This is a genomic window from Kitasatospora sp. NPDC088346 (assembly GCF_044740765.1).
Taxonomy (GTDB): Bacteria; Actinomycetota; Actinomycetes; order Streptomycetales; family Streptomycetaceae; genus Kitasatospora.
Window position 1 is genome coordinate 288,987 of the sequence record NZ_JBIURH010000003.1, and the last position, 111,715, is coordinate 400,701.

General features: G+C 72.4%; 110 protein-coding genes and 3 tRNA genes (1 of these 113 running past the window's edge). 46 read left to right on the forward strand and 67 right to left on the reverse strand.

The features are described from left to right. From ACIOFR_RS07210 to ACIOFR_RS07245, 8 genes are all read right to left on the reverse strand, one after another. A partial coding sequence (locus ACIOFR_RS07210; protein WP_400993101.1) for a beta-ketoacyl synthase N-terminal-like domain-containing protein occupies positions 1–3,545 on the reverse strand: 3,545 nt, incomplete at its 3' end. 91 nt (positions 3,546–3,636) lie between these two features. Beyond that, complete coding sequence (locus tag ACIOFR_RS07215; protein ID WP_400993103.1) at positions 3,637–4,491, reverse strand: alpha/beta fold hydrolase; 855 nt, start codon at positions 4,489–4,491, stop codon at positions 3,637–3,639. Positions 4,492–4,516: 25 nt separating this feature from the next. Next, positions 4,517–4,798, reverse strand: coding sequence for an acyl carrier protein (locus ACIOFR_RS07220; protein ID WP_400993104.1), 282 nt, complete (start codon positions 4,796–4,798; stop codon positions 4,517–4,519). An 816-nt stretch (positions 4,799–5,614) separates the two neighbouring features. After that, on the reverse strand, positions 5,615–6,037 hold the full coding sequence (locus tag ACIOFR_RS07225; protein WP_400993105.1) for a MaoC family dehydratase: 423 nt from the start codon (positions 6,035–6,037) through the stop codon (positions 5,615–5,617). A gap of 4 nt (positions 6,038–6,041) precedes the next feature. Beyond that, positions 6,042–6,500, reverse strand: a complete 459-nt coding sequence (locus ACIOFR_RS07230; protein WP_400993107.1) for a MaoC family dehydratase N-terminal domain-containing protein — start codon at positions 6,498–6,500, stop codon at positions 6,042–6,044. Between the two features lie 84 nt (positions 6,501–6,584). Then, positions 6,585–6,749 (reverse strand): 50S ribosomal protein L33, encoded by a 165-nt coding sequence (gene rpmG, locus ACIOFR_RS07235; RefSeq protein WP_006604855.1) that lies wholly within the window; start codon positions 6,747–6,749, stop codon positions 6,585–6,587. Positions 6,750–6,831: 82 nt separating this feature from the next. Next, positions 6,832–6,904, reverse strand: a tRNA-Met gene (locus ACIOFR_RS07240). Between the two features lie 44 nt (positions 6,905–6,948). Continuing rightward, positions 6,949–7,021 (reverse strand) — tRNA-Thr (locus tag ACIOFR_RS07245). A 297-nt stretch (positions 7,022–7,318) separates the two neighbouring features. Here ACIOFR_RS07245 and ACIOFR_RS07250 point away from each other — a divergent pair. Next, positions 7,319–8,581: a hydrolase gene (locus ACIOFR_RS07250; protein ID WP_400993109.1), complete on the forward strand. Its 1,263-nt coding sequence runs from the start codon at positions 7,319–7,321 to the stop codon at positions 8,579–8,581. A gap of 206 nt (positions 8,582–8,787) precedes the next feature. On the opposite strand, the gene ACIOFR_RS07255 is transcribed toward ACIOFR_RS07250, so the two are convergent. Further along, positions 8,788–8,868: transfer RNA gene (locus tag ACIOFR_RS07255), tRNA-Tyr, on the reverse strand. Between the two features lie 215 nt (positions 8,869–9,083). Here ACIOFR_RS07255 and ACIOFR_RS07260 point away from each other — a divergent pair. Further along, positions 9,084–9,572, forward strand: coding sequence for a YajQ family cyclic di-GMP-binding protein (locus ACIOFR_RS07260; protein ID WP_400993110.1), 489 nt, complete (start codon positions 9,084–9,086; stop codon positions 9,570–9,572). Between the two features lie 145 nt (positions 9,573–9,717). On the opposite strand, the gene ACIOFR_RS07265 is transcribed toward ACIOFR_RS07260, so the two are convergent. Continuing rightward, positions 9,718–10,098 (reverse strand): DUF1801 domain-containing protein, encoded by a 381-nt coding sequence (locus ACIOFR_RS07265; RefSeq protein ID WP_400993112.1) that lies wholly within the window; start codon positions 10,096–10,098, stop codon positions 9,718–9,720. An 80-nt stretch (positions 10,099–10,178) separates the two neighbouring features. After that, positions 10,179–10,868, reverse strand: coding sequence for a DUF998 domain-containing protein (locus tag ACIOFR_RS07270; protein ID WP_400993113.1), 690 nt, complete (start codon positions 10,866–10,868; stop codon positions 10,179–10,181). Positions 10,869–11,034: 166 nt separating this feature from the next. Here ACIOFR_RS07270 and ACIOFR_RS07275 point away from each other — a divergent pair, with 166 nt between their 5' ends. Next, positions 11,035–11,358, forward strand: coding sequence for a YciI family protein (locus ACIOFR_RS07275; RefSeq protein WP_400993114.1), 324 nt, complete (start codon positions 11,035–11,037; stop codon positions 11,356–11,358). Between the two features lie 62 nt (positions 11,359–11,420). Then, the gene (locus ACIOFR_RS07280) at positions 11,421–13,475 is read left to right on the forward strand and encodes a sigma-70 family RNA polymerase sigma factor (protein WP_400993115.1); all 2,055 of its coding nucleotides are present in this window, start codon (positions 11,421–11,423) and stop codon (positions 13,473–13,475) included. Positions 13,476–14,275: 800 nt separating this feature from the next. Here the strand turns inward: ACIOFR_RS07280 and ACIOFR_RS07285 are convergent. Then, positions 14,276–14,749: a hypothetical protein gene (locus tag ACIOFR_RS07285; RefSeq protein ID WP_400993116.1), complete on the reverse strand. Its 474-nt coding sequence runs from the start codon at positions 14,747–14,749 to the stop codon at positions 14,276–14,278. 327 nt (positions 14,750–15,076) lie between these two features. Between ACIOFR_RS07285 and mug the strand changes: the two genes are divergently transcribed. Next, entirely contained in the window at positions 15,077–15,646 is a 570-nt protein-coding gene (mug, locus tag ACIOFR_RS07290; protein ID WP_400993117.1) for a G/U mismatch-specific DNA glycosylase, read from the forward strand. Positions 15,647–15,706: 60 nt separating this feature from the next. Here mug and ACIOFR_RS07295 read toward each other — a convergent pair whose 3' ends face one another. Beyond that, complete coding sequence (locus ACIOFR_RS07295; RefSeq protein ID WP_400993119.1) at positions 15,707–16,459, reverse strand: SDR family oxidoreductase; 753 nt, start codon at positions 16,457–16,459, stop codon at positions 15,707–15,709. 107 nt (positions 16,460–16,566) lie between these two features. Between ACIOFR_RS07295 and ACIOFR_RS07300 the strand changes: the two genes are divergently transcribed. After that, positions 16,567–17,463, forward strand: a complete 897-nt coding sequence (locus tag ACIOFR_RS07300; protein ID WP_400993121.1) for a LysR substrate-binding domain-containing protein — start codon at positions 16,567–16,569, stop codon at positions 17,461–17,463. A gap of 42 nt (positions 17,464–17,505) precedes the next feature. Here ACIOFR_RS07300 and ACIOFR_RS07305 read toward each other — a convergent pair whose 3' ends face one another. Beyond that, positions 17,506–18,411, reverse strand: a complete 906-nt coding sequence (locus ACIOFR_RS07305) for a phytoene/squalene synthase family protein (RefSeq protein ID WP_400993122.1) — start codon at positions 18,409–18,411, stop codon at positions 17,506–17,508. A gap of 162 nt (positions 18,412–18,573) precedes the next feature. Between ACIOFR_RS07305 and ACIOFR_RS07310 the strand changes: the two genes are divergently transcribed. Continuing rightward, positions 18,574–19,917, forward strand: a complete 1,344-nt coding sequence (locus ACIOFR_RS07310; RefSeq protein ID WP_400993124.1) for a HEAT repeat domain-containing protein — start codon at positions 18,574–18,576, stop codon at positions 19,915–19,917. A 49-nt stretch (positions 19,918–19,966) separates the two neighbouring features. On the opposite strand, the gene ACIOFR_RS07315 is transcribed toward ACIOFR_RS07310, so the two are convergent. Both ACIOFR_RS07315 and ACIOFR_RS07320 read right to left on the reverse strand, forming a co-directional pair. Further along, on the reverse strand, positions 19,967–20,368 hold the full coding sequence (locus ACIOFR_RS07315) for a YccF domain-containing protein (protein ID WP_400993126.1): 402 nt from the start codon (positions 20,366–20,368) through the stop codon (positions 19,967–19,969). A gap of 310 nt (positions 20,369–20,678) precedes the next feature. Continuing rightward, positions 20,679–21,140, reverse strand: coding sequence for an ArsI/CadI family heavy metal resistance metalloenzyme (locus ACIOFR_RS07320; protein WP_400993127.1), 462 nt, complete (start codon positions 21,138–21,140; stop codon positions 20,679–20,681). A gap of 82 nt (positions 21,141–21,222) precedes the next feature. Here ACIOFR_RS07320 and ACIOFR_RS07325 point away from each other — a divergent pair, with 82 nt between their 5' ends. From ACIOFR_RS07325 to ACIOFR_RS07335, 3 genes are read left to right on the forward strand one after another with little or no spacing between them, the layout of a single operon-like run. After that, positions 21,223–21,612, forward strand: coding sequence for an ArsR/SmtB family transcription factor (locus ACIOFR_RS07325; protein WP_400993128.1), 390 nt, complete (start codon positions 21,223–21,225; stop codon positions 21,610–21,612). Further along, complete coding sequence (locus tag ACIOFR_RS07330) at positions 21,609–22,367, forward strand: aquaporin (RefSeq protein ID WP_400993130.1); 759 nt, start codon at positions 21,609–21,611, stop codon at positions 22,365–22,367. Before ACIOFR_RS07325 ends, ACIOFR_RS07330 begins: the two co-directional genes overlap by 4 nt. Positions 22,368–22,394: 27 nt before the next feature. Continuing rightward, entirely contained in the window at positions 22,395–22,820 is a 426-nt protein-coding gene (locus ACIOFR_RS07335) for an arsenate reductase ArsC (protein ID WP_400993132.1), read from the forward strand. 109 nt (positions 22,821–22,929) lie between these two features. Here the strand turns inward: ACIOFR_RS07335 and ACIOFR_RS07340 are convergent, their stop codons facing one another. The 15 genes from ACIOFR_RS07340 to ACIOFR_RS07410 all read right to left on the reverse strand — a co-directional run bounded on the left by ACIOFR_RS07340 (position 22,930) and on the right by ACIOFR_RS07410 (position 38,588). Beyond that, positions 22,930–23,793: a hypothetical protein gene (locus ACIOFR_RS07340; protein ID WP_400993133.1), complete on the reverse strand. Its 864-nt coding sequence runs from the start codon at positions 23,791–23,793 to the stop codon at positions 22,930–22,932. A gap of 80 nt (positions 23,794–23,873) precedes the next feature. Continuing rightward, positions 23,874–25,157, reverse strand: coding sequence for an RNA polymerase sigma factor (locus ACIOFR_RS07345; RefSeq protein WP_400993265.1), 1,284 nt, complete (start codon positions 25,155–25,157; stop codon positions 23,874–23,876). A 170-nt stretch (positions 25,158–25,327) separates the two neighbouring features. Then, on the reverse strand, positions 25,328–25,759 hold the full coding sequence (locus ACIOFR_RS07350; protein WP_400993134.1) for a YciI family protein: 432 nt from the start codon (positions 25,757–25,759) through the stop codon (positions 25,328–25,330). A gap of 121 nt (positions 25,760–25,880) precedes the next feature. After that, entirely contained in the window at positions 25,881–27,596 is a 1,716-nt protein-coding gene (gene ctaD, locus ACIOFR_RS07355; RefSeq protein WP_400993268.1) for a cytochrome c oxidase subunit I, read from the reverse strand. Positions 27,597–27,805: 209 nt separating this feature from the next. Continuing rightward, entirely contained in the window at positions 27,806–28,663 is an 858-nt protein-coding gene (htpX, locus tag ACIOFR_RS07360) for a zinc metalloprotease HtpX (RefSeq protein WP_400993136.1), read from the reverse strand. A gap of 129 nt (positions 28,664–28,792) precedes the next feature. Further along, positions 28,793–30,301, reverse strand: coding sequence for an NADH-quinone oxidoreductase subunit N (locus ACIOFR_RS07365; RefSeq protein WP_400993137.1), 1,509 nt, complete (start codon positions 30,299–30,301; stop codon positions 28,793–28,795). Between the two features lie 48 nt (positions 30,302–30,349). Continuing rightward, complete coding sequence (locus tag ACIOFR_RS07370) at positions 30,350–31,903, reverse strand: NuoM family protein (RefSeq protein WP_400993138.1); 1,554 nt, start codon at positions 31,901–31,903, stop codon at positions 30,350–30,352. A 49-nt stretch (positions 31,904–31,952) separates the two neighbouring features. Continuing rightward, positions 31,953–33,980, reverse strand: coding sequence for an NADH-quinone oxidoreductase subunit L (locus tag ACIOFR_RS07375; protein ID WP_400993140.1), 2,028 nt, complete (start codon positions 33,978–33,980; stop codon positions 31,953–31,955). Then, positions 33,977–34,339, reverse strand: a complete 363-nt coding sequence (gene nuoK / locus ACIOFR_RS07380; RefSeq protein WP_371497681.1) for an NADH-quinone oxidoreductase subunit NuoK — start codon at positions 34,337–34,339, stop codon at positions 33,977–33,979. Before nuoK ends, ACIOFR_RS07375 begins: the two co-directional genes overlap by 4 nt. A gap of 6 nt (positions 34,340–34,345) precedes the next feature. Then, the gene (locus tag ACIOFR_RS07385; RefSeq protein WP_400993142.1) at positions 34,346–34,996 is read right to left on the reverse strand and encodes an NADH-quinone oxidoreductase subunit J; all 651 of its coding nucleotides are present in this window, start codon (positions 34,994–34,996) and stop codon (positions 34,346–34,348) included. Next, on the reverse strand, positions 34,993–35,565 hold the full coding sequence (locus tag ACIOFR_RS07390; RefSeq protein ID WP_400993143.1) for a NuoI/complex I 23 kDa subunit family protein: 573 nt from the start codon (positions 35,563–35,565) through the stop codon (positions 34,993–34,995). The genes ACIOFR_RS07385 and ACIOFR_RS07390 overlap by 4 nt, the downstream gene beginning before the upstream one ends. Continuing rightward, on the reverse strand, positions 35,565–36,518 hold the full coding sequence (gene nuoH, locus ACIOFR_RS07395; RefSeq protein ID WP_400993270.1) for an NADH-quinone oxidoreductase subunit NuoH: 954 nt from the start codon (positions 36,516–36,518) through the stop codon (positions 35,565–35,567). The genes ACIOFR_RS07390 and nuoH overlap by 1 nt, the downstream gene beginning before the upstream one ends. 2 nt (positions 36,519–36,520) lie before the next feature. After that, positions 36,521–37,570, reverse strand: a complete 1,050-nt coding sequence (locus ACIOFR_RS07400; RefSeq protein ID WP_400993144.1) for an NADH-quinone oxidoreductase subunit C — start codon at positions 37,568–37,570, stop codon at positions 36,521–36,523. Then, positions 37,567–38,190 carry an NADH-quinone oxidoreductase subunit B gene (locus tag ACIOFR_RS07405; protein ID WP_400993146.1) on the reverse strand — a complete coding sequence of 208 codons (624 nt, stop codon included), beginning with the start codon at positions 38,188–38,190 and terminating at the stop codon, positions 37,567–37,569. The genes ACIOFR_RS07400 and ACIOFR_RS07405 overlap by 4 nt, the downstream gene beginning before the upstream one ends. Then, complete coding sequence (locus tag ACIOFR_RS07410) at positions 38,181–38,588, reverse strand: NADH-quinone oxidoreductase subunit A (protein WP_400993148.1); 408 nt, start codon at positions 38,586–38,588, stop codon at positions 38,181–38,183. The genes ACIOFR_RS07405 and ACIOFR_RS07410 overlap by 10 nt, the downstream gene beginning before the upstream one ends. Before the next feature lie 288 nt (positions 38,589–38,876). Between ACIOFR_RS07410 and ACIOFR_RS07415 the strand changes: the two genes are divergently transcribed. Then, entirely contained in the window at positions 38,877–40,064 is a 1,188-nt protein-coding gene (locus ACIOFR_RS07415; RefSeq protein WP_400993150.1) for a sensor histidine kinase, read from the forward strand. An 88-nt stretch (positions 40,065–40,152) separates the two neighbouring features. Here ACIOFR_RS07415 and ACIOFR_RS07420 read toward each other — a convergent pair whose 3' ends face one another. Continuing rightward, positions 40,153–41,217, reverse strand: coding sequence for a S1C family serine protease (locus ACIOFR_RS07420; RefSeq protein ID WP_400993273.1), 1,065 nt, complete (start codon positions 41,215–41,217; stop codon positions 40,153–40,155). A gap of 270 nt (positions 41,218–41,487) precedes the next feature. Here ACIOFR_RS07420 and galE point away from each other — a divergent pair, with 270 nt between their 5' ends. After that, a complete protein-coding gene (galE, locus tag ACIOFR_RS07425; RefSeq protein WP_400993151.1) occupies positions 41,488–42,471 on the forward strand; it encodes a UDP-glucose 4-epimerase GalE in 984 nt (327 codons plus the stop codon). Between the two features lie 94 nt (positions 42,472–42,565). Here the strand turns inward: galE and ACIOFR_RS07430 are convergent, their stop codons facing one another. Then, positions 42,566–44,902, reverse strand: coding sequence for a PQQ-binding-like beta-propeller repeat protein (locus ACIOFR_RS07430; protein WP_400993152.1), 2,337 nt, complete (start codon positions 44,900–44,902; stop codon positions 42,566–42,568). 368 nt (positions 44,903–45,270) lie between these two features. On the opposite strand from ACIOFR_RS07430, the gene ACIOFR_RS07435 reads away from it, so the two are divergent. Further along, positions 45,271–45,912 carry a TetR family transcriptional regulator gene (locus ACIOFR_RS07435; RefSeq protein WP_400993153.1) on the forward strand — a complete coding sequence of 214 codons (642 nt, stop codon included), beginning with the start codon at positions 45,271–45,273 and terminating at the stop codon, positions 45,910–45,912. Between the two features lie 307 nt (positions 45,913–46,219). Here ACIOFR_RS07435 and ACIOFR_RS07440 read toward each other — a convergent pair whose 3' ends face one another. The 6 genes from ACIOFR_RS07440 to ACIOFR_RS07465 all read right to left on the reverse strand — a co-directional run bounded on the left by ACIOFR_RS07440 (position 46,220) and on the right by ACIOFR_RS07465 (position 51,857). Beyond that, positions 46,220–47,161: a beta-ketoacyl-ACP synthase III gene (locus ACIOFR_RS07440; RefSeq protein ID WP_400993155.1), complete on the reverse strand. Its 942-nt coding sequence runs from the start codon at positions 47,159–47,161 to the stop codon at positions 46,220–46,222. 118 nt (positions 47,162–47,279) lie between these two features. Continuing rightward, positions 47,280–48,239: a hypothetical protein gene (locus tag ACIOFR_RS07445; RefSeq protein WP_400993156.1), complete on the reverse strand. Its 960-nt coding sequence runs from the start codon at positions 48,237–48,239 to the stop codon at positions 47,280–47,282. 163 nt (positions 48,240–48,402) lie between these two features. Further along, positions 48,403–49,566, reverse strand: coding sequence for an aminofutalosine synthase MqnE (mqnE, locus tag ACIOFR_RS07450; RefSeq protein ID WP_400993157.1), 1,164 nt, complete (start codon positions 49,564–49,566; stop codon positions 48,403–48,405). An 83-nt stretch (positions 49,567–49,649) separates the two neighbouring features. Beyond that, a complete protein-coding gene (locus tag ACIOFR_RS07455) occupies positions 49,650–50,612 on the reverse strand; it encodes a threonine/serine dehydratase (RefSeq protein ID WP_400993158.1) in 963 nt (320 codons plus the stop codon). Positions 50,613–50,618: 6 nt separating this feature from the next. Next, positions 50,619–51,083, reverse strand: a complete 465-nt coding sequence (locus tag ACIOFR_RS07460; protein WP_371497699.1) for an Lrp/AsnC family transcriptional regulator — start codon at positions 51,081–51,083, stop codon at positions 50,619–50,621. A gap of 120 nt (positions 51,084–51,203) precedes the next feature. Beyond that, positions 51,204–51,857, reverse strand: a complete 654-nt coding sequence (locus ACIOFR_RS07465; RefSeq protein WP_400993160.1) for a UbiX family flavin prenyltransferase — start codon at positions 51,855–51,857, stop codon at positions 51,204–51,206. Positions 51,858–51,944: 87 nt separating this feature from the next. On the opposite strand from ACIOFR_RS07465, the gene ACIOFR_RS07470 reads away from it, so the two are divergent. Together ACIOFR_RS07470 and ACIOFR_RS07475 are read left to right on the forward strand one after the other, a co-directional pair. Beyond that, on the forward strand, positions 51,945–52,703 hold the full coding sequence (locus ACIOFR_RS07470; RefSeq protein ID WP_400993161.1) for a cyclase family protein: 759 nt from the start codon (positions 51,945–51,947) through the stop codon (positions 52,701–52,703). A gap of 39 nt (positions 52,704–52,742) precedes the next feature. After that, on the forward strand, positions 52,743–53,453 hold the full coding sequence (locus ACIOFR_RS07475; RefSeq protein WP_400993162.1) for an MOSC domain-containing protein: 711 nt from the start codon (positions 52,743–52,745) through the stop codon (positions 53,451–53,453). 33 nt (positions 53,454–53,486) lie between these two features. On the opposite strand, the gene ACIOFR_RS07480 is transcribed toward ACIOFR_RS07475, so the two are convergent. The 3 genes from ACIOFR_RS07480 to ACIOFR_RS07490 form a co-directional block, all read right to left on the reverse strand. Continuing rightward, on the reverse strand, positions 53,487–53,861 hold the full coding sequence (locus tag ACIOFR_RS07480; protein WP_400993163.1) for a VOC family protein: 375 nt from the start codon (positions 53,859–53,861) through the stop codon (positions 53,487–53,489). Positions 53,862–54,085: 224 nt separating this feature from the next. Beyond that, entirely contained in the window at positions 54,086–54,925 is an 840-nt protein-coding gene (gene mqnP, locus ACIOFR_RS07485; RefSeq protein WP_400993275.1) for a menaquinone biosynthesis prenyltransferase MqnP, read from the reverse strand. 56 nt (positions 54,926–54,981) lie between these two features. Then, complete coding sequence (locus tag ACIOFR_RS07490) at positions 54,982–56,439, reverse strand: menaquinone biosynthesis decarboxylase (RefSeq protein WP_400993164.1); 1,458 nt, start codon at positions 56,437–56,439, stop codon at positions 54,982–54,984. Positions 56,440–56,538: 99 nt separating this feature from the next. On the opposite strand from ACIOFR_RS07490, the gene ACIOFR_RS07495 reads away from it, so the two are divergent. The 3 genes from ACIOFR_RS07495 to ACIOFR_RS07505 all read left to right on the forward strand — a co-directional run bounded on the left by ACIOFR_RS07495 (position 56,539) and on the right by ACIOFR_RS07505 (position 59,208). Next, entirely contained in the window at positions 56,539–56,952 is a 414-nt protein-coding gene (locus ACIOFR_RS07495; protein ID WP_400993166.1) for a PLD nuclease N-terminal domain-containing protein, read from the forward strand. Positions 56,953–57,341: 389 nt separating this feature from the next. Beyond that, a complete protein-coding gene (locus ACIOFR_RS07500; protein ID WP_400993167.1) occupies positions 57,342–58,943 on the forward strand; it encodes an acyl-CoA carboxylase subunit beta in 1,602 nt (533 codons plus the stop codon). 55 nt (positions 58,944–58,998) lie between these two features. Beyond that, complete coding sequence (locus ACIOFR_RS07505; RefSeq protein WP_400993168.1) at positions 58,999–59,208, forward strand: acyl-CoA carboxylase subunit epsilon; 210 nt, start codon at positions 58,999–59,001, stop codon at positions 59,206–59,208. Between the two features lie 39 nt (positions 59,209–59,247). On the opposite strand, the gene ACIOFR_RS07510 is transcribed toward ACIOFR_RS07505, so the two are convergent. From ACIOFR_RS07510 to hemL, 8 genes are all read right to left on the reverse strand, one after another. Then, the gene (locus tag ACIOFR_RS07510) at positions 59,248–59,682 is read right to left on the reverse strand and encodes a hypothetical protein (RefSeq protein ID WP_400993169.1); all 435 of its coding nucleotides are present in this window, start codon (positions 59,680–59,682) and stop codon (positions 59,248–59,250) included. Between the two features lie 124 nt (positions 59,683–59,806). After that, the gene (locus ACIOFR_RS07515; RefSeq protein WP_400993170.1) at positions 59,807–60,394 is read right to left on the reverse strand and encodes a hypothetical protein; all 588 of its coding nucleotides are present in this window, start codon (positions 60,392–60,394) and stop codon (positions 59,807–59,809) included. A 20-nt stretch (positions 60,395–60,414) separates the two neighbouring features. After that, entirely contained in the window at positions 60,415–61,485 is a 1,071-nt protein-coding gene (gene ccsB / locus ACIOFR_RS07520) for a c-type cytochrome biogenesis protein CcsB (RefSeq protein WP_400993278.1), read from the reverse strand. 66 nt (positions 61,486–61,551) lie between these two features. After that, a complete protein-coding gene (locus ACIOFR_RS07525) occupies positions 61,552–63,321 on the reverse strand; it encodes a cytochrome c biogenesis protein ResB (protein ID WP_400993172.1) in 1,770 nt (589 codons plus the stop codon). A 2-nt stretch (positions 63,322–63,323) separates the two neighbouring features. Further along, a complete protein-coding gene (locus ACIOFR_RS07530) occupies positions 63,324–64,100 on the reverse strand; it encodes a cytochrome c biogenesis CcdA family protein (protein WP_400993173.1) in 777 nt (258 codons plus the stop codon). After that, positions 64,097–64,693 carry a TlpA family protein disulfide reductase gene (locus ACIOFR_RS07535; protein WP_400993174.1) on the reverse strand — a complete coding sequence of 199 codons (597 nt, stop codon included), beginning with the start codon at positions 64,691–64,693 and terminating at the stop codon, positions 64,097–64,099. Before ACIOFR_RS07535 ends, ACIOFR_RS07530 begins: the two co-directional genes overlap by 4 nt. Positions 64,694–64,834: 141 nt before the next feature. Continuing rightward, positions 64,835–65,479: a histidine phosphatase family protein gene (locus tag ACIOFR_RS07540; protein ID WP_400993281.1), complete on the reverse strand. Its 645-nt coding sequence runs from the start codon at positions 65,477–65,479 to the stop codon at positions 64,835–64,837. A gap of 100 nt (positions 65,480–65,579) precedes the next feature. After that, positions 65,580–66,914: a glutamate-1-semialdehyde 2,1-aminomutase gene (gene hemL, locus ACIOFR_RS07545; protein WP_400993175.1), complete on the reverse strand. Its 1,335-nt coding sequence runs from the start codon at positions 66,912–66,914 to the stop codon at positions 65,580–65,582. Between the two features lie 467 nt (positions 66,915–67,381). On the opposite strand from hemL, the gene ACIOFR_RS07550 reads away from it, so the two are divergent. After that, a complete protein-coding gene (locus ACIOFR_RS07550; protein WP_400993176.1) occupies positions 67,382–67,870 on the forward strand; it encodes a hypothetical protein in 489 nt (162 codons plus the stop codon). 66 nt (positions 67,871–67,936) lie between these two features. On the opposite strand, the gene ACIOFR_RS07555 is transcribed toward ACIOFR_RS07550, so the two are convergent. Then, the gene (locus ACIOFR_RS07555) at positions 67,937–69,238 is read right to left on the reverse strand and encodes a tyrosine-type recombinase/integrase (RefSeq protein WP_400993177.1); all 1,302 of its coding nucleotides are present in this window, start codon (positions 69,236–69,238) and stop codon (positions 67,937–67,939) included. A gap of 599 nt (positions 69,239–69,837) precedes the next feature. Between ACIOFR_RS07555 and ACIOFR_RS07560 the strand changes: the two genes are divergently transcribed. The 7 genes from ACIOFR_RS07560 (at position 69,838) to ACIOFR_RS07590 (ending at position 76,846) form a co-directional block, all read left to right on the forward strand. Continuing rightward, the gene (locus ACIOFR_RS07560) at positions 69,838–70,053 is read left to right on the forward strand and encodes a helix-turn-helix transcriptional regulator (RefSeq protein ID WP_400993179.1); all 216 of its coding nucleotides are present in this window, start codon (positions 69,838–69,840) and stop codon (positions 70,051–70,053) included. A gap of 97 nt (positions 70,054–70,150) precedes the next feature. Then, positions 70,151–71,356, forward strand: a complete 1,206-nt coding sequence (locus ACIOFR_RS07565) for a DUF3631 domain-containing protein (protein ID WP_400993181.1) — start codon at positions 70,151–70,153, stop codon at positions 71,354–71,356. Positions 71,357–72,321: 965 nt separating this feature from the next. After that, positions 72,322–72,876, forward strand: coding sequence for a plasmid mobilization relaxosome protein MobC (gene mobC, locus ACIOFR_RS07570; RefSeq protein ID WP_400993182.1), 555 nt, complete (start codon positions 72,322–72,324; stop codon positions 72,874–72,876). Beyond that, the gene (locus ACIOFR_RS07575) at positions 72,873–74,597 is read left to right on the forward strand and encodes a relaxase/mobilization nuclease domain-containing protein (RefSeq protein ID WP_400993183.1); all 1,725 of its coding nucleotides are present in this window, start codon (positions 72,873–72,875) and stop codon (positions 74,595–74,597) included. The genes mobC and ACIOFR_RS07575 overlap by 4 nt, the downstream gene beginning before the upstream one ends. 206 nt (positions 74,598–74,803) lie before the next feature. After that, a complete protein-coding gene (locus ACIOFR_RS07580) occupies positions 74,804–75,187 on the forward strand; it encodes a hypothetical protein (protein ID WP_391551083.1) in 384 nt (127 codons plus the stop codon). Between the two features lie 137 nt (positions 75,188–75,324). After that, positions 75,325–75,495: a hypothetical protein gene (locus tag ACIOFR_RS07585; RefSeq protein WP_400993185.1), complete on the forward strand. Its 171-nt coding sequence runs from the start codon at positions 75,325–75,327 to the stop codon at positions 75,493–75,495. A 388-nt stretch (positions 75,496–75,883) separates the two neighbouring features. Next, on the forward strand, positions 75,884–76,846 hold the full coding sequence (locus ACIOFR_RS07590) for a hypothetical protein (RefSeq protein WP_400993186.1): 963 nt from the start codon (positions 75,884–75,886) through the stop codon (positions 76,844–76,846). Between the two features lie 30 nt (positions 76,847–76,876). Here ACIOFR_RS07590 and ACIOFR_RS07595 read toward each other — a convergent pair whose 3' ends face one another. The 3 genes from ACIOFR_RS07595 to ACIOFR_RS07605 form a co-directional block, all read right to left on the reverse strand. Beyond that, entirely contained in the window at positions 76,877–77,236 is a 360-nt protein-coding gene (locus tag ACIOFR_RS07595) for a hypothetical protein (RefSeq protein WP_400993187.1), read from the reverse strand. Between the two features lie 710 nt (positions 77,237–77,946). After that, on the reverse strand, positions 77,947–78,276 hold the full coding sequence (locus ACIOFR_RS07600; RefSeq protein WP_400993189.1) for a hypothetical protein: 330 nt from the start codon (positions 78,274–78,276) through the stop codon (positions 77,947–77,949). A 91-nt stretch (positions 78,277–78,367) separates the two neighbouring features. Further along, entirely contained in the window at positions 78,368–79,123 is a 756-nt protein-coding gene (locus ACIOFR_RS07605) for a HEPN domain-containing protein (RefSeq protein ID WP_400993190.1), read from the reverse strand. A gap of 353 nt (positions 79,124–79,476) precedes the next feature. On the opposite strand from ACIOFR_RS07605, the gene ACIOFR_RS07610 reads away from it, so the two are divergent. Next, positions 79,477–81,339 carry an ATP-dependent nuclease gene (locus ACIOFR_RS07610; RefSeq protein WP_400993191.1) on the forward strand — a complete coding sequence of 621 codons (1,863 nt, stop codon included), beginning with the start codon at positions 79,477–79,479 and terminating at the stop codon, positions 81,337–81,339. Positions 81,340–82,290: 951 nt separating this feature from the next. Here the strand turns inward: ACIOFR_RS07610 and ACIOFR_RS07615 are convergent. Next, entirely contained in the window at positions 82,291–83,637 is a 1,347-nt protein-coding gene (locus ACIOFR_RS07615) for a transcriptional regulator (protein WP_400993192.1), read from the reverse strand. A 159-nt stretch (positions 83,638–83,796) separates the two neighbouring features. On the opposite strand from ACIOFR_RS07615, the gene ACIOFR_RS07620 reads away from it, so the two are divergent. From ACIOFR_RS07620 to ACIOFR_RS07655, 8 genes are read left to right on the forward strand one after another with little or no spacing between them, the layout of a single operon-like run. Continuing rightward, complete coding sequence (locus ACIOFR_RS07620; RefSeq protein WP_400993194.1) at positions 83,797–84,003, forward strand: hypothetical protein; 207 nt, start codon at positions 83,797–83,799, stop codon at positions 84,001–84,003. 57 nt (positions 84,004–84,060) lie between these two features. Next, positions 84,061–85,083 (forward strand): UDP-glucuronic acid decarboxylase family protein, encoded by a 1,023-nt coding sequence (locus tag ACIOFR_RS07625; protein ID WP_400993196.1) that lies wholly within the window; start codon positions 84,061–84,063, stop codon positions 85,081–85,083. Continuing rightward, positions 85,080–85,958: a glycosyltransferase family 8 protein gene (locus tag ACIOFR_RS07630; RefSeq protein WP_400993198.1), complete on the forward strand. Its 879-nt coding sequence runs from the start codon at positions 85,080–85,082 to the stop codon at positions 85,956–85,958. The genes ACIOFR_RS07625 and ACIOFR_RS07630 overlap by 4 nt, the downstream gene beginning before the upstream one ends. Continuing rightward, entirely contained in the window at positions 85,955–87,463 is a 1,509-nt protein-coding gene (locus tag ACIOFR_RS07635; RefSeq protein WP_400993199.1) for a glycosyltransferase family 2 protein, read from the forward strand. The genes ACIOFR_RS07630 and ACIOFR_RS07635 overlap by 4 nt, the downstream gene beginning before the upstream one ends. Next, a complete protein-coding gene (locus ACIOFR_RS07640; RefSeq protein ID WP_400993200.1) occupies positions 87,460–88,074 on the forward strand; it encodes a hypothetical protein in 615 nt (204 codons plus the stop codon). The genes ACIOFR_RS07635 and ACIOFR_RS07640 overlap by 4 nt, the downstream gene beginning before the upstream one ends. Further along, positions 88,074–89,042, forward strand: coding sequence for a Gfo/Idh/MocA family protein (locus tag ACIOFR_RS07645; protein ID WP_400993202.1), 969 nt, complete (start codon positions 88,074–88,076; stop codon positions 89,040–89,042). The genes ACIOFR_RS07640 and ACIOFR_RS07645 overlap by 1 nt, the downstream gene beginning before the upstream one ends. After that, positions 89,029–89,997, forward strand: coding sequence for a phosphotransferase family protein (locus ACIOFR_RS07650; protein ID WP_400993203.1), 969 nt, complete (start codon positions 89,029–89,031; stop codon positions 89,995–89,997). Before ACIOFR_RS07645 ends, ACIOFR_RS07650 begins: the two co-directional genes overlap by 14 nt. 29 nt (positions 89,998–90,026) lie before the next feature. Beyond that, entirely contained in the window at positions 90,027–91,235 is a 1,209-nt protein-coding gene (locus ACIOFR_RS07655) for a DegT/DnrJ/EryC1/StrS family aminotransferase (RefSeq protein WP_400993204.1), read from the forward strand. On the opposite strand, the gene ACIOFR_RS07660 is transcribed toward ACIOFR_RS07655, so the two are convergent. After that, a complete protein-coding gene (locus tag ACIOFR_RS07660; RefSeq protein ID WP_400993206.1) occupies positions 91,225–92,286 on the reverse strand; it encodes a phosphotransferase in 1,062 nt (353 codons plus the stop codon). The two genes, ACIOFR_RS07655 and ACIOFR_RS07660, sit on opposite strands and share 11 nt — an antisense overlap. Before the next feature lie 263 nt (positions 92,287–92,549). On the opposite strand from ACIOFR_RS07660, the gene ACIOFR_RS07665 reads away from it, so the two are divergent. The 3 genes from ACIOFR_RS07665 (at position 92,550) to ACIOFR_RS07675 (ending at position 96,103) form a co-directional block, all read left to right on the forward strand. Further along, positions 92,550–93,158, forward strand: coding sequence for a hypothetical protein (locus ACIOFR_RS07665; protein WP_400993208.1), 609 nt, complete (start codon positions 92,550–92,552; stop codon positions 93,156–93,158). Further along, on the forward strand, positions 93,155–94,579 hold the full coding sequence (locus ACIOFR_RS07670) for a hypothetical protein (RefSeq protein WP_400993209.1): 1,425 nt from the start codon (positions 93,155–93,157) through the stop codon (positions 94,577–94,579). Before ACIOFR_RS07665 ends, ACIOFR_RS07670 begins: the two co-directional genes overlap by 4 nt. 204 nt (positions 94,580–94,783) lie before the next feature. Beyond that, entirely contained in the window at positions 94,784–96,103 is a 1,320-nt protein-coding gene (locus ACIOFR_RS07675; RefSeq protein ID WP_400993211.1) for a hypothetical protein, read from the forward strand. A 448-nt stretch (positions 96,104–96,551) separates the two neighbouring features. Here ACIOFR_RS07675 and ACIOFR_RS07680 read toward each other — a convergent pair whose 3' ends face one another. From ACIOFR_RS07680 to ACIOFR_RS07695, 4 genes are all read right to left on the reverse strand, one after another. Further along, on the reverse strand, positions 96,552–96,959 hold the full coding sequence (locus tag ACIOFR_RS07680) for a hypothetical protein (RefSeq protein ID WP_400993212.1): 408 nt from the start codon (positions 96,957–96,959) through the stop codon (positions 96,552–96,554). Positions 96,960–97,267: 308 nt separating this feature from the next. Continuing rightward, positions 97,268–98,329: an N-acetylglucosamine kinase gene (locus ACIOFR_RS07685; RefSeq protein WP_400993213.1), complete on the reverse strand. Its 1,062-nt coding sequence runs from the start codon at positions 98,327–98,329 to the stop codon at positions 97,268–97,270. Beyond that, positions 98,326–99,081 carry a sugar isomerase domain-containing protein gene (locus tag ACIOFR_RS07690; protein WP_400993215.1) on the reverse strand — a complete coding sequence of 252 codons (756 nt, stop codon included), beginning with the start codon at positions 99,079–99,081 and terminating at the stop codon, positions 98,326–98,328. Before ACIOFR_RS07690 ends, ACIOFR_RS07685 begins: the two co-directional genes overlap by 4 nt. A 152-nt stretch (positions 99,082–99,233) precedes the next feature. Continuing rightward, positions 99,234–99,758, reverse strand: a complete 525-nt coding sequence (locus ACIOFR_RS07695) for an Lrp/AsnC family transcriptional regulator (protein ID WP_400993217.1) — start codon at positions 99,756–99,758, stop codon at positions 99,234–99,236. 92 nt (positions 99,759–99,850) lie between these two features. Between ACIOFR_RS07695 and ACIOFR_RS07700 the strand changes: the two genes are divergently transcribed. Further along, a complete protein-coding gene (locus ACIOFR_RS07700; protein WP_400993218.1) occupies positions 99,851–100,795 on the forward strand; it encodes an NAD-dependent epimerase/dehydratase family protein in 945 nt (314 codons plus the stop codon). Between the two features lie 81 nt (positions 100,796–100,876). On the opposite strand, the gene ACIOFR_RS07705 is transcribed toward ACIOFR_RS07700, so the two are convergent. The 3 genes from ACIOFR_RS07705 to ACIOFR_RS07715 form a co-directional block, all read right to left on the reverse strand. Further along, positions 100,877–101,581 (reverse strand): hypothetical protein, encoded by a 705-nt coding sequence (locus ACIOFR_RS07705; protein ID WP_400993219.1) that lies wholly within the window; start codon positions 101,579–101,581, stop codon positions 100,877–100,879. Positions 101,582–101,659: 78 nt separating this feature from the next. Continuing rightward, complete coding sequence (locus ACIOFR_RS07710) at positions 101,660–103,282, reverse strand: RICIN domain-containing protein (RefSeq protein WP_400993220.1); 1,623 nt, start codon at positions 103,280–103,282, stop codon at positions 101,660–101,662. A gap of 246 nt (positions 103,283–103,528) precedes the next feature. Beyond that, complete coding sequence (locus tag ACIOFR_RS07715) at positions 103,529–103,768, reverse strand: chaplin (protein WP_371497730.1); 240 nt, start codon at positions 103,766–103,768, stop codon at positions 103,529–103,531. Positions 103,769–104,028: 260 nt separating this feature from the next. Here ACIOFR_RS07715 and ACIOFR_RS07720 point away from each other — a divergent pair, with 260 nt between their 5' ends. The 4 genes from ACIOFR_RS07720 to ACIOFR_RS07735 all read left to right on the forward strand — a co-directional run bounded on the left by ACIOFR_RS07720 (position 104,029) and on the right by ACIOFR_RS07735 (position 105,826). Further along, positions 104,029–104,271 carry a chaplin gene (locus tag ACIOFR_RS07720; protein ID WP_400993222.1) on the forward strand — a complete coding sequence of 81 codons (243 nt, stop codon included), beginning with the start codon at positions 104,029–104,031 and terminating at the stop codon, positions 104,269–104,271. Positions 104,272–104,662: 391 nt separating this feature from the next. Beyond that, positions 104,663–104,905 carry a chaplin gene (locus ACIOFR_RS07725; protein WP_400993223.1) on the forward strand — a complete coding sequence of 81 codons (243 nt, stop codon included), beginning with the start codon at positions 104,663–104,665 and terminating at the stop codon, positions 104,903–104,905. Positions 104,906–105,009: 104 nt separating this feature from the next. After that, positions 105,010–105,297 (forward strand): chaplin, encoded by a 288-nt coding sequence (locus ACIOFR_RS07730; protein ID WP_400993225.1) that lies wholly within the window; start codon positions 105,010–105,012, stop codon positions 105,295–105,297. Positions 105,298–105,427: 130 nt separating this feature from the next. Continuing rightward, the gene (locus ACIOFR_RS07735; RefSeq protein WP_400993227.1) at positions 105,428–105,826 is read left to right on the forward strand and encodes a hypothetical protein; all 399 of its coding nucleotides are present in this window, start codon (positions 105,428–105,430) and stop codon (positions 105,824–105,826) included. A 120-nt stretch (positions 105,827–105,946) separates the two neighbouring features. On the opposite strand, the gene ACIOFR_RS07740 is transcribed toward ACIOFR_RS07735, so the two are convergent. Beyond that, positions 105,947–106,633: a hypothetical protein gene (locus ACIOFR_RS07740; protein ID WP_400993228.1), complete on the reverse strand. Its 687-nt coding sequence runs from the start codon at positions 106,631–106,633 to the stop codon at positions 105,947–105,949. Positions 106,634–107,026: 393 nt separating this feature from the next. Here ACIOFR_RS07740 and ACIOFR_RS07745 point away from each other — a divergent pair, with 393 nt between their 5' ends. The 3 genes from ACIOFR_RS07745 (at position 107,027) to ACIOFR_RS07755 (ending at position 108,415) form a co-directional block, all read left to right on the forward strand. After that, the gene (locus ACIOFR_RS07745; protein ID WP_400993229.1) at positions 107,027–107,371 is read left to right on the forward strand and encodes a rodlet layer protein; all 345 of its coding nucleotides are present in this window, start codon (positions 107,027–107,029) and stop codon (positions 107,369–107,371) included. Between the two features lie 200 nt (positions 107,372–107,571). Continuing rightward, the gene (locus tag ACIOFR_RS07750; protein ID WP_400993231.1) at positions 107,572–107,916 is read left to right on the forward strand and encodes a rodlet layer protein; all 345 of its coding nucleotides are present in this window, start codon (positions 107,572–107,574) and stop codon (positions 107,914–107,916) included. 241 nt (positions 107,917–108,157) lie between these two features. Continuing rightward, positions 108,158–108,415: a hypothetical protein gene (locus tag ACIOFR_RS07755; protein WP_400993232.1), complete on the forward strand. Its 258-nt coding sequence runs from the start codon at positions 108,158–108,160 to the stop codon at positions 108,413–108,415. Between the two features lie 79 nt (positions 108,416–108,494). On the opposite strand, the gene hemB is transcribed toward ACIOFR_RS07755, so the two are convergent. The 3 genes in view from hemB to hemC are tightly spaced (at most 59 nt apart) and all read right to left on the reverse strand, a layout consistent with a single transcriptional unit that may run on beyond the window. Further along, positions 108,495–109,475 carry a porphobilinogen synthase gene (gene hemB, locus ACIOFR_RS07760; protein WP_400993233.1) on the reverse strand — a complete coding sequence of 327 codons (981 nt, stop codon included), beginning with the start codon at positions 109,473–109,475 and terminating at the stop codon, positions 108,495–108,497. A gap of 59 nt (positions 109,476–109,534) precedes the next feature. Continuing rightward, the gene (locus ACIOFR_RS07765; RefSeq protein ID WP_400993234.1) at positions 109,535–111,178 is read right to left on the reverse strand and encodes a uroporphyrinogen-III synthase; all 1,644 of its coding nucleotides are present in this window, start codon (positions 111,176–111,178) and stop codon (positions 109,535–109,537) included. After that, positions 111,175–111,715, reverse strand: partial view of a hydroxymethylbilane synthase gene (gene hemC / locus ACIOFR_RS07770; protein ID WP_400993284.1) — the 3' portion only. 449 nt of this gene lie beyond the right edge of the window; 541 of the gene's 990 nt are visible here — the last part of the coding sequence; its start codon lies off the right edge, out of view; the stop codon is at positions 111,175–111,177. Before hemC ends, ACIOFR_RS07765 begins: the two co-directional genes overlap by 4 nt.

A 111,715-nucleotide genomic window follows, 5' to 3' on the forward strand; every position in this document is an offset into this window, starting at 1 on the left:
ATCTCCACCGGATAACCGGTCTTCTGCGCCACCACCTCCAACAACGCGGCCGACACCGCCCCCGCATCCACCACCCGAACAGCGGGCACGACCGACGCGGCGGTAAGGGCCGCCACCGGCGCGGGAGCCACCTGAACGGGAGCGGCCCGGACGGCGGGAGCCACCGGTACGGGAGCGGCCCGGACGGCGGGAGCCGTCGGTGCGGGAGCGGCCTGGACCGCGGGAGCCGTCGGCGCGGCCGTACCGGCTCCGAGTTCCAGGGCGGCCAGGTCGCGCAGGATCTCGTTGGCCCGCAGGTGTGTGCGGCCGATCGCCAGGCCGTGCTCCTTGACCGCCGTGACACCGGCCAGTACGTCGTCGACCCGGCCCTGACCTGCGGCGTCCTCCAGCAGACCGGCCAGCCGCTCCGCGCTCTGGAGCTGGCCGTTGAGGTAGTCGTCGTGCAGGGCGAGGTGATCGGCGATCAGCTCGGGCAGCCGGTCGGTGGTCGGTGCGGGAAGGTGTTCGTGGTCCACGGTCTCGCTCTCCAGGACGACGGGCAGGGCGGGTACGTCGACGGGGGCCGGCGCGACGGGGGCCGGGACGGGCGCCTCGGCGACGGGCACCTCCGCGAGGGGCACCGGGACGGCGGGCGTCTCCTCCGCGACCGGTGCGGCCGCCGCCGGCAGCCTCGGCTCGGCGATCCGGTAGCCGTTCTCCAGGGCGTGGCGGTAGGCGGCCTTCCGGGCGTCGGAGACGTAGTTGATGCCGTTGAGCAGCACCGTCATCCCCTTGCTGGGCGCGGCCTCGGCCACCGGCGCCGCGTACCGGTCGGCCACCGACAGCGGCAGCCCCAGGACGGCCAGCTGGGCCACCGCCCGCTTCAGGGCCAGGTCGGCGTCGGTGCCCGGGCCGCCGTCCAGCCGGACGGCGTGGTGCGGGCGGTCGCCGAGGATGCGGGCGACGAGCTGGGTGAGCACGCCCTTGGGGCCGAACTCCACGAAGGTGCGGAAGCCCGCCGCGTACATCTCCTCGACCCGGTCGGCGAAGTGCACCGGGTTGACCAGCTGCTCGGCCAGCAGCACGGCGTTGGCGGCCGGATCGGCGCCGTACGCGCCGCCGGGGGTGTTGGCGTAGACCGGGCGCCGCGGCTCGCGGACCTCGACCCGGGCGACCGCCGCCCGGAAGGCCTCGACCGCGTGCGCCACGAACGGGGTGTGGAAGGCCGCCGAGACCGGCAGCCGGCTGATCCGCAGGCCGTGCGAGCCCGCCGAGGCGACCAGCCGCTCCACCGCCGCGGTCGCGCCACCGAGCACGACCTGGTCGGCCGCGTTGCGGTTGCAGACCACCAACTCGGGGTGCGCCGCGAGCAGTTCGGCCAGCTGCCGGTCGTCCGCCCCGACCGCCGCCATCGCCCCGGCGTCGAAGGACGGGTCGGCCGGCGGGGCCATCGCGGCGCCGCGCGCCCGGGCCAGCGCGAAGTAGTCCTGGTCGGCCAGCGCGCCGGAGGCCCACAGTGCGGTCAACTCGCCGAAGCTGTGCCCGAGATGGCCGTCGGCGGTGAAGCCGAGTCCGGCCAGGTAGCGGTACTGGCCGACCGACAGGGCGCCGATCGCGGGCTGCGCGTACTCGGTGCGGCGCAGCGACTCCTCCTGCGCCCGGCGGACGGCGTCGCCGAAGGCCGGCGCGGGGAAGGCGATCCGGGAGAGCGGCTCGGCGCCCTCGAACTCCCGGTTGGCCTGGTCGAAGGCGGCCCGCAGCGGCGGCAGCGCGAGCACGGCGCGGTGGCCGGGGTTGACGTACTGGCTGCCCTGCCCGGCGAACAGCGCGCCCACCCGCCCGGTCCCGGCCTCCGCGCGGCGGAACCACACCCCCTTGGGGTGCGACCACTCCTGGGCCGCCGGCTCGGCCCGCAGTTCCCCGAGGGCCAGCGCCCGCAGCTCGGCCGGGTCGACGCCGGCGGCGGCGACCAGCGCGAGCCGGGCGTGGCCGGCCGGCACCGGGCCGTCGACCGGCTCGGCGCCGGCGGCGAGCAGCGCCGTCAGCGCGGCGGTGTCGGGGGCGTGCCACAGGTGCACCCGGGCGACCGGGAACATCACTCTCAGGTCGTCGCCCTCGCCGTGCTCCTGGAGCACGAAGTGGAAGTTGGTGCCGCCGAAGCCGAAGGAGGAGATCGCTGCACGGCGCTCGGTCCGCCGCGGGTCCTTGATCCACGGGCGGCTCTCGGTGTTCACGTAGAACGGGCCGGCCGCGAAGTCGATCGCCGGGTTGGGCTCGTCGACGTTGATGGTGGGCGGCAGCACCTTGTGGTGCAGGGCCAGCGCGAGCTTGATCATGCCGGCCGCGCCGGCGGCCGCCTTGGTGTGCCCGATCTGCGACTTCACGCTGCCGACGGCGGCGTACTGCCGCTGCTCGGTGGTCTCGGAGACCACCGCCGCCAGCGCGGACAGCTCGGTGGCGTCACCGACCGCCGTCCCGGTGCCGTGCGCCTCGAACAGCTCGACGGTGTCCGGGGTGCAGCGCGCGTCCTCGTACGCCCGCCGCAGCGCGACCATCTGGCCCTCCTTGCGCGGGGCGTAGATGGACTTGAACCGCCCGTCGCTGGAGGAGCCGATGCCCCGGATGACGGCGTAGATCTCGTTGCCGTCCCGCTCGGCGTCGGCCAGCCGGCGCAGCGCCAGCATGCCGATGCCCTCGCCGATCAGCGTGCCGTCCGCGTCCTTGTCGAACGGGCGGATCCGGCCCGCCCGGGAGAAGGCGGGCGTCTTGCTGAAGCAGAGGTACATGAAGATGGTGTTCTCGGCGTCGCAGCCGCCGGCGAGCATGGTGTCGGCCCGGCCCTCCAGCAGCTCGCTGACGGCCGCCTTGGTCGCGGCGAGCGAGCTGGCGCAGGCCGCGTCGACGGTCATGTTGGTCCCGCCGAGGTCGAGCCGGTTGGCGATCCGGCCGGCCACCACGTTGCCGAGCATGCCGGGGAAGGAGTTCTCCTCCCAGGGCGCGAAGGCGAGCTTGAACTTCTCCGCGATCTCCTCGGCGTCGCGCTCGGTCAGCCCGCAGCTGCGCACCACCTCCTTGAGCACCGGTGTCTGCAGGCGCGCGGAGAGCGGCTGGGTGAGCTGGTTGGCGCCGGTGATTCCGAGGATCACGCCGGTGCGCTCGGGCCGGTACCAAGGCTGCTCGGCTCCGGCGTCCCTGAGCACGTCGCGCGCGACCACCAGGCTGAGCAGTTGGAGGACGTCGGTGACCTCCAGGGTGGTGGGCGGCAGGCCGAACTCCATCGGGTTGAAGGCGACGGACGGAATGAACCCGCCCCGCCGGGAGTAGGTCTTGTCCGGCGCGGACGGGTCCGGGTCGTAGTGCTCGGCGACGTCCCAGTGGGTGCTCGGCACGTCCTGGATGCAGTCGGCGGCCTCCACCACGTTCCCCCAGAACTCTCTGAGGTCACGGGACTTGGGGTAGAGCGCGGAGAGACCGACGATGGCCACCGGCTCGTCGGCGAGCCGACGGCCGAACTCGGCGTCGGAGTCGGTCGGTTCGGGCTGGGACTGGGGCTGCGAGGTGTTCACGGCAGGGCTCTCTTGGTCTCGGAGGGCCGGCCCCCTGGGCCGCCGCCGTGCGGCCGGCGACCCGGGGTCCGTGCGGAGGACGGGGCCTGCGTCAGACCTTCTCTGCGACGGTCCCCGCGGGGACCGGAACGGGACGGACCAGGCGCGCGATCAGCGCGGCGGCGTCCGGCCGGGTGAGCATCGTGTAGTGGTCGCCCGGGCTCCGGTGGACCTCCAGGCCGCGGGGTGCGAGCGGCGTCCAGCCGAGCGTCGCATCGCCCGGGACCAGGCTCCGCTCGGCCGTCACCAGCACCAGGGGCACCTCGGCCGGAACCGGCCGGTAGGGCGCGGTCAGCCGGTTGTTGCGCAGCAGGCCGTCGACGTAGGTGTCGTACAGCTTCCGCAGCCCGGGCAGCGGGGTGTCGGCGGCCAGCGCGCCGCCGGCGGCGGCCGCGTCGAGCACCAGCAGCAGGCCGTCCTCGACCCCGCAGGAGGCGAGCCGGTCCGGGTCCGGCAGTACCGGGCGGCCCCGCTTGGCGCCCAGGTACATCGCGAACCACCCGAGCAGCAGGTCCGGTTCGAGTGCCTCGTCGGGCTGCTGGTACTCCCCGGTGGGGGCGATGCTGTCGAGCAGCACGAGCCGGTCGGGGCGCCGCCCGGGCGCCTGCCGCTGCACCATGGCCTGCGCGACGACGCCACCGAAGGACCAGCCCGCCAGCGCGTACGGCCCGCCGTCGTACACGCCGTCGAACTCGTCCAGCAGCCGGTCGGCCAGCGCCTCGACCGTGGTCTCGGCGCGGCCGCCGGTGAGGGCCGCCTCCCAGTACTCCGGCAGGGCGGACAGGTCGAGCACGGTCAGTCCGGCGCCGTCCGGCAGCGCCTCGGCCAGGGTGGCGTGCACCCCGGCCGCGAGCGCCCCCGGATGGACCAGGTAGACCGTGCCGCACCCGGCCGCCGGCTGTCTCAACCGGTTGACGGGGAGCGTGACTTGGCTACGCCGAGGCCGCATGCCGCGCCTCGGTTCGGATGGCGGACTCCTCCGCGATGTGGGCGGCCAGGTCCTTGATGCTGGGGTGGTACCAGAGCGCGGTGGTGCCGAGCTCGAAGCCGAGCCAGCTCTCCATCTCGCCGGCCAGGATCAGCGCCTCGGTCGAGTCGAGGTCGAGTTCGTCGAAGTACTGTTCCGGCGACACCTCGGACTGTTCCACCCCGAGCCGGTGCGCGATCTTCTCGATCAGCCAGTTCTGAGCGTCAACTGCTTTGATCAGAGCCACAGTTGGTCCTCCAGGAATGAGTCGGCCCGGGCCGGGCCGATCGGGATGCCTGCGAGAATCCCTGTCAGCAGCGACCGCGCGCTGCTAAGGTCCCCGGGGAGCCGTCACGGCGCCGCGACCCGGATGCGGGCGCACCGGGGCACGGCTCGGCCAGGGCCTCAGGATTCATCGGTCAACGGTCAACATCTGCTCTCGGTGCGGCGGTTGCGGCACCGCACGCCCTTCGCCCCGCGGCACTGCCGACGGAACGACGGACCGCCTCGACCTGCCCGGCCGGCGGAGTGTGTGAGTGATGACTTTCGGCACGGGGCACCGGATGCACCTCGTTACGGGGCAGGACCGTACGCGAGTTCCCGTTGAGCCTGCAACCAACCGAGCGTGAATCACCGGGGGCGTGGCACGCACGCACGGTAGCCGTATCTTTGGCCCGTTGCCCCGGAATCGGTCACGGAAAGCAACGTCGACCTGCGGCGATCAACCCGTACCGGTGCGGCCGACCCCAAACGGAGGATGACCTTCGAACGTCTGGTGCACTCTCGGCGCACTTTGTGCGGCAGAGTGCGCCGGGGCGTACGCGGGGCCGTCTACGCGCGTGAACATGCCGATGTGAACTCGTAGTTAAAGCTCGGGCGGCTGCTTGCCGCCTCGCTCGGGCGGTGGATATGGTCACCCCAGCTATCCGTTGACCTGCCCGGCAACACCCTCCCTGCACCGCCGGCCCATGAACACGGAACGAGGACTGCCATGTCCGCGGCCCACCGGCGCCCCCCGGGTGGTCGGGCGGACCCGTACCCCGGGTCCGCCCGACCGACCGGCTCAGCCCAGCTGGACCACAGCGCGCGACATACCGAGCACCTTCTGGCCCGCGAACGTGGCCAGCAGATCCACCCGCACCCGGCGGTCGTCCAGCAGCGCGGCGACCTTGCCCGAGACCTCGATCACCGAGCCCACCTCGTCGTTCGGCACCGGAACCGGCCTGGTGAACCGCACGCCGTAGTCGACCACCGCACCCGGGTCACCGACCCAGTCGGTCACCACCCGGACGGCCTCCGCCATGGTGAACATGCCGTGCGCGATGACGTCGGGGAGCCCGACCTCCTTCGCGAACTTCTCGTTCCAGTGGATCGGGTTGAAGTCGCCCGACGCCCCGGCGTACCGCACCAGCGTGGCGCGCGTCACCGTGAAGGACTGCGCCGGCAGCTCGGTGCCGACCTCGACCTGGTCGAAGTTGATCCCCATCGCGCTACTTCCCCTCCTCGTCGGCGGCCCGCGACACCAGCGACATGACCGACGTCACCACGTGCTCGCCGGACTCGTCGTGCACCTCACCACGGACCGTCAGCACGTCGTTGCCCGCCAGCGACTTGATCGCCTCGATGGACACCGTCACCGCCAGCCGGTCGCCGGCCCGCACCGGGCGGGTGTAGCTGAACTTCTGGTCGCCGTGCACCACCCGGCTGTAGTCCAGGCCCAGTTCCGGGTCGTTCACCACCTGCGCCGCCGCACCGTAGGTGAGGACGAACGGGAAGGTCGGCGGCGCGATCACATCCGGGTGACCGAACGCCTTGGCCGCCTCCGGGTCGGTGTACGCGGGGTTGGCGTCCCCGATCGCCTCGGCGAACTCACGGATCTTCTCCCGGCCGACCTCGTAGGGATCGGTGGGCGGATACGTCCGCCCGATGAAGGAGGGATCGAGCGGCATGAGCTACTCCTCTGAATGTGTCGTTACACAGAAACGACTCCAGGCCGCGCCCCGTACGGGGTGCGGCCTGGAGTCAGTGCAAAGTCAGCGGGTCTCGCGGTGCGCGGTGTGCGAGTTGCAACGCGGGCAGTGCTTCTTCATCTCAAGACGGTCCGGGTCGTTACGCCGGTTCTTCTTGGTGATGTAGTTCCGCTCCTTGCACTCCACGCAGGCCAGCGTGATCTTCGGGCGGACGTCAGTGGCAGCCACGGGAGTGCCTTCCTGGGACAACGAATAAGAACACGACAAGAGTAGCCGATCGGGAGCAGTACCCCCGATCGACTACGCGGAGTAGCGGTGACCGGACTTGAACCGGTGACACAGCGATTATGAGCCGCTTGCTCTACCAACTGAGCTACACCGCTTTGATGATCGGACTCCCCACCGGGGTGACGAGCCTTTTCACCAGAGCCCCCATGCGGAATCGAACCGCAGACCTTCTCCTTACCATGGAGACGCTCTACCGACTGAGCTATAGGGGCGAACGAGGAAGAGATTACACGGTTCCCGGCCAGAGGTGAAATCCGTATCCGGAGCGGAAGACCGCAGGTCGGCGCGGGCGTACTGACAGTCCCTCGGGACACGCACGTTCGAGGAGGTCACGCCACCGGGCGGCTTGACCCGATACGACTTATGCCCGCCTCCGAGCCTCCCGCCCCCCGGCGGCCTAGGCTCGACCGGCAGTGATCATGCGGTTCCCGGGGCGCCCAGAACGCCCGAGAGCACCCCGGGTCGAGCGCCTGGGGCCCCGCGGGCCCCGGAGAGTGAGGAGCCGGCCGATGAGCGCGGACAGCGCACCAGCCGAGGGGCCGCACCCCGGCCCGGCCGCCAACCCGCTCGGCCACGGCCCCGTCCTGCTGCTCACCAACGCCCGGCTCGCCGACCGGCGGGTGGTGGACGTCCGGATCAGCGGCGACCGGATCCAGGCCGTCGGCACCGCCGGCAGCCTCGGCCCGCTGCCCGCGGCCCCCGGCCGGCCCACCGTGACCACCGGCGCCCGGATCGACCTCAGCGGCTACCTGCTGCTGCCCGCCCCGGCCGAACCGCACGGCCACTACGACGCCGCCTTCACCGCGGCCCTGCCCACCGCACCTCCGGAGGAGCCCGCCGACCTGGTCCGCCGGGTCACCGAGGCCGCGCTGACCTCGCTCGGCTACGGCGCCACCGCCCAGCGCACCCACGTCCGGATCGGCGACCTGCACGGCCTCGGCCGACTGGAGGCGGTGCTCACCGCCCGGCAGGCACTGCGCGGCCTGGCCGACCTCCAGGCCGTCGCCATGCCCGGACTGCTGACCGGCCGGGCCGGCGCCGACGGCCGCGCGCAGCTCCGCGAGGCGCTGAAGCTCGGCGCCACCGCCGCCGGCGGCTGCCCCGAGCTCGACCCCGACCCGGTCGGGTACGCGCAGACCCTGCTGGAGACCGCCGGCGAGGCGGACTGCCCGGTCGACCTGCACACCACCGGCCGCGACCTCACCCAACTCGCCCGCATCGTCGGCGTACTGGCCCCGCTGCGCCCCCGGCTCACGGTCGGCCCGTGCAGCGCCCTGCCGCCCGGCGGCGTCGCCGTCCTGGCCGGCGCCGGCATCCGCGCGGTGTGCCTGCCGCAGAGCGGCGGCTGCCTCGGCGTCGAGGGCCTGCCGCCCGGCCTGCGCCCCACCCTGGCACGGGAGTTGGTCGACGCCCGGGTGCCACTGGCGGTCGGCAGCGGCGGCCTGCGCGACCTCGCCAACCCGGTCGGCCGGGCCGACCCGCTGGAGGCCGCCTACCTGCTGGCGGCCACCGGACTGCTCAGCCCCGAGGCCGCGTACGACACGGTCAGCGGCCAGGCCCGGGTCACCCTCGGACTGCCGGCCGTCCGGGTGGACGCGGGCTTCCCCGCCGAACTGCTCGCGATCCGCGGCGACAGCCTCCCCGGGGCGCTGGCCGGCGGCCACAGCCGCCTCGTCGTGCACAGCGGCCGGGTGGTCAGCCGCACCAGCGCCGTACGGGAGTTCGCGGACACCGTCGCCCTCGCGCTGCCCCGGCAGAACAACCCCGGCTGAACCGCGGCCCGGGCCACGGCCGGGGACCCGCCCGGTCCCGCCCCCGGGCCCACCGACCCGGCGTGTCTCCCACTGCCCCGAACGGCCCCACCCGCGCGCCCGGCCCACCAGCGGAACCCGCCCCCGGTCACCGGCCGCCCTCACACACGCAAACAGAAACGGCCCCGAACCGCGTTTCCGCAGTTCAGGGCCGTTCCGTTATCCGGTGGCTGGTGCAGGGTTCGAACCTGCGTAGCTTGCGCGACAGATTTACAGTCTGCTCCCTTTGGCCGCTCGGGCAACCAGCCAGGGATGGTGTCTCGCGGGGCACGCCCCGTTCGACGTCGTAAACGATACCCGATGGACAGGGGTGGTCCGCCACTCGATCGGTCACGTGATGATCAAGGGCGGGTCGCGGCTGTCGGCCGCAGGGCGGGGGCGGGGCTGGATAGGCTGGGGCGGCGGGCCGCCCGGGTGGGCGGCCCAGGACCGAGAAGCCAGTACCGCAAGGAGACCAACACCCATGGCCGACTCCAGTTTCGACATCGTCTCGAAGGTCGAGTGGCAGGAGGTCGACAACGCGATCAACCAGACCTCCCGCGAGATCTCCACCCGCTTCGACTTCAAGAACGTCGGCGCCGAGATCAAGCGGTCGGGCGAGAAGATCGAGATGAAGGCCAACGGCGAGGAGCGCGTGAAGGCGATCCTGGACGTGCTGAAGGACAAGTTCATCAAGCGCGGCCTGTCGCTGAAGGCGATGGACGCGGGCGACCCGCAGCTGTCCGGCAAGGAGTACAAGATCTCCGTGGACATCAAGGAAGGCATCACGCAGGACGATGCCAAGAAGGTCGCGAAGATCATCCGCGATGAGGGCCCCAAGGGCGTCAAGGCCCAGGTCCAGGGCGACGAGCTGCGCGTCAGCTCCAAGTCCCGGGACGACCTGCAGGCCATCCAGGCCCTCCTCAAGGGCAAGGACCTGGAGTTCGCGATCCAGTTCGTGAACTACCGCTGACACGCGGATCCGACCTACCGGGGCGTCAGCCTCCGGCTCGGTGGGGCGCACCGTGGGACACCGGCCCGAAGTCCGCTTCGGTCGCCGCCCGCGGTGCGCCCCGCTCCGTTCCGGGCCCGCCGCCCGCCGCCCGGGGGCATCAGGGTCACCGGGCCGCGTCGAGCGTGACCTGCTCCAGCGCCCGGGCCTGGCGGAGCCAGTCCGCGAAGAGCCCGGCGTCGAGGTCGGACGGGTCGCGGAGCTTCACCGCGGCCATCCGGCGGGCGCCCGGCGCCAGCCGGCCGGACGGGTCGGAGAGTTCCTGGCCCCGCCAGAAGCCGAAGGTGACGTGGTCGGGGTAGGCCTTGAGGTGGCAGACGGGGTTCCTGCCGGGTGCCGCACCCAGGCTCCACACCGGGTGGCCGTGCCAGAGCGCACCGGCGCCCGGGAGAGCGGCGTCGATGAGCGGCCGGAGGCTGTCGGTGATCCGGCGCTGGGCGGCGGGCAGGGTGGCGAGGTACTCGTCGGGGGTGGTCGGCTTGGTCATGGTGAAGGGGTCCTTGTCCTGAGCGGTGCGGTGCGGTGCGGTTGAGGGTGGAGGAGGGGTGGGCGTCGACGCCCCGCGCGCTACCGGCCGCTGCTGCGGCGGTAGCGGTCGGCGACCGCGGCGACCCAGAGCATCGCGGTGATCGCTCCCACGGCGAGCGCCAGGGAGCCGCCCCGGCCACCGCTCATCGCCCAGCCGTTGCCGAGCAGCAGGGCGCTCCCGGCCACCCGGGAGGCGGTCGCGCGTCCCCGTTCCCCGGCCCGGGCGAAGTGCCGGCCGAGGACGTGGCAGGCGGCGATCAGGGAGGTGAACGTGATCGATCCGGCCGCGAAGTGCGCGTAGCTGTGCCAGCTGAGGGCGGCGGGCATGCCGTCCGGCGTACCGAGCGGAAAGCCGTCGGCCGGGTCCATCACGAACGCACCCGCGGCGATCATGCCGAGGCCGCTGATCCGGACCAGCCGTGGCGCCCAGGTGCCGCCCGGGGTGCCGCGCATCACCCGGTGCAGGCCGCTCGCGCCCACGGTCGTGAGCAGGCCGGCGATCAGGAAGTTGCCGATCTGGATCCAGCCGAGCGGGCCGTCGGACAGGGCGCTCAGCGGATGGCGGGTCAGGTCGAAGCCCTCCCGGGTGGCGGCCTGGGCGAGGGCGACGGTCGCCCACAGGGGTGCGGCGACGGTGGCGGCGGTGAGCAGCGAGCGCGTCGCGGGGATGGCGACGGTGCCGGTGGTGGCGGCGGTAGCGGCTGCGGCGGGGATGCGGGCGGTGGTCATGGCGGGTGTCTCCGTCGGGCTCGGTGGTTTCGGTTCTCGCTGACACGTCGAGCGGGTGATGTGACAGGGAATGCCGCTGTTCCCTGCCGCACGGTTCGTTCGACGTACTGGCAGAACCGCGGCACACACCGCCGCGCGACGAACCACAACGGGAGAAGAGACAGACATGCGCTACCTGATGACGACCAAGCCCTCCGACGTCGCCCCGGACGAGAACCTCTACGCCGAGATGGCGAGCTTCGTCGAGGAACTCACCGCGTCCGGCGTCCTGTTGGCGACCGGCGGCCTGGAGCCGGGGGGCATCCGGGTCACCTCCGCGGGTGACCGGATCACGGTGACGGACGGGCCGTTCGCCGAGGCCAAGGAGGCGGTGGCCGGCTTCGCGCTGATCGAGGTCCGGTCCCAGGCGGAGGCCGTCGAGCTGGCCCGCCGCTTCCGCCGGATCGTCGGCGACGGCGAGAGCGTGATCCAGCAGGTCTTCGGCCCCTGATCCGTACGGCGGCCCACCCGCCCCACGGGGCTTGCGGGCCGGCCGGCGCGGGTGCTGTGATCATGACCGTGCTGGATGCCCACCGCACGATCGACGCGGTCTGGAAAATGGAGTCGGCCAGGATCGTCGCAGCCCTGGTGCGGATGGTCCACGACGTCGGCCTCGCCGAGGAACTGGCCCAGGACGCCCTGGTCGCCGCCCTCGAACAGTGGCCCGTCACGGGGGTCCCCGACAACCCCGGCGCCTGGCTGACCGCGATCGCCAAGCGCCGCGCCGTCGACCACGTCCGCCGCTCGCAGCGCCTCCAGCGCAAGCAGGAGGAGATCGCCCACGGGCTGGACCGGCGGCAGGCCGAGCAGGAGCAGGAGCCGCACCACGACGACGTGCTGCGGCTCATGCTGCTGTCCTGCCATCCCGTGCTGCCGACCGAGGCGCGGGTCGCGCTGACGCTCCGGCTGCTCGGCGGTCTGACGGCCGAGGAGATCGGCCGGGCGTTCCTGGTCGCCGCCACGACCGTCACCCAGCGGATCGCCGCCGCCAAGCGGACCCTGGCCGAGCGCCGGGTGCCGTTCGAGCTGCCGGACGGTCCGGAGCTGGCCGAGCGGCTCTCGTCGGTGCTGGAGGTCGTCTACCTGATCTTCAACGAGGGGTACTCGGCGACCTCCGGCGACGACCTGATGCGACCCGGTCTCTGCCACGAGGCCCTGCGCCTGGGCCGGCTGCTCGCCGAACTGGCCCCGCAGGAGGCCGAGGTGCACGGGCTGGTCGCGCTGATGGAGATCCAGGCCTCCCGGTCGGCCGCACGGACGGGTCCGGGCGGCGAGCCCGTCCAGTTGCACGAGCAGAACCGCGGCCGCTGGGACCAGTTGCTCATCCGCCGCGGCTTCACCGCCATGCTGCGCGCCCGCCGGGTCGGCGGGCCGCCCGGCCCGTACGTGCTGCAGGCGGCGATCGCCGTCTGCCACGCCCAGGCGCGCACCGCCGAGGACACCGACTGGGCGCGGATCGCCGCCCTCTACCGGGCGCTCGCGCACCAGCTGCCCACCCCGGTCGTCCGGTTGAACCGGGCGGTCGCGGTCGCGATGGCGGACGGTCCACAGGCAGGCCTCGCCCTGATCGACGGACTGCTGGACGACCCGGCGCTGCGCGACTACCACCTGCTGCCGAGCGTCCGGGGAGACCTGCTGGCCCGGTCGGGCCGGGCCCAGGAGGCCCGGGTGGATTTCCTGCGGGCCGCCGCGCTCACCCGCAACGCCGCCGAACGCGCCTTCCTGGAACGGCGCGCGGAGGAGCTCTCCGTCCCGGGCCCGCCGAGGGTCACGCTCGGCGCGGCCACGCGGGACTTCCTCGCCCGCGACGACCTGGACGCCGCCACGCTCCGCTCGTACGGGCAGACCCTGCGGCGCCTGGGCCTGGCCGTCGGCGACCAGGTGCCGCTGGCCTCCGTGACCCCGGAGCAGGTCGCGCGGGTGTTCGCGACGGTGTGGGGCGGGGCGGCGGCCAGGACCTGGAACCGGCACCGGGCCGCCGTCCGGTCGTTCGCCGCCTGGGCCGCCCTGAACAGCCTGGAAGCCGGGGCTACCGGGGACGCCGGGTATGCCGGGGATGCCAGGCATGATGCGAATGATCCCAACGACATGAACGACCTCGCGGCGGCCGTCGAACGGCGCACCGAGACCCGGGCGGGGATGCCCGCCCTCCCCTCCTCCCAGCTCGAAGCGGTCCTCGGGCACGGCGACGTGGCGCTGCGCGAGCAGGTGCTGTGGCGGCTGCTGCACGAGTCGGCGGCTCCCGTGACGACCGTCCTGGCCCTGAACGTCGAGGATCTGGACCTGGACGACCGCCGGGCCCGGTCCGGCGGCGTCTGGGTGAACTGGCGCTCCGGCACCGCCCGGCTGCTGCCCGGGCTGCTGGCCGGCCGTACCCGCGGGCCGGTCTTCCTCGCCGACCGGCGGCCCGGTCCGGCCAGGCGCCCGACGGAGGCCGACCTGTGCCCGGACACCGGTCGCAGCCGGCTGTCCTACGGCCGGGCCGAGTACCTCTTCAAACAGGCCACCAGGCCGCTGGACCCTTCGGGCCACGGCTACACCCTGCACCGGCTCAAGCCGCGCGACTGACCGCCGGGCGCGACCGCGCCACCGCCGGCACCGCCGGCACCGCCGGCACCGCCGGCACCGCACCGCACCGCACCGCACGCCGGCGGGACCCCGGACCGGGCGCGGTCCGGGGTCCCGCGGGTGGGCGGCGTGGTCAGGAGGGCGCGTGGAGCGACCTCGCCGCGGTGACCGCCTTCATCAACGCGGTCACGTCCTCCTGCGCCCTCGTTCCACGCGTCCGCGGACCCTGCCGGGACCGGCGCCGGAGCCGTCACCTTCGGGTGCCCGGGCGTCTGGCGGGCCGGGACCCCCACCGGGAGGTCCGGCAGCCCAGGCACTTCGGGGAGCCCGGGGAGCCCGGGGAGCTTGCCGAGCAGGCCGGTGACGGCGGCGGTGAGGTCGTCCACCTGCTTCTGCAGGGCCGCGGGGTCCGGTACGTCCGCCGAAGAAGTGGCCATCGCCGGCACCTGGTTGACCGGACCGAGGACGCCGCCGAGCGCCCCCGGCACGTCCAGGCCACGGGTCGTGCCGCCGGCGCCACTCGCATCGGTCACTGCCGGAGCGGCGGCGGAGCCGGGTGCGGCCGGGAGCCCGGGCAGGCCCGTCGCCGGCCGTGCGACGGCGGCGGGACGAACGGTGGTCGTGGGGGCGGCCTCGGCCGTACGGAGGGCACGCAGGGGAAAGCTGTGTCCTTTCAGCGGAGTTCAGGCATGCGCCTGAACCACACGTTGGGACACCCCTCGGGCCCCGGCCACCGCGTGTGCGCCGAACGGCTCGTCACGCTTCGCGGGCGCGCCGCGGGCCACCGGGCGGGCACTCGTTCAGCCGGCGATCCAGTCCTCCAGGTGGCGGTGCCGCCCCAGGCCGACGGCCTCGAACTCGTCCGCCCCGGGGCCGCCGCGGGCGCCGAGCCGGCGCAGGGCCTGCGAGATCGGCGTGCCCTCGGCCGGGTTGGGGTCCTCCTCGCCGAGGTGCAGCGGCCCGAGGGTGAGCCGGCCGTCCACCCAGACCGCCGCGCTCTGGCTGCCCTCGCCACCGAAGTAGGCCGCCTCCAGGTACGCGATCGGGGCGGACTGGGACCACGCCTCCAGCCGCCGGGCGAGGCCGCCGGGGAAGTAGGCGAAGCCTGCCTGCTGGGCGCCGGCCGGCTGGTGCAGGGCCGCGTGCAGCCGGTCCGTCATCGGGATCAGAGCCAGCCCCTGGTCGAGTCGCACGACCCGCGCGACCGGTACCTCCGCAGCCACCACGTTGAGCAGTTCGGCGGTTGCGGCCAGCGCGTTCAGTTCGTATGACATCCCATCATTCTGCGCATCGAGGGCGCCCGGGTCAGGAGATTAATCGAACTGGCTATCCACCGATGTGCGCCGGCGGCGCCCGGCCGGCCCCACAGCGACCTCACAGCCGGCCCACAGCTGCCCCACAGCTGCCGGGCCGTGGCCCCGGCTCCGGGACGGTGTGGCGAAGCACACGCGGCGCACACGCGGCGCACAACCGGGCCGGGCGCCGGCCCGGCACCCGCCCACCACCCGCCGGCCCGGCTCCGCCGACCGCCCACCGGACGGCCCGCGACCACCCGCGACCGCCCGCGACAGCCCGGCCGCCGATGCGGCAGAGTGGGGAGGATGACGAGGACCGCGCACCGCCCCACCGCCGAGGAACTGGCCGCCGCGCAGGACACCACCATCGCGGACGTGGCCGCGCCGGGGCTGCGGGTGCTGTTCTGCGGGATCAACCCGGGGCTGTGGTCGGGTGCGACCGGCCGTCACTTCGCCCGCCCGGGCAACCGGTTCTGGCCGGCGCTGTACCGGTCGGGCTTCACGCCCCGTCAGCTCGGTCCGGACGAGCAGCAGGAGCTGCTGACCCTCGGCCTCGGCATCACCAACGTGGTGGCCCGCACCACCGCCAAGGCCGCCGAACTGACGCCGGAGGAGTACCGGATCGGCGGAGCAGCGCTGGTCGAACGGGTCGAGCGGCTGGGGCCGCGGGTACTGGCGGTGCTCGGCATCGGGGCGTACCGGGCCGCGTTCGGCCGTCCGAAGGCGGCCGTGGGGCCCCAGCAGCACTCCATCGGCGACACCCGGGTCTGGGTGCTGCCCAACCCGAGCGGGCTCAACGCGCACTACACCCTGGACGGGATCGCCGACGAGTTCCGGGCCCTGCGCGCGGCGGTCTCCGGCCCGGGCGAGCCGTAGGCCCCGCGCCGGGCTGCCGCCACCAGGCCGCGCCCGGACCCCCGCGACGCCCGGCCCGCGTCAGACCAGGCGGCCGCCGCCGTCCACGTGCAGCACCGTCCCGGTGACGTACGGGCTGGCCATCGCGAACAGCACCGCCTGGACCAGGTCGTCCACCGTGCCGACCCGGCGGGCCGGGTTGCGCTCGGCGACGCCCCGCAGGAACGCGTCTTTGCCCGCGCCCAGGCCGTCCCAGCTGCCGGTGTCGACGATGCCCGGGGAGACCGCGTTCACCCGGACCGGCGCGATCTCCACCGCCAGCGCCTGCACCAGGAAGGCCAGCGCGCCGTTGGTGGTCGCCATCACCGTCCGGCCGGGCGCCGGGCGCCAGGCGGCGACCCCGGAGAAGAAGGTGAACGAGCCGCCGTCGGCCGCCCGCCCGGCGAGGTGCTTGGCCAGCAGCATCGGGCCGATCACCTTGGCGGCGAAGGCCCGCCGGACGGCCTCCGGGTCGAGTTCGGCCAGCGGTCCGTTGGCCGGCATCGCGGCCGTCGAGACCAGGTGGTCGAAGCCGCCGACCGCCGAGGCCAGCGCGGCGATCGAGTCCTCGTCCGCGAGGTCCACCGGGACCACCCGGGCGCCGCCGGCGAGCTCCCCCGCCGTCCACTCCAGCTTCCGCGGGTCGGGGCCGGCCAGCACCAGGTCGGCGCCGGCGGCGGAGGCCGTGATGGCCAGCCGGCGGCCGGTGTGCGAACCGGCGCCGACCACGACGACCCGGCGGCCCTCCAGGGACAGCGGGGCCGACGGGCGGGCGGGGGAAGGGGAGGTGCTCACGGGAATCGACTCCTCGACGATGAACCGGATCGGTCACCCCCGACCCTCCGCCCACCAGCACCCATGCGTCCAAGGCTTGTTTTCTCCCGCTGCCATAACATCTCTGCATGGCCACCCTGCGACAGCTCGAATACCTGGTGACGGTGGTGGACACCGGCTCCTTCACCCGGGCGGCCGAGCAACTGCACGTCACGCAGCCCGCCCTCTCGCACCAGATCCGCGCCCTCGAACGCAGCGTCGGCGGCCCCCTGCTGGAGCGCCTGCCGCGCTCGGTCCGACTGACCCCGACCGGGCGGGCGGTCCTCCCGTACGCCCGGGCCGCCCTCTCCGACGCCGAACGGCTGCACTCCGCCGCCGCGCGCGCCGCCGGCCTGGACGAGGGTGAGCTGGAAGTCGCCACCGTCTACTCGATCAGCCTCGGTCCGCTGCCCGCCGTGCTGCGCAGCTGGCGCGAGCGGCATCCCGGGGTGCGGATCCGGCTGCGCGAGTACCCGCACGCCGCCCAGTTGCAGGCGGCGATGGCGGCGGGCCGGGCCGACCTGGCCGTCGGCCCGGCCCCGGCCGGCTGGGAGGGGCCGGTCCGGGACCTGGGCGTCGAGGAGTTCGTGCTGGTGTTGCCGCCGGGCGAGCGGGCGCAGGCCGGCCGCGTGCCGCTGGCGGCGCTCGCCGACCGGGACTGGGTGCACTACGCGCCGGGCAACGGGCTGGCCGAGGTCCTGGACCAGGCCTGCGCCCGGGCGGGGTTCCAGCCCCGGGTCGCGGTGCGGACCGAGCAGACCGCCGCCGCCCCGCTGCTGGCCGCGGCCGGCCTGGGGCCCGCACTGGTCCCCGCCACCGTGCTGCCGCCGGGCTTCGACGGCCCGGTCGTGCACCCCGACCCGCCCGTCCGGCGCACCCTCACCGCGTACACCCGCACCCGGCCGGACCGGCTGACCACGGCCTTCGCCGAGCTGCTCGCCCAGGAGATCTGCGTCCTGCCGGCCCGCCTCCGGCTCCCGGACTGACCGGCCGCCCGTCCCCGCGGACGGCACCGCACCGGACGCCGTTCAGTGCACCGGCGTCCGACGGGCCCGGGCCAGGATCCGCAGCGGCGCCAGCACCCCGTAGCCGACGTCCCGGCGCAGCGCCCGGACGCCGGCCCGCTCCACCGCCGCCAGCTGGTGCGCCATCAGGTCGGTCATCGTCCGGCCCACCCGCCGCAGGCCCGGGTCGGCCAGCTCGACCACGTCGGCGGCGGCGTCGAGCGCGGTCCGGGCCCGGGCGCACTGGTCGAGGAGCAGGGCCCGCACGGCGGCCCCGTCGCGGCCCTGCTCCAGCTCGGCGCGGGTCACGCCGTGCTCCGCCAGCCGCTCGCGCGGGATGCACAGGCGCCCGGCGGCCAGGTCCCCGGCCAGGTCGGCGAGGAAGTCGACCCGCTGCGCGGCGTCCACGAACCGGCGCCAGCCGGCGGCCTGCGCCGGGTCCGGTCCGCCCCGGTACTGGAGGCCGGTGAAGACCGTCAGCCCCGGCCAGGCGTAGGTGTCCAGGTAGTCCTGGTAGTCCCGTTCGGTGTCGAACCCGGTGAACTGCGCCTCGGCCGTGGCCGCACCGGCCAGGAAGTCGGACACCCAGTGCACCGGCAGCCCGCGGGCCCGTACGGCGTGCGCGTACGCCCGCAGCACCGGGTCGCCACTGTCGCCGGACTCCAGCGCCTGCTCGACCCGGACGGTCAACTCCCGCAGACCGGAGGCGCGTTGCTCCGGCGAGCCGGACTCGGCGACGTCGTCCACCAGGTTCATGAAGGCCAGACCGCTGGCCAGGTACGGCACCAGCGGCGGGGCCGCCAGCAGCCTGAGCGCCAGGTACGGGGCCTGCTCGCGGCGCAGCACCCGGCGGGCGGCGACCGTGTAGTCGGCGCGCCGTGCGGTCCCGGCGATCCCGGCGGCGGTCAGGGTGCTCTGCCAGCTGGGCACGGTGGTCGGATCTCCTTCGACGGAACCTCTGATGCCCGCTCACCGTACCGACCCGGCCGCCGCGGACCCGCCCGGCCCCGGCGAACGACCCGGCGAACGACCCGGGGACGCCCCGGCGCTGCGGACCCGCCCGGCGACCACCCGGTGCGGGATGCTGGACCCATGAGCGAGGACGACGCCGACGCCCTGCTGACGGCCGTGCGGCACGGCGACCTGCCGAAGGTCCGCGACCTGCTGGCGGCCGGTGTCCCCGCCGAGCCGGCCGACGGCGCCGCGACCGGCCCGCTGGTCGTGGCAGCCGCCGCGGGCGACGGGGCGATGGCCGCGCTGCTGGTGGAGTACGGCGCCGACCCCGACCGGACGCCGGCCCTCGCACGGGCGGCGGAGCGCGGCGCGTACGGGGCGGTGCGGGCGCTGCTCGACGCGGGCGCCGACCCGGCGGGGCCCGACGCCGACGGCAGGACGCCGCTGGAGTGCGCCCGCGGCTGGCTGGGCCGCGACCCGGTGGAGGAACTGCGCCGCCGGCTCACGGCGGCGGCGCCGGGCCCGGTGGCGGTGCGGGAACCGGCGGCGCGGGAACCGGTGGCGGTGCGCCGCGAGGAACAGCCGGACGGGACAGCCCTGTTGACGGTGGAGCTCACCGGGGTCGGCGGACTCCCGGCGACGGCCGGGGTGCAGGACGGTCATGCGGCCGTGGTGTGCCTGCTGGAGGCGGCGCTGGGCGTCGAGCCGCCGTTCGAGGAGCTCGCGGCCCGGGCCCTGGCCGCGCCCGACTCCGAGCACCCCTGCTGGTGGGAACCGGTCCGGCTGCTGCACGCCCGGGGCGGGGAGCCTGCGTTCCGGGGCGCCGAGCGGCTGTGCGGGGGCACCGTCCGGGAGCGGGAGTTCGGGGCGGACGTGCTCGCCCAGTTCGACTACGCGTCCCGGGATCGGCCGCACGCCGGGCAGGTGGTCGCGCTGCTGCGGCGGATGGCGGCCGAGGAGCGGGATCCGGCCGTGCTGCGGTCGGTAGTGTCCGGGCTCGGCCACCAGCGGGACCCCGCCGCGCTGCCGGACCTCGCCCGGCACGTCCACCATCCCGACCCGCGGGTACGGCACTCCGTCGCGTTCGCGCTGGCCGGCCTGGTCGGCCTCGACCGCCCCGAGGGGATGGACCTGGTGACGGTCCTGCTCGCCGACCCGGACGAGGGCGTCCGCGACTGGGCCGCCTTCGCGCTGGCCTCCGTCGAGGGCGACAGCCCGGCCCTGCGGGACGCCCTGGCCGGGCTGCTCGACGACCCGGCCGACCAGGTCGTCGCCGAGGCCGCCCGGGGCCTCGCCCACCGCGGTGACCCGCGCGCGGTGGGCCCACTGCTGCGGATCCTCGCCGGGAGCGACCCGGCCGGCTACGCCTGGAAGATCGCCCTGGAGGCCGCGGAGGAGGCGACGGACCCCAGGCTGCGGGCGGCCGCCCGCACGGCGGCCACCGGCACCTGGGGCGAACTCCGGTCCCACGGCGCGGACTGACACCGCGCCGGGTCCGCCCGGCCGGACGCCGGCCCGCGGGCCCCGCGCCTCACCAGCCGGCGAACCGCTGGTCCGAGTCGACCACCTCGCGCCCGAGCGGCATCAGCGAGATCGGGATCATCTTGAGGTTCGCCCAGCCGAACGGGATCCCGATGATCGAGACGAACAGCGGGATGCTGGTGGCGATGTGCGCGAGCGCCAGCCACCAGCCGGCGAACACCAGCCAGATCACGTTGCCGATGCAGGACGCCGCCCCGGCGTCCGCCCGCACCACGGTCGTCCGGCCGAACGGCCACAGCACGTATCCGGCGATACGGAAGCTGGCGATGCCGAACGGGATCGTGATGATCAGGATGAAGCAGATGATTCCGGCAATTGCGTACGCAAGGGCCATCCAGATGCCGCAGAAGATCAGCCAGAGGACGTTCAAGATGCCTTGGATCACCGTCATGAGAACAGCCTCCCACGCACGGCACGCACTCGCCCCCGGTGGCGGACCGGGCCCCTTCCGCCTCGGAACGGGGACCCGGATCAGGTCCGGCCGGGTCGCGCCGCGAGCAGCGTCCGCGCCCGTTCGTTGACGTCGACACCCCGGGCACGGCGGCCGAAGCGCACCACCTGACGCGCCCGAAGTCCTGCGGCGTGAAGGTGTGGGCGCGTTTCCCGTTCAGGTGCGCGGGGTCGACTTCAGGTGCGCGGGGTCGACGGACCTGCGCCGAGTGCGGCGTCCCGGGACTCCTCGGCGAGCCGCAGCGACTGCATCAGGTGGCGGGGGGGGTGGGGGTGGCTCGGCTGCCGTGCTCGACGGAGGTGCAGCAGGCGTCGCCGCCGCCGATGGCGCTCCTGCCGAGCCGGTCGGCGTCGGCCTTGACGACGTAGACCTCCCAGGGCTCCTTGCCGGGGCCGTGGACCCACACCTTGTCCTGGAGCGCGTAGCAGCAGGAGGTGTCGTTCTCCTCGAACGTGGCGAGCCCGGCCTCCTTGAGCCGGTCGGCGGCTGCGGCGACCTGGTCCGGTGCCGTCACCTCGACTCCCAGGTGGTCGAGGCGAGTCTCCTCGCCGGCAGCGCCCTCGATGAGGACCAGCTTGAGCGGGGGATCGGTGACGGCGAAGTTGGCGTAACCGGGCCGCCGCTTGGCGGGCTCGGTGGCGAACAGCTTCGTGTAGAAGGCGATCGAGGCTTCGAGGTCGGCGACCCGAAGGGCGAGCTGGACACGGGACACGACAGGCTCCTCTGTATCGATGGATATCGATGTCGATGTCGCCAAGGTTGCTCTCTGAATAGATGACTGTCAACATAGATGCATGTCGAATCTGGAACTGCCGGTGCTCGGCCAGGACGATGCGGTCGTGTGCTGCTCGCCGATGGTCCGCGAGCCCCTGGGTGAGGACGCCGCGGTCGAGCTCGCGAAGATGTTCAAGGCGCTGTCCGACCCGGTGAGGCTGAGACTGCTGTCCCTGATCGCCTCGCACGAGGGTGGCGAGGCCTGTGTCTGCGACCTCACCGGGCCCTTCGACGTCTCCCAGCCGACGATCTCCCATCACCTGAAGGTGCTGCGTGACGCGGGACTGGTCGGCTCGGAGCGTCGCGGCACCTGGGTCTACTACTGGGTGCTGCCCGCGGCACTGGCCAAGCTCGCCTCGCTCCTGCGGACCCCGGCCGAGGCCGGGGCGGGCGTCGGCGGGTCGAGATGACGGAGCTCGCCCCGCTCGGCCGCAGGATCACCGCGGAGGCGGTCGGTACGGCGGCGCTGGTCGCCGTCGTGGTCGGCTCGGGCATTCAGGCCCAGCAGCTCAGCCAGGACGTGGGCGTGCGGCTGTTGGCCAACTCCCTCGCCACGGTGTTCGGCCTGGGCGTGCTGATCGTCCTGCTCGGCCCGATATCCGGCGCCCACTTCAACCCCGTCGTCACGCTCGCCGCGTGGTGGACCGGGCGCACGACTGGGGACGGCCCGGCCCCGCGCGAGGTCCTGGGCCGTGTCGGGGCGCAGATCGTCGGAGCCGTCGGCGGCGCCGTGCTGGCGAACGCCATGTTCGCAAAACCCTTGGTGAGCTGGTCGACGCACGAGCGGTTCGCCGGCCACCTGTGGCTGGGTGAGGTCGTGGCGACCGCAGGACTCGTTCTCCTGGTCCTCGGCCTGGTCCGCACCGGCCGTACCCACCTCGCACCGATCGTGGTCGCGGGCTGGATCGGGGCGGCGTACTGGTTCACGTCCTCCACCAGCTTCGCCAATCCGGCCGTCACGATCGGCCGTGCCTTCACCGATACGTTCGCCGGGATCGCCCCGTCCTCCGTCCTCGCGTTCATCGGTGCCCAACTCGTCGGAACGGTGGTCGGGCTGGGCCTGCTCGCCGCCCTGTTCGGCCACCGCGCCGACGCGGACGAGTCGGTGATAGCCCCTCATGGCGAGCCCGAGCAGCGGGACGTCACCCGGTCCACCCGTCACTGATTCCTCATCTCGGCAAGGAATGTCCTCGTGAGTACTGCCACCCCGTCCGCACTGTTCGTCTGTGTCCACAATGCAGGCCGGTCCCAGATGGCGGCCGCCTTCCTGACCAACCTTGCCGGTGACCGGGTCGAGGTCCGCTCGGCCGGTTCGGCCCCGGCCGGCAGCGTCAACCCGGCCGTCGTCGAGGCGATGAACGAGGTCGGGATCGACATCTCCGCCGAAACGCCCAAGGTCCTGACCGTCGAAGCGGTTCAGGCCTCGGACGTGGTGATCACCATGGGGTGCGGCGATGCCTGCCCCTACTTCCCCGGCAAGCGGTATCTCGACTGGAAGCTGGAGGATCCGGCCGGCCGGGGAGTCGAGGCGGTGCGGCCGATCCGCGACGAGATCCAGCGACGGATCCGCGCCTTGGTCGCCGAGCTCCTTCCCGGCGGCGAGGCGTCGGGTGCGTAGGTGAGCGCGCCCGTTTCGGTACCGAGGCCGGTCCCTTCGCACCTGCGGCGCAGCCCCGGGGTCCGGTACGGCGGCGCGGGGCCCACCACCGGGCTCGGGGAACCGCCGCTCAGGGCGTGGGCGCCTTCTCCAGGCTGATCGCCGGCGGCTCGTCCGCCGGGCCGTCGAGGGCGGCGGGACCGGCCGGGCCGGATCGCAGACCGCGGATCCGCTCCTGGAGCCGGAGCGAGGCGTCCCGCAGCCGCTGCGCGCGGTCCGCCCGGACACCGAGGTCCGCCGGGGCCACCTCCACCACCGGCACCCCGTGCGCCCTGGCCGTCGCGACCAGGCTCTCGGCGGCCTGCGGGGTCGCGGCCAGGGCGGCGGCGGCGAACAGCCCGCCGGAGAGCTGCTTCGGGCGGCCCAGCAGGTTCCGGTGGACCAGCTCGCAGGGCAGGCCGCGGTCCTCCCGCTCGGCCGCCTCGATCGCGGCCTGGACGAGGGTGAGCAGCCCCTCCGCCAGGGTGGTCACCAGCCACTTGCGGCCGGGCACCGGCGGCAGGAGGTCCAGGACCCGGTCGACCTCCTTGTCGAGCACGACGTCCGGCAGCAGGTCGGCGGTGCTGTGCAGCCGGAGCTCCAGCACCTTGTCCCAGGCGACCTCCGCGCCGTCGAAGCCGACGGTCTCCGGGCCGATCACGACCTGGCCGAGGTCGTCGAGCAGGTGCAGCAGCCGTACCGCGGGCGAGGGCACCTTCGGGTGGCTGCCGATCAGCGCGGCGATCGAGACCTCCCACCGCTCGTCGGCCGGTGCCTGCGGCGGCGGCACCGCGGCCAGCGCCCGCCGGACCCAGTCGCCCTCCCCCGCCCTGGCGCGGGCGCTCCGCCCGGCCTCCCCGGCCCTGGCGCGGACGCTGCGCCCGGCCTGTGCGGCGTTGCCGAGCGCCGTCGTCGCCTTCCGTCCGATCCCCTGCGCCGTGTCGCGGACACCCATGGCCACTCCCCCCGTCCGGCCCCTCCGTCCCCGTCAGCGTACGGGCGGCGGCGGTCCCCCGTCCGGCCCCTCCGTCCCCGTCAGCGTACGGGCGGCGGCGGTCCCCCGTCCGTCGCCTCGCGGGCGCTGGAGGCGGCCCGTCCGAGCAGGACGGCGCGCTCGCGGCCGTTGCGGGTGAGGGCGGCGGCCCGTTCGAACTCGGCGGCGGCCTCGGTGTGCCGGCCGAGCCGGGCCAGCAGGTCGCCGCGGACGGTCGGCAGCAGGTGGTAGCCCCGCAGTGCGGGTTCGTCGACCAGCAGGTCGGCCAGTTCCAGCCCGGTGGCGGGGCCGAACGCCATGCCCAGCGCCACCGCCCGGTTCAGCTCCACCACCGGGGAGGGGGCACGCTCGGCGAGCGCGGCGTACAGGGCGGAGATGCGCACCCAGTCGGTGTCCTCGGGGGTGCGGGCCCGGGCGTGACAGGCTGCGATGGCGGCCTGGAGCGTGTACGGGCCGGGCGGGGTGGCCAGCCCCCAGGCCAGGTCGAGGGCGGCCAGGCCGCGGTGGACGAGGAGCTGGTCCCAGCGCCGCCGGTCCTGGTCGAGCAGCAGCACGGGTGCGCCGTCCGGGCCGGTCCGGGCCGCCGAGCGGGAGGCCTGGAGCTCCATCAGGCCGACCAGGCCGTGCACCTCGGCCGCGTCGCCCATCAGGCCGGCGAGCACCCGGCCGAGCCGCATCGCCTCCTCGCAGAGCGCGGGCCGCATCCAGTCGTCGCCGGCGGTGGCGGCGTAGCCCTCGTTGAACACCAGGTAGATCACTTCCAGCACGGAGGCGAGCCGGACGGCCAGTTCGGCGCCCTCCGGGACCTCGTACGGCACCTCGGCGCGGGCCAGCGTCCGCTTGGCCCGGACGATGCGCTGGGCGACGGTGGTCTCGGAGGTGAGGAAGGCGCGGGCGATCTCCTCGGTCCGCAGGCCGCCGATCACCCGGAGGGTCAGCGCGGTGCGGGCCTCCGCGGAGAGCACCGGGTGGCAGGCGGTGAAGACCAGCCGCAGCAGGTCGTCCTCGATGGGTTCGGCGGGTGCGGCGGCCGGGTCCCCGGTGCCGGCCCGCTGCTCGACCGCCAGGTCCCGGCCGACCTGGGCGAGCTTGCCGGCGTAGCGGCGTTCGCGGCGGATCAGGTCGATCGCGCGGTGCCGGGCGGTGGCCGTCAGCCAGGCTCCGGGGTTGTCCGGCACTCCCGTCCGGGGCCACTGCTCCAGGGCGGCGACCAGGGCGTCCTGGGCGAGTTCCTCGGCCGCGCCGAAGTCGCCGACGAGGCGGGCGAGCACGGCGGTGATCCGGGCGGACTCGATGCGCCAGACGGCGTCCACCGCCCGGTCCACGGCGGTGCGGCCGTCCGACGGCGCGGGGGCACCGGGCGCGGGGGTGCCGGTCGCCGGGGTGCCATGGATCGGGGGGCCGGAGGCAGGGGGGCCGGAGGCAGGGGTGTCCGAGGCTGTCACAGCCCCTCATCAGAGCAGGTTCCGGCTCCGGACACCCCGGGGAAACGCGGTCAGCCGCCGATCGGCCGCTGGTTGGCGTCCCGCCAGGCCTGCTCCTTCTCCAGCGTCTCGGCGGAGACGGCGTCGGCCGGGAAGTCGGAGGCCTCGAAGACCCGCCGGACCTCCAGCGTCTCGCCGTCGCGGAACGGCACCCGCGAGGCCCACTCCAGGGCCTCCTCGCGCGAGCCGACCTCGATCATCCAGTAGCCGGCCAGCAGTTCCTTGGTCTCGGTGAACGGACCGTCGGTGACGGTGGGCCGGCCGTTCCCGGAGAACGTCAGCCGCACGCCCTCGGAGGTGGGCCGCAGGCCGTCGCCGGCGAGCATCACGCCCGCCTTGATCAGTTCCTCGTTGTAGCGGCCCATCTCGGCGATCGCCTCGGAGGTCGGCAGCACGCCGGCCTCGGAGTCCGCGTTGGCCTTCACCAGCATCATGAATCGCATCGTCTGCTCCGTCGTCGGGGGCCCGGGTGGGCCCGCTGGATGCTTCCATCCCGTACGTCGAACGGGCGGCGGCCGGTTCGACAGGCCGGTCGAGGATTTCTCCGCCGGTCCGCTCAGTCGCTCACTTCCGCTCGGGCGCCGTCGGTTCACCGGTGTTCTGCAGCCGGTCGAACTCCGCGACCGCCGGGTAGTGGAGGTCGAAGGCCGGGCATTCCGAGCGGATCCGCGGCAGGGTGACGAAGTTGTGCCGCGGCGGCGGGCAGGAGGTCGCCCACTCCAGCGAGCGGCCGTACCCCCAGGGGTCGTCGCCGTCGGCCCGGAGGCCGCGGCGGCGGGTCAGCCAGACGTTGTAGAGGAACGGGAGGGTGGACAGTCCCAGCAGGAACGAGCCGATGGTGGAGACCGTGTTGAGGGTGGTGAAGCCGTCCGAGGCCAGGTAGTCGGCGTAGCGGCGCGGCATGCCCTCGGCGCCGAGCCAGTGCTGCACCAGGAAGGTGGTGTGGAAGCCGACGAAGAGCGTCCAGAAGTGCACCCGGCCGACGCGCTCGTCCAGCATCCGCCCGGTCATCTTGGGCCACCAGAAGTAGAAGCCGGCGAACATCGCGAAGACCACGGTGCCGAAGACCACGTAGTGGAAGTGGGCGACCACGAAGTAGCTGTCCGAGACGTGGAAGTCGATCGGCGGCGAGGCCAGCAGCACCCCGGTGAGGCCGCCGAAGAGGAAGGTGACCAGGAAGCCGATGCTCCACAGCATCGGGGTCTCGAAGCTGAGCGAGCCGCGCCACATGGTGCCGATCCAGTTGAAGAACTTCACCCCGGTCGGCACGGCGATCAGCAGCGTCATGATCGAGAAGAACGGCAGCAGCACCTGGCCGGTGACGAACATGTGGTGCGCCCAGACCGTCACCGAGAGCCCGGTGATCGCGATGGTGGCGGCGATCAGACCGGTGTAGCCGAAGACCGGTTTGCGGCTGAAGACCGGGATGATCTCGGTGATGATGCCGAAGAAGGGCAGCGCGATGATGTAGACCTCGGGGTGGCCGAAGAACCAGAACAGGTGCTGCCAGAGCATCGCCCCGCCGTTGACCGGGTCGTAGACGTGCGCGCCGAACTTCCGGTCCGCCTCCAGGGCCAGCAGTGCGGCGGCCAGGACGGGGAAGGCGAAGAGCACCAGGATGCTGGTGAAGAGGATGTTCCAGACGAAGATCGGCATCCGGAAGAGCGTCATGCCGGGCGCCCGCAGGCAGACGATGGTGGTGATGAAGTTGACCGAGCCGAGGATCGTCCCGAAGCCGGAGAACGCCAGCCCCATGATCCACATGTCGCTGCCGATGCCGGGCGAGTGCAGGGCGCCGGACAGCGGCGTGTAGGCGAACCAGCCGAAGTCCGCGGCGCCGTCCGGGGTCAGGAAGCCGCCGACGGCGATCAGCGAGCCGAACAGGTACAGCCAGTACGCCAGCGCGTTCAGCCGTGGGAAGGCCACGTCGGGCGCGCCGATCTGCAACGGCATGAACCAGTTGGCGAAGCCCGCGAACAGCGGCGTCGCGAACATCAGCAGCATGATCGTGCCGTGCATCGTGAACGCCTGGTTGAACTGCTCGTTGGAGACGATCTGGGTGCCGGGCCTCGCCAGTTCGGCCCGCATCACCATCGCCAGCACGCCGCCGACCAGGAAGAAGCCGAACGAGGTGACCATGTAGAGGGTGCCGATCTGCTTGTGATCGGTCGTGGTCAGCCAGACGGCCAGGGCCCGGCCGCGGCGGGCCCTGCGGGCGGCGCGCCGGCGGGCTCGGGGGGCGGGCGGCCGGGGCGGGGAGCTCCGGTCCTCCTGGGGCAGAAACGTCACGGCGGCGCACCTTCCGCGCCCGGCCCGGGCCGGGGTGCTCGACGGCTGATCGAGCAAGCACTACCAGCCGCCGCGCGGGGACGCCCGGGACGCGCCGGGCCCGCCGCCCCCGGTACCCCGGGAAGCCCAACCGGGCCCGCCGGCCCCGCCGGACCGGGACCTCGGCCCCGCCGGCCCCGGGCCTCGGACCGGCCGGGCCCCTAACGGCCCGCCAGCCGCTCCAGCCGGGCGATCCGCTCCCGCATCGGCGGGTGGGTGGAGAACAGCCGGGCGCCGAACTCGCCGGGCCGGAACGGGTTGGCGATCATCATGTGACTGGCCGTCTGGATCTGCGGCTCGGGCGGCAGCGGGAGCCGCTGGGTGCCGGCGTCGAGCTTGCGCAGGGCACTGGCGAGGGCGAGCGGGTCCCCGGTGATCCGGGCGCCGTCGGCGTCGGCCTGGTACTCGCGGGAGCGGCTGACGGCCAGCTGGATCAGCCCGGCGGCGAGCGGCCCGAGGATCATGATCAGCAGCATGCCGAACAGGCCCGGCCCGTCGTCGTCCTCGCTGCGGCCGAACGGGATCAGCCAGGCGAAGTTGACCAGGAACATCACCACCGCGGCGAGCGCGCCCGCCACCGAGGAGATCAGGATGTCGCGGTTGTAGACGTGGCTCAGCTCGTGGCCGAGCACCCCGCGCAGCTCGCGCTCGTCCAGCAGGTGCAGGATGCCGTCGGTGCAGCAGACCGCGGCGTTGCGCGGGTTGCGGCCGGTGGCGAAGGCGTTCGGCGCCGGGGTGGGCGAGATGTACAGCCGGGGCATCGGCTGGCGGGCCGAGGTGGAGAGCTCCCGGACGATCCGGTACAGCTGCGGCGCCTCGATCTCGCTCACCGGCCGGGCCCGCATGGCCCGCAGGGCGAGCCGGTCGCTGTTCCAGTAGGCGTACGCGTTGGTGCCGACCGCGACGAGCAGGGCCACCAGGAGGCCGGTCCGGCCGAAGAAGCTGCCGATCACCAGGATCAGCACCGACAGCGCGCCGAGTAGTACGGCCGTCCTCAACCCGTTGTGCCCGCGGTGCACGCCAGACCCTCCATGTGGTGCGCGAGGGACACCCCGTCCGTCCGTCCCTCTGCCCAGCTCAACGGCAGGATGGGCCGGGTTCGTTCCCTTGTGCACCGGACGCTACCGGCCGCCGGGCGGCCCGGCAGGTCAGAACAGGCTGCCGGAGACCACCTGGAGGATGAGCTGCGGAGCGAGCGACAGAACGGCCGCGCCGGCGGCGGTCAGACCGAGGGTGGCGGCCAGCGGGCCGGGGACCCGGAGCGCGGCGGGCGCGCCCTCGGCGGGGGCGAAGAGCTTCGCCGTCCACAGCAGGTAGTAGAAGAGGGCGATCGCCACGTTGGCCGCCATCACGACGGCCAGCCAGCCGAGCCCGGCGTCGACGGCGGCCCGGAAGACCACCACCTTGCCGAACAGCCCGATCACGCCCGGCGGCAGGCCCGCCAGGCAGAGCAGGAAGAAGGCCAGCGCGAGGGCGCTCCAGCGGTGCCGGGCGAACAGGCCGCGGTGGTCGTCCAGCCGGGTGGCGCCGGAGCGCTGGACGACCGCGACCACGCCGAAGGCGCCCAGGTTGACCAGCCCGTAGATCAGCGCGTACGCGACGGTGGCGCCCAGCGGCTCGCCCGAGCCCGCGTAGCCGGCGGCGGCCACCGGGACGAGCAGGTAACCGGCCTGGCCGACCGAGGACCAGGCGAGCAGCCGTACCGCGCTGTGCTCGGTGCCGGGCCGCTGGCGCAGCGCGCCCACGTTGCCGACCGTCATGGTGAGCGCGGCGAGCACGGCCAGGGCCAGCCCCCAGGTGTGCCCGTACGGGCGGAACGCGACGGTGGTGACCAGCGCGAGGCCGGCCAGACCGGAGGCCTTGCCGACCACCGAGAGGTAGCCGGCCACCGGCAGCGGGGCGCCGGTGTAGGTGTCGGGCACCCAGAAGTGGAACGGCACGGCGGCGACCTTGAACACGAAGCCGACCAGGGTGAGTGCGGCGCCGGCCTCGGCCAGCGGCTTGAGCTGGCCGGGCGCGTGCAGCAGGCCGTCCGCGACGGCGGTGAGGTGGACGGAGCCGGTGGCGGCGTAGACGAAGCTGACGCCGAGCAGCATCACGGCGGTCGCGGTGACCGAGGAGAGGAAGAACTTGAGCGCGCTCTCCGCGCCGCGCCCGTCCCGTCGCAGGCCGACCAGGGCGAAGGCGGGCAGCGAGGCCACCTCCAGGGCGATGATCAGCGTCGCCAGGTCCCGGGAGGCGGGCAGCAGGGCGGCGCCACTGGCGCTGGACAGCAACAGGAACCAGTACTCGCCGCCGGGCAGCTTCTCCTCGTCCACGGTGTGCAGCGACAGCAGCGCGGCGATCAGCGCGCCGCCGAGGGCGAGCAGCTGGAAGGCGAGCGCGTAGTGGTCGGCCACGTAGGAGCAGGCGCCCGCGCCCGTCAGGCAGAAGGTGGACCGGGCCGGGCCGCGGGTCAGCGGGAGCAGCACGGCGAGCGCCAGCACCAGCCCGCCGACGGCGGTCCAGCCGAGGGCCCTGCGGCTGCGCTCGGGCAGCAGCAGGTCGGCCAGCAGCACGGCCAGCGCGGCCAGGGCCGCGACCAGCGGGGGCGCGACGGCCACCCAGTCGACGGACTGGATCAGGCTGCCCGGGTCGGTGACGGCGAGTGAGCTCATGGCTGGCTGCCCCAGGAGATGAGTGCCGGTCGGGGTGCTGAGCACGGGTCAGCCACCCCCGAGGAGGTGCTTGACGGCCGGGTCGGACAGGCTGAGCAGCAGGGCCGGCCACAGGCCCGCGACCACGGTGAGCGCGGCCAGCGGCGTCCAGCTGACGGCCTCGTAGCGTTGCAGGTCCGGCAGGTCGGCGACCGGGGCGGGCTGCTCGGGGTCGCCCATGCAGACCCGCTTGACCACGACCAGCAGGTAGGCGGCGGTGAGCAGGGTGCCGAGGCCGGCCAGGACCAGGTAGGTCAGGAAGGCGGGGCGGGAGAGCCCGGCGGCCGGTTCGAAGGCGCCGAACATGGCGAGCAGTTCGCCCCAGAAGCCGGCCAGGCCGGGCAGGCCGAGGCTGGCGACGGCGGCGAAGGCGAGCAGGGCGCCGATCCGCGGCGCCCGACCGTACAGCGCTGCGCCGGTGGCCCCGGCCAGGGTGTCGAGGTCGGCCGTGCCGTAGCGGTCCTTGACCGCGCCGACCAGGAAGAACAGCAGGCCGGTGATCAGGCCGTGGGCGATGTTGGCGAACAGCGCGCCGTTGACGCCGGCCGGGGTGAGCGAGGCGATGCCCAGCAGGACGAAGCCCATGTGGCCGACCGAGGAGAAGGCGATCAGCCGCTTGAGGTCGCCCTTGGCGCCCGGGCGGGCCAGCGCGAGGCAGGCCAGCGAGCCGTAGACGATGCCGACCGCGGCGAACGCCCCCAGGTACGGCGCGAAGGTCGTCGCGCCCTCCGGGACGATCGGCAGCAGGACCCGGACCAGGCCGTAGGTGCCCATCTTGAGCAGCACGCCGGCGAGCAGCACCGAGCCGACCGTGGGCGCGGCCGTGTGCGCGTCCGGCAGCCAGCTGTGCAGCGGCCAGGCGGGCGCCTTGACGGCGAGGCCGACCAGGACGGCGAGCGCGGCGACCACCTGGGTGGTGTGGCTGAGGCCGCTGCCGTGCGCCCGGGCGAGCGCGGTCATGTCGAAGGTGCCGGCGTCGAGGCCGATCAGCAGGAAGCCGAGCAGCATCACGGCGGAGCCGAGCAGGGTGTAGAGGATGAAGCGGTTGGCCGCCGGCACCTTGCGACCGCTGCCCCAGCGGGCGATCAGGAAGTACATCGGGATCAGCACGATCTCGAAGGCCAGGAAGAACAGCACCAGGTCCAGCACCGCGAAGGTGGCGAGCATGCCGACCTCCAGCAGGAGCAGCAGCCCGACGAAGGCGCGGGCGCCCGGGATGCCGTCCCCGCTGGGCAGCCGCTTGGTGGAGTACACCGCGCAGAGCAGGGTGAGCAGCGCGGTGAGCACGATCAGCGGCAGCGAGATGCCGTCCACGCCGAGGTGGAGGCGGACGCCGATGGCGGGGATCCAGGCGGTGTCGGTGACGGCCTGCATCCGGCCCGGCTCGTCGTGGTCGAAGCCGGCGGCCAGGACGACGGTGAGGGCCAGCACCGCGCCGGTGACGCCGACGCCGAGCCGCAGCGCGCGCCGGTCGGCGGTGTGCGGGTCGCGGCCGAGCGGGGCCAGGGTGGCGGCGGCGCCGAGCAGCGGCAGCACCAGGAGGGCGATGAGGACTGCGTTCATCGGGTGCTCCAGATTCGTCCTGCGGGCCGGCGGGGTGTGCGGTGCAGGGTCATGAGCCGACCGCCACCAGGACGGCGAGCAGGACGGCCCCGGCGAGCAGGGCGCTCAGGTAGGTCTGGGCGTTGCCGGTCTGCGTCCGGCGGACCAGCCACCCGAGCAGGTTGGCGCCGTCGCCCGCGCCGCGGACGTAGGTCTCGACGACCTCGCGGTCCAGGAAGCGGACCAGCCGGGCGGCGGCGGCCGTCGGGCGGACGAACAGCGCGCTGTACAGCCGGTCGACGCCGAAGCCGTGCTGCGCGGGCCCGTGCAGCGGGCCGAGCAGGAGGCGTCCGGGGTCGGCGGGCAGCGACTCGACGGCCGGCGGTCCGGCCTGCTCGGGCACCCGCTCGGAGCCGGCCGGGCGGACGGCCTGGCGGGCGGTGGCCGAGCGCCAGGCGGCGTACGCGATCAGGATGCCCGCGACGGCCAGGCCGGTGCCGATCACGGCGGTGGCGGTGGAGGGCCGCAGCGAACCGCCGTCCAGCAGGGCGGGCAGCCAGTCGGTGCGCAGGCTGGTGATGCCGAAGGCCATGGTCGGCACGGCCAGCACCCACAGCGGCCAACGCATCGCGGGCGGCTCGGCCTGGCCCGGGTCGGCCTCGTCCGGCTCGGGCGAGTACGGCGCGCCGGGCTCGGGGGCGGCGGGGGCGGCCGGCGTGACGCCGGGGACGGCCTTGCCGTGGAAGGCGACCAGCCACATCCGGGTGGCGTAGGCGGCGGTGAGCAGTGCGGTGAGGCCGGCCGAGATCAGCACGATCCACCCGGCGGCGGTGGGCACCGCCGAGGCGGGGGCCAGGCCGTTGGTGAGCGCCTCGCCGGTGGCCGCGTGCTCGGCGGCGGTGAACACCGCCTCCTTGCTGAAGAAGCCGGAGAACGGCGGCAGGCCGACCAGGGCGACCAGGGCGATGCCCATCGTCCAGTAGGCGTCCGGGACGCGGCGGCGCAGGCCGGGCATCCGGGACATCGCGGAGATGGAGTTGGTGTGCGCGGCGTGGATCACCACACCGGCGGCCAGGAACAGCAGGGCCTTGAAGGCGCCGTGGCTGACCAGGTGGAAGACGGCGGCCTCGCGGTCGCCGGACGCCAGCGCGCCGGCCATGTAGCCGAGCTGTCCGACGGTCGAGTAGGCGAGCACCCGCTTGAGGTCGTCCTGTGCCAGGGCGCACAGGGCCGAGCCGACCATGGTGACGGCCGCCATCACCGACAGCACCACCAGGGCGGCGCCGGAGAGCAGGAAGACCGGCATCAGCCGGGCCACCAGGTAGATGCCGGCGGCGACCATGGTGGCCGCGTGGATCAGCGCGGAGACCGGCGTCGGGCCGGCCATCGCGTCCGGGAGCCAGGTGTGCAGCGGGAACTGCGCGCTCTTGCCGGCCACGCCGGCGAGCAGCAGCAGGGCGGTCAGGGTGGGGTGGCCGAGCCGGCCCTCGCCGGCGGCGGCGAGCACCCCGTCGATCCGGAAGGTCCCGGCGTCGGCGCCCAGCAGGAAGATGCCGAACAGGAACGGCACGTCGCCGAGCTTGGTGACCAGGAAGGCCTTCAGCGAGGCCGACCGGGCGTCCGCGGTCTCCCAGTGGTGGCCGATCAGGAAGTACGAGCAGATGCCCATGATCTCCCAGCCGACCAGCAGCACGATCAGGTCGCCGGAGTAGACCACCAGGAACATCGCGGCGGTGAACAGCGAGACCAGCGCCGCGTACGAGGGGTAGCGCGGGTCGTCCTTGAGGTAGGCGGTCGAGTAGACCTGCACGCAGGTGGCGACCAGGCCGACCAGGACGGAGATCAGCGAGCTGTAGCCGTCCAGGTGGAAGGCGAGCCAGAGGTCGGGACCGCCGGTCGGGGTGAGCCGGGTGGCCATGTCGAGGGTCTGGCCGGTGCCCAGCTGGAGGGCGACCACCAGGGCGAGCACGGCGGAGACGGCGACCGGCAGGATCGCCAGCGGACGGGCGAAGCCGGGGGCGCGGCGGCCGGTGGCGAGGAGGGCGACCGCGCCGAGCGCGGGCAGCACGGGGACGAGGACGGGCAGCGCGAGGTTCATGCGGCGGGCTGGCCCTTCAGCTCGGCTCCGGCGGGCTGTGCGGCGTCCTCGGCCGGGTCGCCGAGCGCGGTGATCCGGTCGACGTCGGCGGTGCCCCTGGTCCGGAAGACCAGCAGCACGATGGCCAGGCCCAGGCCGATCTCGGCGGCGGCGATGGTGATGGTGAACAGGGTGAGCGCCTGTCCGGCGTGCAGGGTGTCGCGCAGCCAGGCGTCGAAGGCGACCAGGTTGAGGTTGACGGCGTTGAGCATCAGCTCGACCGACATCAGCACCAGGACGACGTTGCGCCGGGCGAGCACGCCGTACACGCCGACGCTGAACAGCAGCGCGGCGAGGACGGCAGGGTAGGCGAGGTGCATCGGTGGTCAGCGCTCCTGCGTCGGGGCGGTGGACGGGGCGGGGCGGCCCACGGCCTTGCCGGCCCGGAGCCTGCCGTCGCGGGGCCTGGGCAACCGACCCCTGCCGGTCCGGGACAGCACGATCGCGCCGACCAGGGCGGCCAGCAGCAGGACGGACAGTGCCTCGAAGGGCAGCACCCAGTGCCGGAACAGGCTCTCGCCGGTGACCCGGGTGGAGCCGCCGCCCGCCGACAGGTCGACCCAGGCGGAGCGGAAGGCGTCCACCACCAGGGTGACCAGGGTGGCGGCCGCGGCGAGGGCGACCCCGAGGGCGACCCAGCGGTTGCCCGAGTCGGCGTCCGGCGAACGGCCGATCGGTGCTTTGGTCAGCATCAGGCCGAAGAGCACCAGCACCACGACCGAGCCGAGGTAGATCAGCACCTGGACCCAGGCGATGAACTCGGCGGTCAGCAGCAGGAACTCGACCGCCAGGCCGCCGAGCGCCACCACCAGCCACAGCGCGGCGTGCACCAGCTGCCGGGTGGTCACCGAGACCACCGCGGAGCCGAGCACCACCAGCCCGACCAGCAGGAAGACGATCTCGACCCCGGTCGGGGAGAGGAAGGAGCGCGCGGCCGGATCCAGCGATCCGGCGGCGGCGAGCAGACGGGCCGTCACTGCTGATCACCTTCCGATGCGCCGGCCTCGGCCTCGGCGGCGGCCGCCGCGGCGGCGGCGAGCTTGTCGGCGGCCTTGTGCGCCATGCCGATCTCCTTGGGCTCCTCGGCCGCCGGGTCGTGGGCGGGCGGCGCCGGGACGGTCCACATCCACTCGCGGAGCCGGTCCCGCTCGTGGGTCAGCTCCAGGATGTCGGTCTCCGCGTACTCGAACTCCGGCGACCAGAACAGCGCGTCGAAGGGGCACACCTCGATGCAGATCCCGCAGTACATGCAGAGCGAGAAGTCGATCGCGAACCGGTCGAGCACGTTGCGGGTGCGGGCCCGGGCGTTCGGGTCGGCGGCCGGCAGCGTCTCCTTGTGGGAGTCGATGTAGATGCACCAGTCGGGGCACTCACGGGCGCAGAGCATGCAGACCGTGCAGTTCTCCTCCAGCAGCGCGATGACGCCGCGGGTGCGCGGCGGCAGGTCGGGCTGCACGTCGGGGTACTGCGCGGTGACGGTCTTCTTCGTCATCGTCCGCAGCGTCACGGCCAGGCCCTTGGCCAGGCCGCTTCCTGGAATCCGCATCAGGAGATCGCCACCTTGATGATGCCGGTGAGGGCCAGCTGGAGGAGCGCGAGCGGGATCAGCCCGGTCCACGCGAACTTCATCAGCTGGTCCTCGCGCAGCCGGGGGTAGGTGACCCGGAGCCAGATCACCACGAAGGCCAGCGCGAAGGTCTTGAGCAGCGTCCACAGCCAGCCCAGGCTGTCGGACCACGGGCCGTGCCAGCCGCCGAGGAAGAGCACGGCCGTCAGCGCGGAGATCACCAGGATGCCCGCGTACTCGGAGAGCAGGAAGAGCGCGAAGCGCAGGCCGGTGTACTCGGTGTACGCGCCGAAGATGATCTCGGAGTCGGCGATCGGCATGTCGAACGGCGGGCGCTGCAGCTCGGCCAGGCCGGCCGTGAAGAACACGAAGGCGCCGATGGCCTGCCACGGCAGCCACCACCAGTGGAACCCGTCCACGATGCCGGTCAGCGAGACCGTGCCGGCCGCCATCGCCACCGAGGCCGCGGCCAGCAGCATCGGCAGCTCGTACGACATCAGCTGGGCCGCCGTGCGCAGGCCGCCGAGCAGCGAGAACTTGTTCGCCGATGCCCAGCCGGCCATCAGCGAGCCGAGCACGCCGATGCCCATCACGGCCAGCACGAAGAACAGTCCGGCGTCCACCGCCTGGCCGACCAGCCCGTTCGGGCCGATCGGGATCGCCAGCAGCACCACCAGGTACGGCAGCAGCGCGACCGCCGGGGCCAGCTGGAAGACCTTGCGGTCCGCGCCGGCCGGGACGATGTCCTCCTTCTGCGCGAACTTCACGCCGTCGGCGACCAGCTGCGCCCAGCCGTGGAAGCCGCCGGCGTACATCGGGCCGAGCCGGCCCTGCATGTGCGCCATCGCCTTGTGCTCGGTCTGGCCGATCACCAGCGGGAGGGTCAGGAAGGCCACCAGGGTGCCGACGCAGCGCAGCAGCGTGTCGATCAGGCTCACGTGCTGTCTCCGTTCCGGTCCGGCGTCTCGGGGGTGGCGGGCGCCTGCGGCGCCTCGGGCTCGGGCTCGGGTGTCGGCTCCGGCTTCGGGGCCGTCTCCGGCTCCGGCTCGGCCGGCCCGTGGGCCGGGACGGGCGAGTGCCAGGGGGCGTCCGAGGACTGGGTACGGGCGGTCCGCGCCGGGCGGTCCGCGGCCGGTCCGGCCTCGGCGGCCGGTGCGGCGGTGTCCGCGGCCTGGCTGGTGGAGCCCTCGCTCACGCTCCTGGTGCGGCGCGGCCGGTCGGTCCGGACCTCCGGGGCCGCGGCGGCCTCGGGAGCCCCCTCGGCCGGGGCGGCCGACTGGCTGACCGAGCCCGCGTCGACGCTGCGGGCCCGGCGCGGCCGGACCTCGCCCGCCTCGGCGCCCGCCGCGGCGGCGCGCGGGGTACGGCCGGCGGCGCCCGCGCGGGCCCCGCGGGCCGGGCGCTCGGCGACCGGCGGCAGGGTGCCCTTGAGCGGCCCCCACTCGTTCGGGTCGGGGACGCCGGGCGGCTGCATCTTGCGGCGGGCGGGCCCGTCGCCCTCGGACTCGCCGGGCTCCTTGGCGCCGGGCCAGGCCTTGGCGACCCGGGCCGCCAGGACGAAGTCCTTGCGCAGCGGGTGGCCCTCGAAGCCGTCCGGGAGCAGCAGGGTGATCAGGTGCGGGTGACCGGCGAAGGCGATGCCGAACATCTCGTGGGTCTCGCGCTCGTGCCAGCCGGCGCCCGCGAACACCTCGACGGCGGTCGGCAGGACGGCCTTGTCGCGCGGGATCCGGGTGCGCAGCAGCAGGTGGCGGACGGTGCCCTCGCCGAGCGCGGCCAGGTGTGCGGAGACGGAGTAGCCCTCGGCGAGCTCGTCGACGGCGCTCAGCCAGTCGAAGTAGCTCAGGCCCAGGGTGTCCCGGGCGGCGGTGAGGGCCTCGATCCAGTGCTCGGCCGGCACGTCGACGGTCAGCAGCTGGTAGGCCTCGGCGGCGGTGGCCCACGGGCCGATCGCGGCGGCGGTCTCCTCGGCGGTGCGGGTCACCGGGCCGCCTCTCCGGGGCCGGCCACCAGCGGGCGGCGCAGCGCGGAGGCGGGGGCGGCGTAGCGCTCCGGCAGCGACTCGGCGGCGATCTTCTCCTGGAGCTTGAGGATGCCCTGGAGCAGTGCCTCGGGCCGCGGCGGGCAGCCGGGCACGTAGACGTCGACCGGGATGATCTGGTCGACGCCCTTGGTGACGGAGTATGAGTCCCAGTACGGGCCGCCGGAGTTGGAGCAGGCGCCGAAGGAGATCACGTACTTGGGCTCGGGCATCTGCTCGTACAGGCGCTTGACGGCCGGGGCCATCTTGTCCGTGACGGTGCCCGAGACGATCATCAGGTCGGCCTGGCGGGGCCCGGGCGCGAACGGGATGACGCCCATCCGGATAAAGTCGTGCTTGGCCATCGAGGCGGCGATGAACTCGATCGCGCAGCAGGCCAGGCCGAAGTTGAAGCACCAGAGGCTGTAGCGGCGCCCCCAGTTGAGCACCACCTTGACCGGGTCCGGCGCGAGCCGGGCCAGCGGGCCGAGACGGCGCTGCTCGACGGCGGCGCCGGGGCGCGACGGGTCCGGGATCCCCAGCGGGACGGGCCCGCCGGCACCGTGCGAGTGGGTCACGTCCATTCCAGAACGCCCTTCTTCCAGGCGTAGAGCAGCCCGACCGCGAGGAAGCCGATGAAGACGAACATCTCCACCAGCGTGGCCACGCCGTAGCCCGCGGCGGCGAAGACCGTCGCCCACGGGAACAGGTAGATCGCGTCGACCGCGAAGATCACGTACAGGAACGCGTAGACGTAGTAGCGGACCTGGGTGTGCGCCCAGCCCTCGCCCACGGGGTCGACGCCGCACTCGTAGGTCAGCATCTTCTCCGGCGAGTGCACGACCGGCCGGAGCAGGCGGTTGGCGGTGAACGCCACCGCGACGAAGAGCACGCCGATGACCGCCAGCAGGCCTACCGCCGCATACGCGTCGAAGTAGCCACTGCCCGCGGCGGGGTCGGCAGCGACCAGCTGCCCCTCCATGCGTTCGCCTCCACATCGGGCGGCCCGGGCGGGCCCACGGCCCGGCGGATCACCGCTCTTCTTTACACACCCATAACCATCGCTCAGGCGTGAGTCTAAGTGCACGGCCCGGCTGCTCCACCACCTGCCCGACCCGCAAGACGGGAGGTGGACACCGCACCCGGCCTGGCCAGGCCCGATGGGGGTGGGGCTATCCCCCGGGCGGGGACGGAGATCACCCCCATGGTCCGGCGCCCGCGCTTACCGGGATGCTGGTGGGCACCTGGTCGAGCGAGAGGGTGGAGTCGGATGGACACCGCGGAGCACCGGTCGGCGGAGCCTCGCCGACCGTCGTTGTACGGGGCACAGATGTGGGGCCAGGTCCAGCACCTGCTGCTGAACCTGCCGGTCGGCATCGCCGGCTTCGTCTTCACGGTGGTCATCCTGTCCGTGGGCCTGGCGCTGTCGGTGACGGTGCTCGGGCTGCCGCTGCTGGCCCTCGGGCTGGCCGGCTGCCGCCGGCTGGGCGCGCTGGAACGGACCAGGGCGCGGATGGCCCTCGGCGCCACCGCGCCGGAGCCCGCGCCGCTGGTGCAGCGCCGCGCCGGGGTCTCCGGCTGGGTGATCGCGGCGCTGACGGACGGGCTCGGCTGGCGCTCGGCGCTGTTCAACGTCCTGCTGCTGGTCTGGGGGCTGATCAGCTTCACGGTGACGCTGGTCCTGCTGGTGGTCGGCTGGCCGGTGCTGCCGTGGGTGGTGCGCTGGATGTCCCTACTCGAACGGATGCTGGTGGACAGCCTGCTCGCGCCGAACGCGCTGGTCCTGCGGGTGCACGAGCTGGAGGAGGACCGGGGGGCCGTGGTGGACACCGCCGCCGCCGACCTGCGCCGGATCGAGCGCGACCTGCACGACGGGGCGCAGGCCCGGCTGGTCGCCCTGGCGATGGACCTGGGCCTGGCCAAGGAGAAGCTGACCGAGACCGACACCCCCGAGGCCGTGGCCACCGCGGCGAAGATGGTGGGCGCGGCGCACGGCGAGGTGAAGCTGGCCCTGCAGGAGCTGCGCGACCTGGCCCGCGGCATCCACCCGGCGGTGCTGACCGACCGCGGCCTGGACGCGGCACTGTCGGCGGTCGCCGCCCGCTGCACCGTCCCCGGCGGGGTCAAGGTGCACGTCGACCTGGGCGGCGCCGAGCGGCCGGACTCGGCGGTGGAGGGGATCGCCTACTTCACCGTCAGCGAACTGCTCACCAACATCTCCAAGCACGCCGGCGCGAACGCGGCCACGGTGGACGTCTGGCGGGCCGAGGACCGGCTGATGCTGCTGGTGCAGGACGACGGCCGGGGCGGTGCGACCACCCGTCCGGGCGGCGGCCTGGCCGGGCTGGCCGAGCGGGTCGGCGCGGTGGATGGGGTGTTCCTGGTGGAGAGCCCGGCCGGCGGCCCGACCGGCGTCACCGTGGAGCTCCCCTGGCGGACCAGGGCCGCCCGCTCCTGACCCCTGGCCGCGGGCCTGGTTCGGGCCCGGCGATCCGCCTCCCTTGCGCGGTACGGTTCGCCGGGCCCGAGTTCTGGGTGCGCCCTCCCTACAGGGTGCCGAGGGTGACGTCGACGGTCTTGGTCTGCCCGTCCCGCTGGTAGGTGACGGTCTCCTTGGCGCCGGGCTGCAGGGCGGCCAGCGCCGTGGTGAGCGAGCCGATGGTGGTGATCCCGGTGTCGCCCAGCTTGGTGATGACGTCGCCGGCCGCCAGACCGGCCGCCTCGGCGGCGCCCCCGGAGACGACGCTGACGATCGCGGCGCCGGCGGGCTGGAAGTCGCTGTCGAAGTACGTCCGGGCGGTGATCCCGAGGGCGGCGCGGCCGGAGTTGGTCACCGTGCCGCTCTTGATCAGCTGGTCGGCGATGCTGGTGACGGTCGCGGCGGGGATGGCGAAGCCGATCCCCGCCGCGGCGTTCCCGTTCAGCTCCTGGTCGACGGCGGCCAGGGTGTTGATCCCGATCACCTGGCTGTCGAGGTTGACCAGCGCGCCGCCGCTGTTGCCGGGGTTGATGGCGGCCGAGGTCTGCACCATGTTGCCGATGGTGGCGCCGGGCGAGTTCGGGCTCTGCGGTTCGGTGACCGTCCGCCCGGTGGCCGAGACGATGCCCTGGGTGACGCTGCTGGCGAGGCCGAGCGGGCTGCCCATGGCCAGCGTGATCTGGCCGACCTCGACCTTGCCGCTGTCCCCGAAGGCGGCCGGCTTGAGGCCGTTCGGCACGTCGGAGAGCCGGACCACCGCGAGGTCGGAGTCCGGGAAGGTGCCGACCAGGGTGGCGTCGAAGGTCTTGCTGCTGTTGGGCAGGGTGACGGTGAAGGTGGTGGCACTGCCCACCACGTGCGCGTTGGTGACGATGTCGCCCTTGGTGTCGTAGACGATCCCGGAGCCGAGGCTGTCGCCGGCGGTGATCTGGACCACCGAGGGCAGCACGTCCGCGATCACCCGCTGGTAGTCCTCCTGGAGCTGGTGGGTGCCGGACGGCGCGGCGGAGGCGCTCGCCGAGGAACGGGACGGGGAGCCCGAGGAGGCGCTGGCGGAGGAGGAGGTACCGGAGGCGGCGGCCGAGGAGGAGGACGCGGCGCCGGAGCACCCGGTGAGCGCCAGGCCGGCCAGGGCGAGGACGGCGCCGGCGCCGAGCACGGCCTTCGGCCCGGTCGGGCGGGGCCCCGCCGGGATCGGGCGGGTCGGTTCCTTCTTGGGGCGCACCTGGGCTACCTCCGGTTCGTGCGGACCGCGGTCGGCAGGCGGGGTTTCGGCGTCTCAGAGCACCGCAACGGGCCGAGCTTTGTCAGCATTTCACCTTTATGTCCCACCCCGGGGAAGACGCGCCGCCCGTGCCCGCCACCGACCCCCGGCGGTCCGGGCCCGGCATAGGATGCGGCTATGACTTGGCTGATCACGGGTGGAGCCGGCTACATCGGCGGGCACGTCACGCACCAGCTGGTCGAGGCCGGCGAGCGGGTGGTGGTGCTCGACGACCTGAGCAGCGGCGCGGCCGACCGGCTGCCGGCCGGCGTACCGCTGGTGGTCGGCTCGACCCTCCAGCGGGGCGTCGTCGAGCGCGCGATCGCGGAGCACGGCGTCACCGGCGTGCTGCACATCGCCGGCAAGAAGCAGGTGGGCGAGTCCGTCGCGGAGCCGCTGCGGTACTACGAGGAGAACGTCGAGGGCCTGCGGATGGTCCTGGAGGCCGTGGTCGCGGCGGGCGTGCCCCGGGTGCTGTTCTCCTCCTCCGCCGCCGTCTACGGCATGCCCGACGTCGACCTGGTCACCGAGCACACGCCCTGCGAACCGATGAACCCGTACGGCGAGACCAAGCTGGTCGGCGAGTGGCTGCTGAAGGCCGCCGCCCGGGCGTACGGGCTGTCCACCGTCTCGCTGCGCTACTTCAACGTCGCCGGCGCCGCCTCGCCGGAGCTCGCCGACGGGGGCGTCAGCAACCTCGTCCCGATGGTGTTCGAGCGGCTGACGGCCGGCCTGCCCCCGCGGGTCTTCGGGGCCGACTACCCGACCCCCGACGGCACCTGCGTACGCGACTTCATCCACGTCGCCGACATCGCCTCGGCCCACGTCGCGGCCGTCAGGAAGCTCGACGCGGCCACCGGCCAGGTCGGGCTGACCCTGAACATCGGCCGCGGCGAAGGGGTCTCGGTGCACGAGATGCTCGCCGTCATCGCCAAGGTCACCGGGCACGACACCACCCCGGAGATCGCCCCGCGCCGCCCGGGCGACCCGGCCCGGGTGGTCGCCGCCGCCGACCTGATCCACCGGGAGCTGGACTGGTCGGCCGCGTACGACGTCGAGACGATGGTCGCCTCCGCCTGGGAGGGCTGGTGCGCCCGCCACCCGCAGGCCCGCCGGGGCTGACCGGCCACGGCACGGCGGTGCCGACGCGCCATCGCTACGGCACAGCGGTGCCGACGCGCCCTCGCTACGGCACAGCGGTGCCGACGCGCCCTCGCTACGGCACAGCGGTGCCGTAGTAGGAGTCCAGCGCGTAGACGCAGCGGTCCTTGCTGCCCACGAAGACCCGGCCGCCGACGGCCACCGGTGAGCCGGTCAGCTCGCCCTTGGTGCCCAGCTCCCAGCGGAGCCGGCCGGTGGCCAGGTCCACGGTGTGCAGCGAGTGGTCCTTGCTGCCGATGTGCACCAGCCCCTCGGCGACGGCCGGCAGGCCGACGATCTCGCCGCGGGTGGTGTAGCGCCAGCGCTCCCGGCCCGAGGCGCTGTCGAAGGCGAACAGGGTGTCCCCCGAGCCCAGCAGGACGGCGCCGTCCGCCAGCACCACCGGCTCGGCCCCCTGCCGGCCGGCCGTGCGGCCGCGCCAGCGCTCCCGGCCGGTGCCGGCGTCCAGGGCGTACAGGGTGCCCAGGTAGTCCGCGACGTAGACCGCCGCCGAGTCCACCGCGGGCGGGGTGAACAGCACCACGGGGGCGTCGAAGCGCCACCGCTCGGCGCCGGTCGCGGCGTCCAGCGCGTGCACCCTGGTCCCGGCCGTCACGTAGACCACCCCGGACCGCTCGACCGGCCGGGACGGGACCTCCTCGCCGAGCTGGAAGGACCAGCGAAGGCCGCCGCCGCGCGGGTCGACGCAGCGCAGCCGCCCGCCGCCGTAGTAGTACGCGGCGCCGCCGAGCAGGGCCGGCCCGGACTGCGGGTTCTCGTAGTCCTGCTGGGCGTCGTCGGCGCGCCACAGCTCGGCGCCGCTGGCGGCCGAACGCAGCTGGACCCCGCCGCCCCTGATCCCGCAGCAGAGCACCCCGTCGGCGGCGTCCAGCGAGTAGATCCAGCCGTCCAGCGAGCTGCGCCAGCGCTCCGTCCCGTCGGCGACGTCCACGGTGTACAGGTGCGGGCCGTCGGCGGCGTGCACCCGGCCGGCGTCCACGGCCAGCGCCCAGGCCACGTCCCGGGTCTTGTAGCGGCGCTCGCCAGAGGCGATGTCGAGCGCGTGCACCTCGAAGCTGGAGACGAAGAGCGTGCCGTCGGCGACCACGGGGGTGCCCCAGACGTCGTTCGACATCCGGAACCGCCAGGGGCGCCAGCGGGCCACCGGCGCCGCCTGGGAGTGCTGTGCGGCGTGCTGGTTCGGGGGCGTGCCCGTCCGGCGGACCCAGTCGGTGCCGGTCGGGGGGACGGCGGGGGCGACGCTGCCGGTCTGGTCGGCGCGCGGCCCGGGCCCTATCCGTACCGAGGCGCCGGTCAGCCGCACCTGGGCCTCCGAGCCGCCCGGGGCCCGGTTGCCGCGCATCTTCTCGGTGGCCGCGTCGGCGCCCGGCGAGCCGCCGTCCGTCCGCGGGTCCGCCGCGCGCACCGGCGGGGCCGGCGGGTGGGCGGGCGGCGGTAGCCGGACCGGCTGGGGCGGGACGGGGTGGACCGGCTGGGGCTGCACGGGCGCCGGCGGGATCGGCCGGCGGCCGCGCTTGCGCTCGATCAGGTCCAGCGCGGCCGGCGGCAGCCAGTCCCCGGCCTCGCCGGAGGCGTCGTCCCGGGAGAACAGGTGCGGGGCCAGCTCGGCCTGCAGCTGGGCGGGCGTCGGGCGGTGCTCGGCGGCCGGCCGCATGCAGGCCCGGACCAGGTCGACCAGGTCCAGCGGCAGCCCGGACAGGTCGGGCTGGTCCCGCAGCAGCTGGAACACCGTCTCCACCGGGTTGGCGCCGCGGTAGGGCGCGTGGCCGGTGGCGCAGAAGACGATCAGCGAACCGAGCGAGAAGATGTCGCTGGCGCCCTTGACGCTGCGGCTGTCCCTGGCCTGCTCGGGCGACATGTACGCGGGGGTGCCGACCGCGACGTTGGTCATGGTCAGCCGGGTGTTGGAGACCCCGGCGGCGATGCCGAAGTCGATCACTCGCGGGCCGTCCTCGACCACCAGCACGTTGGACGGCTTGAGGTCCCGGTGCACCAGTCCGGCGTGGTGGATCGACTGCAGCGCCTCGGCGATACCCGCGGTCAGCCAGCGCACCGCGTCCACCGGCAGCGGCCCGCACTCGTTGACCAGGTCCTCCAGCGAGGGCGCGGGCACGTAGGCGGTCGCCAGCCACGGCACCGCCGCGTCCGCGTCCGCGTCGACCACGGCCGCGGTGTAGAAGCCGCCGACCGTCTTGGCCGCGGCGATCTCCCGGGCGAACCGCACCCGGAACAGGTCGTCCTCGGCCAGTTCGCTGCGCACGGTCTTGATGGCGACCCGTCGGCCGGAGGCCGACCGCGCCAGGTAGACCAGGCCCATCCCGCCCGCACCGAGCCGCCCGAGCACCTCGAAGGGCCCGATCCGTCTCGGGTCGTGCGCCGTCAGCTGGTCCACTCCGTTGCCACCTCCCCTTCTGCCGCCACCCGTCGGGGTGCCGCACCGATTGTCCAATGCCCGACCCCCCGGATCCAATCTCCCCCGCCCGCAACGCGTCACCGGTTGGCCGCGGCCCCCGCGGACGGGCCGCCCGGAGCCCGTCCCGGGACCGCACCGACGGGCCGCCGACCGTCACAGCCGGTCATCCGACCGCCCCTCAGCCGACCCTTCGTCACGCTGTGGGGTCATCAGTGCACGGGGGGGCTTCAACAGTGCTGATGATCCCCTCGGAATTTCCTGTACGGGAACTCCCTATACCACCCCCGGGCGGCGTAATAGTCGCATCACCGAATCGCGCCAAGATCCCGCCACGGTAAGCTGACGGCATGACAGGACAAGTTCGCACCGTCGACGGTCGCGTCGCCGGGCGACGCGGACAGGAGACGCGGCAGAAGCTGCTCGACTGCCTCCGCGAGATGCTCAGCACGTCGCCGTATCGGGACGTCAAGGTCATCGACGTCGCCCGTATGGCGGGTACCTCCCCCGCGACCTTCTACCAGTACTTCCCGGATGTCGAGGGCGCTGTCCTCGAGATCGCAGAGGAAATGGCCGAGGACAGCGCCGGGCTCAAAGAGCTCGTCGATGGAAAGTCCTGGGCGGGAAAGACCGGCTTCACCACTTCGGAAGATCTGGTGGACGGATTCCTTGCCTTCTGGCGCAAGAACGACGCCATTCTGCGCGTCGTCACTCTCGGTGCAGCCGAGGGGGACAAGCGGTTCTTCAAGATCCGCATGAAGGTCCTCAACTCGGTGGCCGGTCCCCTCGCGGAGGCGGTGAAGGGGAATCAGGGCAAGACCGACAAGACGATCGATCCGGCGGCGGTCGCCGGTGCGCTGATCTCGCTCCTGGCCGCCGCTGCCGAGCACCAGAAGGCGTTCACCTCCTGGGGCGTCAAGGTCAAGGACCTGAAGCCCAACCTGGCCCTCCAGGTCTACCTGGGCGTGGCCGGGAAGAAGCCGCCCAAGTAGGTCCGCAGAACCACCACCCACCCGTCCATCCCGCGCGCGGCTCCCGGTTTCCTGTCCGGGCTGTGTCGGACGGCGGCCGTGTCCTCGGGGGAGGTCCGCCGACGTACCGTGACGCGCGGGAACGAGCCGTGACACCACCGTGGGGGGGGGGGGGGGGGGGGGGGGGGGGGGGCGCCCCCCCGGGGGGGGGGGGGGGCCGCCCGCGCGGGCGGGCGCCCGCCCCCGCGCGGCCCGCCGGCGGCCCCCCCCCCACGGGTGTCTGCGGGAGCTGCCGCCCGGGGCTTCGGGCCGCCTCCACGGGCAGGCGCTACGGGCAGCGCACCACCTGGCCGGCGTAGGCGAGGCCGCCGCCGAAGCCGAACAGCAGCACCGGGTCGCCGGAGCTCAGCTCGCCGCGCTCGACCAGCTTGGACAGCGCCAGCGGGATGGAGGCGGCGGAGGTGTTGCCCGAGTCCACCACGTCCCGGGCCACCACGGCGTCCGGTGCGCCGAGCTTGGCGGCGATCGCGTCGATGATCCGCAGGTTGGCCTGGTGCGGGACGAAGCCCTTGAGATCGGCCGGATCCAGCCCCGCCTTGTGGCAGGCCTCCCGGGCCAGCGGGGCGATCGCGGTGGTCGCCCAGCGGAACACCGACTGGCCCTGCTGGCTGATGGTCGGGTCCCAGCCGGTGATCACCACGGCGTCGCCCTTCTCCGGGGTGGAGCCCCAGACCACCGGACCGATCCCGCCCTGCTCGTCCGGCACCGCCTCGACCACGGCCGCGCCCGCGCCGTCGCCGAAGATCACGCAGGTGGTCCGGTCGGTCCAGTCGAGGGTGTCGGACATCCGTTCGGCACCGATCACCAGGGCCTTGGTGGCCGAACCGGCGCGGATCGCGTGGTCGGCGGTGGCCAGCGCGTACGAGAAGCCCGAGCAGACCGTGTTGATGTCGTACGCGGCCGGGGAGGCGACCCCGAGCCGGGCGGCGACGGCGGCGGCGGTGTTGGGGCTGCGCTCGACGGCGGTGCAGGTGGCGACCACCACCAGGTCGATGTCCCCGGCCTGGTAGCCGCTGCCGGCCAGCGCCTTCTGGGCGGCCTCGGTGGCGAGGTCGACCAGGGTCTCGTCGACCGCGATGTGCCGGGCGCGGATCCCCACCCGGGAGCGGATCCACTCGTCGTCGGTGTCGACCAGCTTCGCCAGGTCGTCGTTGGTGAGGACCTTGGGCGGCTGGTAGTGGCCGAGCGACACGATGCGGGAGGCGGTCATACCGCAACTCAACCCGGTTACCGGCGGGTCGGGCGGTAACGCCCTCAGACAGGATCCGATGGCGGATGCTGTAGGGGCCGGACAACACCCCTTGCGGCAGCTGGCCCGACCGCCCTGGTCAGACCGCCAACGCGTCGGCGTCACCCATCGCGATCATGGGGTGGGCGGCCGGATCCAGCGTCTTGATCAACTCGACCATGTGGTCCTCGGTCAGCGAGATGCACGCATGGGTGGGCCCGCCGTGGTCCAGGTGCAGCCAGATCCCGCCGCCCTTGGCCTTGCCCTCGGGCTTCGCCGTGTCGAGCGGCGAGCGGCCGGTGACCCGGTTGTAGTCGATCGCCACCACGTAGTCGAAGGAGCCCGCCAGCGGCTCGTTGTTGAAGCCGGTGCCGCCCATCACGAACTTGCCGTCCTCGCTGTACGGCAGCTTCCCGCCGGGGTTCGGCTTGCGGCCGCCGGCGTCGCTGAGCGAGAACATCCCGATCGGGCTGCGCAGGTCGCCCTCGGTGTGCTTGGCCGTCCAGCCCTTGAGCGCGTTGTGGGCCGACCAGCTCTCACCGGGCTTCCAGCGGCCGTCGGGCGTGCGGGTCCAGATCGTCACGGTGGAGTCGGAGGAGTCCTTGCCCTGGCCCGAGACCAGCACCAGCTGGGTGGTCTCGGCCGGGATCTTCGCCGTCCAGGACGGGCCCAGGCCGGCGATCGCGGCCAGGCTGCCGTCGGTGCGCGAGGAGCGGTCGGCGGCGGGCGCCTCGGTCCGTGCGGCGGCCGGCGCCGCGGCCGGGTCACCGGCGTCGGGCGAGGCGGCGTCCGGTTCCGGGCGGTCGGGCGTCCCCGCGGCTATCGACGCCGGGAGGTCCCGGCCGGGACCGATCGCGAACCAGCCGGCGGCGGCCGCCAGCAGCATCGCCGCCCCGACCGTCAGCTTGCCGCCCCTGCGCTTGGCCTTCGCCTTGCGCCGGTGTCCCCGGGAGCGTGGTCCGGCCGGCTCCGCCGGGTGCCCCGCTGGGGGCTCGCCCTGACGCGGCGGGGGCACGGGGGCCGAACGGCGGTTGCTGGTGGCACGGCGGGTACCGGACATGCTGACGATCCTTCCAAAGCCGCGGGCGGAAGCGGAACCCGTGGCGTGTGGTGAGCCTGTGAGCATACGCGCTCCCTTTGATGGACGGGCCCGGCGGCTCGGCTCCACCCGGGAACGCGGCAGGCCTCCCGACCGGACCGGTCGGGAGGCCTGGGCGCTCGGCTCAGAGGCGCATCGCCTGCGGGGTCTCGCGACGCCGCAGGTCCGGGCCGTCGTACTCGCGGATGATCTCGTAGCGGGTGTTCCGCTCGACCGGGCGGAAGCCCGCGTCGCGGATCAGGTCGAGCAGGTCGTCACGGCCGAGCTTGTTCGGCGTGCCGAAGTTGTCCGCGTCGTGGGTGATCTTGTACTCGACCACCGAGCCGTCCATGTCGTCCGCGCCGTGGCTGAGCGCCAGCTGGGCGGTGGTGACGCCGTGCATCACCCAGAAGACCTTGACGTGCGGCACGTTGTCGAACAGCAGCCGGGAGACCGCGAAGGTCTTCAGCGCCTCGGCGCCGGTGGCCATCTCCGTCCGCGCCTGGAGCTTGTTGCGGACGACGCCGTCCTTGGAGTCGTGGAAGTCGTGCTGGTAGCGCAGCGGGATGAAGACCTGGAAACCGCCGGTCTCGTCCTGCAGTTCACGCAGCCGCAGCACGTGGTCGACCCGGTGGCGGGGCTCCTCGATGTGCCCGTACAGCATGGTGCACGGGGTCTTCAGGCCCTTCTCGTGCGCCAGGCGGTGGATCCGCGACCAGTCCTCCCAGTGGGTCTCGTGGTCGACGATGTGCTGGCGGACCTCCCAGTCGAAGATCTCCGCGCCGCCGCCGGTCAGCGACTCCAGCCCGGCGTCGATCAGCTCGTCCAGGATCTCGCTCGCCGACAGCCCGCTGATCCGCTCGAACCAGTGGATCTCGGTGGCGGTGAAGGCCTTCAGCGAGACGTTCGGCAGCGCGGCCTTCAGCTCCCGCAGCGACCGCGGGTAGTAGCGCCACGGCAGGGTCGGGTGCAGGCCGTTGACGATGTGCAGCTCGGTGAGGGAGTCGACCTCCATCGCCTTGGCCAGCCGGACGGCCTCCTCGATCCGCATGGTGTACGCGTCCTTCTCACCCGGCTTGCGCTGGAACGAGCAGTACGCGCAGGACGCGGAGCACACGTTGGTCATGTTGAGGTGGCGGTTGACGTTGAAGTGGACGAGATCGCCGTTCTTCTGCGTCCGGACGTGGTGCGCGAGGCCGCCCAGCCAGGCCAGGTCGTCGCTCTCGTAGAGGGCGATGCCGTCCTCGCGGGTCAGCCGCTCACCCGCGTAGACCTTCGCCTCCAGCTCGCGCTTGAGCCCTGCGTCCATGCGGCGCTCCGCCTCCTCGACTTCGATTCCATGCCGTCCCTGAGCCTACGCCCCGCAACCCCGCGGGCGACCGCAGGGGCGCGTCAGGTGCCGAGGAGTTCGGCGAGCAGCGCCGGTTCGAGGTTGCCGCCGCTCACGACGGCGGCGAAGACCCGGCCCGCCAGTTGGTCGGCGCGGTGGAAGTAGGCGGCCGGGGCGACCGCGCCCGAGGGCTCGGCGACCAGCCGGCCGCGGCGGGCCAGCAGGGCGACGGTGTCGCGGATCTCGGCCTCGCTCACCGTCACGATGTCGTCCACGTACGCCTGAAGGTGCTCGAAGGGCAGCAGGCCGACCGAGGGCGTGCGCAGCCCGTCCGCGATGGTGCGGTAGGTGTCGGCGACCGGCCACACGGCGTGCCGGCCGGTGCGCAGGCTCTGCTGCGCGTCGGCGGCCAGCTCGGGCTCGACGCCGATCACCTTCACGCCCGGGCAGGCCAGCTTGAGGGCGGCCGCCGTGCCGGAGATCAGCCCGCCGCCGCTGACCGGCACCAGCACCGTGTCCAGCTCGTCGGGGGCGTCCTCGGCGATCTCCAGGCCGACCGTGCCCTGGCCCGCGATGACGTACGGGTCGTCGTAGGGCGGCACCCAGACGTAGCCGTGCTCGGCGACCAGCTCGGCGGGCAGGGTGTCCCGGTCGTCCGGGGAGACCAGCACCACCTCGGCGCCGAACGCGCGGGTGTTCTCGACCTTGACCGCCGGCGAGGTGTCCGGCATCACGATCACGGCCTTGACGCCCAGCAGCCGGGCCGCGTACGCGACCGCCTGGGCGTGGTTGCCGCTGGACTGGGCGACCACCCCGCGGGCCCGGTCCGCCTCGCTCAGCGCGGCGAGGCGGTTGTAGGCACCGCGGATCTTGAACGCCCCGGTGGGCTGGAGGCTCTCCGGCTTCAGCCAGAGCGCCCTCGTCCCTTCCGCCGCCCACGGGCACGGCAGCAGTGGCGTGCGGACGGCCACCCCGGCGATCCGTCGCTGCGCGGCGCGCAGCTCCTCCAGTCCGACCAGCGACATCCCGGCTCACTCCCCCAGATCGGTCAACGGCAGTTCACTCACCCGGTTCTCCCACTTGGTGGAGAGGACCACCGTGGTCCTGGTCCGGGCCACACCCTTCGTACCGGAGATCCGCTTGACCACCGACTCCAGGCCCTCGACGTCCGGGACCCGGACCTTGAGCATGTAGGAGTCGTCGCCCGCGATGAACCAGCAGTCCTCCACCTCGGGGAGGTCCTTCAGCCGGTGCGCCACGTCCTCGTGGTCGGCGGCGTCGGTCAGTTGAAGACCGATCAGGGCGGTCACCCCGTAGCCGAGCGAGGCCGGGTTGACGGTCGCCCGGTAGCCGGTGATGACGCCGGCCTGCTCCAGCCGGTTGATCCGGTCGGTCACGCTGGGGCCCGACAGGCCGACCAACCGGCCCAGCTCGGCGTACGAGGCGCGGCCGTTCTCCCGGAGCGCCTGGATGAGCTGTCTGTCCACTGAGTCCATATGCCTGCCCGCGTCCTTCCGAACCTCTCCAGACCCACTGATCATTATCCGAAATCAAAGGCGCTACACGCGGATCGACCCGGATATCGCAAAGAACATACTCTCCCGTTCACCGGCCGCTCACTCGGCCCGGCCCGGGTCCTTCACCGCCCCGCCCAGTTCGCCCTCCCAGCGGCGGTACAGCGCGTGCCGCACCCCCACCGCGTCGAGCACCCGACCGGCCACGAAGTCGACCAGCTCACGGGCGGTGGAGCCGCCCGCGTAGAAGCCCGGCGAGGCCGGGAGGACCACCGCGCCCTGGGCGTCCAGCTCGACCAGGTGGCGCAGCGTCACCCCGTTCAGGGGGGTCTCGCGGACGCACACCACCAGCGGCCGGCGCTCCTTGAGCGTCACGCTCGCCGCGCGCTGGAGCAGGTCCTTGGAGAGGCCGAGGGCGATGCCGGCCACCGCGCCGGTCGTCGCGGGGACGACCAGCATGCCCTTGGCGGGGTACGAGCCGCTGGACGGGCCGGCCGCGAAGTCGCCGGCGGCCCAGTGGCGGACGCCGTCCAGCTCCTCGACGCCGGTCCACTCGGCGAGGTCCCGGCGCCAGTGCGCGTCGCGGAAGGAGATGCCGGTCTCGTCCAGGATGGTGAGGCGCGCGGCGCGGCTGACCACCAGGTCGACGGCCTCGCCGGCGGCCAGCAGCCCGCGGATCACCGCCGCCGCGTACGGGGTGCCGGAGGCCCCCGAGACACCGACCACCCACGGCTGCCGCACCTGCTGATCACTCATACCCGCACCCTAGGCCCTGGCACCACGCGCGGCCCCGGGGGCGGGCGGGTGTTCCTGGGACGGCTGCGGCGGGGGAGGATGGGAGGCATGGCGTCGACGCTGATCGATCTCACGCATCCGGTGACCACCGGGATGCCCGTCTATCCGGGCGACCCCGAGGTGGTGCTGCGGCCCGCGCTCACCTCGGCGACCGCCGGGGTCAACGTGCTGGGCCTGCACCTCGGTTCGCAGTCGGGCACGCACGTGGACGCGCCGTACCACGTGGACGTGACCTGGCCGACCCTGGACGGGCTGCCGCTGGAGCTGTTCACCGGCCCGGCGGTGGTCGCCGACCTGCGGGGGCTGGCGCCCCGGACGGCGGTGACGGCCGGTCAGCTGGGCCCGGCGCTGGCCGCGGCCGGCCCGGGCACGGTGCTGCTGCTGGCGACCGGCTGGCCCCGGCACTGGGGCACCGACCGGTACCTGGAGCACCCGTACCTGAGCGCGGAGGCCGCCGGGGCGATCGCCGCCGCCGGGGTCCGCACGGTGGGGGTGGACGCGCTGTCGGTGGACCCGACGCCCGACCCCGGTCCGGCCGACCCGGCGGTGGCCTCGCTGCTGGCCCAGCTGGCGGACGAGCACGACCCGGCGCCGGCGGGGACGACCCTGGAGGCCCACCGGATCCTGCTGGGGTCGGACGGCGGCGCGGTGATCGCGGAGAACCTGACCGACCTGACGCCGCTGCTGGCGGCGCAGGCGGCCGGGCGGGCGGTGGAGGTCTCGCTCTTCCCGCTGCGGCTGGTGGCGGCGGACGGTGCGCCGGTGCGCGCGGTGGCCCGGCTGGGCCCGGCACCACTGGACCCATAGGTCTAGACCATCCCGGGGTGGCGCCGCTAGGCTCCCGCCATGGCAGAGATCATCGGAGTCGTGGAGCGGCTCTGGCGGTACCCGGTGAAGTCCACCGGCGGCGAGCCGCTCGACGCCGTCGAGGTCGACGAGCGCGGCCTCGCCGGGGACCGCCTCTACGCCGTACGGGACGGGTCCGGGAAGCTCGGCTCGGGCAAGAACACCCGCAGGTTCCGCCGGATGGACGGCCTGCTGCGGCTCGGCTCCCGGCTCGGCAACCGGATCGACGCCCCCGAACTGCTCGACCCGCTCGGCAGCCCGGTCGCCGGCCCCAACGCCTTCCTGCGCGCCTACCTGGAACGCGAGGACGTCGAGCTGGCCCGCGAGGACGCCGTCTCGCACTTCGACCAGCTGCCGGTCAGCGTCCTCACCACCGCCACCCTGGACTGGGTCCGCGGGGCCGTACCCTCCGCCGCCGTGGACGAGCGGCGCTTTCGCCCCAACATCCTGCTGCGCACCCCGCCCGGTACCCCCGCCTTCGCCGAGGACGGCTGGTTCGGCCGCCAGGGCCGGGTGCGCGGCGGCGTCCGGCTGGACTTCGTCCGCTCCAGCGAGCGGTGCGCCATGACCGGGACGGCCCAGCCCGGCCTGCCGCACGCCCCGGAGATCCTCAGGACGATCACCCAGGAGCACGACGGCCGGCTGGACGCGCTGGCCACCGTCGCGTGGGCCGGCCGGATCCGGGTCGGCGACGTCCTCGCGCTGGCCTGAGTCCCGACGCCGCCCCGAGCGCGCGCCCCGGCCTCAGGCCGCGTGCCGGACCAGGCAGAACGGATGCCCCGCCGGGTCCGTGTAGACCCGCCAGGACGGCTCGCTGAGCTTCAGCACCCCGCCGAGCGCGAGCACCTTCGCCTCGCCCTCGTCCAGGTCCTCGACCTCGACGTCCAGGTGCAGCTGCTGCGGGTGCGCCGGGTCCGGCCACATCGGCGGCCGGAAGTCCTCCACCCGCTGGAAGGCCAGCACCATCCCGCCGGGCACGTGGACGGTCGACCACTCCTCGTCCAGCGACCAGCGCGGATCGGGCCGGTCCGCCTCACCGCCCAGCAGCTCGGCGTAGAAGTGCGCCAGCCCCGCCGGGTAGTGGCAGTCCAGCACCACGCACTGCAGCTTGCCGATCATCGGGTCCACCTCTCTGCGACCGGGGGGTGCACCGGGACGCCGGCGCCCGGCCCCATGATCCCCCGCGGCGGCCCGTCACCGCCGGACCACCACCCGCGTGTGTCCGCCGCCCCGGGTGACGGTTCGTCGCGGGTGGCGGTCCGTCCCGGGTGGACGCTCACGAACAGGTGGGAGCGGGGGCCGGCGGGCCGTCAGGTGGCGTCAGGCCGGTCGGCCCGGGTCGGTCACAGGCCCAGGCCCCGGATGACCAGGTCGACCAGGGCGAAGACGAACAGCGAGATGCCGACGAAGCCGTTGGTGGTGAAGAAGGCCCGGTTGAGGCGGGACAGGTCACCGGGCTTGACGATGGCGTGCTCGTAGCCGAAGGCGCCGACGACGACGGCCAGCCCGACCCAGAACGCCGGGCCGACCCCGGTGAGCAGGCCGTACCAGACCAGCAGGGCGGTGGTGACGGCGTGGCAGGCGCGGGCGCCGTACAGCGCCGCCGGGATGCCGAAGCGGGCGGGCACCGAGCGGACGCCCTCGGCGCGGTCCGCGGCCACGTCCTGGCAGCCGAAGATCAGGTCGAAGCCGCCGATCCAGACCCCGACCGCGAGGCCGAGCACCACGGCGTCCCAGGACCAGGAGCCGGTGACGGCCAGCCAGGCGCCGATCGGCCCCATCGCCTGGGCGAGGCCGAGGATCGCGTGCGGGAAGTCGGTGAACCGCTTGCCGTACGGGTAGACCACCATCGGCACCACGGCGAGCGGCGCCAGCACCAGGCAGAGCGGGTTGAGCAGGGCCGCGGCGCCGAGGAAGACCACCAGGGCGATCGCCGAGCCGATGTAGGCGGTGCGCATCGAGACCGCGCCGGTGACCAGTTCGCGGCCGGCCGTGCGCGGGTTCCGGGAGTCGATCTCCCGGTCGATGATCCGGTTGGCGGCCATCGCGAAGGTCCGCAGGCCGACCATGCAGACGGTGACCAGCAGCAGGACGCCCCAGCGGACCTCGCCGTACTTCACGAACATCGCCGTCAGCGCGGCGATGTAGGCGAACGGCAGGGCGAAGACCGAGTGCTCGATCATCACCAGGCGCAGGAAGGCCTTGGCCTTGTTCGGGGAGGCCTCGAAGGCGGCGGTGGTCACAGCCCGTACTCCTTCCAGCGACGGGTCACCCGTTCGGCGGTCTCCGGGTCGGAGGTGACCATCTCGGGCCAGCCGCCGTCCCGGGTGTAGCCCTCCTCGGGCAGCTTGCGGGTGGCGTCGATGCCCGCCTTGCCGCCCCAGAACTGCTGGTACGACGCGTGGTCGAGGTGGTCGACCGGGCCCTCGACGACGGAGAGGTCGCGGCTGTAGTCGACGTTGCCGAGCGCCCGCCAGGCGACCTCCTGGTAGTCGTGCACGTCGCAGTCGGAGTCCACCACGACGATCAGCTTGGTCAGCGACATCATGTGGGCGCCCCAGATCGCGTGCATGACCTTCTGCGCGTGCTTGGGGTACTTCTTGTCGATCGAGACGATCACGCAGTTGTGGAAGCCGCCGGCCTCGGGCAGGTCGTAGTCGACGATGTCCGGGATGATCACCTTCAGCAGCGGCAGGAAGAACCGCTCGGTGAACTTGCCCAGCGGCCCGTCCTCGGTCGGCGGGCGGCCCACCACGATCGACTGGAGCAGCGGGCGCCGCCGCATGGTCACGCAGTCGATGGTGAGCGCCGGGAACGGCTCCTGCGGGGTGTAGAAGCCGGTGTGGTCGCCGAACGGGCCCTCCGGCAGCAGCTTGTCGGGCTCCAGCCAGCCCTCCAGGACCACCTCGGCGTCGGCGGGCACCTGCAGCGGAACGGTCTTGCAGTCGACCATCCTGGTCCGCTCACCGGCCACGAAGCCGGCGAACAGGTACTCGTCGATGTCGCCGGGCAGCGGCGCGGTGGCCGCGTAGGTGACGGCGGGCGGGCAGCCGAAGGCGATCGCGACCGGCAGCCGCTCGCCGCGCTTGGCGGCGACCGCGGCGTGGTTGCGGCTGTCCTTGTGGATCTGCCAGTGCATGCCGATGGTGCGCCGGTCGTGCCGCTGGAGGCGGTAGAGGCCGAGGTTGCGCACCCCGGTGTCCGGGTCCTTGGTGTGGGTCAGGCCCAGGTTGAAGAAGGACCCGCCGTCCAGCGGCCAGGTGAACAGCGCCGGCAGGTCGTCCAGGTTCACGTCCTCGCCGGTGAGCACGACCTCGTGGACGGGGGCCTCGCCGGACTTCACCTTCTTCGGCGGCACGTGCGTCATCGAGGCCAGCTTGCCGAAGGCCTCGCGGACGCCGGTGAAGCCGTTCGGCAGCTCGGGCTTGAGCAGGCCGGCGATCTTGTGGGAGATGTCGTCCGGGGACTTCAGGCCGAGCGCCTTCGCCAGCCGCCGCTCGGTGCCGAAGACGTTCATCGCCAGCGGCATCGTGGCGCCCTTGACGTTCTCGAACAGCAGGGCCGGGCCCTTGGACTTCTGCACCCGGTCGACGATCTCCCCGACCTCCAGGTACGGGTCCACCTCGACCTTGATCCGCTTGAGGTCGCCCTCTCGCTCCAGGGCCCTCAGAAACGAACGGAGATCGTCGTATGCCATGCGTGCCAGTATCCGGTACGGACTAACCTGGCCCCGCCAAGAGGGTCCCGTTCACGCGTCCGGACCCGTCTGCCGAGTCTTCCGGGGGAGATCACCGCCGTGCTGAGGAACCTGCCCTTCCTGCTCGCACTCGCCTTCTGGGTGTGGGCCTTCATCGACTGCCTGACCAGTCCGGAGGACGAGGTCCGCTACCTCCCGAAGGTGGTGTGGGTGATCATCGTGCTGCTCTTCCCGCTGGTCGGTTCGATCGCCTGGCTGGCGGTGGGCAAGGAGCGCCGGGGAGCCCGCTCCCGGGCCGTTCCGTGGCCCTCCGGGTCGACCGCGGGCTTCCCCGAGTACGAGCGGCCGGCCGGCCGGCAGCTCGCCCCGGACGACGACCCGGAGTTCCTGGCCTCGCTGAAGAAGGACAACCAGCGGCACGAGGACATGCTCAAGCAGTGGGAGGCCGACCTGCGCCGACGCGAGGAGGACCTGCGCGGCAAGGACGAACCCGACCAGGGTCCGAAGGCCTGAACCGGCTAATTTTGGCGCTTCCCTACGAGACATCCTCCGCTTGCCGTCCCACGGGCAGGCGGTACCGTCACCCCGGCCCTCCCGTTCACGGTCGGGGGCCGGGGCCCTGCCGGCCACCCCTCTCACGCCGCTGACCAGCGCGTTCACCCCCCACAGCGGCCCTCCGCGGCGGCCCCGGCCCCCGGCGCGCGGCATCGGCCCGCAGCCGGGCCGCGGATCCCCGTTCTGTTCAGGCTGTACATCTAATGGCTCTCGACCTTGTACGGAATCGACGCCGAAACGCGACCGCTCCGCCTCGTACTGTCGTAAGTGAAGAAGTGTTCGCAGCAGCAGCCGCCCACAGCAGGTCCGGCTGTCGGACAGTTCCCGCGACTTGGAGTGGTTTCGAGATGACGGTTCTGCACGAGGCGCCGATCGGCGACGAGGTCCCCGGGATCCCGGCCGACGCGCGCGGGCGGGTGGCCGAGCTGCACGAGCTCCGGGAGCAGGTCCGCCGGGGCCCCAGCGAGAAGGCCACCGAGGCACAGCACGCCAAGGGCAAGCTGACGGCACGTGAGCGGATCGCCCTGCTGCTGGACGAGGGCTCGTTCCGCGAGGTGGAGCCGTTCCGCCGGCACCGGGCCCAGGGCTTCGGCCTGGAGGCCAAGAAGCCGCACACCGACGGCGTGATCGTCGGCTGGGGCACGGTGCACGGACGGCCGGTGTTCACCTACGCCCACGACTTCCGGATCTTCGGCGGCGCACTGGGCGAGGCCCACGCGCAGAAGATCCACAAGATCATGGACATGGCCATCGCGGCCGGCGCGCCGCTGGTGTCGCTGAACGACGGCGCCGGCGCCCGCATCCAGGAGGGCGTCACCGCACTCGCCGGGTACGGCGGCATCTTCCAGCGCAACACCCGAGCCTCCGGGGTGATCCCGCAGATCTCGGTGATGCTCGGCCCGTGCGCCGGTGGCGCCGCGTACTCGCCGGCGCTGACGGACTTCGTCTTCATGGTCCGCGAGACCTCGCAGATGTTCATCACCGGCCCGGACGTGGTGCAGGCGGTGACCGGCGAGAAGATCTCCCAGAACGGTCTGGGCGGCGCGGACGTGCACTCCACCGTCTCGGGCGTCTCGCACTTCGTCTACGACGACGAGCAGTCGTGCATCGAGGAGGTCCGCTTCCTGCTGTCGCTGCTGCCGCAGAACAACCGCGAGATGCCGCCGGCCCAGCCGAACGACGACCCGGTGGAGCGGCGCAACGACTCGCTGCTCGACCTGGTGCCGGCGGACGGCAACCGTCCGTACGACATGCGCAAGGTGATCGAGGAGATCGTCGACCACGGCGAGTACCTGGAGGTCCACGAGCGCTGGGCGACCAACGTGCTGTGCGCGCTGGCCCGGATCGACGGGCACGTGGTGGGCATCATCGCCAACCAGCCGCAGTCGCTGGCCGGCGTGCTGGACATCCACGCGAGCGAGAAGTCCGCGCGCTTCGTGCAGATGTGCGACGCGTTCAACATCCCGCTGATCACCATGCTGGACGTGCCGGGCTTCCTGCCCGGCGTCGACCAGGAGCACGACGGCATCATCCGGCACGGCGCCAAGCTGCTGTACGCGTACTGCAACGCAACCGTCCCGCGGATCCAGCTGATCCTGCGCAAGGCCTACGGCGGCGCGTACATCGTGATGGACTCCCGGTCGATCGGCGCGGACCTGTCGTTCGCCTGGCCGACCAACGAGATCGCCGTGATGGGCGCCGAGGGCGCGGCCAACGTCATCTTCCGCCGGGACATCAACGGCGCCGAGGACCCCGACGCGATGCGCACCCAGAAGATCAAGGAGTACAAGACCGAGCTGATGCACCCGTACTACGCGGCCGAGCGCGGCCTCGTGGACGACGTCATCGACCCGGCCGAGACCCGCGCGGTGCTCGCCTCCTCGCTCGCGATGCTCCGCACCAAGCACGCGGACCTGCCCAGCCGCAAGCACGGCAACCCGCCGATGTGACGGATCGACCGCCGTCACCGTCCGTCAGACTTCGAACCGGGGAAGAAACAGGACCATGAGCAACTCCGCCGAACCTCTCGTCCGCATCGTCCGCGGCTCACTGACGGACGAGGAACTGGCCGCGCTGACCGCCGTGCTGATGGCCCGCGCGGCCGTCGCCCAGCAGTCCGCGGCGGCCCGCGCCGTCGAGCCCATCGCCAACTGGCAGCGCCTGGAGCGCCGCCCGGCGTACTACTCCCCCGTCAGCTGGCAGCAGGCCGCCTGACGGCCCGCCACCGGCGCCCGCACGGGCCGCACGGGCCGCTCAGGCCGCCACCAGGGCGGTCGGGCGGCCCTCGTGCATCACGCTGAGGTTGTCCGCGAGCCGCTGCGGGTCCTGGGTCAGCCAGAGCCGGACGGCGGCGCCCAGCATCGCGCTGGGGGCTCCGCCGAGGCGCCAGGCCGGCGGCGGGGAGCCCAGCGGGACGCCGGTCACCTGGGCGAGCCGGGCCGCGGCCGGGACGAGCAGGTCGGCCAGCGCGGCCGGCAGCCAGACCGTCTGCGCGCACGGCGCCGGGGAGGTCAGCGCGGCCAGCAGCCGGTGCGCGTCGACCGCGCAGTGCAGGCTCGGCAGGACGTCGAGCAGGCCGTCGGCCACCACCTCCGAGACGTCGCTGCGGTGCCCCTGGGCGAGTCTGCGCAGCAGAGCTCTCTCCCCCGCGGTGATCCGTACGGTCAGCATGACCTCGTCGCTCTCCATGGCGCGGCCCTCCTCGCGGCTGCTCGAACGATCCGGTGCTCGCCCCGCCTCGGTCTGCCACCCGGGGACGGGCGGCAAACGGGGCGGCGGAGCACGTCCTGATAACGACTGGGGTGACGGTTCCTCAGCGATGGTTCGCGGACGACGTCAGCGGTGCCGACGGCGCGTCGAACGACTGGTCGGCCAGGCCCGCCACCGTCAGCGGGAACCTCTCCAGCGGTACCGGCGGCGAGGCCGCGAAGCCCTCCCCCAGGGCTCCGGCGGGCCAGAACGCCGTCCGGCAGGTGCGGCAGAGCCTGGCCCGCTCCCAGACCGCCGTCCGGCGCTCCCAGCGGGCCCGCTCCCCCGGTCCGACCGCGGCCCGGCCGGCCGCCCGCCACCGCCGGAACAGCCCGAGGGCGATCAGCACCGCGGCCACCACCAGCGAACCCGCCCGGGCCCCCGCCCGGTACGCCGCGTCGAACCGCTCCAGGCCCTGGTCCGGCCCGAGGAGGTCGTAGCCGCCCTTGACCGCGAACAGACCGCCGATCACCAGCAGCGCGGTGCCGGCCGTAGCGCGCTCCGCGACGGGCGGTGGCGGTGGGGCCACCTCCCCCGGCGGCGGGCCGCCGAGGGTGCCGTCCCGGTCCTCGTACGCCTGCCGGGCGGTGAGCTGTCCCCCGGCCGTCCCGCACTGCGGGCAGGCCGCGGGCGGCTGCTGCTGATCGGTCATGACGGTCCCCGGGTGCTCGGTCAGACGCCGGCGTAGGAGTGCTTGCCGGTGACGAAGATGTTGACGCCGTAGTAGTTGAACAGCCAGCAGGCGAAGGCCAGCAGGGCCAGGTAGGCGGCCTTGCGGCCGCGCCAGCCGGCGGTGGCGCGGGCGTGCAGGTAGGCGGCGTAGGCGACCCAGGTGATGAAGGACCAGGTCTCCTTCGGGTCCCACTCCCAGTACTTGCCCCAGGCGGCCTCGGCCCAGATCGCGCCCGCGATGATGGTGAAGGTCCAGAGCGGGAAGACGATCGCGTTGATCCGGTAGGACAGCTTGTCCAGCGTGGCGGCGGCGGGCAGCCGCTGCCAGACCGAGGCCGGGATCCCGAGCGGGCCGCCCGGCAGCCCGGCGGCGGCCCGGCGCTCGAAGGCGTCCTTGCCCAGGTACAGCAGGGTCGGCACGAACGCCGCGTAGAAGGCGCCGCCGCACAGGATCGCGGTGGAGACGTGGATCGCGAGCCAGTACGAGTGCAGGGCCGGGACGAGCTGCTCGGAGTCGGTGTAGAGCACGGTGACCGCGACACCGAGGGTCAGCAGCCCGGCGAACGTCACCGGCAGGCCGAGCCAGCGGACGTTCTTGCGCGCACCCAGCAGGACGAGATAGGCCGTCACCATCGCGAGCGCGAAGGCGCAGGAGAACTCGTACATGTTGCCCCACGGCCAGCGCATCACCGAGAGCCCGCGGGTGAGCACCCCGCCCGCGTGCATCAGCGCGCCGAGGACGGTCAGCGAGACCGCGATCCGGCCCGCCAGGTCGCCCTTCTCGCTGTTGCCCGCCGCACCGGGTCCGTCCGGCGCCTCGTCGTCGCCGCGGCCGCTGGTGACCACCGTCGCGCCGGCGTCGGCCAGCGCGGTGCGGGTGAGGGTGGCGGTGCCGCCGCCCGCGGTGGCGACCTTGACGGTCACCTTGCGGACGCCCTTGGCGCCCTCCTCGGCGGCGGCGACCGTCTCGGCGAGGCTGGACTGCTCGGCCGAGCGGACCGCGACCGCGCCCCTGCTGCCGAAGGTCCACTCGAAGATGTGGGCGAACATGGCCAGCATGTACACGGCCATGGCCGAGTAGATCAGCTTGTTGGAGAGGTCGGCCAGCTGGGGGTCGACCGAGGCGAGATGCACCGTCTACTCCTTGGAGTCCGGGTCGGCGGGGGCTGCGGGGGGTGCCGTGTCGGCGGCCGGGCCGCCCGGGGGGTGGTCCGACGTGCTGTCGTCGCCGCCGTCACCGGCGGCCTCGTCGTCGAGGGCGGGCGCGCTGTCCTGGAGCTCGACCGCGAGCTCGGCCAGTTCCTCCGCCGTCCGGGCGGACTCGCTGCGGCCCAGGCCCGCGACCTCGACCAGGGTGCGGCCGTCCGCACCCGCGGTGGCCCGCACCCAGATCCGGCGGCGCTGCACGAACAGCGAGCCGACCAGGCCGAGGATCGCGCACACCGCGCCGGTCAGCGCGACCGCGTTGCCGGGCCGGTGCGAGACGTTGAAGCTGGCCCACTGCTGGTAGCCCTCGAAGGTGACGCTGCCGTAGCCGTCCGGGAGCTCCCAGGCCTGCCCGGGCTTCAGCCGGGCCCGGGCGACGTCCCCGTCCTGCTGGAGCTGGGTCATGTGCTTGGTGTCCAGCTGGTACACGTTCTGCGGCAGGCCCGAGTCCGTCCCCAGGTCACCCTGGTAGGCGGTGAGCACCAGCATCGGGTCGGCGGCGTCCGGGAAGAGCGAGACGGGCCCGGTCTTCGCGAAGTTGTCCGGGGCGGTGGGCAGGAAGTAGCCGTTGAAGCCCAGCATGGTCTTGCTGCCGGACGGCCCGGTGCCGTAGTCGCTGACCTTGATCACACCGGTGGAGGTGTTGTTGGCGTCCTGCGGCAGGAACGGCGTCGGGCCGCGGTAGACGATCTCGTTCTTCGCGTTGCGGACCGTCACCACGGGCGCGTAGCCGTGCCCGATCAGGAAGACCTTGCTGCCGCCGATCTCCAGCGGGTGGTTGACCTCGATGGTGCCGGTGGTCAGCTTGGTGCTGTCGGTGCCCTTCCAGTACCGGATGTGCGCGGTGAAGTCCCGCGCACTGCCGACCTGGTCGCCGCTGGTCTGGTAGCGGGCGGTGAACCGGTCCAGCTTGAAGCCGAACGCGTCCAGGTCGTCCACGGTGTAGTAGTACGAGCCGGTGAAGTCGTCCAGCTGGGTGGTGGTGTTCGAGTACCCCTGACCCTCGACCAGCAGCTTGCCGCCCTGCCCGCTCGCCAGGCTGGCCCAAGCGAAGCCGGCCAGCAGCGCGAACAGCGAGAAGTGGAACAGCAGGTTGCCGACCTCGCGCAGGTAGCCCTTCTCGGAGGCGACCGAGCCGCCCGCGAGCCGGGCCCGGAAGCGGCGCCGCTTCAGCAGCCGGTACGCCGCGGCGTTGACCGCCTTCGCGTCGGCGTCGGTGTGCCAGGCGGCGTACACCGGCATCCGGGTCAGGTTGCGCGGCGCGGCCGGCGGCGCAGCACGCAGCACGCCGACGAACTGCCAGGTCCGCGGCACGATGCAGCCCGCCAGCGAGAGGAACAGCAGGATGTAGATCGCGGAGAACCAGACCGAGCTGTAGACGTCGAACAGTTGCAGCTTCTCGTACAGCGGGGCGACGCCCCGGTGCGCGGCCTTCCAGGTCTGCACCTTGAAGGCGTTCTGGCTGTTCTGCGGGATCAGCGACCCGGGGACGGCCGCCAGCGACAGCATGAACAGCAGGATCAGCGCGACCCGCATCGAGGTCAGCTGGCGCCACGTCCAGCGCGCCCAGCCGATCACCCCGATGCCGGCCGGCGCGCCGTCCGGGGTGCCGGGGTCGGCCGGGGCGCTGGTGAGGCGCTCGGCGTCCCGCTCGGCGGTCTCGTCGGCGGGCGCGGGAGGCCCGGTCCGGGTGTCGCTCACGGTCAGATTCCGATCGAGAAGTCGGCGGTCGCGTACTGGAGCTGGTTCACCAGGGTGTCCCAGACGCCGGTCACCAGCAGGACGCCGACCGCGACGAGCATGCCGCCGCCGATCCGGGTGACCAGCTGGTAGTGGTTCTTGACCCAGCCGAACGCCCCCAGCGTCCGACGGAACGCCAGGGCGGCCAGGATGAACGGTACGCCCAGCCCGAGGCAGTAGACCGCCGTCAGGAACGCCCCGCGCCCGGCGCTCGCCTCGTTGAAGGCCAGCCCCTGGATGGAGGAGAGGGTCGGGCCGAGGCACGGCGTCCAGCCCAGCCCGAAGACCACGCCCAGCAGCGGCGCGCCGGCCAGGCCGACGGCCGGGCGGCTGTGCAGGCGCAGCTCGCGCATGGCGAAGCCGGGCATCAGGCCCATGAAGGCCAGGCCCATCAGGACGGTCAGCGCGCCGAGCACCGTCCGGATCACCGTCTGGTGGTCCTTCATGGTCTGGCCGAAGTGGCCGAACAGCGCGCCCATCGAGATGAACACGGCACTGAAGCCGAGCACGAACAGGCCGACCCCGAGCAGCATCCGGCCGCGCCGGCCGCCCCGCGCGGCCGACAGGTCGGCGGCGGAGAAGCCGGTGACGTAGCTCAGGTAGCCGGGCAGCAGCGGCAGGACGCACGGGGAGAAGAAGGAGACCAGCCCGGCCGCCAGGGCGATCGGGGTGGCGAGCAGCAGGGCGCCGCTGGAGACCGTCTCGTTGGTGTAGGCGGCGGCGAGCAGCCCGGTGCTCACTGCTGCTCCGCGAGGACCGGCTTCAGCATCGCTTCGAGGTCCTCGGTGGAGAGCGGGTGCAGCGAGCGGGCGGCCAGCCGGCCCTGGCGGTCGACCACGATGGTGGTCGGGATCGCCGACGGGTTGAGGGTGCCCTTGGGGAACTTGAGGATCTCGGTGCCGGCCGGGTCGTAGATGCTCGGGAAGGTGATGCCCTTCTCCTGCTCGAACCGGACGGCGTTGGCCGGGTCGGTGTCCCGGGTGTTGATGCCCAGGAACTGCACGCCGTCCGCCTGGTGGGCCTGGTAGACCTCCTGGAGGTTCTTCGCCTCGGCCCGGCAGGGGCCGCACCAGGAGCCCCAGATGTTGAGCACCACGACCTTGCCGCGGTAGTCCGACAGCTTCAGGTCGCCGCCGTCCAGACCCGCTCCGGAGATGTCCGGGGCGGTGTTGCGCACGCTGACCTCGGCGGTGTCGATACCGCCCTTGCCGGCGATGAACCCGGCCTGGGCCTCGCTGCTGCTCCCGGAGGAGCTGCAGCCGGCCAGGGCGAGCAGGGCGGCCGCGCCGGCGGTGGCGGCGAGGCGGTGGCGGCGGGGGTGCGTCCCAGACATGTGAAAAGTTTCGCATGGGACTTCGGGCAGGTTTCGGGGGGTCCGAGGTTGCGTGTCGGACCCCCCGTGACCTGCGGTTCTTGTACTTATGACCCGCTTAATCCGGTCAAAACGGCCGGAGTTTCGGCCACCGGGTGTGAGCTACGCCCCGAAGCTCTTGCCGACCGGCTTGTCGCCGCCCTTACCGACCAGGTGGGCCGGCAGCAGATCGCGGGCGGGTTCGCGGTAGCCGATCGAGACGATCCGGTCGTCCTCGTAGGTGAAGCTGGTCAGCGAGGCCAGCGAGCACTGCCGGTTGCGCGGGTCGTGCCACAGCCGGCGGCGCTCCGCGAAGGAGCGGACGATCCAGATCGGCAGCTGGTGGCTGACGCAGACCGCCTCGTGCCCACGCGCGGCGTCCCGGGCCTTGGCCAGGGCGCCCATCATCCGGACCACCTGCTCGATGTACGGCTCGCCCCAGGACGGCTTGAACGGGTTGGTCAGGTACCGCCAGTACGCCGGGTTGCGCAGCGAACCGTCACCGACGCCGAAGGTCTTGCCCTGGAAGATGTTGTCCGCCTCGATCAGCCCGCCGTCGACGGCCACGTCCAGGCCGTGCAGCTTCGCGATCGGCGCGGCGGTCTCCTGGGCCCGCTCCAGCGGGGAGGCCACCACGTGGGTGATGTCCCGGTCGGCCAGGTGCTCGGCGACCCGGTCGGCCATCTGCCGGCCCAGCTCGGACAGGTGGTAGCCGGGCAGGCGGCCGTACAGCACGCCCTCCGGGTTGTGCACCTCGCCGTGCCGCATCAGGTGGACGACGGTGGTCTCTTTGGCACTCACTGCTCTGGGTCTCCTCGGTACTGGCGGCGGTGGGAGCCGCCGGCGACGGCGGGCCGGCGGCGGGCGGTCACGCGGGCCGGGCCTCGGCGGCGGCGCGGGCGGCGGCGGGCAGGGCGGCCGCGATCCGCTCGATCGCCCGGGCGTCGTGGGACGCCGAGACGAACCACGACTCGAAGGCCGACGGCGGCAGGTAGACGCCCTGGCTCAGCATCGCGTGGAAGAAGCCGTTGAAGCGGTACGCCTGCTGGCGCCTGGCCTCGTCGTAGTTGGTGACCTGCTCGTCGGTGAAGAACACCGAGAACATGTTCCCGGCGGTCTGCAGCCGGTGCGTGACGCCCTCCTTGGAGAGCGCGTCGGACACCAGGCCGGAGATCTCGGCGGAGACCCGGTCCACGGTGGCGTACACCTCGTCGGTGCAGCCGCGCAGCTGGGCCAGGCCGGCCGCGGTGGCGATCGGGTTACCGGACAGGGTGCCCGCCTGGTAGACCGGACCGGCCGGGGCCAGGTACGCCATCACGTCGGCGCGGCCGCCGAAGGCCGCCGCCGGGAAGCCGCCGCCCATCACCTTGCCGAAGGTGAGGAGGTCCGGCGCCCAGCCCTCGTGGGCGGCCTCCAGCCCGTACCAGCCCGCCCTGGAGACGCGGAAGCCGGTCATCACCTCGTCCGAGACGAACAGCGCGCCGTTGCTCCGGCAGAGCTCGGCCAGGCCGCGGTTGAAGCCGGGCAGCGGCGGGACGACGCCCATGTTGCCGGGCGAGGCCTCGGTGATCACGCAGGCGATCTCGCCGGGGTTGGCGGCGAACGCGGCGCGGACGGCCTCCAGGTCGTTGTACGGCAGCACGATCGTGTCGCCCGCCTGGGCGCCCGTGACGCCGGGCGTGTCGGGCAGGCCGAACGTCGCCACACCGGAACCGGCGGCGGCGAGCAGCGCGTCCACGTGACCGTGGTAACAGCCGGCGAACTTCACGATCTTGGCGCGGCCGGTGAACCCGCGGGCCAGCCGGATCGCCGACATGGTCGCCTCGGTGCCGCTCGACACCAGCCGGACCTGCTCGACCGGGGCGACCCGGGCGACGATCTCCTCCGCCAGCTCGACCTCGCCCGCACCGGGCGTGCCGAACGAGGTGCCGCGGCCGACCGCCTGCCGGACGGCGTCGACGACGGCCGGGTGCGCGTGCCCGAGGATCATCGGACCCCAGGAACACACCAGGTCGACGTACTCGCGCCCGTCCACGTCGGTCAGGTACGGCCCGCTGCCGGACACCATGAACCGCGGGGTTCCGCCGACCGCCTTGAAGGCGCGCACCGGCGAGTTCACGCCACCCGGCGTGACCACGGTGGCCCGTTCGAACAGCGACTGGGACCGGGGTGCTTCGTACGGGTAGCTTTTCAATTCGTTCATCGGCTCGCTCATCGACTGCGTCCTCGGGTCGGGTTACCCGGACATGCTCTCAAATCGTGTCCTTCACCTCCGCATATCCGAGCCGATCATCTGGAACGATGATCCGTGTGCTGTTGCCGTTCGGCGGGGCCGACCAGAGGTACGGTTATCCGTACTACCGGCTGTCGCTGCCGGACCAACCCGGGGCCATCGGGGTCCTCGGCGGGGCTTCCCCGCGAACGGACCCGGTGACCGAACCGGCTGACCTGGCGGTCAGACTGTGTACGGCAGCGCGAGACGGGTAAAGGGCACGTTCGGGGGACACCGAGCGTGTGGGGGTCTGTCGAGTCCGGCGAATTCCGGTGAGGATGGTCCGAGTGTCCGAGGCGCAGGACGGCTCCGACGAGGCCGTGGGTGGTTCCCGCAGGTCCGCTCGGGCCGCGGGCGGGGGTACGGGAGCCGGCAGGGGAAGGCGGGGTGAGGGCCGGGTGGGGGTCACCTACAAGTACTTCGGGGCGCCCGACCGCGCCACCGCCGCCAGAGTTCCCACCGCGCTCGGCCCCGGCGGGCTCGGCCTGGACGCGGGCGAGCTCGGCTCGCTCGGACGGCTCGGCGACCTGATGGAGACCAGCGGCTCCCCCAACGGCCACCTCTCCACCAAGATCAAGCCGGAGACCATGAGCGCCATGGTCCTCACCGGCATCCAGGGCGTCCCGCTGCACCAGGTCCCCCCGCTGGAACTGGTCGTCCTGCACCCCGACTACGCCGTCGTCCAGCTCCCGCAGACCGTCGTCGAGCCGCTCCGCACGGCCGACGAGATGGAGCTCGGCGCCGCCGCGTTCATCTGGTCCACCGTGCCCGACCGCCGCGGCCCCCGGGACGCCTTCGTGATCTACCAGATGCTGCACGAGTGGCAGGACTTCGCCAACCGCCTGCACGACGCGGGCCACCAGCTCTACTGCCTGGTCTGGCCCTGACCTGCGGGTCCGCCCGCTTCTGAGCGCTCGTCAACGGGCTACGGGGCGGGCACCCGAAAGGTGCCGTCAGGCCGCCAGGGCACATCCAGGGCACACGGGCCCGGAAGTGCCCTGTCGGCGCTCCTGCCCGGCCTCACCGAGGAGGAAGTCGTCGGTGGCCGAGCGGGCGCGCCCCTCGCTGCTCGGCATGAGGTGGGTATAGGTCCGGAGCGTGAAGCCGGGGTCCGAGTGGCCGAGGTAGACCGCGAGGGCCTTGATGCTGGTGCCGCCTTCGAGCTGGGCCGAGGCGTACGTGTGACGGAGGGCGTGCATGCCGTCATCGGGTGCCGCCTCGAAGTACTGCGAACCGCTCGTGCGGGCCGGGATGACACCGGCGTGCACCAGGGCGCGCTTCCAGAGGCCCTGGTTGAAGACACTCCGGTTGTGGGGCTTCCCCTTGGCGTCCACGAAGAGCAGCTTGAGGGTCTTCGGCTTGCCGTCGGGCTTGTGCCACGGCAGCGTCGCGGGCATCGGCTTGAACACCGCGAGGTGGGCCCGAAGAGCCGTGGCCGTGGCCGGCGACAGCGGCACGGAGCGGATCTTGTCGCCCTTCGGCAGTGCGAACACCATCTTCGAGCCGACGAAGCGGATCTGGTGGTTCACGTGCAACCAGCCACCCTCGAAGTCGATGTCATCCTCCGTCAACGCGAAGATCTCGCCCTGACGGAGGCCGCATCCGACACCCACCGCGCCGCCGGCGCGGAAGCTCTCGGGGAGTCCCTCCAGGACCGCCAGCACCCGCTCGCGGGTCCACGGCACAACGGGCTTCGGCGGGACCTTCGGCCACGACACGGAGGACGCCTTGCACGGGTTGCGCCTCAGGATGCCCGAGTCGACGGCGGCGTCGAAGATGCTGCTGAGCACGTCGCCGATGCCACCGATCGTAGAAGCCGCCAGCGGCACCTCCAGTAGCTCCCTGATCCAGGCGCGAACCGGCTCGGGGTCGTTGAACACCCGCATCTCGTGGTGGCCGAGGCGCCCGACGATGTGGTTCCGGACAACACCCTCGTAGCGAACCTCCGTCGTCGGGCCCGCAGTGTTGTTCTTGAACCACTTCGTGGCGTACGCGCCGAGGGTGATCCTGGTCGCCGCGGGGTCGATGTACGTGCCATCGTCCAGGGCCGCCTTGAGCTCGGCGACACGGCTATCCGCCTTGGTCTTGAGCTCGAAGTCCTCCTTCTTCTGTGCGCCCTGGGGGTCTCGGTATCGGACCTGCCAGCGCTTGCCCTTGCCGTGGTCGGCAGTGGGGTACTTGCCCTTGTGCTCGCGGCAGGGCTTGTCGGTCGGGCGGGGATAGGTCTTGTGCCAGGTGTCGTAGACGGTCGCCATTCGGCTCCTTTGGTCGGGGGCATGCGGAGGCACGGCCTGTGGCCGGCGGTCGGGTGGAAGTGGTGGCGCGACGGCTGTGGCGCCAGGTGAGCCGCGGATTCGGGACGCTCGCGGAAGCGCCCCTCGGGGCGGGTGTTGGATGTTTATCGACCGCACCCGTTTTGTCAAATGGGAGATTCCCGGAGAGGCGCTTGAGTGCCAGTTCGTGCTCGATAGTGCCGGATAGTCCCGAGCTCGCTGGCGCCCATGAGCGCTCACCGCCGCTCAAGGGCGAGCGAGATGTCCACTTGCGAACGCGATGCACTCTGACCTGGCAAGTTGCCCGATCAAGGCCACCTCCGACAGGGCGATCAAGATCTTTTGATGGATTTTCTCGAGTTCCTTGCCGGGGAGATATGGCGGGCCTTACGTTCGTTATCGCCGCCCAGCGAGGTCGCGACGCTTCGCTTCTCGCCGGGCAGGTCCATCGATCCACCTGGAGCCGTTTTAGGTTCCGAGTCGGGTTGCGTGGAGACTTCCCTCACCGCGCAGAGCGACCCCTTTCCCAGGGGCCCCTCGGCGCGCCCTCACTCCCCTATCCCCTGCCTGCTGGAGACCTCTTGCCCACGACCTTCCGTGCCACCACCCCCGATCGCCGCCCGCTGGCCACCGCGGAGGAACTCGCCGCCTACCTCGGAGTACCGCTCGGGACCGTGTACGCGTGGCGACACCGCGGCCAGGGGCCCGTGGCGATCAAGGTCGGCCGGCACCTGCGCTACCGCTGGGCGGAGGTGGAAGCCTGGCTGGACGACCAGAGCGCCGACCAGGCCGCCTGACCCAACCGCCCTTCACCCTCCATCCCGTTTCCGCCCCCTACCGCCGGCGCCCGGCACCCCCGCCGCGTGCCCGACCTGGAGCCTCACCATCACCCCTATGTCCAACCCCCTCGTCGCCGACGCCGCCGTGAAGATCCCGACCGCGGACGGCGCCGCGACGGACGTCCTTCGGGCCATCGACACGCCGCCGAGCACGTCCGAGTCGCCGGGTGCCGTTCTGCTGGCCGAACTGCGTGACCACATCCGCCGGTACGCGGTCCTGCCCTCCGCCGAGGCGCTGGACGCGGTCACGCTGTGGGTCGCCGCGACGCACCTGCAGGCGGTGTGGCACCACGCGCCGCGTCTGGCGATCGTGGCTCCGGCTCGGCGGTGCGGGAAGTCCCGCCTGCTCGACATCCTGGTCGAGACCGTCCACGATCCCCTGATCACGGTCAACACCAGTGCGGCGGCGATCTACCGTTCGCTCAGCGACCGGCCCAGGACCCTGCTGGTCGACGAGGTCGACACCCTCTTCGGCAACCCCCGCACGGCCGAGATGAACGAGGGCCTGCGCGGCCTGCTGAACGCCGGCCACCAGCGCAACCGGCCCGTCACCCGGTCGGTCGGCAACGACCACCAGGCCCGCGAGTTCGACACCTTCGCCATGGCCGCCCTCGCCGGGATCGGCGACCTGCCCGACACGATCATGGACCGGTCGATCGTGATCCGCATGCGCCGCCGTGCCGACGGCGAGGTCGTCGCCCCGCTGCGGGACCGCCGCGACGGCGTCCTGCTGCGGGCGACCCGCGCCAAGCTCGCCCTCTGGGCCTCCCGCGTGCGGGAAAAGGCCGAGGCCCTGCACCCGGACATGCCGGTCGAGGACCGCGCCGCCGACACCTGGGAACCCCTGGTGGCCGTCGCCGACCTCGCCGGCGACTCGTGGCCGGACCGCGCCCGCCGGGCGTGCGTCCAGATGGTCGCGGCCGAGGAGGAGATCGAGGAGGACAGCTGCGGCGGCGCGCGGATCCTCGCCGACATCCGCCGGATCTTCTTCACCCACGGCGACACGGACACCCTGCCCACCACGGCGATCCTCGCGGCGCTCAACGACGACCCCGAGGCGCCGTGGGCCGAGCACGGGCGCGGTGGCCTCACCGCCCGCGGGCTGGCCGGGCTGCTCAAGGACTACCGGATCTCCTCGGCCAACATCCGCCTGCCCGACGGCACCCAGCGCAAGGGCTACACCTTCAACAAGTTCGCCGACTCCTGGCGCCGCTACTGCCCCAGGATCCACCCGCTCCCCCAGCGCGCCCCGGCCGGCTGACCCCGACCCCCGGGTGCGGTAGATGCCGTCACCGACGTCGCATCCGCTCTGCCGCACGCCCACCACCGGGACGGCACCCTTCCGCGAGCCGTCCGCACGGCCGCCGAGCACAAGCCGGGCGAACCGACCGGTCCGCTCCTGGTCCGGTACAACCGGACCGGACCAGGACGGCAGCGGGACGGAGCGACCAGCCGCACAGGCCAGTCGTGGCAATGGACTTCGGCACACGAGACGGATGAAACGGACCGCGGCACTCAACCCCACCGGACCGGACGGTCCGCCGCCCGCAGGCTTGCGGACCGCCCGGACCGGACCGGTGTCCGAGGCTTGCGGACTTGGACCGGTCCGGTGTCCGGCGTCCTGTCCGAACGCACGGTCCGGAAGCTGTCGGACCGTCTCCCGCGCAGACCCGGCCATCGGGCTGTCCGGACCATCCGGCCGCTCTGCGCGGACCGGCACGCCGGTCCGTTGACGGTCCGGGACCAGACCGGTCCGGTCCGGTCCGGTCCCGGACGGTCCGGACGGTCCGGACGGACGGACCGGCGGACCGGCGGACCGAGATCTGCCGACCATTCGCTGACGGACCGCGCCAGCGGACCGGACCGTCCGGAACGGGGTCCGCCGAACCGGGGGACCGAAATCCGCTCACCGACCAAGCGGACCGGTGGACCGGACCGCTCGGTCCGACGGTCCACTCACGGACCGGACCGGACCGTCCTCCTTGCGGTCCGTCCGCACCTTGCTCGCATGGCCGATCCGCCCGAAGACCCAGGAGACACTCCCTGACCGATCACCAGCACGGCCCCGAGCGCGCCGACGGCCCCGATGCCGGCCTGGAAGCGCTCCTCGACTCGCCCACGTTCGCCCGCGACCTGCGGCGGGCGTTCGGCCCGGATGCCCCTGGCGGAGCCAGTAGTACCCCGAGTCCGACTCGCGGCCGGACACGGGGAGGCTCCGCCCCAGGGGTGGCGGAGCGGTCCCGGCGCGAGGGCGCGCCGGGCCAGGGGTTCAAGGCCGAGGGCGGCCCCGAACCGGACGAACTCCACAGCGTCCAGACGACGATCCTCACCGACCACCACCGCTACAACAGCCCCACCGAAGCCGGCGGAGCCGAGCCGCGCAACCGCCGCTTCGAAGGCGTCAAGCGCGAGGAGCGCGTCGGACCGCTGCGGTTCAGGCCCGACGAGCACGCCAGGCTGCAAGCAGCTGCTCTCGCCCACGGCTACAACGGCGTGTCCGGTTTCGCGGCCGACGTCGTCATGGCGTTCATCGACGGCCGGTTCTTCATCGACCTGCCCCTCGCCGAGGAGCGGCGGGCCACACACCACTTCCGCTCGGTCTTCCTGCGCAAGCACGACCGGCTGGGCAACAACCTCAACCAGATCGCCCGCGCCGACAACGGCGGCTACGACCGGCCGGCCCACAGCCCCCGGACCATCGACCAACTGCTCCGCCTCCAGACCGAGATCGCCCACGCCTTCCGCCCGTCCGTCACCCAGGAGTCCTCCACCCACCCGTGATCGCCGCCATCAAGGACCCCGGCTCCAACACCCGCGGCCTGCTCGCCTACCTCTACGGCCCCGGGCGCCAGGACGAACACCACGACCCGCACATCGTCGCCGGCTTCGCGATGCTCGCCATGCCCGACCCCGGCCGCGAGGAACAGTCGCCCCTCACCCAGCTCGCCCGCTACCTCGACGAGCCAGTCCACCTGCGCAACAGCGAAGTCGGCCTCAAGCTCACCAACCACGTCTGGCACTGCCCCGTCCGCGCCGCTCCCGAGGACCGCCACCTCTCCGACACCGAGTGGGCCGACATCGCCCACCGGATCGTGCAGGCAGCCGGCATCGCGCCCGACGGCGACGACCTCGCCTGCCGCTGGATCGCCGTACGCCACGCCGACGACCACATCCACATCGTCGCCACCACCGTCCGCGAGGACGGCCGCCGCCCCAAACTCCACGGCAGCGGGCGACGCGCCGCCGACGCCTGCCGCCAGATCGAGAAGGACTACGGCCTGCGCCAACTCAAGCCCGGCGACGGCACCGCCGCCAAACGCCCTACCCAGGCCGAGATACACAAAGCCCAACGCCTCGGCTGGAAGCAGACCAGCCGCGCCTGGCTCGAAGACCGCATCCGCGACGCCATCCCCCACGCCGCCGACATCGAGGAGTTCCTCGCCTACCTACAAACCGACGGCGTCGAGGTCAACATCCGCCGACTGCCCTCCGGCGACCTGAAGGGCTACTCCGTCGCCCGCCCCGGCGACCTCAAGGCCGACGGCACACCCAACTACCTCTCCGGCAGCAAGATCGCCCCCGACCTCTCCCTGCCCAAGCTCCAAGCGCTCCTGGCCACCAGCACCCCGGAGGAACACCCCACCGCCCGCCGCCACCGCCACAGCACCAGCTGGCAACGCACCACCGACACTCTCGACGCCCTCCACCTCGCCGAACCCGACGGCAACAGCGGGACCGACGCCCTCGCGCAGGCCCAGATCACCGCCCTCGGCGACATCATCAACGCCACCACCCAAGCCGCACCCCACGAGCTGCGCGCCGAACTACGAGCCGCCACCCGCGCCTACGCCCGTGCCCAGCGCTCCCGGGTGCGCGCCGACCACCAGGCCGCCGCCGACCTGCGACGGGCCGCCCGCGACATCCTCCACGCCGCCGACGGGCCCAGCGGCAGCGCCCTCGCCGCCCTGATCGCCGCGCTCGTCTGGGCGGCGGTCCTCGCCGGCCGCTGGCACCAGGCCCATGGCCACCACCAGCAGGCCCACGCCGCCGACCTCGCCGTCCAGCACCTGCAGGCCGCCTACGACCAGGCCGCCGCCGAACACCTCTCCGCCCTCACCCACCGCCAGCCCGCCCAGGAGACGATCAACGACCTCGCCCACGACCTGCGCGCCGCCGTCCCCGACCACGCCGCACGCATCCTCGCCGACCCCACCTGGCCCGCCCTCGCCACCGCTCTCGCCGACGCCGAAGCCGGCGGTCACCAGCCCCGCCAACTCCTCGCCGAGGCAGCCGCCCGCCGCGAACTCGGCACAGCCCGCCAACCCGCCAAGGTCATCCTCGGCCGCATCCAGCACACCAGCCGCAACCCCAAACCCAACCGCGCTGCCGATGCTGCCCGCCTGCGCACCACCAGGCTCACCACCCCCAGCCGCAACACGGCACAGCCCACGCCCGCGCCTTCGTCTCGGCCCGACACCCGCCCACAGCACCGCAGGCGCTGAAGCTCCAGGGCCAGCCCGTCTCGCAGGAGGAGCCTCCTCAGCCCCTGGCGCCACACCTTCCCGGGGCCAGCCCAGGCCGCTGCGGAGCGGCCACCGCAGCCCACGCCTGCGGGCCACGCCCCCGGTCGCCCGCCCACCGCCGGACGTCGAGCACCACCGCCAGCAGGACCACACCCAGCCCCCATCCCCCACCGCAAAGGACACCCGTGACCGACACCACCACCTTCGTCAGCCGGAACATCATGAAGCTGCTGTTCGACGCCGACTTCGTGTACCGCGACGACACCGACACCTGGTCCCACCAGGACGGCCGACCGTTCAGCGAGCCCGAGCAGGCCATCGCCGAAGCCGCCGGGGAGGAAGAGCTCGAAGCCCTCTTCGACGTGTACAAGCTCCTGCTCAAGCGCGACCTCGTCGACCCGATGGACGCCCTCCGCGTCCTCACCTACCGGTACTGGATCGCGATCCCCGACTACGACGCCGACAGCACTGACCTCCTCGCCGCCATGACCGACCAGGACCGCGCCGAGTTCGCGCGCCTCTCCGACGCCCTCACCCCTGCCCAGCGCATCGCCCTCATCAAGAGCTGACCCTCCACCTCGCCCTGGCAGGGTACCTGCCCGGCCAGGGTGTCGATTTGATGTCTTCCTGCGCGATCGGGAAGCATCTCAGCCCCTCCGTCGTCGTGTGGTGCTTGAACCCGTCACACCACGGAAGGGCACCGCACTTGACCAACCCCGCCGACGCCGACCGCAACCCCCACCGCAACGTCGTCCTCGCCGTCCCCCACCCCGCACCCCTCAACCCCCGCGGCATCACCATCACCTGTGCCATGTGCAACGCCGCCCGCGACTGGCTCCTTATCCACGTCCAACCCGACATGGTCTTCGTGCGCTGACGATGCGCCCACGAGTGGCGCGAGCACGACCTGGAGACCGCCGACGTCACCACAGCCCGGGACGACACCGGGGGCCACCAGGAGTGGGAGTCGTTCGAGCAGATGTACCGCGGACTCGGCTTCGACGGGCTGCTCGCGGGAACGGTGTGGAACCTGGAATGACCGGCCCGAGGCCGCCACCAACTGGTGGCGGCCTCCTGCGGAAGCCAGTCCGGCCCGACGGACCAACTCACCTGCCGTCACTGGCCGCAGAGTGTGATCGCGATCGCTCACGGTCCTTGGATCTTCCGGCCATACGTGTGCTACGTTCCGTGGTCCAACCGAAAATAGGCGACCCCGGCGGTGCTACCAACACCCCGGGGTCCGGCAACAGGAGCTATCACTCCCGATGCGTGTCCATCGTAGCGCCCACGTGCGCAATTTCACCGTGCTGCCCAACGCTGTCCTGCAGTACCGACGGCTCTCCTACACCGCCCGCGGCCTGCTCGCCGATCTCCTCTCCCGCCCGGACGGCTGGCGCGAAGACGGCCGGCGCATGGCCGACACCAGCCCTCAGGGGCGCGGCGCGATCCGCAAGGCCCTGAAGGAGCTGGCCGAGGCCGGCTTCTACCGGGTCGAGAAGATCCGCATGCCCGACGGCACGATCCGTACCGAGACCCACGTCTACGACACCCCGCAGCTCACGGTGCTGCCGGGTGCCACCCGTCCGGTCTCCGGTGAAGCGACCACCGGCGGTGCTGACGCCCTTGTAAAGGACCTGGTGAAAGAACCCTCCCTCCCCGCCGAGCAGGCCGACGAGCCGGTCCTCGCCAACGAGCCGCAGGCGAGGACGGGAGGACGGGCGGAAGACCACGAGGAGAAGACCGCCGAGCAGCCCGTGGCGGTACAAGACGAGCAGGTCCGCGAGGCGGTCGCCACCCTGTTCCGGGTGATCCGCCCCGAACCGCGCCTGCGGCTCGGCCAGACCGAAGCCGAGGAGCTCGCACCCCTCGTCGCGCGGTGGCTGGAGCGCGGCGCGACCCAGGCCGACCTCGCCCAGGCCCTACTGCCCGGCCTGCCCACCCCGGTGCACTCGCCGGTCGCGGTGCTCCGTTACCGCCTGGAACGCAAGATGCCACCCCTCCGACCTGCCGTGAGGCCCGCAGCGGCTCGGTACGCCGAGTGCACCAAGTGCCACGACCCGGTGCTCCACGCGGGCATTTGCCGGGTATGCGCGGGCCTCGGCACGCGAACGGTCTCCGTCGGCGGGGGTGAGGCGGCCACCCGCAGCGGAGCGGCCCGAGCCAGAGCGGCCCTGCACGCCGGGAGGACCGTCAGCCTGAACCTGGGTGGGCTGGCCACCGCTAGCTAGCCTGCCGCATAGGCGTTCATGCCGAGGCGGTCACGATCGCTGGTGTACGTAGTGCGCGGTGGCCAGGACTGCGGCCAGTTGTGCACGCACAGGCACCGCCATGGGCAGGGCACGAACTTGTCCGGAAGCCTGGAATTCGCGGGTTGCTGTTGCGATTGCCCGCCGGGCGAACCGTGTGGTCCCGGAGTCGGTGGGGGCGTGTCGGGAATGGCCGAGCCACATGCCAAGCGCGCGCAGGGTTACACGGTTCAGGTTGAGCCAGGCTGCGGCCCACAGATGCTCGGCCTGCGTGTGGTCGGACGGGCGAGGCTCGCTGCTGAACTGATCGGCGGTGTTGATGACGACACGGACAGCTTGGTCACAGCCAGCTAAAAGCACACTCTGCCCCATGTCTTGTGGGATGCCTTCCAAGGCTTCTTGCAGCGGTTCGACGAGTCGGCGTGCCCTGGTGACGAGATAGCTCTTTGCAGCCGATCTGACCCTGAGACCGTCTGCCTGAGTGCCGATGCGGGCTGTTCTCCTACCCGCCGCGCCTGCCAGCGATCATCAAGCCCGAGCCTGGCCGACACCTCATCGGCCCCGGCGCCACCGCCGCTGATCTCGTGCAGCTGCCTTTACCGCCGCGCTGTCTGTGCGGCCCCCTACAGTTCCGTCATGTCGAACTACCAACGGCCGCAGCCGAATCGCAAGCTGGTGTGGGCCGTGTACCCCGTCGGCACCCACCTCGACCGTTCCCGCGCCTCCTCCGGCGGGATGCGTGCTACCGCCCGCAATGACCGGGACAACTCGCTCGTCACCCAGGCCGAACTCTTCGATGCCGACGACCGGTACGACGACGGCTACAGGGACGGCCTATCGAAGACCTCATTGGCGCCAACACCCCGCTCGGGTAGGCCGGACGCTCCGCCGCTCCGCCGGAAAGCGAAGCAACCGATGGAACCGCTGCTGGCTGACAGCCGACAAGTTGAGGGCTGCCACCCGGGCACTCGGGTGGCAGCCCTCGACCTTGCTCAACGGGCGCGATTCCACCAGTCCACGGCCTCCACCGCCAGCACTCTTCTTTCCAGGACCTCGGCTTCCGCGCCACTCTCGGTGATAGCTCAACAGACGTGGAGGTCAGCCCACGCCAGGGCGGCCTTGCCCCATCGCGTCGCTCGCATCGGCCGACCGTCTTCGGCCTCCTCCAGGCGCTCACGCAGCCAGGTCGCGTCGGCCAGTGCCCGGTCGAAAACCGCCTCGCCGAGCCCGGAGGCCAGCGCCTTGCCGCTGGTGTATCTCCGCAGTCGACCGCGCAGCCCCTCGCCCTGGCGCTCCCCGGCCAGGCCCGCGTACACCAGCAGGCCGCTCTCACCCTGCCGGACCAAGTAGACACCCGGCAGCCTCGGAACCTCGGCGCCGATCAGCGGGACCCATCCCGACCAACTGGCCATGGCAGTGACTTCTTGTTCGAGCATCGGCGTCCTGGCCTGGAGGTTCTGGGAGCGTTGGTGTTGCCGAGCGCACTGAAAATCTCGGCTCGGCTCAGACCGTGGTCAGCTGGTCCAGGGCACCGATGATCGCCTTGATGATGGCCAGGTCGGCTTCGACCTCGGCAACGGAGATCGGAGCCCGGCCTCGTCCGCTTCGATCACCGGTGTGTGCGATGAGGTTGCGTCGCTCAACGATCCGTTCCAGTTCTGTGGTCGAGGTGCCCTTCCCGACCTTGCGGATCTTGTCGATCTCGGGGAAGAGCTTGCTCTTGCCCACGAGCGAGAAGAGCGTTCCGATCTGCGCCGGCGCAGGACTCGCCCGCTGTCGCACTTCGAGCTCGACGACCTGCCGAAGACCCCAGCCGGTCTTGGTGTACTTCTTCTTGATCGTTAGGTAGTCATCGACCGTGAGTGACAACTCCAGCAGCCGACTTGGCGGCGGGTCCTGCTTTATCGCCGCCGGGTACAGCTCCATGACGCGGTCGGCACAGAAGGTCTCAATGGCCGCACATGCGGCAACCAGGGACTGCCGGAGCAACGGGCGGAGATTCGGCTCCTCAAGGCGCTCGCGCCACTCGGCGTGTCCTGGCTTGAAGGTGACGAAGACCCGGTCGTTTTCGAGGCACTCCAGATCGGCCCAGTGCTTCTGGGGGAAAGACAGCGCGCTACCGAGTCGTTCTCGAAGCTCGCGCCGCATGCGGTAGGTCCGCTGGTTACTCAGCAGCTTGGCAAGCTCCACCAGCATCTCGGCGTCCTGCATGTTCAGGTCGAAGGCCGCTCGCGCGGACATCTTCGGTGGTGCGCCCATGGAGTCTCCGTCCCGACCGGCGAGTTCGTCGGTGCATTCTCCTGCACAGGGCGTCGACCTTGCATGCGAGATCCACAACTCGGCTGTTCAGCTGGCCAGGCGTTGGCGGATCGCTTCCGTTCACCTTGTTCGCGCGCGAGCACCTGCTGGTGGACCTCAGGGGCGGACCAGGCAGGTGGTCCTCCTTGTCCCGTGTCATGTCGGTATCTTCAGAGGCACAGTGGTCGCGCGGATCGCCAGACGGCCCGGTGCCACTAGGCGCTAGAGTCTTCCCATCCCACGGTTGCAGGGCGTGTTCCAGGGCGTGCTGTGGACCGCGCAAAATAGTCGTGCCCTGGAGACAAGGGAGCAACGTGCAACTCGTCGAGCTCGGCGTGACCAACTTCCGCTCCCTCGCCGACGTCCCAGGCATTCCCATTCACAAGCAGACCATCCTGACTGGGCACAACGACTGCGGGAAGACCGCAACGCTCGATGCAATTGCGTTCCTCCTGGGCGAACGCCAGATCGAGGACAGTGACGTGTCTCGGTTTGCTTCGGTGGGCAGGGAGAGGTCTGCGCTTCCTGCAATCGGTGACGACGGGGAACCTCGCACCGTCATTGTGGAGGCCAAGTTCGAACTCTCGGACGCAGAGGTCGAGCTACTGGACACTTCCTCTCCTGTCAGCGTGCGCCGCCGTTACGTGGAGGGCCAAGGCAGCCGACTGGAGTGGCAAACCAGTGTACCCGAGCGTCTCGAGCTGAGGACTCTGCCAGCCCTGAAAGTCGCAGAGCTGCGCGATCTTGCAACTGAGTTTGACCTCAAACTACGCGAGGATCAGGCAAACGTTAAGGCAAGCTGGTACGACCTGCTAGAGGAATATGCAGCCTCCGCTGCACATATCACGGACTGGGTCGAAGCCCCTCCTCAGCTGCGGGATGCCTTGCCGCAGCTGCTCTACTTCAAGGGTGATTCCGCTGATTCCCCCGAGGCGGTGGTCCGAGGCATTCTGACCGCCAAGCTCCGCGAATACACCCTCCTCGAAGACACCCGCCAGAAGATCACTGATCTGGAAACCGAATTCGCGGAGCGGCTTAAGGAGGACGCCGCGATCTTGCGCAAGCTTGTCGAAGAGCGCTGCGCTCTCGATGAGTTCAGCCTTGAACCGCAGATCCAGTTCAAGCCCACCATCAGCCGGGTCCCATTGGCCGCATCCGCCCATGGACAACACCCCGTGCCGTTGTCTGCAGCAGGAGCGGGCAGGTCTCGGCGCATCACGTTGGCACTATGGGAAGCCAGCCAGCAGCTTCTCTCCGGAGGCCCAGAGGGTGTCGAGGCCAACGTGATCATCGTCTACGACGAGCCCGACACGCACCTTGACTACGACCACCAGCGTCGGATCATGGAGATGATCAAGGCGTCGGCCTCGACCTCGCACTCCACGGTGATCGTAGCTACCCACTCGCTCAACTTGATCGATGGCGTGGATATTCAGGACATCGTGCACCTGAACAGCCGGGACGGTCGTGCGTACGTCCAGTCGCTTGGCGCCAGCGACACCGATGCACACACCCGTCGTTTCCTGTCCAACATGGCAGCCTCGCTGGGCTTTCGAAACAGCGTTCTACTCCACGAGAAGTGTTTCGTGGCCGTGGAGGGTGCGACGGAGTATGCGGCGCTACCGACTCTGTTCAAACTTGCATTCGGCTATCCAATCCAGTCCGCCGGCATCGCACTGTGGGCCTGCGGCGGAAACGACGGAGCCCTCAACTTCGCCAAGTTTCTTAAGGAACACAAGCGAACCGTTGTATTCATGGTTGACGCAGACTCTCCGCGCGACAAGCAAAAGGAGTTCAGCTACGACCGCCTGCTCAAGCAGGGCTTCACGAAGGCTGACTGCTTGTTCATCGGTGACCCGCACGAGCTGGAGGATGTGTTCAGCAGCGATCAGTGGGCTGACACCATGAACGAACACTGGCCCCGTGCGGACGAGAAGCCATGGGTATCCCAGGACATCGAAGCGCTCCGCCTCGACGGGAAGTTCAGCAAGAAGCTCCACAACTTGCTGTACGAGCACTCCACTCAGGCCCCCCGCCATAAGGATGAGATGGTTGTTGCGATGGCCCAACGGCTACGTAAGCCGTCAGACGTTCCCAAATCCCTGGTGGACGTCTTCAAGGACGCAGTTAAGATCGCGGCTACTGCAGGACCGGACTACTGGGCCGAGGAAGACTGATCTGTTCTGCGCGTACGGCGTGCCCGCATCCTGCTAAGCCGTTGTTCGCGGGTGGGTGCCTCCCACGCATGGACGCCTACTGATGCGACCCAGCGCCGCCCGTGGTTGACCTCCTCCTCGCCGCACCATCGGCACCCGGACGGCGCTGGCGGATCTATGTGCCGAACACGCACCAGCAAAGTGTGCATCTCAATGCCCTCCGCTCGATCCCGTCGACCTCGTACTCAAAGGCTCCCATGCAGCACTGACACCCGGCGGGTCGAGATCTTGTGGCCCAGCGTTGCGACCATCGACCGGTGCCGAACCGGGTCAACTCGTCATCGCTCTGATCTGTGAGTGTGGCTGGGTAGCTATGAGGTCTCCGGAGTCCCCTTCCCGTTTCCGGTCGCTCCTAAGCCGACGCAAGGAGAACGATCAAACGAGGGGTAACAACTCAGGCGGTCGAGGATACGTTCCCATGAGTGCGGCAACTGTCGCCAAATAAAGGGCCGTGTTGTGAGGTCCCCGCCTGGAGCCTGCTCGCTGACGGCCGGCCGCGCCGCTCATCTGGTAGCGGGTAGATCAGATGGTTGCGGTGAGTGACTGCCAACGGACTCTTCCTTGGTTGAGTTGGATCGACGCAGAGCCCAACTGCAACAGGTCCAGGCTTGACGGGGAATAGACCTGCCCGTCCTCGATGCACTCGGCGGTCACGATGGTCCGCTACTACCTGAAGCGCAAGAAACCACCTGCCCAGCCCGATGCGCGGCCCACAATGGCTTGGTACTCCAAGTGGACCAAGGGCGCCCCGGTACCCCAGTCGGGAATCTGCCGAGCATGCGCAGACATCTGCACACGGACAGTCGGCGTCAGCAGGGTCGTCGCGGTCACCCGAAGCGGGCCCGCAGGCCTGCGCCGCTGGGCGGCTTGGCAACCCCGTAGCGCAGCCTCAACTCGCTGAGCTGACAACCGTCACGCCGCCATCGCAGGCAGGGCCCGCAGGCGCTCGCGGAACTCGGCGACGGCGGGCTCGGCAGCGTGCGGCTTGAGGTAGCCGTCGAACTTGGTGAGACGGCTGACCGCACGAACGGAGTGGACCTTGGTTTCGAGGAGGCCGAGGCCGCGGTTGGCGGCGTCGAGGGCGCCGTCGAGGTCCTTGCCGGCGAGGCGGGCGGTGGCGAGGCGGCCGGATCGGACGGCCTGGTCACGGGGGACGGCGTGGTCGATGGAGGAGGCGAGTGCACTGGTGGCGCGTTCGACCTGACCGGCGCGGAGCATGATCTTGCCCTCGGTGGAGCTGAGCTGGGCGCCCCCGTACCAGGAGAGCCAGGTCGGGAGCTGGTCGCCGCCGCTCCTGGACCAGAGGTCGTGGGCGCGGTTGAGGGCGGAGCCGGCCTTCTGGTGCTGGCCGTCGCGGGAGAGGCTCTCGGCGTGGTGGAGTTCGAGGTAGCTGCGGATACCGGGCTGCATCGTCGAGGGGGTGTTGGCGAGCGCGGTCTCGACCTGGGCGACGCGTTCGGCGGGGTTGCCGTTGTCGGAGAGGTGGACGCCCATCTCGGCGAGGAGGAAGGCGCCGAGGGCGTCGTCGCCGACGGTCTTGGCGGCGCGCAGGGCGCCGAGGTAGTACTGCTGGCCGGCTGAGCGCAGGCCGCTGTCGTAGGCCATCCAGCCGGCGATGTAGTTGACCTGCGCGGCCAGCCCGTACAGGCGGGCTTCGACGGCTTCGGTGTGGCGGCCCTGCTTGAGCAGGGTGGTGATGATCGCGAGGTCGCCGCGGGCCTGCTCGATGAGGCGGGCTCCGCCCATCTGGGCGTCCAGGGTCTGGAGGGTGGCGACGCGGGCTTCCAGGGTGTCGACCATGGAGTCGGTCACCTGGTCGCCGCTGAGGGCGGAGGCGAAGGCGGGCGAGGCCGACGCCCAGCTCGCGGTGACGGTGGCCATGGCGGCCCCGGTGATGGTGAGAAAGCCCCGCCGATCCATATGACCACTCCTGACCAGTTCCACCAGTACGTCCACGGTACCGGCCTTTGTCCACGGCGCCGTGACGCCGGTCACCTCCCAGACAGGAAGCCACCGCGGCCACGGATTGGCAACCAGGGTGCGGGGATTGACGCCGAGGAGGTCAGCCAGAACGTACTGGGCGTCCGGCTCAGGTTCTTGACCCTGCTCCCACTTCCAGACCAGGGTCCGGTTGGTCGCCAGATGGATCTTCAACACGGCGCCGCGGTCGCGCATCATGCCAGCGAACTGGTTCTTTCCCCATCCGCGCGACTGCCGCAGGTAGGTGAGCGGGTGGACTGCCAGTGCGCTTTCGACCATCTCAACCCCCGGCTTTTCGGGCCCTGTTGGTGAGCGTACTGCTACCCGTCGCGACGGGGGCGCTCTCGGAGAGAAACCCCCTGGAAACGTTCCGCGACGCTCTGCCGCGCCGTGACGCTGGACCGACCGTCGTCCGAGGAGAGCGGAGGGGAACGTGCCATGGACACAGCCGTGAACCCGCAGCGAGGCCGCCACCGTGGCGCGCACCGTGACCCGCTGGGGACCGTGCTCACCGCGCTGTGGGGGCTCGGCCACATCGCCACGCTCGCACTGCTCGGGACCGCGGCCCAGCACCAGCTCGGTGCCGAGCCCCAGTTCGCGGCACCGCCGGCACGCGCTGTCCCGGACCGGGAACCGACGGCCTGAGGAACCACGGCGCCGTGCTCAGCCCGCCACCCACCTACGAGTTGGAGGAGAAGCACCGTGTCTCACCCACAAGCACTACCGCCGGCCACGGCGGTGACCAGCGCCTTCGTCCATCGCATCGCCGTCGTCACCGGGGCCGCCGGGTTCATCGGCTCGCACCTGTGCGAGCGCCTGGTGGATCTGGGTGCGGAGGTGGTCGGCGTCGACAACCTGCTGACCGGCCAGCTCGACAACCTGTCGGGCCTGCGCTCGGCCAGCGGCTTCCGTTTCCAGACCGACGACGTGACCCGGCCGTTCAACGTGGCCGGGCCGGTGGACTTCGTCTTCCACCTGGCCTCGCCCGCGTCGCCGCTCGACTACGCCCGCCACCCGCTGGCCACCCTGAAGGTCGGCGCGATGGGCACGCTCAACGCCCTGGAGCTGGCCGAGGCCAAGCACGCCCGTTTCCTGCTCGCCTCGACCTCCGAGGTGTACGGCGACCCGCTCGTCCACCCGCAGCCCGAGCAGTACTGGGGAAACGTGAACCCGGTCGGACCCCGCAGCGTTTACGACGAGGCCAAGCGGTACGCCGAGGCGCTGACTTCTTGCTTCCAGCGTTCCGGCAGGACCCGCACCCGCATCGTGCGGATCTTCAACACCTACGGGCCGAGGATGCGCGCCGACGACGGGCGTGCGGTGCCCGCCTTCATCCAGCAGGCGCTGGCGGGCGAGCCGATCACCGTGGCCGGCGACGGCAGCCAGACCCGCTCCCTGTGCTTCGTGGCCGACACCGTCGAGGGACTCCTCGCCGCCGCCGCGGCGGACCACACCGACCCGGTGAACCTGGGCAACCCGCACGAGATCACCATGCTCCGGCTCGCCGAGGAGATCCGGGCGCTGGCCGGCTCCTCGTCCGCGATCACCTTCGTCCCGCTGCCCGCCGACGACCCGAAGCGCCGCTGCCCCGACATCGCCTTGGCCCGCGCCCACCTCGGCTGGGAGCCCATCACCCACCTGCGCGACGGCCTGCGCCGGACCCTCGACTGGGCCGAGAAGCACTTCCCCCTCCAGGCCACCGCCACCGGAAGGAGCACCTCGTGAACACCGTCTCCCACCCGCTGCCCGCACTCGTCTGCGGCATCGACGACGGATACGCCCGCCCGCTGCGGACGCTGATGCACTCGATCGCTGCCGCCCACCCGGGCGCCGTCGACGAGCTTCGCCTGATCGTCCTCGACCAGCAGATCAGCGACGCCAACCGGCGGGCGATCCTGCGGGACGCCGACCGCACGGGCCTGCGGACCGAGCTGCGGCCGGCGCCCATGACCGACCCGCGCTACCCGGTCTCCGACTGGGTGAGCGGCGCGGTGTACGTGCGCCTGGCCATCCCGGAGGTCATCCCCGACGAGCGCCGGTTGCTCTACCTGGACGCCGACACCTTGGTGCTCGGAGACTTGCGCCCGCTGCTGCGGCAGTCCCTCGACGGGCGCCCGATCGGCGCGGTGCGAGACCCGCAGAACCCAGTCGTCGGCCGGGGCATCCAGTTGCCGGGCTGGGAGCAGCTCGGCGTCCCGTACGGCCGGGACTACTTCAACAGCGGTGTCATGCTCATCGACCTCGACCGCTGCCAGCGGCTCGGCGTCTTCGAGCGGTCGCGGCAGTTCCTGTCCGAGCACCCGGACAAGGTCCGGTTCTGGGACCAGGACGCGCTGAACTGGGCCGTCGACGACAACTGGCACCGGCTGGAGCGACGTTGGAACACCTTCGCCATGTCCCCACAGGCTACCCAGTCCGGGTTCGTCCACTACGCCGAGGCCGACAGCCCGCTCGCCCAGCTCCTGGAGGACGAGCAGACCGCCGCCCTGGTGCATTTCGCCGGCCCCGACAAGCCCTGGCAGGACGGCTTCCCGGACGGCCGGCTCCGGGATACCTACCGGCTGTTCCACGACTACGCCGACGCGGGAGGAGCCGAGTGAACGGCCGGAAGCCGTTCTGGCGGCAGCCGTCATGGTGGATCACCGCCGCCGTGGCCGCGCGCAACATGAACGGGCTACGGCAGGTCCGCCGGACGCTGGCCCGGGTTGACCAGCCGGCCCCGTCCTCGGAGACGGAGCCGATGGTGCTGCACCTCGTCATCCCGGTGCTGCGCGAGCAGCAGCACATCGCCGACGCGCTGGCGTGGTTCGTACCGCTCCTGCGCGACTTCCCGGGTTCGACGCTGACCCTGGTGTCCACGGCGCGCGAGGAACGCGAACGTGCACACCTCGTCGGCCGGCTCGCCGGGGCGACGGCGACCGACCTCACCGTCCAGCGCTTCCCGCAACTGACCGAGGACGAGCTGTCCGCCCTGGCCGAAGCCCTCGCCAAGACGGGCGAGCGTGCACTCACCCTGGCGACGGCCGCCGAGGCCCTGCTGCCCTTCCCCACGACGGCGGAGGTCATCGCGAGCGAGATCGCGCGCCTCCGGGAGCCGGTGGTCCGGCACGTCCACTACGAGGGCGCCGGGCGGAAGGCCGCGCAGGTGAACGCCGCGGTCGAACAGCTAGCGGCCGACTCGGCGGACGAGTTCGTCGCCGTCTACGACGTGGACTCCCGCCCCAGCCCGGAGCTGCTGCAACGCACCGCCGCGTTCCTGTTTCGCCACCGGGCTGAGCACGGCGAGTTGCCTCGCGTCGTCCAGCAGTCCGCCCGCTTCGCCGCCCAGGGCGCCGCCGGCACCTGGTGGGAGCGAGCCCTGTGCCGAGGCGCTGCCCGAGCGCAGACGCTCTGGACCCTCCGCCGCGAGATCCCCAACCTCCGCCGGTACGCCGACTCCGCCCACCGAGCGCGAGGCGGGCGGGGCCTGGCCCAGACCGTCGGCCACGGCCTGCTCGTCCGTGCCGACATCTTCCGGCAGGTCGGCGGGCTGCCCGACTTCACCGTCCTCGACGACGTCGCCTTCGGCTACCGACTCACCCTGGACGGCGTCCCGGTCGACAGCCTCCCCTTCACCACCACCGTGCCGGCGGCCGAGTACCTGCCGGAGCTGCTGGCCCAGAGCGAGCGCTGGTTCCAGAGCTACCTCGACTACCCGCAGTGCGCCGCCCGCTGGCACGCCCAGGGCCACGGCAGCCGTCTCGACCACGCCGCAGCGCTCGGGACCGGCGCCTACCGGGGCATGGCCTGGGTGCTGGTCTCGCCCGCGACGGCCGCCTGCCTGGCCCTCGCGCTCGGCCCGCGCACCCGCCTGCCGGTCCGGGCAGCGGCCACGGCCGCGCTCTGGGCGGCCACCGTCGCACCGGTCCGCCAACTCGCCGGGGCCGAAGGCCGCCCGCTGACCGTGCGGGAGACCGCCGTACAGAGCGCGGAGACGCTGGCCGGGCTGCTGCTCAAGAGCATCGGCCCGATGACCGCCCTCGGCCGCTGGGCCGCCACCGGCACCAGGCACTCGGTACTCGCCCCCAAGAGCAACCGCCGTACCAAGGACAGGGAGGCACCGTGATCCTCGGCATCGAGGGCGTCAGCTGCGTCGGCAAGACCACGCTGGCCGCCATGCTCGCCCCTCACCTCGACCAGCCCGCCGTCATCCCCTGCTACTTCCACGCCAGCCCCGACCCCACCAGGCTGCCGACCCCGGAGCCCTTCACCGCGGACCACCAACTGGCCAACATCGCTCAGTTCCTGCAAGTCGAGGACCTGCGGCTCGCCCGGGCCGAGCGGGCCCTCGCCGGAGGCCGGGACGTGATCCTCGACCGCACCGTGGACACTCTCCTCGCGCACGCGCACGCCGTCGGCCGGATGAACGGCTTCGACTGCGACGACCAGGCCCAACACGCCGTCACCAGCAGGGCCGTGGCGATGCCCGACCTGACGATCGTCCTCACCGCCGAGCCGGACGTGCTGGCCCGCCGGGCCCGCCTGCGCAAAGGCATGCCGACGATCTTCTACGACCGGCACTTCAGCGAGCACTTCAACGCCTACTTCGACCACGCGCTCGCCCCCGCCGTCGCCCGGCTCGACACCACTACCGGCTCGCCCGACGAACTCGCTACGCGCGCCCTCGACCACCTCCGTCGCCACCGGGCCGGCGAACACCCGATGCGGGAGGCATGATGAAGGCCGCGCTGATCGGCTGCGGCGCCATCGCCGGCCGCTGGGTCCGCTCCCTGCTCGCGGACGGCCGCATCGAGATCGCTGCCCTCGCCGACCCCGACCAGCAGGCGGCACGCGCGCTCGCAGACCGGTACGAACTGAGCCCCGTGTTCGCCACGACGCTCGACGAAACGCTCGCACTCGCCCCGGTCGACGTCGTCGTCAACCTCACCCCGCCCGACCACCACTACCGCGTCAGCCGCGAAGCCCTCACCCACGGCCTCCACGTCCTGACCGAGAAGCCCCTGGCCCTGAACCTGCCCGACGCCCTCGACCTCGTCCACCTCGCCCGCGAGCGCGGCCTGCTTCTGGCCGTCATGCAGAACCGCGGTACCGACCCCGGCTTCCTCGCCTTCCGCGACACGGTCCACCTCGGCGGCCGAGCGCCCTTCGTGGTCACTGCCGACACTCTCGTCACCCTTCCTGGGCCGGGATTCCGCAGCAGCCAGCACCTGCCCGTCACCACCGACCTCGCGGTGCACGCCTTCGACCAGGTCCGCGCCCTGATCACTGCGCCGCCGACCGAGGTCACCTGCATCGAGACGCCGACCGGCTTCCTCGCCCCGCACAGCTCGATCGCTGTGATCACCGTGCGTTTCGAGGACGGCTCGCTGTTCACCTACCGGGGCGGGTACACCGCGGATCCGTTCCTGCGAACCGACGCCAACGGCGACTGGCGCGTCGAGGCCCGAGGTTTCGCCGCGCGCTGGGCTCCCGACCCCGCCAGCAGCCGCAAGACGGCCGAGTCCGGGCCGCCGGCCTACCAGCGGTGCATCACCACAATGGTGGGCGCCCTCTATCAGCCCGGCACCGCGCCCGTGCCCGCCGCTGGCAACCTCGGCTCCATCGCCCTGCTGGACGCCGCCCTCCGGTCCGCCGGCAGCAGCCGCCCCGTCCAGGTGCCGGAGGTACTCGATGTCCGCCCCTGACGTCGTGGTCGACCGCCCGCACCCGCTGCTGCTCGACGCACTCACCGAAGCGGGCTTCGACGCCACCGGCGCCCGCTTCACACCGCTGCGGTCCGGAACGGACAGCCTCCCCTTCGCCGCCGTCACCCGCAGCCGCGACGAACTGGTCGTCAAGGTCCGCCGTGCGGGCAGTCGCTCGCGTTACGCGTCCGCCGCCTGGGCCTCCACGCGGATGCGGGCAGCGGGCATTCCCGCCGCCCGGATCCTCTGGCACAGCATCGAGGCCTGCGTCGAGACCCGCTGCCAGGGCCGCCCGATCGAAGCGGAACCCCTACAGCCGCAGGACCTTGACGTCACCGCCAGGGCCGGTGAGGTCCTTCGCCGCCTGCACGCCATCGAGGTCAGTAGCTTCGGCCAGCTCGACGGACACGGAGTCGGCCAGCACTCCACCATCCAGGGCTGGTTCCTCGCTCTGCCCTCCCGCAGAACACCGCGCCTGGACGACCCTGAACTGACCAGGCTCCTGGAGCGCGCTCGCTTCACCCTTGAAGCCGGAGCCGGCCGCCTCCCGCAGGCGGCACCGAAGCTCCTGCACGGAGACTGGGTCGGACGCCACCTCTTCACCGACGGCCACCACATCACCGGCGTCGTCGACCTGGAGAGCGTTCGCGGCGGCGACCCGCTGGCCGAACTGGCCGGCTGGTCCCTGCGCGAACCCGCCCTGATGACCGAGGCCCTCCTCACCGGCTACTTCGACGGACCGTTTCCCGTCGAAAGCCTGCTGCCGCTCGTCCTGTTCCGCCTGCGAATCGCGGTCTCGCTCCTGCACTTCCACGCTTCCTGCGACGACCAGGGCATGGTCCGACTCCGGGCCGCCCAGATCCAGGCCGACCTCGACGACCTCGACCACGGCCACCTCACCGCCGTCCCCCGCATCGCCCCCGACCCGCATACCTCCGGACGCCGCCGCCCGTAGGCAGCCCCGCCCCCGACTGGAAGGACGCCATGAACGACCCCAAGGTCACCCTCCCGTTCCCCCGCGAGCCCAAGTACGGGCAGGCCGAGAAGGATGCTGTTCTCAAGCTCCTCGACGACGGGCACCTCTCCGAGATCAACCGCGGCCCGGCCACGAACGCCCTCGAAGCCGCCTTCGCCCGCCTCACCGGCACCCGCCACGCGCTGTCGTTCAACTCCGGCACGGCCTCCCTGCACGCCGCGCTCCACGCGGTCGGTGCCAACCCCGAAGCCGGCGTCGCCGTCTCCCCGATGACCTGGATCTCCGCCATCACCGCCGTCTTCCAGGCCGGCAGCTACCCCGTCTTCTGCGACATCGAGCCGGACAGCCCCAACATCGCCGCCACTGCGGTCGCCCAGGTCGCCGACGAGTGCTCCGCCGTCCTCGCCACCCACACCTGGGGCATTCCCGCTCGCATGGACCAGCTCGCCAAGGCCACCAACCTGCCGATCGTTGAGGACTGCTCGCATGCCCATGGCGCCGTCTACCAGGGCCGGGCTGTCGGCTCCTGGGGATCCGCAGGGTGCTTCAGCCTCCAGGAGTCCAAGTCCGTCTCCGGCGGCGAAGGCGGCATCCTGACCACCTCCGACCGGGAGGTCTACGAGCGCGCCCTGACCCTCGGCCACCACCCCGCTCGGCTGGCCGACGAACTCACCCTCCCTGAGCTGAAGCCGCTCGCCACCACCGGGGCCGCCTACAAGTACCGGATGCCCGCCCTCTCCGCCGTCATCGCCCGCTGGCAGCTCCGTTCCCTGCCCGACCGGATGCTCGCCGCCGAACAGAACCTGGCCACCCTCCGCCAGGCCCTGGAGGAGTGCGACGCGCCCGTCGCCTGGCCGGAGATCGGCGAACTCTCCGTCCGCGGCTGGTACGGAACCCCGCTGGCGATCAACGTCCGCGTGCCCGACCCGAAGGCGCTCCACGAGAAGTGCCGGGCCGCTGGCATCCCCGTCCGCTCCCTGTACGAGGACTGGACCCAGACCTCGCTGGTGCAGCGCCCGGACGTGGCCGCCCGCTACTGGCCCCACCTCGCCGAAAGCCCCTACCAGCCGCCGACCCGGGACGCCCTGCCGAACTACTACAAGGCCCTGCGCCAGATGATCGTCCTCAAGGTGCCGCAGGTCCTCGCCCCGGACTACATGGAGCAGGTGGCCGAAGCCCTCGCCACTGTCCTGTCCCGCACGGTGCTCACGGCATAGCCGCGAACGCCTCCTGCACGTCCTCGCGCCGCTCCGTCCACCAGGCCAGGAAGCGCTCGGCGGGCAGGAACAGGTGGTCGCAGGAGTGATCGTCGCGGTCGTAGTGGAAGACCAGCTGCCAGTAGTCCGACATGCGCTTCCACCACAGCCGCTCCACCGCGTCCGCCAGCGCCGGCACCGGGATCGGCACCATCGACCGGTAGCCGGCCACGAACGCGGACGTCCGCTCCAGGTCGAGGAAGCCGTCCTCACCGCCGAACTGCACCGTGGCGGTGCGGGCGACCTCCTCGCCGAACGGCCGGACCCGGATCCGGTCCCAGTCGATCACCCCGGCGATCTCGCCGTCCCGCCACAGCACGTTCCGGTGCTGGACGTCACCGTGCGTCCACCCCACCGGGCCGACCGCCACCTCGTCGGCCGGGCGCTCGTGCCCGTACTTCTCCAGCAGCACCTTGCGCTCGGCCAGCGCGGAGGCCGCCTCGGCGTCGAACGCCGTCCGGCTCTCCAGGCCTGTGATCAAGGCGAGGAAACGGTCCGCCTCCTCGCGAGCCTCTGCGGGCGTGGTCACCGAGACGGTCACCGGCTCCGGCCCCGGCGGCAGTAGGCCGGCCAGCCGCTCACCGTTCAAGCTCCGGTGGATCCGACCGAGAAGAACTCCGAGGTCACCGGCCTGCTCGATCGAGAGCGCCGTACCCGGCAGGTGGCTCCCCTCCATCCACGGAATCAGGCAGTACCCGCGGTCGGCGACCTCGACCACTGCATCCCCGGCCGAGGAGACCCGTGCCCTGCCCACCGGCAGGCCATCATCGGCCAGCGCCGACAGCACGGTCAGGTTCCGACGCGCCATGGGCAACGGCACATCCATGATCCGCTTCAAGGCGAACGAGCCCTCGGCCGTATCCAGCCGCCAGTTCCCATTCATCAAGCCGTCCGACAGGAAGCGGCACTCCCGGACCTCACCCAGCCCGAAAGCCTCGCCGAGAACCGCCAGATCCTCTGTGATCTCGCTGTACCGCAAGCTGCTCGCGGCGTCGAAAGTCGCGTCTGTCACCCCACGCAGGCTAGCCGAGCCGAGCGACCGAAGCGGTCGGTTCAGGAGGTTTCAGCCGGCCTCGCAGTAGGGCTGGGTAATCATGCCGCAGTTGGCTCCCAGCCGTGGCGGGAGAAGGTGGGGCCGCCATCGCGGTAGGCGGCGAGCGCATGTGCGGCGCCTCGGGCGGCAGCACTGGCTCCTGCCAATCGGACGTTGAGACCAGCCGTTCGAGTGCCCCCTGCCCGTGGTGGGAGCCGCCGGAGTCCTCTACGCTGATCAACGTGGCAGTGGGGGAAGACGCCCACCTCAAAGGATTCTCAGGCGCCCGCCGGGCAAAGATGTGGCTTGAGGGCACGATGAGAATCTCGGGCGCGTATGCGAACACCGACTCGCCGTCGTGCGCCCGACGGCTGACTCTGGCATGGCCTCATGGTGGGCAGACGTTCTCCTTCGACCTGGGAGGCGCCATGCGGGGCGCCCCCTACCACGGAGACATGTTCTGTGCTGAGGTGAAGAACTACCAGCAGCCCAGTGACCAGGGAACTCAGTTCGACGAGTTCGTAGCGAAGTGTTACGTCGCGTGCCAGAACGGCCATCTTCTGAGTGATCACCTCATGTGGATCACATGGGCTCCCTTCCGCGCCAACACCTGGTCGCAGTTGGACTCGCCGAAGCATGTCGAGGCGGCGGTTCTGCTCCATCACGAACGCGTGTTCGGAACAGCTGACCGAGCTTCCGCTGAGTCGGCGATCGACCCCGAGATCGTTGCGATGGTCGCGTCGCGGCTGTGGCTGATCGTGCTGTCAGAGAAGCAGGAGACGCTGGTCCCCCTCAAGGACTGGGAAGCCATCGTGGCTGCCGAACTGATCCGTAAGGGAGAGCAGTGGTGAATCAGGCATCGCAGGCGATCATGGCCGCGCTCGACGACACGGATCCAAGGCAGCCCTTCGGCCGGGTCAAAGAGATCATCGGGCACCAACTGCGCCGGATGGACCCCCGAGCCGAGGTCATCGCGACAGGCTTCTTCAACCACACCTTTGCCCCGGACATGGTGATCCGCTGGCCTCAGGCGACCCGCACCCCCGACCGGCACGTCTATCTCCGAACAACGGCCAACCCGGCGGAGCTCCAGGACGACATCGCCCGGCTGCAGACCAAGGACCGACCGATGATCGTGTCCCTGGGGCAACTCGAAGCATCCCGTGCGGCGGCAGACCTCCAACCGTCAGCCACCGAACACCAAACTCTGCTCCTCGACACTCCGGCCTTCGGCGAGTTGGTTCCCACCCAGGACACCCCCAGCGTCCCTCGACTCATCTCCAGCTCGGTGATCGAAGGCGGGCATGGCGCCCTGGACGGCCCCGCGATCACCCGGTTCAGGAGCGCTGTCGTCACCGGCGTGGAAGCTGCCCGTGAAGGAGATGTCGCACCGACGCGCGTGGCAGTGGAAGCGGTATCCGCCCGGATGGTGCCCCTGGTCGCAGACCGGATGACGGCCTTCATGGCGGCTCTCTGGCAGGGCGGAGGCTCCACCCTGGCCAGCTTCCCAGGCACGCTGCGACGCTCCGGCCGCCTGGACGAATCCACCCTCGCCTACCTTCTCAGTGCTGAGGAGATTCCTGACAGCGGCTTCTGGGGTCGCCTGCTTCCCTTGATCAGCCTGCCGCTCCTGCTTCGCACACCGGTCCGCGACCCGGAGAACCTTCAGCACCTCATGCGGCCGGCGGCTCAGCAGTGGCAGAGTCACGTTTGCGCGCTTACTCCGGGGACCACGTCCAACGCGCCGATCGGCCCTTGGCGCTGGGCAGTGGATCAAGGCAACCTCGTTCTGCAGATGTCGCGCTTTCGGGCGTACGTCGCCCAGACGCAGAAGGATCTCGACACGACCGAAAGGTATGACGAGCCCACTCTGGACGAAGTACGCGCTCGGGCCGACCGGTTCTCCATCCCACTTACGTCGATCCGAATGCTCGTCACCGATCGACGTATCGGCTACGACAGCCCCGGAGACAACGTCGTCCACGACTCCCAGCTCGCCGGCATCAGCGAGGCGCTGGGCCAGGCTGAGGCGGTCATCGAGGCGGATGCGCCAACACCCTCCGGTGCGGTCCTGCACTGCAGCTTCACCTACCGCTTGGCCAGTGCACGAGGTGCCCGCAGCCACGTTCCCCTTGATGAACTCATCGGCACAACAGCGCGCCTCCTCTCCGACCTCACCGAACACGAAACTGACCAGCTGGCACGCCTGCTCGGCTCTCAGGGGCAACCCATAGCCGCGCCCTGGAACCAGCCGACCCTGTTCGAGTCGTAATGGCGAGTCGTACAGAAAACAACACGTCGCTCCGGAGAAGGCGCAGATCGAACTGACGAACCATCGCTCCAGCGTGATGATCTGATCTCAGACAGTAATCGATGCGATCTCGACAGTCCCACTCATCTCCTCATCACGCACTGGCCCTTGCCGCCACGCTGTACCCGCCGCGAGCCCGACAGGCGCGCGAGATCGGGAGGGGATATGGCGAGGGGCACCGCCCATCAGGTCGAACTGCTGCGCGCAGAGGTCGTGACGGCCCTCCAGGCCGGCCTGGAGGAGATCCGCAACAACACCGACAACCTGCGGACCGAACTCAGCACGACGCTGGCGGCCGGCCTGAGCGAACACCGCGACGAGTTCCTCGAGGCGATCGCCCGGGAACAGCAAGAAGCCAGCCGCGCCCACCAGGACAACCGCAGCCTCCACCGCCAGCTGGGCAACCTGCGGGCTGAGCTCAGCGCCCTGCAGAACAGCATCCGATCTCCCTTGGGAGCCGGCCACGACGGGTCGCCTCGGCCCGCCATCGACTCCCCCGAGACCGTGAGCCAGCCCACGGTGGTCTCCCCGGAGGCGGACAGCCACAACGACGCTGTTCACTCTCCCGGCGACGACGACAGCGTCGACACCACCGGGCTTCCCACCGCCGAGCCCCCGGCGTCCGAACAGGCCGCAGAGCCGGCCACCCCCACCGTGACCGGCGAGGCCGCGGATTCCGACAGCGAGGAGACGACCGTGTCCGAGACCACCCCCGCCGACAATGCTCCGGTCACCCCGAACGCCCTCAGCAAGGACCAGCTCAGCCAGATCACCGCCGAGGTGGCCGCCAAGCTCGCCGAGCGCCAGGGCGCCGTTCCGGAGCCTGTCGCACCCGAGCCGGAAACGCAGTCCGCAGAAGCGTCGGAGCCCCAGCCGACCACCGCCACCAGTTCCCCGGAGGACCAGGCACGGCTGATCGCGACCGAAGTCGCTGCTCAGCTCGCAGATCTCCTGCTTCCCGCCGCCGCTGTGGATCAGGACACGGAGACCGAGCCGGCGCACACGGAAGCAGTCTCGCCGGAGCAGGCCGCAGTCGACGACCTCCCGAGCAGTCGCGCCAACGACGTGTCCGGCCTGATCCCGGAGCCCTTCATCTGGGAGAACCACGTCAGCACCCTCCGCAAGGCCGCTGCGGTGAAGACCGTCTCAATCTCCTGCCACCCTGAGACCTGGGAGTTCCTGGCCGCTCAGGTCGAAGGCACCGACCACTTCTCGAAGCCGGTCAACGACAGCAACGAGGACACGGTCCTGTCCGGCCGCAGCACCCTCGCCCTTCTCAACGCGCTCCGAGAGACCGTCTGCAGCGGCCTCGGCAAGGACACCGGCATCGAGACGTGGACCCTCGCCGTCACCAGCTACGAGCGCATCGCCGCCGTCATCAACAGCACCCGACCCGCCGACGACGAGGTCGGCAGCGAGCGCCTGCAGCAGCCCCACATCGTCCTCGACGACCGCAGCAGCAACGGCTCGCCCGCCGCCGGCTGACCTGCCGATCAGCAGGCCCGGCCTCCCCGCAAGGCGCTGAAAACCGGTGCGAAACGAGGGCACATCCAGGGCACATGGGGGTGAAAAACGCCGCTGACCAGCGTCAACTACTGAAGGTAGTTTTCGCTGGTCAGCGGCACTTTGGCGACAAAACCCCAGGTCACGGGCCTGCGGGGGCCAATAGCTGCACGAGTGGCAGGACTTCGCCAACCGGCTGCACGAGGCGGGGCACCAGCTGTACTGCCTGGTCTGGCCCTGACCCTCGCCCACCGCCACCGCCACCGCCACCGCCACCGGCCCGGGAACGCCGAAGGCCCCGCCTGCCGCGATGTCGTACCGCCGCAGGGGGGCTGCCGCACCTGCGCCGGGGCCGCCCTCGCGGGGTCGCCGCACCGCAGGCCGATGCCCGCCCCGGGCCTCGGAGGGCTCGGGGCGGGCGGGCGGGGCGTCAGCTCTTGCTGTTCGCGCCGAGGCAGAGGATGAAGCTGTTCGAGGAGGACTCCTCGCTGTACGCGGCCTCGAAGCCCTCGACGGCCTCGCACTCCTTGTCGTCCTTGCCCTGGACGACCTTGAGGACCTTGAAGTCCGCGTTGGCCGCACCACAGTCGACGATGCTCACGTCGGGCTTGGTGTCACTGCCCGAGTTGTGGACGCAGTTGCCGACCTGGGCGACCGACGGGTCGTCCTTCACCACGTAGCCGATGGCCACCACGGCCGCGACCAGGAGCACGACGACACCGAGCAGCACCAGCAGGATCCGGCCCGCACGGCGCTTCTTCGGCGGCTCGGCGACGGGTGCCGGGTACTGCGGGAAAGCGGCCTGGTCCTGCGCCTCGGGGGTAGGCGGAGTGGTCACGGTGGTTCCTCGTTCATCGACTGGGAAGTGTCGGCCGACAGTAGAGGGCAGCCGATCCCTGACTGAAGGTTTGACTACCGATAGTTACCGAGTCGTGTCCGGAGATCAGTCGAGAACCGGGCAAAACCCCTGTTCAACGACGACATCCGGGAGTGACTCCGCCTCCGGCCCGACCTGACGGATCGTCACGCTCCGGGGTCGGGTCCGTCGCGGCGTCGTCAGCGACACCTCGTCCTCGGCGCCGGTCCGCGGGAGGGGCGGGACCGTCCGGCATCCGGCCGGACGGGTTGACGCCCGCTCAGTCCCGGTCAGGGGCGAACCGATCCGTCCGGCCCTGCGACCGGGGCCGGGACGCGGACCAGCCGGCGGTGCAGCTCGGTCAGGTCCGCGGGGCCGCCCAGGCTGCGGGCGGCGAGCCAGGCCGCCGCGCCCGCGCCGTTGCCGGCATGGGTGACCCGGGCCCGCGGCCAGCGGTCGGCGACCCGGGCACGGACCGCTTCGGCGAGCGGTGTGGCGGCGTCGAGGACACCGCCCGCCAGCACGACCGGGAGCGCGGACCCGGGCTCGCGGACCGTCCCGAGGCTCTCCAGCAGGTGGTCGGCGGCCCGCTCCACCAGGCGGCGGGCGGCCGGGTCGCCGGCGCGGGCCGCGTCGAGGACCAGGGGGGCCAGCCGCGCCAGCCGTACCGGCGGCTCGGCGTGGACGGCGCCGATCAGCGCGGCGCGCAGGCGCAGCGCGCCGGCCCCCTCCCGTTCGGCGACCGGCACCTCCTGGGCGGGCGGCTCCGGCGGCGGCCCCGGGAGCGGTCCCGGCAGCAGGGCGGCGACCACCTCGGCCGCGAGGCCGGTCGGGGGGAGCTCGCCCCGGTCGACGGCGGTGAGCGCGGTGCGGACGGCGGCCCGGCCCAGCCAGAAGCCCGATCCCCGGTCACCGAGCAGCCAGCCGTGGCCGTCGGCGCAGCGGACCATCGCGAAGTCCCGGAACAGTGCCGCGACCGCTCCCGTGCCGCTGATCAGCGCGGTGCCGTCCGGGCGACCGGTACCCGCCGCGTACGCCAGCTCGACGTCGCCGGTGAGCCGGGGAGCCCGGGGCAGGCCGGCACCGGACCAGATCCGGGCCAGCTCCGGGGCGCCCGCGCGGCCCCCCGCCAGGCCGAGCACGCCGGCGGCGACCCGGCCCGGGTCGACGTCGGCGAGGGCGGCGCCGAGGGTGTCGGCGATCGCCCGGGCCGCGGCCGGTTCACCGTTGGAGAGCGGGTTCCCGCCGGGGCCGCGGGCGGCGCCCAGGATCCGTCCGGTGAGGTCGGCGACCAGGACGCGGGTGGTGGAGCCGCCGACGTCCAGGCCGAGGACGAGGGGGCTCGCGGTCACGAGGCGCGCCGGATGCGGCCCACGTAGCGGGCCTCCAGGGCCCGGTTGTGCTCGTCGCCGCCGGGGACGTTGGCCGACAGGTAGACCGGCGGGACGCCGCCGGTCTGCTCGATCCGGCGGATCACCTCGGCGACGATCTGCTGGGCGAGCAGCGCGGCGGTGATCGAGGAGATGCCGCAGGCCCGGCCGCCGCCCGCCATCGGCAGGACGGCGTCGCCGTACGGGGCGCCGTTGTCGAGGACGACGTCGGCGAGGTCGCGCAGCCGCAGGCCGGAGGGGTGCTTGGGCTCGACCCGGGCGGTGTGTTCGGCGGAGGTGATCACGATCAGGGGGTGGCCGTGCCGCTTGGCCAGGTGGGCCAGTTCGACCACGCAGCCGTTGACACCCGAGTTGGAGGCCAGCACGAAGACGTCGGCGGGATGCGGGGCGGTGAGCTCCCACAGGAGGGCGGCGGACTCGGTGCCGCGCTCCAGGTCGGGGCCTTCGAGGATCTCCACCGGGCGGCCGCCGCGCAGCACCACGTCGCGCAGGGCGATCCGGTTGGTGGGCACGAGCCCTCCGGCGCGGCCGGCGATCTCCATCGCGAGGGCCTCGGAGTGGCCGGTGCCGAAGGCCTGGACGACGCCGTCGGCGGCGAGCGCGGCCACGATCAACTCGGCTGCGGCCGCCACTCCTTCGGCCTGTTCCTTGCTGACGCGGTCGATGGCGGCGTGGGCCGCGGCCGCGAAGTCCGCTGCTGAGGGAGAGGGCACCGGTGGCCTCCTGGTCGTGGTCGGATGGTGGCCACTATTGGGGCGGTCGGGGCGCGATGTCAATGAGTGGACTAGACCAGTTGGGGGTACGCGGCGGCGGCACCGGGGGCCCGCCGCAGCAGCCCTGACCGTACGTCACCCGAGGGGCGCCCTCAGGCGTCCGGCGCCGCCGGCAGCAGGACCCGCCGCTCGACGGGCGAGGACAGCAGGACGGAGGTGGTGGTGCGCCCGAGCGAGGAGAGCCGCTCCAGCAACTCCTCCAGGTGGCCGGTGTCCCGCACCGCGATCCGGAGCATCCAGCAGTCCTCACCGATCACGTGGTGCACCTCCAGGATCTCCGGACGGTCGATCAGTTCCTGGCTGCGGAAGTGGCAGAGCGTGATCCCGCCGTGCGGCGCCAGCCGGACGAACGCCTGGATCCGGTAGCCCAGCCGCTCCGGGCTGACCCGAGCCGCGTACCCGGTGATGGTGCCGTTGCCCTCCAGCCGGCGGATCCGCTCCCCGACCGCCGCCGGGCTCATCCGCACCCGCCGGCCGAGCTCGCTGAGCGAGATCCGCCCGTCCGTCTGGACGAGCTCCAGCAGCCGGAGGTCGACCGCGTCCAGCCCCGCCGTCGATCCGTCGGCCGACGGCCGGTTACTCCGTCGGTCTTTCGGCGCAGCGCCTCGATCTCCCACGCTTCCCCCTTCAGCCCCGGGTCGTTCCGCCGCGAAACTTATCCCACCGGCGGGATTCACCCGACCGGGTCGACGGGGAGGGAGTCGCCGCGGTGCGGACGGTCTGTGTCATCGGGGGAAGCCGGTACTTCGGCAAGCGGGTCATCGTGAAGCTGCGGGACGCCGGCGTCCGGGTCACCGTGGTCAACCGGGGTTCGACGGTGCCGCCGCCCGGCGTCGAACACCTGCGCGCCGACCGGGACGACGAGGCCGCGCTCGCCGCGGCGCTCGGCGGCCGCGACTTCGACGCCGTGATCGACCAGGTCTGCTACACCCCTCGTCAGGCCGACGCCGCCCAGCGGATCTTCGCGGGGCACACCGGCCGGTACGTGCTGACCTCCACCATCGAGGTGTACAGCCCGCTGCACGCCGCCGAACCCCTGGACGAGAGCGCGTTCGACGCGGGCGCCGAACCGGTGCGGCTCGACCTGCCCTGGCAGGACGGCGCGTTCGCCGAGGCCCACTACGCCGAGGGGAAGCGCCAGGCCGAGGCGGTGTTCGCCCACGCCGGGTCCGGTTCCGGGTCCGGGTCCGGGTCCGGGTCCGGGTCCGGGTCCGGGGCGCTGCCGTACGTGGCCGTCCGGACCGGCCACGTGCTCGGCGGCGGCGCCGAGGACTTCACCGGACGGCTGGAGCACTACGTCCGACGGATCCGCGCGGGCGAGCCGGTCGCCGTCCACCCCGACGGCCGGCCGTCCTCGTTCATCGCCTACGAGGAGATCGCCGACTTCCTGGTCTGGGCGGCGGGCGCCCGGTTCACCGGCCCGGTCAACGCCCGCTCGCACGGCGAGTTCGGCGCCCGGGAGCTCTGCGAGCTGATCGCCGACGCGGACGGCGCAGCCGGGCCGCGCTACGGCCCGGTCACCGGCGGGGCCTCGCCGTTCTCCTTCGGCCACTACTACGGCATGGCCAACTCCTGCGCCGAGCAGCTCGGCTTCTCGTTCTCGCACAGCGCCGACTGGCTCCCCGGCACCGTCGCCGCCGCACTCGCGGCCTGACCACCACTCCCACGGGCCCGGGCCCGGGCCCGGGCCCGGGAACGACGGACCCCCGCCGTGCGTGACGCCCGGGTCCCGAGGTCAGCGGCGGCCGAAGCGGCCGAGGAGCTGGTGGCGCCAGAGCCAGGCCGGCAGGTGGCGGCGGGGGACGAAGGCCCAGAGGTCGTCGTCGGCCGGGTTGCCGCGGGGGAGCTCGCGCAGCAGGGCGAGGCACCTGGCGTCGACGGTGCCGTGCAGGCGGGCGGTGTGGGCGAGGGCCACGGCGGCCCGGTCGCGGTGGGCGGGATCGGCCAGTGCGCGGGCGATCCGCGGGAGGACGACGGCCGGGTCGGGGTGGGTGACCGCGAGGCCGATCAGGGCGACGCCCGCGTGCGGGTCGGCGCGGTCGAGGGCGGCGTCGACCTCCTCGGGGCGGTCCGTGCCCATCAGGGCCGAGGTCGAGGACCAGTCCATGCCCTGCCCGGCGGCGGCGCGGTCGAGCAGGAACTCCTGGCGTCCGGCGGCGGACGGGGTGCCCGCCAGGCAGCCGTCGAGGTAGGTCCAGACCCGTTCGGCGCCGTCCCGGCCGTCGGCCAGCTCGCGGCAGGCGACGAGCAGGTGCTCGTCCTCCTCCAGGTGTTCGAGGCGGGCGAAGTCACCGGCCCGGGTGTCGAGGTCGCAGCGGCGCAGGAAGGCCAGCCAGCGGGTGTCGTCGGCGTCCAGGCGGCCGTGGAGATGGGCCCAGGCCAACTCGCCGGCGTCCAGGGCGGCGGCGTATCGGGCCAGTTCGGCGAGGTCGGAGGGCATCGGACGACCCTATCCCAGCGGGCCTGCGGCGATCGGCGGCACCGGTGGGGGCGGGCGGCCCGCCCCCACCGGCGGTGGTCAGCCGTGCAGGTGGACGATGCCCAGCTTCTCCAGCTGCCAGTGCTGGTCGGCCGCGCCGCTGTCGGCGGCGAGCTGCACCAGCCGGTTGCCCTGGCCGTCGCGGGCGGTGGAGGCCGTCGCGACCTTGCCCCGGTCCTGGGAGGTGGCGATCGTGTAGGTGCCGTCGCCGACCGCCTTCAGCACCCAGTGCTGGTTGCCGCCGCCGTGGCAGCGCCACTGCAGCAGCGGGGTTCCGGGCGCGGTGGAGCCGCCGCTCGCGTCCAGGCACATGGCGCGGTTGCCGCTGAAGTCCAGCTCGTAGCTGCCGTCCGGCTTGACCTCCAGGACGAAGGACTGGTTCAGGCTGCCGGCCGCCGGATAGACGATCGCGCCGCGGCCGTTGGTGGAGTCGCCGTAGGTGCCGCCGCCGGCGAGGTCGAGCACGGTGCCGGTGGCGGCGTTGGTCAGCTGGTACCAGGCGCCGCCCTCGGGCCCGTCCGGGAAGGGCCGGCCGGGGGTGAGCGGGGTGATGGAGGTGGTGTTCTGCTGGTTGAGACTGCAGAACGCCTGCTCCAGCGAGGGCTGCTGGTAGAACTGCGCCAGGCAGACCGCCTCGGCCCGGTAGCCCGCGACCCGCAGGTGGTACGACTGCCGCACCATGTTCATGCACACCCCGGGGATGCCGATCTCCTGGTCGCAGCCGTTGCGGGTGCGCTCGGAGAGGTCGATGACGTCGCCGTTGGTGTACTCGTACGGGGAACTGGTCCACTCCGCGCAGACCTCGTGGCCGTAACTGACCCGGCGCTGGTCGAGGTAGCGCACCCCGGGCGTCCGGGAGACGGCGTCCCGCAGCGCGTCGCTGAGCATCGGGACGACCAGGTTGTGGCCCCAGGCGAGGTCCTCGGGGAAGGCCGGGCAGCCGTCGGCGACCTTGCCGACGTAGTCGTTGCGCCGGATGTCGGGGGTGATCGGGGTGAAGTACGACTGGTAGACCAGCTGGTAGGAGGAGTCCTGGTAGCCGGCCCTGCGCATGGTGTCGCGGATGTCGGTGAGCGCGGCGATCACCTTGGGCTTGACGCCCTCGGCCCGCCGGGCGATCTCCGGGGTGCCGATGGTGTCGCGGCAGCCCTGGGACTTGGGGATCGGGAAGTACTGGGCCAGGCAGCTCAGCATGATGCCGCTGAAGTCGAAGTCGTCGTTGGCGCCGATCGTGACGACCACCATCTTGACGTCGTACTGGGCTGCCACCTGGGCGAGTTGGACGTCCTGCTTGGGTTCGCCGAAGTCTCCGCTGCCGCCTCCGGTGATCTTCGCGAGTTCGGGGTCGCTGACCAGGTCGCCGGTCTGCGCGCCGGAGCAGGCGAGGTCGACGGGGGTGACGCCACCGAGACCGGTGACGAAGATCTCCGACCTGGCGCTGCGGTGGCAGTAGTCGGTGGGGGTGTCGGTGCCGGGGGTGTAGTCGTCGCCGGTGTCGGTGCCGGCGCCCTCGCCCGAGATGGCGCTGTCACCGAGCGCGACGATCGCGGGGGTCTTCGCCACGCGTTCCGCGGCGGCCGGAGCGGCGGCCGCCGCGAGGGCGCCGGGCGCCGCGCCCAGGCCGAGGGCGAGCGACAGCCCGGCGGCGGCCAGCAGGGCCACCGGCCGACTTCTGTGCGGACCTGAATGTTAGGTACTGACAAGTAACGCAACAAGAGTCCGGACGCCACCGAAGCGGCCGGGCCGCGGGTCGGACGACCGGACAATCGCAGAACGCGAGGCCGCGGAACGCACCGCCCGGGGACGCGGCAGGGCCGCCGCTCCGCGTCTCAGGAGGGGGAGAGACGGAGCGGCGGCCCGGGTACTGCGGAATCGACCAGCAGGTCGGCTAGGACCTGTGGGTCAGCGTCAGCCGACGTTGGCGCAGGAGTTGCCGAAGGCCGGGTTCAGCAGGCCGATGATGTCCACCGAGTTGCCGCAGACGTTGACCGGGATGTGCACCGGGACCTGAGCCTGGTTGCCGCTCAGCACGCCGGGGGAGCCCGCCGTAACGCCCTCGGCGCTGGAGCTCGCCATGGCGGAGCCCGCACCAGCCGCAACGATGCCGACAACGGCGGCGCCGACAGCGGCAACCTTCTTGACGCTCATATGAGTCTCCTCGAAAAATCAGATCTTCCGTTTGCCAGGCACCGTTGGCTCGGCACGGAAGCGCACAGGGCGTGCACCACCCCCAACGAAGCCCCGGGAAGCCGGTTCCGGCGGAGGGTCGACATTCACCCGGTTGCATTAATGAAGGCATTCGGGTGATCACGCGGCCCACCCGTTTCCCCGCGCGGGCCGGCTCGTTCTCCCTGGCGAAACCAGCTCCATCCGGTGCTCGCCCTCGGGCGAAGAAATGAGACCTCACCATGCGCAAGCTCGCCTACGGCGCGTTCGGTTCTGCCGCGGCCGCGGCCCTGCTGCTCGGCTCCGCCGGCGTTGCCGCCGCCGGCGGCGCGTCGGCCGAGGGTGTCACCACCGGCTCGCCCGGTGTGCTGTCCGGCAACCAGCTCCAGATCCCGGTGCACGTGCCGATCAACCTCTGCGGCAACACCGTCGACATCGTCGGCCTGCTGAACCCGGCGTTCGGCAACTCCTGCCTCAACGCCTGATTCCGACGGGCCCGTTCGACTCCCACCGGACGGGCCGGCTCCGGCTATGGCCCCACCAGGAGCCGAGGGAACCCAGGAGGGCGGCGGACCGCTCGTCCCGGCCGACCGGAAACGCGGTCCGGCCCGACGGTTCGTCAATTTGTCCTCGAACCCCAGTTCTTCGAGGCACTCTCCTGGACGCACCGGAGTGCGGATGTTTCTCGGCCGTGCGAGAAATGACCGCGGGTGCACCTGAGAGCGCGCGGCCGCACCCGCCCAAGCCACGGGCGACACGCAATCCCTGAGCCGCGTGAGTGACAATCACGGCCCATCCCGAAGCCATCGGGCGATGATGCTGATTCGCCCGGCACCCGACCTCCAAGAGTCGGGCAGAATACGGAGGAAGAACCCCATGCGCAACATCAAGAAGGCTGCCGCCCTCTCGCTCGCCGCGGCCGGCCTGGTGCTCGGTGCCGCCGGCGGCGCCGCCGCCAGCTCCAGCGCCGAGGCCGTCGTCGCCAACTCCCCCGGCGTGCTCTCCGGCAACAACATCCAGATCCCGGTGCACATCCCGGTCAACATCTGCGGCAACTCGATCGGTGTCATCTCGATCCTCAACCCGGCGTTCGGCAACTCCTGCGCCAACGTCGGCTGACTCAGCCGGCGCTGACGCGGCTGCGCCCGCGTCGCCCGCGCCGCACCGCCCCCGTGGCGGTGCGGCGCACCCCTCCCCGTGTGTGATCTAGGAGATCAACCCCCATGCAGAACGTGAAGAAGGCCGCCCTGCTCTCGGCCACCGCGGCCGGCCTGGTGCTCGGTGCGGCCGGCGGCGCCTCCGCCAGCTCCAGCGCCGAGGCGGTCGTCACCAACTCGCCCGGTGTGGTGTCCGGCAACTCGATCCAGATCCCGGTGCACGTCCCGGTCAACCTGTGCGGCAACTCGATCAACGTGATCGGCGCGCTGAACCCCGCGTTCGGCAACTCCTGCGCCAACGTCGAGATCCCGCAGCAGGTGCAGCAGACCCCCGTGGTGGACGACGACTGCTGATCACCCGCTGATCCGGTTCCGCATCGCGTCGACTGCCCCCCGGCCTGCGCCGGGGGGCAGTTCGCATCGGGCCCGCCGACGGCCGGTCCGCTGCCCCAACCACCCGATCACACCGAAGGATTGGTCCCGCATGGCACTCAAGACGAGTGGCACCGGCGCCCTCGCCGTACTCGGCGCGGCGATGCTGCTGGGCGGTGCCGCCCCCGCGGCGCACGCCGCCCCGGCCCAGCCCGCCCCGGGTCTGCCCGCCCCGGAGATCCCGATGCCCAAGCTCGCGCCGACCGACGTCGGCCAGGCCATGGAGGGCACCACCACCGGCCTCGGCTACGCCGTCGCGCCGGTCAAGACGCTGCGGCTGGACCCCTGGGCGCAGTCGTCCGCGGACTTCCTGAACAACGGTGTGGGCGTCCAGCCCGACAACGGCCTGCCGGCCATCGGCACCGGGACGCTCACCGGCCCGCTGACCGCCGGCGGCGGCGCCAAGGACCTGCCCGCCGTCGGTCCGCTGCTGGGCGTGCTGCCGGGCTGAGCACGCCGCCCGGGCGGCGGAGGCACCAAGGAGCCCGGCACCTTCCTCGGGGGAGGTGCCGGGCTCCGGCGCGTCGTCCGGCGGGCGGGCCGGCGGGCCGTCAGCGGGCCGGCCCCGGGATCACTCCCCGGCGCCGTGGTTGAGCACCCCGTCGATGCTCGTGGTGGCCGCCGCGGAGAGGGTGCGGACGGTGTCGACCGCGGACACCGGCCGGTCGTCGCCGCCGAGCGAGGCGCTGGCGCCCGGAACGGCCTGCACGCCCGCGCTCACCACCCGGGGGTCGAGCTCACCGAAGGACAGCGCCCCGTCCGCGAGTTCCCCGCTGTGGTCGTTGAGGTACTTGACCGGCTGGCCGAGTTCGAGGGCCGGGCCGGTCGCGTGCAGCGGCGCCGAGGGGGCGTCCAGGCCGAGGGTGCCGGGGGTGAGCCCCTCGGCGGCCGCGGGCAGCGGCAGGGTGGTCTTCAGGGCCGGGCCGACCTTGCCCGAGGAGAGGGCGGGCACGACCTGCTCGGGCAGCAGGGTGGGCCGCTCCTGCGGCACCGGCGGCATCAGCGGGGAGGTCGGGATCGCCCCGGAGACCTCGCCGCCCTCGCCCAGCACGGGGAGCCGGCTGGTCGGGGCGCTCAGCGGGATGGTGAAGGGGACCGTTCCGGTGGACAGGCCGTCCTCCAGCGCGGCGACGTCCTGGGACGACATGGGGGCTGCCGCGGCCGCGCCCTGGGCCGCGACGACGCCTGCGCCGACCGCCAGGAGCAGGGCCCCGGTCGCCCGCTTGGAGAGCTTCATGCTGTTCACCGTTCTGTCCATGATCATTTGATCTGCTTCGGATCCGTACCGCCGTGCAGCGGAAAGCACTCTGTCCAAACGAGCCACGCCCGCTCGCGGCGGCGAGATTAACCGGTACGGCCTATTAATCCGACCGTCTGACACTCCCCCGAGCGATCCCCGGGCCGTCCCGCAGAATCTGCGTAACTTTCCCGCCGCTGATTCTTTGAGCTGGTTGTCGCAGCCAGGACGGCGGCAGGAGTCGGATCGCGGATCGGCGTGAAGCCCTTGATCTTCAAGGTTCGGTCGCATTCCGAAATCCCCCCTGACGGGCTAGCAACCGCAGACCGGGTCGCTCGTTGAACGCTTTGCACGAAACAGCGGTCAAGCCCGCCGAGACGACCGTCCCTAGCATTCAGAGAGGTATCTCAGCTCATGCTCAAGAAGACCTTCGCCTCCGTCGGCCTGGCTGCCGCCGCGCTGGCCGCCGTCGCCACGCCCGCCGCCGCCATCGGCGACTCGGACGGCTCCGCCGCCTCGATCCAGGGCAACGGTGGGACCAACTCCACCGGCACCTACGGCAACCACAGCCCCAACTTCCACTTCCTCGACAACCCGAACATCTGCCTGCCCGAGATCCACAACATCGGTGTCGGCGTGCTCGGTGTCGCGGTCCCGGTCGAGGTGGCCGCTCTGAACAACCAGCCGAAGCAGACCTGCGTCGTCGGCCAGAGCACCCTCGGCAGCGGCGACGGCGGCGTGTCCCACCTGGTGGGCTGAGGCCGTCTCCGGCTGGGGCCGGGCCGGTCGGCCACCGCGCCGCCGGCCCGGCCCCACCACCCCCCAGTCCGGGACCCGTACGTACCGCACTGGTCCAGGGTCCGGCCCGCTCCCCCGGCCGGGCTCGCTCCACCGGCCCAATCTGAGCCACCGGTTGGGCACTCGCTCCACTCCATCAGATCCGAAAAGGAACCTCAGAAATGATCAAGAAGGCTCTCGCCGTCGCCGGTATCGCCGCCGCCGGCTTCACCATGGCCACCGCCCCCGCGATGGCCATCGGCGATTCGGACGGCGCCGCCGTCTCCGGCCAGGGCAACGGTGGCACCAACCACACCGGCACCGAGGGCAACCACAGCCCCAACTACCACACCCTCGACAACCCGAACCTGTGCCTGCCGGAGGTTCACAACATCGCCGTCGCCGTCATCGGCGCCGCGGTGCCGATCGAGGTCAAGGCTCTGAACAACAACCCGGAGCAGACCTGCGTCGTCGGCCAGAACACCGTGGGCAGCGGCGACGGTGGCGTCAGCCACCTGATCGGCTGATCAGTCGGGCAACAGCGGACGCCGGGCCGGGGGGATCCACCCTCCTGGCCCGGCGTCCGCCGTTTCCGAGGCGCGGTGTCCACCCGTTCGGCTGCGGTGCGTCCGGGTGACAGGGCGTCGGTTCGGGCGCGTACCGACTGTCGCCGCACACACCATTGTGATCACGTGTAGTGACCCCCGTCACGCGTTCCGTCGGCTCCGTCCGCAGGGTGCCGAAGGTGCGCAGAAGAGAGGACATCCCATGAAGAGCATGCTGGGCAAGGCGCTGCTGACCTCGGTCGCCGCCGTCGCCGTCGCCGCCGTCGCCGCCCCCGCCCACGCCGAGGTCGCCGCCGGTGGCGGCAGCGAGTTCGTGGCGTCCGCGCACGAGCCCTTCCTCGCCGGCGAGCAGCACGGCTGGGGGGCCACCAGCCACATCTTCGCGGCCGGGTACCAGTGGGGCTGGGCGACCGACACCACGGTCGGCGGCGGCCAGGAGGGCATCGCCGTCATCGACTGACGCCGGCCGGACGCACGGAGGCCGGGTCGCGGTTCGCCGCGGCCCGGCCTCCGTGCGTCCGTGGTGGTCGGCGTACCGGCTACCGGACCATCCCGGCGGCCTCCAGGGCCCAGTAGGTCAGGATCTGCTCCGCACCGGCCCGGCGGATCGAGGTGAGCGTCTCCAGGATGATCCGCTCCCGGTCCACCCAGCCGTTCGCGGCGGCGGCCTCGACCATCGAGTACTCACCCGACACCTGGTACGCGGCCACCGGCACCGGCGAGGCGTCGGCGATCTGCCGCAGGACGTCCAGGTAGGCCATGGCCGGCTTGACCATCACCAGGTCCGCGCCCTCGGCGAGGTCCTGCTCCAGCTCGCGCAGCGACTCGCGGGCGTTGGCCGGGTCCTGCTGGTAGCTCTTGCGGTCGCCCCGGAGCGAGGAGCCGACGGCCTCGCGGAACGGGCCGAAGAACGCCGAGGCGTACTTGGCGGTGTACGCGAGGATGCCGACCTCCTGGTGGCCCGCCTCGTCCAGGGCCCGCCGGACCACACCGATCTGACCGTCCATCATCCCGGACGGCCCGACCAGGTGGACGCCCGCGTCGGCCTGCACCACGGCCATGTCCGCGTACCGCGCCAGGGTGGCGTCGTTGTCGACGCTGCCGTCCTCGGCGAGCACGCCGCAGTGCCCGTGGTCGGTGTACTCGTCCAGGCAGAGGTCGGACATCACCACCAGGGCGTCGCCGACCTCGGCGACCACGTCCCGGATCGCCTGCTGGAGGATCCCGTCGGGGTTGGTGCCCTCGCTGCCGATCGCGTCCTGCACCTGCGGGACGCCGAACAGCATGATGCCGCCCAGGCCGGCCTCGGCCGCCTCCACGGCCGTCCTGCGCAGGGTGTCCCGGGTGTGCTGGACGACCCCGGGCATCGAGCCGATCGGCCGCGGCTCGCTGATCCCCTCCCGGACGAACGCGGGCAGGATCAGCTCGGCCGGATGCAGCCTGGTCTGCGCCACCAGCCGGCGCATCGCCGGCGAGTTGCGCAGTCGGCGCGGGCGGACGGACGGGAACTGGGCGGACACAGGGCGACTCCGAACAGTGAGAGGCCCGGGGAGGCGTCGGTGCCTCCCCGGGCGGGGTGTCAGCGCGCGGCCTTGCGGCGCGAGCCGGGACGGCGCTCGCTGGGCCGGTAGACCGGCTCACCGGCGGCCGTCGCGGTGTCCCGGCGGTTGGCGCCGAACTCCGCGAGGGCCTGGGCCAGCGCGCCGGCGGACGGCGCGGGCGCCATCACGTCGACCCGCAGGCCGTGCTCCTCGGCGGTCTTGGCGGTCGCCGGGCCGATGCAGGCGATGATCGTAACGTTGTGCGGCTTGCCCGCGATGCCCACCAGGTTGCGCACGGTGGAGGAGGACGTGAAGAGCACGGCGTCGAAGCCACCGCCCTTGATCGCCTCCCGGGTCTCGGCCGGTGGCGGCGAGGCGCGGACGGTGCGGTAGGCCGTCACGTCGTCCACCTCCCAGCCGAGTTCGACCAGACCGGCCACCAGGGTCTCGGTGGCGATGTCGGCCCGCGGCAGCAGCACCCGGTCGATCGGGTCGAAGACCGGGTCGTACGGCGGCCAGTCCTCCAGCAGCCCGGCGGCCGACTGCTCGCCCGAGGGGACGAGGTCCGGCTTGACGCCGAAGTCCACCAGCGCCTGCGCGGTGGTCTCGCCGACCGCCGCGACCTTGATGCCGGCGAAGGCCCGGGCGTCCAGCCCGTACTCCTCGAACTTCTCCCGGACGGCCTTGACGGCGTTGACCGAGGTGAAGGCGATCCACTCGTAGCGGCCCGTCACCAGGCCCTTGATCGCACGCTCCATCTGCTGCGGGGTGCGCGGCGGCTCCACCGCGATGGTGGGCACCTCCTGCGGCACCGCGCCGTACGAGCGCAGCTGGTCGGAGAGGCCGTGGGCCTGCTCCTTGGTGCGCGGCACCAGGACGTTCCAGCCGAACAGCGGCTTGGTCTCGAACCAGGAGTGCGACGAGCGGTGCGCGACCTGCTCGCCCACCACGGCTATCACCGAGGTGGCCGGGTCGACCGGCGCCGACACCGGCGAGGGCAGCACCCGGGCCGCCTTCAGGTCGGCGGCGATCGCGGCCAGCGTGGAGGTGAAGGTGCGCTGGCGGGTGGTGGTGCCGGAGAGCGTCGCGCAGAGCGCCGCCTCGGGCTTGCGGCCGTTGGCCACCAGGGCGTTGGCGGTGGCCGGCAGCTGCCCGAGGGTGGTGCGGACCACCAGGGTGGTCTCCGGCGCGCCGAGGTCCGGCACGTTCCCGGCCAGCAGCGCCGGGCCGTCCACGAAGCGCACGTCGGCGCCGTGGCTGCCGCGCAGCGGGACGCCCGCGTAGGCCGGGACACCGACCGACTGGGCGACGCCGGGAATCACCTCGAAGGGGATCGCCGAGCGGGCGCAGACCAGCATCTCGTCCGCGGCGCAGCCGTCCAGGCCGGGGTCGCCGTCGACGGTGCGGACCACGTGCTTGCCGGCCCGGACGGCGTCCGCGACCAGCTTGGCGACGTCGAGGCCGGCGTCCTCGGCCGGGCTGTGCACCTGGACACCGCTCGGGCAGTGGGTGCGTACCGCGGCGGCGGTGAGCGGGTCGGCGACCAGGACGTCCGCCGAGGCCAGCACGTCGACGGCGCGCAGGGTGAGCAGTCCGGGGTCACCCGGTCCGGCCCCCAGGAAGGTACAGCGGCCGGTCGTGGGGACCGGCCCGGCGGCGGTGGCAGTGGTGGTGGGGCTCATCGGGCTCGCTCCCCCATCAGGTCGGCCGCGCCCTCGGCGAGCAGCCGGGCAGCCAGCGCGCGGCCCAGGGCCGCCGCCTGCTGCTCGGCGTCCTCGTCCAGGACGATCGGGCCGGTGGCGGTCATCTTCAGCAGGGTGGCGCCGTCGACGGTGCCGACCGCGCCCTCCAGCCGCAGTTCGGTTCCTTCCCAGGTCGCGAGGGCCGCGACGGGGGCGGAGCAGCCGGCTTCCAGCGCGGCCAGCAGCGCGCGCTCGGCTACGACGGCGGCGCGGGTCGGCCGGTGGTCCAGCTCGGACAGCCGTCCGGCCAGCTCCGGGTCGACGCACTCGACGGCCAGGGCGCCCTGGCCGGGGGCCGGCAGCATCACCTCGGGGTCGAGGTGGTCGGTGATCTCCTCGGCACGGCCGAGCCGGTTGAGGCCGGCGGTGGCGAGCAGGACGGCGTCCAGCTCGCCCTTGTCGACGTAGCCGATCCGGGTGTCCACGTTGCCGCGGATCGCCACCGTCTCCAGGGCCGCGCCGCGGGCCGCGGCCCAG

Excerpts from the sequence above, each read along its gene's own strand:
- ACIOFR_RS07225 (WP_400993105.1), bottom strand. The coding sequence starts at position 6,037 with ATGGGGATCAACTTCGACCAGGTCGAGGTCGGCACCGAGCTGCCGGCG.
- ACIOFR_RS07230 (WP_400993107.1), bottom strand. The coding sequence starts at position 6,500 with ATGCCGCTCGATCCCTCCTTCATCGGGCGGACGTATCCGCCCACCGAT.
- ACIOFR_RS07250 (WP_400993109.1), top strand. The coding sequence starts at position 7,319 with ATGAGCGCGGACAGCGCACCAGCCGAGGGGCCGCACCCCGGCCCGGCC.
- ACIOFR_RS07260 (WP_400993110.1), top strand. The coding sequence starts at position 9,084 with ATGGCCGACTCCAGTTTCGACATCGTCTCGAAGGTCGAGTGGCAGGAG.
- ACIOFR_RS07265 (WP_400993112.1), bottom strand. The coding sequence starts at position 10,098 with ATGACCAAGCCGACCACCCCCGACGAGTACCTCGCCACCCTGCCCGCC.
- ACIOFR_RS07270 (WP_400993113.1), bottom strand. The coding sequence starts at position 10,868 with ATGACCACCGCCCGCATCCCCGCCGCAGCCGCTACCGCCGCCACCACC.
- ACIOFR_RS07275 (WP_400993114.1), top strand. The coding sequence starts at position 11,035 with ATGCGCTACCTGATGACGACCAAGCCCTCCGACGTCGCCCCGGACGAG.
- ACIOFR_RS07280 (WP_400993115.1), top strand. The coding sequence starts at position 11,421 with ATGACCGTGCTGGATGCCCACCGCACGATCGACGCGGTCTGGAAAATG.
- ACIOFR_RS07285 (WP_400993116.1), bottom strand. The coding sequence starts at position 14,749 with ATGTCATACGAACTGAACGCGCTGGCCGCAACCGCCGAACTGCTCAAC.
- mug (WP_400993117.1), top strand. The coding sequence starts at position 15,077 with ATGACGAGGACCGCGCACCGCCCCACCGCCGAGGAACTGGCCGCCGCG.
- ACIOFR_RS07300 (WP_400993121.1), top strand. The coding sequence starts at position 16,567 with ATGGCCACCCTGCGACAGCTCGAATACCTGGTGACGGTGGTGGACACC.
- ACIOFR_RS07310 (WP_400993124.1), top strand. The coding sequence starts at position 18,574 with ATGAGCGAGGACGACGCCGACGCCCTGCTGACGGCCGTGCGGCACGGC.
- ACIOFR_RS07315 (WP_400993126.1), bottom strand. The coding sequence starts at position 20,368 with ATGACGGTGATCCAAGGCATCTTGAACGTCCTCTGGCTGATCTTCTGC.
- ACIOFR_RS07325 (WP_400993128.1), top strand. The coding sequence starts at position 21,223 with ATGTCGAATCTGGAACTGCCGGTGCTCGGCCAGGACGATGCGGTCGTG.
- ACIOFR_RS07330 (WP_400993130.1), top strand. The coding sequence starts at position 21,609 with ATGACGGAGCTCGCCCCGCTCGGCCGCAGGATCACCGCGGAGGCGGTC.
- ACIOFR_RS07340 (WP_400993133.1), bottom strand. The coding sequence starts at position 23,793 with ATGGGTGTCCGCGACACGGCGCAGGGGATCGGACGGAAGGCGACGACG.
- ACIOFR_RS07350 (WP_400993134.1), bottom strand. The coding sequence starts at position 25,759 with ATGCGATTCATGATGCTGGTGAAGGCCAACGCGGACTCCGAGGCCGGC.
- ACIOFR_RS07365 (WP_400993137.1), bottom strand. The coding sequence starts at position 30,301 with ATGAGCTCACTCGCCGTCACCGACCCGGGCAGCCTGATCCAGTCCGTC.
- ACIOFR_RS07370 (WP_400993138.1), bottom strand. The coding sequence starts at position 31,903 with ATGAACGCAGTCCTCATCGCCCTCCTGGTGCTGCCGCTGCTCGGCGCC.
- ACIOFR_RS07375 (WP_400993140.1), bottom strand. The coding sequence starts at position 33,980 with ATGAACCTCGCGCTGCCCGTCCTCGTCCCCGTGCTGCCCGCGCTCGGC.
- nuoK (WP_371497681.1), bottom strand. The coding sequence starts at position 34,339 with ATGCACCTCGCCTACCCTGCCGTCCTCGCCGCGCTGCTGTTCAGCGTC.
- ACIOFR_RS07390 (WP_400993143.1), bottom strand. The coding sequence starts at position 35,565 with ATGCGGATTCCAGGAAGCGGCCTGGCCAAGGGCCTGGCCGTGACGCTG.
- ACIOFR_RS07405 (WP_400993146.1), bottom strand. The coding sequence starts at position 38,190 with ATGGACGTGACCCACTCGCACGGTGCCGGCGGGCCCGTCCCGCTGGGG.
- ACIOFR_RS07410 (WP_400993148.1), bottom strand. The coding sequence starts at position 38,588 with ATGGAGGGGCAGCTGGTCGCTGCCGACCCCGCCGCGGGCAGTGGCTAC.
- ACIOFR_RS07415 (WP_400993150.1), top strand. The coding sequence starts at position 38,877 with ATGGACACCGCGGAGCACCGGTCGGCGGAGCCTCGCCGACCGTCGTTG.
- galE (WP_400993151.1), top strand. The coding sequence starts at position 41,488 with ATGACTTGGCTGATCACGGGTGGAGCCGGCTACATCGGCGGGCACGTC.
- ACIOFR_RS07435 (WP_400993153.1), top strand. The coding sequence starts at position 45,271 with ATGACAGGACAAGTTCGCACCGTCGACGGTCGCGTCGCCGGGCGACGC.
- ACIOFR_RS07440 (WP_400993155.1), bottom strand. The coding sequence starts at position 47,161 with ATGACCGCCTCCCGCATCGTGTCGCTCGGCCACTACCAGCCGCCCAAG.
- ACIOFR_RS07445 (WP_400993156.1), bottom strand. The coding sequence starts at position 48,239 with ATGTCCGGTACCCGCCGTGCCACCAGCAACCGCCGTTCGGCCCCCGTG.
- mqnE (WP_400993157.1), bottom strand. The coding sequence starts at position 49,566 with ATGGACGCAGGGCTCAAGCGCGAGCTGGAGGCGAAGGTCTACGCGGGT.
- ACIOFR_RS07455 (WP_400993158.1), bottom strand. The coding sequence starts at position 50,612 with ATGTCGCTGGTCGGACTGGAGGAGCTGCGCGCCGCGCAGCGACGGATC.
- ACIOFR_RS07460 (WP_371497699.1), bottom strand. The coding sequence starts at position 51,083 with ATGGACTCAGTGGACAGACAGCTCATCCAGGCGCTCCGGGAGAACGGC.
- ACIOFR_RS07465 (WP_400993160.1), bottom strand. The coding sequence starts at position 51,857 with ATGAGTGATCAGCAGGTGCGGCAGCCGTGGGTGGTCGGTGTCTCGGGG.
- ACIOFR_RS07470 (WP_400993161.1), top strand. The coding sequence starts at position 51,945 with ATGGCGTCGACGCTGATCGATCTCACGCATCCGGTGACCACCGGGATG.
- ACIOFR_RS07475 (WP_400993162.1), top strand. The coding sequence starts at position 52,743 with ATGGCAGAGATCATCGGAGTCGTGGAGCGGCTCTGGCGGTACCCGGTG.
- ACIOFR_RS07480 (WP_400993163.1), bottom strand. The coding sequence starts at position 53,861 with ATGATCGGCAAGCTGCAGTGCGTGGTGCTGGACTGCCACTACCCGGCG.
- mqnP (WP_400993275.1), bottom strand. The coding sequence starts at position 54,925 with ATGATCGAGCACTCGGTCTTCGCCCTGCCGTTCGCCTACATCGCCGCG.
- ACIOFR_RS07490 (WP_400993164.1), bottom strand. The coding sequence starts at position 56,439 with ATGGCATACGACGATCTCCGTTCGTTTCTGAGGGCCCTGGAGCGAGAG.
- ACIOFR_RS07500 (WP_400993167.1), top strand. The coding sequence starts at position 57,342 with ATGACGGTTCTGCACGAGGCGCCGATCGGCGACGAGGTCCCCGGGATC.
- ACIOFR_RS07505 (WP_400993168.1), top strand. The coding sequence starts at position 58,999 with ATGAGCAACTCCGCCGAACCTCTCGTCCGCATCGTCCGCGGCTCACTG.
- ACIOFR_RS07510 (WP_400993169.1), bottom strand. The coding sequence starts at position 59,682 with ATGGAGAGCGACGAGGTCATGCTGACCGTACGGATCACCGCGGGGGAG.
- ACIOFR_RS07515 (WP_400993170.1), bottom strand. The coding sequence starts at position 60,394 with ATGACCGATCAGCAGCAGCCGCCCGCGGCCTGCCCGCAGTGCGGGACG.
- ccsB (WP_400993278.1), bottom strand. The coding sequence starts at position 61,485 with ATGGCCGTGTACATGCTGGCCATGTTCGCCCACATCTTCGAGTGGACC.
- ACIOFR_RS07535 (WP_400993174.1), bottom strand. The coding sequence starts at position 64,693 with ATGTCTGGGACGCACCCCCGCCGCCACCGCCTCGCCGCCACCGCCGGC.
- ACIOFR_RS07540 (WP_400993281.1), bottom strand. The coding sequence starts at position 65,479 with ATGCGGCACGGCGAGGTGCACAACCCGGAGGGCGTGCTGTACGGCCGC.
- hemL (WP_400993175.1), bottom strand. The coding sequence starts at position 66,914 with ATGAACGAATTGAAAAGCTACCCGTACGAAGCACCCCGGTCCCAGTCG.
- ACIOFR_RS07555 (WP_400993177.1), bottom strand. The coding sequence starts at position 69,238 with ATGGCGACCGTCTACGACACCTGGCACAAGACCTATCCCCGCCCGACC.
- ACIOFR_RS07565 (WP_400993181.1), top strand. The coding sequence starts at position 70,151 with ATGTCCAACCCCCTCGTCGCCGACGCCGCCGTGAAGATCCCGACCGCG.
- ACIOFR_RS07590 (WP_400993186.1), top strand. The coding sequence starts at position 75,884 with ATGCGTGTCCATCGTAGCGCCCACGTGCGCAATTTCACCGTGCTGCCC.
- ACIOFR_RS07595 (WP_400993187.1), bottom strand. The coding sequence starts at position 77,236 with ATGGGGCAGAGTGTGCTTTTAGCTGGCTGTGACCAAGCTGTCCGTGTC.
- ACIOFR_RS07600 (WP_400993189.1), bottom strand. The coding sequence starts at position 78,276 with ATGGCCAGTTGGTCGGGATGGGTCCCGCTGATCGGCGCCGAGGTTCCG.
- ACIOFR_RS07605 (WP_400993190.1), bottom strand. The coding sequence starts at position 79,123 with ATGGGCGCACCACCGAAGATGTCCGCGCGAGCGGCCTTCGACCTGAAC.
- ACIOFR_RS07615 (WP_400993192.1), bottom strand. The coding sequence starts at position 83,637 with ATGGTCGAAAGCGCACTGGCAGTCCACCCGCTCACCTACCTGCGGCAG.
- ACIOFR_RS07620 (WP_400993194.1), top strand. The coding sequence starts at position 83,797 with ATGGACACAGCCGTGAACCCGCAGCGAGGCCGCCACCGTGGCGCGCAC.
- ACIOFR_RS07645 (WP_400993202.1), top strand. The coding sequence starts at position 88,074 with ATGAAGGCCGCGCTGATCGGCTGCGGCGCCATCGCCGGCCGCTGGGTC.
- ACIOFR_RS07650 (WP_400993203.1), top strand. The coding sequence starts at position 89,029 with ATGTCCGCCCCTGACGTCGTGGTCGACCGCCCGCACCCGCTGCTGCTC.
- ACIOFR_RS07655 (WP_400993204.1), top strand. The coding sequence starts at position 90,027 with ATGAACGACCCCAAGGTCACCCTCCCGTTCCCCCGCGAGCCCAAGTAC.
- ACIOFR_RS07675 (WP_400993211.1), top strand. The coding sequence starts at position 94,784 with ATGGCGAGGGGCACCGCCCATCAGGTCGAACTGCTGCGCGCAGAGGTC.
- ACIOFR_RS07705 (WP_400993219.1), bottom strand. The coding sequence starts at position 101,581 with ATGCCCTCCGACCTCGCCGAACTGGCCCGATACGCCGCCGCCCTGGAC.
- ACIOFR_RS07715 (WP_371497730.1), bottom strand. The coding sequence starts at position 103,768 with ATGAGCGTCAAGAAGGTTGCCGCTGTCGGCGCCGCCGTTGTCGGCATC.
- ACIOFR_RS07720 (WP_400993222.1), top strand. The coding sequence starts at position 104,029 with ATGCGCAAGCTCGCCTACGGCGCGTTCGGTTCTGCCGCGGCCGCGGCC.
- ACIOFR_RS07725 (WP_400993223.1), top strand. The coding sequence starts at position 104,663 with ATGCGCAACATCAAGAAGGCTGCCGCCCTCTCGCTCGCCGCGGCCGGC.
- ACIOFR_RS07730 (WP_400993225.1), top strand. The coding sequence starts at position 105,010 with ATGCAGAACGTGAAGAAGGCCGCCCTGCTCTCGGCCACCGCGGCCGGC.
- ACIOFR_RS07735 (WP_400993227.1), top strand. The coding sequence starts at position 105,428 with ATGGCACTCAAGACGAGTGGCACCGGCGCCCTCGCCGTACTCGGCGCG.
- ACIOFR_RS07740 (WP_400993228.1), bottom strand. The coding sequence starts at position 106,633 with ATGGACAGAACGGTGAACAGCATGAAGCTCTCCAAGCGGGCGACCGGG.
- ACIOFR_RS07745 (WP_400993229.1), top strand. The coding sequence starts at position 107,027 with ATGCTCAAGAAGACCTTCGCCTCCGTCGGCCTGGCTGCCGCCGCGCTG.
- ACIOFR_RS07750 (WP_400993231.1), top strand. The coding sequence starts at position 107,572 with ATGATCAAGAAGGCTCTCGCCGTCGCCGGTATCGCCGCCGCCGGCTTC.
- ACIOFR_RS07755 (WP_400993232.1), top strand. The coding sequence starts at position 108,158 with ATGAAGAGCATGCTGGGCAAGGCGCTGCTGACCTCGGTCGCCGCCGTC.
- ACIOFR_RS07765 (WP_400993234.1), bottom strand. The coding sequence starts at position 111,178 with ATGAGCCCCACCACCACTGCCACCGCCGCCGGGCCGGTCCCCACGACC.